Origin of the sequence: Nodosilinea sp. P-1105 (assembly GCF_012911975.1) — a bacterium.
Taxonomy (GTDB): domain Bacteria; phylum Cyanobacteriota; class Cyanobacteriia; order Phormidesmidales; family Phormidesmidaceae; genus Nodosilinea.
The window spans coordinates 1-115,343 of the sequence record NZ_SMDQ01000005.1 but is presented as its reverse complement, the minus strand read 5'-3'; the positions used below and the strand labels follow the sequence as shown (position 1 = coordinate 115,343).

Below are 115,343 nucleotides of genomic sequence, written 5' to 3'. Positions count from 1 at the left end.
AGCTTGAGTTTAGTCTCTACACCTATAAGACTTACTACCAACATAAAGTCCTGAAGGTGGCCTAAGGTTATCCCAGAGCCAGCTCTAAACCACCTACTGTCTGGCAGAAAGCAGCCAAATTCAAGTTTAGATCTGGAGTTTTGCCACAAGCAAAACTCCAGATCCCGAGCTGGACTGGGTATATGACCGCACTCAACCGCACTTAATTGTCCACATCTAGGTTCTGCTTAGGCCCAGCAGTAAAAGGCCGCCGCGATCGCATCCGTCGAATCAGCGGCAGGCTCAGATAGTAGCTACCGACTCCGGTGATCAGTCCCACCGTAGTACTGCCCAACAATAGTCGGGAAGAGACCTCGGTGCCCATGTCCATCCAACTCCGCAGGGTATCCAAATCCTGAAAGCTGGGCATCGGGCCGCTGCCCAATAGCCAATGGCCTATCTGGTAATTAAAGGCAAACAGCGGCACATAGGTGAAGGGGTTACTAATCCAGGTGGCAGCGGCAGCCGTGATCCGGTTACCGCGAACGACTGTGGCCACCCCCACCCCAATAATGATCTGAAAGCCAAATAGCGGAAAACAGCCAGAAAACACACCGCTGGCTAGCCCCCGAGCCAAATGTTCGGGGCTGCCTTGCAGCCGCAGGAAGCGCCAATACAGGTAGCGCATCTGCCGCTTCCACCGGGGTTTAGCAGGTTTACGCATAGGCGATTGTGGACTGCGAGAGGCGTCCGTAATGGTGGTCATAGATAGTGTGAGGTCGAAGGAATAGAAAGTGGTGGAGCAGAGGGCCTTGACGGTTAAATGTCGGGTGAATAAACCCAACCCAAGCCCAGACTTAGGGTTTTGCCTGGAGGAAAACGCCAGATCCTGAGCTGGACTTGGTGTAGTATTCCCATTGTATCGGCGAAACTGGAGCATTACCGCGAGCGGCGGCTCCTTTGAGAGAACTTCAAGCTATCCAGCTGTCTCTAAAGTTTGCTCTAATGGATGGGCAAGGGATTCATTCATGCCAACCCTATGGGCCATCCTCGCCAAAGTTATATCTCTCAGTCAGAAACGATTGTGGCGATCGCCACGGCGGTTGTGCCCCAACAGGGCAGTGTGGGTATCGTGCGGTTATCTGGGGCAGAGGCCCTGGTCATTGCCCGTACCCTATTTGATGCCCCAGGGCAGCAACCCTGGGAGAGTCATCGCATTCTCTATGGCTATGTGCGCCATCCCCAAACTGGGCAGATTGTCGATCAGGCTCTGTTGTTGTTGATGCTGGCCCCCCGGTCGTATACCCGCGAGGATGTGGTGGAGTTTCACTGCCACGGTGGCTTAATGGCTGTGCAGCAGGTGCAGCAATTGTGCATTGGCCAGGGGGCTCGGTTGGCCCAACCGGGAGAATTTACCCTGCGGGCTTTTCTGAATGGGCGCCTCGATTTGACCCAGGCCGAAGGGGTGGCAGATTTGGTGGCCGCCCAGTCCACCCTGGCGGCTCAGACGGCTCTGGCTGGGGTACAGGGCAAATTGATGGCCCCGATTCAACAGCTGCGATCGGCCTGTTTGGATATGTTGGCCGAGGTGGAAGCCCGCATCGACTTTGAGGATGACCTGCCCCCCTTAGATGAACCGGCGATTCGTCAGCAGTTGGCCACGGTGCGCGCTCAGGTGGACCAGTTGTTGGCCACCGCTGAGCAGGGGGAACTACTGCGCACCGGCCTAAAGGTGGCGATTGTGGGCCGCCCCAATGTGGGTAAGTCGAGCTTGCTGAATGCCTGGAGTCGCTGCGATCGCGCCATTGTCACCGACCTACCCGGCACCACCCGGGACCTGGTGGAATCCCAATTGGTGGTGGGTGGCATCCCGATTCAGGTGCTGGATACCGCCGGCATTCGCGACGCCACCGACCAGGTGGAACAGATTGGGGTAGCGCGATCGCGCCAGGCCGCCCAGGCCGCCGATCTGGTGCTGCTAACCATTGAGGCTGGCGCCGGCTGGACCCAGGCCGATCAAGCCCTGTACGAGCTGGTGCGCGATCGCCCCCTGATTTTGATCGTGAATAAAATTGACCTGGTGGCCGCCGACGGTCTGCCGCCGCTGCCCGACCCTGCCCTGCCCGTGGTCTACACCGCCGCCGCCCAAAACCAGGGAATTGAGGCCCTAGAGCAAGCCATCCTGAAAACCATTCAGGCGGATCAACTCTCCGCCAGTAATCTAGACTTTACGGTGAACCAACGCCAGGCCGCCGCCCTCACCCAGGCCCAAACTGCCCTAGGGCAGGTACAACACACCATCGATCAGCAACTGCCCCTCGACTTTTGGACCATCGACCTGCGAACCGCCATTCAGGCGTTGGGGTCGATCACGGGTCATGAAATCACCGAGTCAATGCTGGATGAAATTTTCAGCCGCTTCTGTATTGGTAAATAGTGATCCAGGTCGCGCAGACGCTCCGAAAGGCGATCGCTGAAGCGCGAGACATGCGAATTTCCACCAGCAAAAATAAATTCGGGATGAGTTTAGGGCGTTTCAACTAATCAAGACCCATCAATACAGGAGGGGTGTTATCCGTCAAAAATGATGAATAACACCCTCAAAACCCTACTTAACCCTCAAATTTGCTGGATAACATCCCAAAAATATGTTCTTATCTTATCGAGCGAAAATCTTGATTAGTTCCTTAAAAAGCAGGTGTTATTCTGCAAAATAATCGGATAATACCCGGCATGCAGGTTCTTATACAGGGTTGTCCTATTTCTTAAAGGATGGAGAATAATCTGGCAACTTTGGGGGCTTTGCAGCAAAAGAATGCAAGTTTCAGGCTATTTTTCTCTGTCCCTTACGAAAGGGAATCACCCTAAAGACATAGCCCCTATCCCGAGGGAAAGCTCTTGGCATAGGGGGTATCAACGGTTGGGGGCTACAAGATTGCATGGTGGGAGGGTTGAACCAGGGTTTGACAAACCCGGGCAATAAATCTAGCCGCTTCAGGATATTGAAACTGAATTTGCGGAGTCCCTCTGACAATCAAGACCCAGCTATCGTTGTGGTTAACCAATTCCCAGTCTGATGAGTCAGGATGGGGTTTAATGCAGCGATCGCCGTTGTCGTAGGTCCCGCAGAATAAGCCATATCGAGAGGCTGCTTCGAGTAGCTGATCAGAGGTAGAAAGCGTAGCCGTGCCGCTATACATCATGACTCCATCACAAAGGATTGAGTATCATCGTATACATCAATGCAACTTGATGTAAAGGGCGATCGCCCTGACCCTGGGCCGATTTAAGTTTTACTTAACTATCTACCCCTGGACCCCCTTGACTACCAAGAGTCACCGCTTTCATGCACCACATCGACCGTCAGCACCGCTGGCCAGTGTTGATCGCCGCTGGCAATATGGCCAGGAATATCCGACTGCCACTGGCGTTGCACTCCAGGGCTGTAGTTTAGATAAAGCTTGCCATCGACGATTCGCCAGGCGTCTGGATCGATCGAGGCTAGATAGCCTTCGGCCACAGCTTTGGCACAGTAGCCGCCGTACTGGGGGGCATAGGCTTCAGGGTTAGCGGTAAACTGGGCCAGATTCTCGGCACTGCTAAACCGCCAGGTGGCCCCATTCCACTGGTATTCGTAGTCGGCAACACCCTTGACTGCAGCTCCTTCAGTAAAGTAAGCCACAGGGTCAGCACCACGAATGGCTAACCCATCAAAGCTATACACGTGAGGTTGCTGATTTGTAGCGTCCTCAACCTTAGCCCCTGCACAGGGGTCAGCGGTGGCACAGGGGTCAGCGGCGGCACAGGGGTCAACCGCTTCCAGGCTATCCCCAGCATCAGAATTGACGGTGGTAGAAGGGCTACAGGCGATCGCGCTCAGGGTCAATAGTGATGCGATCGCCACAGCCCCAAGAAACTGGATTTTCATCGTTAGGCTCTACTTGGGTAATCGTTGACATGGAGGACAACTGTTCTTATCCCCAAGCCTGTCACGGTAGGCTGAGAGCCGCCTGAAAAACCTTTGACAATCGGCTGAGAGCTGAGTCCGTTTAGGTGTCAGGTTTTGGGTGTAGGGTGGGCTGCGCCCACCATTAAGGAGACTGTTTCCCAGTAGGGTGGGCTGCGCCCACCATTAAGGAGACTGTTTCCCAGTAGGGTGGGCTGCGCCCACCATTAAGGAGACTGTTTCCCAAACGTTGCTTCAGAAGGTGGTGTACTGCTGAATGGCGGTAATGAGATTGTCTGGGGTGCCAATGTCGAGGTAGGTCCCCTGGGGAAAGGGTTCGGCCTCGACCTGCAACCCAGCTTCGAGGGCGGCGTGGATCACATCGCCAATGGGGGTTTCGGTGTAGGGGGGTAAGGCTGTGAGGCCATGGGGGGCGCGATCGCCAATCAGCTGCCGTTGCCGATCCATAACAAATCGGTGCAAAAACTCGCTAAAGCTGGGCCGCCAGGCGGCGATCGCCCACATGTAGGGCAAATGGGTCAGGTTCGATTTTTCATAGATGCCGACCACTTTGCCCGACGTCTGATCAAAGTCCACCACTCCTACCTTGTCGGGTTGGTCCGTGGGAAACAGCCCCAGCACCACATCTCCCTGGCCCTGATGCAAACGCCGGACCAGCCGTTGATAGGCATCCCTGGGTTGAATCAAAATGTCGGGAAACCCCATCACCACCACGGCCCCCTGCAGAAAGGGATAGGCCTGGTTCAGGCTGAAGGGCACCCCAAAGGGCACATGCACCGTCAGGTAAGCCAGCCGCAGGCCCAGGTCAGACCCATCGCCTAAAAACTCAGGAATATCCCACTTACCGGGGCGTAAAATCAAAAATGCTTCCTGGGCGCCGCCCTGCTGCATGGCGTCTAGCAGATAGTGGCAGGCCACTTTGGGGCGGGGGCCAACTTTGTCCGCGACGGTTCGGAACCCTAGGGGGAATAGCTCCTTACTCATGGGCAGAGGAGAGATGCGGCTTCCCTGCCCAGCGGCGGGCACTAAACCAACAATACGCTCAGGTTGAATCATGGTGGTCGCAGGCTAAAGAGGGCCAGCCAATCCCTGAAAAGGTGATGGCTAGACAATTTATGTCATGAATGCCCAGCTTAGCCAATGGGCTGACCATAGACAAACCTCAGCCCCTGTGGAGAGGCTGAGGCGCATTGGTCGTTCCATTTATGGTCGTTGCTGAGAATATAAGCTTTAAATATAAGAGACTGATAAGAGTGACGGGTCAAATCTGCTACGGGCATAGCCTCCCCCTGTAAGGAAGACGCCGCGACCACGACTCTAGATCATCGGTAGCTTGACCGTGAAGGTGGTGCCCAACCCCACCCGACTGGTAACAGCCAGGGTACCATTTTGCAAGTCCACAAACTGCTTGACGATGCTCAGCCCCAGGCCAGTGCCAGGGATGTTGCTGACATTGCGGCCCCGGTGAAAAGGCTTGAACAAATCGCGGCGATCGCTGGGGGGAATTCCCATGCCCTCGTCTTGCACCCGCACAATGGCATAGTTTTGCCGTTTAGCCAGCTTCAAAACAATCCCCTTATCTGCTGGGGTATAGCGAATGGCGTTGGACAGCAAGTTCCCTAGAATCGATCGCAGCAACCGCTCATCCAGGTGGGCTATGCACTGCCGACTACGACAGGCAAACTGAATCGGGGTCTGGCTCCGACGATAATCCGGTGCTGCCAATAGGGTCTGGCAAAAGTCCACCAGATCCAGGGGTTGAGGGTTAACCTCCAGTACTTTGGCTTCAATCTTGCCAATCACCAGAATGTCGTCAATCATCTGGGTCATGCGCTCCACATTGGCATTGATTGCCAGCAGGTAGTCGGTTTTTTCGTCGGGGCGCAGTTGGGTGTCGTAGCGGTTGAGGGAAGACACCGACAGGGCAATGGTGTTAAGCGGGTTACGAAACTCATGGCAGACCATGGAGACGAACCGCGATCGCATATCACTGAGCTGTTGTAACTGTTGGTTAGCCGTTTGCAGTTCAGCAGTACGTTCCTGCACCTTGTGTTCCAGCTCCTCGTTGGCCCGTTGCAAAATCTCCTCAGCCCAACGCCGCTGGGTAATATCGCGAAAGGTGACCACCGTGCCAATCAGTTGCCCCTCTTCGTCTCGCATCGGGGTACTGATATATTCCACTGGAAAGCTGGTGCCATCTTTGCGCCAAAACACCTCATTGGTCACCCGTTTTACACTACCGTCCTGAAAAGCGGCATAAATTGGGCAAGCTTCCCGGTGGTAAGGACTGCCATCGGCAAAGGAGTGATGCAGTACCGCATGCATGGATTGGCCGATCAATTCCTCCATAGACCAGCCAATCATCTCAGCGGCAGCCGGGTTAACGAACGTGACATTGCCATCCAGATCCAGCCCATAAATACCTTCACCCACCGCATTCAGAATCAGGTGGTGCTGACGGCGTAAGTACTCCAGTTCATGATCCAGCGGCGCAGCCGCAGCAGACCTTGGCGGAGACTTTCGTTGGGGCAACCAATAGGTTTGGGTCATCGTAACAGTGGGCTAACGCAAAAGTACTGATGATTCAACGTCGGATCAGTCGCATCGGTGCATGGGGGACATCGACCTCAGGAATGTATCGCGGTACACAACTAGCCAGCCCCTTAAGGTTTACTAAAGAAGAGTAAAGTCGTCAACCCACAAGTTTAACGATATGCCTTCGGACTTGGCCTGCCATTTTTAGTCATGATATTTTTCGTTGTGTTTTGATATTAAACCAAATCCCAGTCCAGACCTGGAATTTTGCCTGTGGGAAAACTCCAGATTCCAAACTGGACTTGGTGTACGACACTGGTAAAGGCAACAAAATGGGATAGACCCGCTAGAGGGATAGACCTTAGGCTGTTTATTTTGGCGACAAAAGTTGATGTTTCCTGGAGTCGTCGTGAAGACCATTTTAGTTATCGAGGACGAATCTCAAACCCGTAATATTTTTCTTAAGTGCCTGGAGTTTGAAGGGTTTCAAGCAGTGGGAGCCAGCGATGGCACCACAGGGGTAGCCATGGCTCAACAACATTCCCCTGATCTGGTGGTTTGTGACATTATGATGCCCGATATGGATGGGTATTCAGTACTGTCTACCCTACGAAAATCTCGTCAAACGGCACTGATTCCGCTAATTTTCCTCACAGCCAAAGTCACCATGGCAGACCTGCGCCAAGGGATGGAACTGGGGGCCGACGACTACCTGACCAAACCCTGCACCGTAGAGCAATTTCTGGCCGCGATTAATAGTCGGCTACAGCGCCAGGAGCAGCTTTCCCAGCTCTATGGAATCGGAGCAACCAGTCCCGCCGGGGAAGATGGGAAGTGCGGCCGTGATGGACACAGTGGAAAGGACAGAGTTTGGTCATTAACAGGGATTTTCCCAGACGAGCCAAACTTGGCCGGGGTGTTTCAGTTCATTGAAGCCCACTACCATCAGTCGATTAGCCTGAACGATGTGGCCCAGGAAGTCGGATATTCCCCGGCTTATTTAACCAATCTGGTGCAGTCCCAAACCGGCCGCACCGTCAAACAGTGGGTGATTGAGCGGCGCATGGCCCAAGCTAGAACGTTACTTACCAATACGACCCAGTCAGTGCGATCCATTTCAGAGGCTTCTGGCTATAACGATGCAGGCTATTTTACTCGACAATTTCGTCAGTTCCATGGGCTTTCCCCCCAGGCTTGGAGACAGCAATCTGTAACAGAGCTAACCAAATAGCAATCGATTTTAGAAACAAGAAGTAAGTTCAAAAGAAAATCCCATTAAATTCAAAAAAAGCTCCAATGCGATCCTTATTTAATCTTGATAGGGTTGGTACCAACTTACTTTTATCCAAGCCTAAGTTATTAGCTGGGGCATGAGCCCTGCCCCAGTGCAAAGTTGTTTGGATAGGCGTCTAGGGCTGACAGAGAAAAGGTTTTTGTCGCATTCAACTATCCATTTATGGTCATATCAGCAGTAGCAAAGTCGCTCAGCGACTGGAGCAGTTTGAGTTGCACATCCCCTTCCCTAATGGTGCCGGGGCAGCCCTGTAGGGTGTGTGGCCAGGTGCACTTTAGCCAGGATCACTCGGCCTTTATGGCCACCATGCCCCAAGACCCGGTGGACATGGTGGATGATCTGGTGAAGATGGGCATTTACAAGCAGAACCAACTGCGAGCCGCCGATCACGTCAATGCCCATGAGCTGCGCAAAGCCCTGTTTCTGAAGCGCGTTGGTCGAGGTGACCCCCAGCGGGAAAAACTGATTCTGGCCCTGTGCAAGCAAGCGGGCGGCTTGGAAAATGCCTTTGCAGCGGCTTTTGGCCCTCAGGCAGGGCTATTCTTCGCCGACTCAGTGCGTAACAGCGCCACTACCCGGCGGGAATTTATGAAGAATATGGCTGTGGGGGCCGCCCTGGTCACCCTGGCCAGCTGCGCCAATGGCGGCGGTCCGGTGGCTGAAGATGATGCCGATGCCCCGGTAGACGTTAGCGATTTGGAAAAAACCGATATTCAAGTGGGCTTTATTCCCATTACCTGCGCTACGCCAATCATCATGTCGGAGCCCCTGGGCTTTTACGACAAATATGGGTTTAACGCCACCGTAGTCAAGATGCCTAGTTGGGGAGCGGTGCGTGATTCAGCGATCGCCGGTGAACTAGACGCTTACCACATGCTGGCCCCCATGCCCATCGCTATGACCCTGGGCTTAGGCTCTGATAGTTTTGGGGTAAAGCTGGCCAGCATTGAGAACATCAACGGCCAGGCCATTACCATTGCCGAGCGCCATCAAGGCAATGTTAACGGCCCCGAGGATTTTCGTGGGTTTGTGATTGGGGTACCCTTCCCCTATTCCATGCACAATTTGCTGCTGCGCTACTACCTGGCTACGGGCGGCCTAGATCCTGATGTGGATGTGCAAATTCGCCCCGTCCCCCCACCGGACAGCATTGCCCAGCTGATCGCTGGGGACATCGACGCCATGCTGATGCCTGATCCCTTTAACCAACGAGCTGTGTACGAAGGGGCGGGCTTTATTTATATGCTGACCAAGGACCTATGGGATGGTCATCCTTGCTGCGCCTTTGCCGCCAGTGATGATTGGATTGATGCTAATCCAAACTCGTTTAGAGCTTTGAACAAAGCGATTATTGAGGCTGCAGGCTATGCCCAAGACCCAGCCAATCGGCCTGAAATTGCCCAAGCTATTTCCACCCGTGCCTTTTTGAACCAGCCCGTAGAAGTTGTCGAAGCTGTGCTCACCGGCAACTTTGACGATGGCCAGGGGAATACCCTATCGGTGCCCGATCGCATTGGTTTTGATCCCTACCCCTGGCAGAGTTTTGCCAAATGGATTTCGTCTCAGTTGGTGCGCTGGGACTTGCAAGGAGATGGCAGGGCCGCCCAGCAAATTACCGCTGACAGCTATGAGCAGGTGGGAGAAGAGGTGTTTCTCACCGACCTAGCCCGAGAGTTGGCCCAGGAGCTGGGGCAAAACCCACCCACAGAAACCGACCGGCAAGAAACCCTAGCCTTTGATACCTTTGACCCTGCCGATCCAGAGGCCTATGTCCAAGAGCAGATCGACCAGTTTGGGGTCTAGGCCCGCTTGGAGGCTAGGAAAAATGCCATTGCACCACAACAGAGGTACCTACTATGGCGCTGAGTAACGCTACACCTACTGGGATTATTCCCCCCCAGCCAAAGGAACCACTTTGGCAAAACGAGAATATCAGAGCCTTTGGCCTATTTATGCTGACCCTCGGCCTATTCCTGCTGTTTTGGGAAGTGGGAGCGCGTTCGGGTTGGTTTGTCAGGGGCGTACCCACAGCCAGCGAGACCATTCAGGAATTCTGGTGGTGGGTGACTAACCCATTCTTTGACAATGGCCCTAATGATCTGGGCATCGGCTGGAACTTGCTGATTAGCCTGCGCCGGGTGGCCATTGGCTACATTCTGGCCACATTAGTAGCCGTGCCCCTAGGGATTTTGATTGGCATTTCGCCAGTGGCCTACAAAGCCTTTAATCCCTTTGTTCAACTACTGAAGCCAGTGTCGCCCTTGGCCTGGTTGCCCCTGGGTTTGTATCTACTACGCGATTCTGAAAAGACCGGCATTTTCATTATCTTTATTTCTAGCATTTGGCCGACGCTGATTAACACCGCCTTTGGGGTTGCCAGCGTTGATAAAGATTATCTAGATGTAGCCGATACCCTAGGGGCCTCTCGCCTGCGCACCATCGTCAAGGTGATTATTCCGGCGGCATTGCCCAACATTGTCTCGGGGCTACGGATCAGCATGGGCATTGCCTGGTTGGTGATTGTAGCGGCTGAAATGTTGCTGGGGACGGGGTTGGGCTATTTCATCTGGAATGAGTGGAACAACCTGTCGATTCCTAACATTTTGGTGGCCATTTTCATTATTGGTCTGGTGGGGCTGCTGTTGGACAGCCTGTTTGCCGCCCTCGAGAAGTTTGTTGCATTTGGTCGAAACTCATGAGAACTGCACCTGTGAACATCGTTCCTGCTACGGACCAGCGGTCGCCGACGGCTCAGCTGTCTATCCGTAACGTTACCAAGGTATTTCCGGGCAAAAAGGGCGTTTTTAACAAGCTCACTGGCAAGACCAAGGGAGACTTTGTGGCGATTCAGGACATCAACCTGGAAATTGAGCCCAACACCTTTGTGTCGATCATCGGCCCCTCGGGTTGCGGCAAATCTACCTTGTTGAACATGATTGCTGGGCTCAGCCCCATCTCGGGCGGCGAAATATTGCTGAACGGGGTGCCGATTACTAAGCCAGGACCAGACCGGGGCATGGTGTTTCAGAACTACGCTCTGATGCCGTGGATGACGGTGGAAGAAAACCTGCGGTTTGCGGTGGAAACGGTTGACCCCAAAATTTCCCAGAAAAAACGCGATCGCATTCTCAAAGAGTACATCCAGCTAGTCGGTCTCACCGGGGCCGAACGCAAGCACCCCCACGAACTCTCGGGGGGGATGCGGCAGCGGGTGGGCATTGCCCGGGCGTTGGCCATTGACCCCCAAATGCTGTTGATGGATGAGCCCTTTGGTGCCCTAGATGCCCTGACCCGGGGGTTTTTGCAAGACGAAATCGAGCGCATCTGGGAACAGCAGCGCAAGACCGTGATTATGATTACCCATAGCATTGAAGAGGCGCTGCTGCTCAGCGATCGGATCGTGATGATGACTCGGGGGCCAGCGGCCCGGGTCGATGAAATTCTGGAGGTGCCGTTCCCTCGGCCCCGCAACCGAGAAACCATCGACCAGCACCCGGCCTACCACGACTTGAAAGTTGAGATGGAGAGCCACCTGTTCCGCGAAACCCGAGCGGTGGAGGCGGCCCGAGTCGGCACGTAGGGGCAGACCCTGCAACCCACCCCGCCCTGCGGGCACCCCTCCCAGGAGGGGACAGCAGCCTTTATCTCCTCCTGGGAGGGGTAGGGGTGGGTTCATACCCCGCCGCCCTCTCCCCCAGGGAGGGGGGCCGGAATTGCACAAAAGACGTACTCAAGAGGATCTAACTATGACCGTTCCTGCCATTACCGAAAAATTGCTGGCAGCCAAGAAAGCCGCTGGTCTCAGCTTTGCCGACCTAGAAGCCAAAGTCGGCTGCGATGAAGTGTGGATTGCCTCGGTGTTTTACCGCCAGGCCAGTGCTTCTAAAGAAGAAGCCACCAAGATGATTGAAGCGATCGGAGCGGATGCCTCGTTGATTGAGCCCCTGACCGAGTGCCCGGTCAAGGGGTCTCTGGAACCCGTGATTCCCACCGATCCGCTGATCTATCGCTTTTATGAAATCATGCAGGTCTACGGTATGCCGATCAAAACCGTGGTGCATGAAAAGTTTGGCGATGGCATCATGAGCGCCATCGACTTCACTATTGACGTAGAAAAAGAAGAGGACCCCAAGGGCGATCGCGTCAAAATCATCATGTGTGGCAAGTTCCTGCCCTACAAAAAGTGGTAATTTTTCGTTCCCTGTCTCACAAGCATCATTGGGCTGTTGGCCATGGCTAACAGCCTTTCCTATGGCCAATGGCCTTCAATCCTGCCTTTGAAAGACCGTTTTTCGGTTTTCTATCTCCACGTTTGGTTCTTTTGTGACGGAGTATTGTTATGAGCCCGAAACCCCTGGTGCCACCCTTTGACCGGGAAACTGCGATCGCCAAAGTGCGCATGGCCGAAGACGCCTGGAACAGCCGCGACCCCGATCGCGTTGCCCTGGCCTACACGGAGGATAGCCACTGGCGCAATCGGGCGGAGATTTTTCAGGGTCGGGAGGCGATTCGCGCCTTTTTGCAACGCAAGTGGGACAAAGAGCTGGACTATCGACTGGTAAAAGAAATGTGGGCTTTTGGGGACAACCGCATTGCTGTGCGCTTTCAGTATGAATGGCATGATGATGCCGGGCAGTGGTACCGGGCCTATGGCAACGAAAATTGGGAGTTTGCTGAAAACGGGCTGATGCGGCGGCGGGAAGCCAGCATTAACGATAAACCCATCGCTGAGTCAGAGCGGCGGTTTCACTGGGATAGCTCTGGCCCTCGCCCCCAGGACCACCCAGGGCTAATCAACTCCCCGGTTTAGGCGAAATACTCTAGAGCATCGGTACAGACTGCCAAGATCCCAGGGTTCTTAGGCTGATTGGCCGCGAACTTTAGGACATCTCAGGGCAGAACCCTGGGATCTGTACCGGCGTTCTAGCAGCAATTTTCCGTATCGCTTTTCTGTCTTAGCTAATCCGCCCAGGCTGAGTCTAATTGACCAGGCAGGCCGCTAGTCAAAGCTGTGGCAGAGCCACTTAGATACGTGCCCAGGCAGAGTCCGGGCACCAGAAAATCTAATCTCCATCACTGCCCTCCACCAGTGCCCTAAACCGCTCATCGTCGCGCAGGGTATCCCAAGAATCGGGGTCGTCACGTATCAGTTCTCTGTACTCAGGCACGAGATCGATCGCAGCCTGTAGTTGATTGATCGTAGTTTCAATGTCATCAGACATCATAGCTGCTACGAAATGTCCCCAGGCTTCAGGATTTTTTTGAATCAGCGATTGATGCTCTGTGACAAAATCTTGATACTCTTGAATCTGAGCCTGCCAAGCTTCAGGATCAAAAGGGTCACCTTCAGAATTTAAGCTGGCAGCAGTTTGCTGCATCAGTTTTTGCTGAACTTCTGATAGCCCTCCTTCCAGTGCTCTCTGAAAATTCGTTTGAATTTGATTAAAAACTTTTGGGTCGGCCATAGACATGGCTAAGGCCTGCTGTGCTGCAGCAAGTTGGCTTGAGTCACCCATTTGTAACCGCACCAGGGCACGCTGAGCGATTAGTTGCTGGTTCTCAGGTTGTAACTCTAAGGCTCTATCAAAGTCTGCTAAAGCCTGATCTAATTGACCATTGGCAAAGTAAACATTTCCTCGATTCAGTAGTGCTGGATAGAAGTTGGGTTTGATATCTAAGGCGGCTTCACAGCAGTCAATCGCTTCTTCAAAGCATTCTAGAATCAATAGCACTGCTCCTTTATTGACAAGCGCATCGGGGTAGTCGGGCTTGATGTCTAAGGCATGGTTGTAGAAAGTGATCGCTTCATCATTGCGACCTGAAGCAGATAGCGCATTCCCTTTATTGAGAAGTACTTTAGGGAAATCGGGGTTGATATCCAAGACACGATTATAATAGGCAAAGGCCTCTTCCTTTTGGCCCAAAACCGATAACGCAAACCCTTTGTTGACAAGCGCTTCGTACTTGTCTGCTTCAATCTCTAAGGCGCGGTCATAGCAAGCAATTGCCTCCTCTAAACTCTTCAAGCTAGCTAACGCAACCCCCTTATTAACAAGCGCTTCAGAGATATCCGGTTTGATGACTAAGGCACGATCGCTGTAGGTGATTGCCTCCTCAAAGCGTCCTAGGGCTAATAGCACATTCCCTTTGTTGACAAGTGCCAAGTAGTCGTTTGGGTTGATGTTTAAGGCGTGATCGTAGCAGTCGATCGCGCTATGTGTTTGGCCTAGTGCCAATAATGCATTACCTTTATTAATAAGCGCCAGATGATTTTTAGGGTTAATAGCTAAAGTCAAATCGTAGCAGGAAATCGCTTCCTCAAAGCGTTTCAGGGCCAATAGTGTATTTCCCTTGTTATTGAGCACTTTGGGGTCATCGGAGTTGATGTCTAAGGCGCGGTCATAGTAGGCAATAGCCTCCTCCTCGCGGCCCAAGCTATATAACGCTAACCCTTTGTTGTTAAGCGTGATGGGAACATTAGATTTTATGGCTAAGGCGGAGTCATAGCAGGCGATGGCCTCCTCGAAGTGGCCCAAGCTATATAGTGACCACCCCTTGTTAAGAAGTGCTTCAGAGACGTCAGGTTTTATAGCTAAAGCGCGATCGCAACAGGTGATTGCCTCCTCAAAACGACTCAACTCAGCTAGTGTGTTTCCTTTGTTGACAAGCGCTTCTGGAAAGTCAGGCTTAATGAGTAAAGCACGGTCGTAGTAAGTGAGCGCCTCCTCAAAGCAGCCTGATTGAAATAGTGCCCATCCTTTGTTGAAGAGCACTTTGGGTTCGTTGGGTTCAATGGCTAAGGCGTGGTCGTAGCAAGGAATTGCCTCCTCATAGCGTTCTAAACTAGTTAATGCAACTCCCTTGTTGTTAAGCGCATTGAAGGCGTCAGGCTTAATATCTAAAGCAAGGTCATGGCAGGCGATCGCTTCCTCATAATGTCCCAAGCAAGCCAGTGCCCACCCTTTGTTAACAAGCGCATTGGGGACATCAGATTGGACGGCTAAGGCGCGATCACTACAGGTAATCGCTTCTTCATAGCATTCTAAACTAGCTAGCGCATCCCCTTTGTCGATTAGTGCACTAAGGTCATCGGGGTTGATGTCTAAAGCACGGTCGTAGCAAGCAATCGCTTCTGAGAAAGCCTTTTCCTGATAAAAGGCACCTCCTAATTTACGAACAAAAAGGTTAATGCCAAATTCTGCTGTTTCTTGTACTAGAATTTCATCTGCTAGAGTTTTAGCCTGTCGCAACCAAGGTAAGGTTTGGTCATCGGCACTTTGTTTAGCTTTGTACAGTAGCGCTGCAAACCGAGCTAGACCTTCAAATTGGTTAGGGTTCATTAAACAGGTGGAAATGGACTGATCAACCCCCGCTTTACTGAGCCCCAATACAGTTAACAGCGTCTCAGTTTTTATATTTAGTAGGAGAGAGTCTTTTTCTAACACAGCCCAGCCATAATTGATAGCTGGACGAATATTCTGCAAAAACCGCTGGGTGTTGTATTTCAGGAGAGGGTGGCTAGCGAGTTCAAACTCAGCCTCGATCGCTCTGAGCGGAATCTGCACCAACTCATCTTTCCCAAAGTAGCGAGCTTCTAGTAGATGGCTGAGGAAAATGGTTTGAACATCGGCTTGGCGGGTAAACAGCAGGTGGTACAGGTAATCGGCCCGTAAGTTCAGCCAGTCGGGGTTCTGATACTTCTCTGAGGTTGGGGTGTCGGGATTAACCTCTTGGTCTGACAGGCTCTCAAAATACTGAGCCAGTTGTTGATGAATATTGTCTCGATCATCCTGGGCCAGGGATTGACGAAAAATATCGCGGGCGACGTCGTCCAGTCGCCAGTGTTGACCAGCGGGCTCCACAAAAGATAATTGGGTCAACCAACCGAAACAGTTTTGCCGCTCATCGGCGGCGGTGGCAAAGTCCAGGTCGTGCTGCTCGGTCAGGTAGCGAATCAGCTTAGAGTTAAACCAACAGCAGCAGGCGGCCAGTTGCACCAACAAGGTTTGCGTCTCGTTCAGCCCCTGCAATAGCAGCCGCACGATTTCCTGGTTGCCCTGAAAGAAGTCAGGCGTTTGCCCCTTTTCCGTTTGTTCACGAATCCAGTTGAGGTAATAGGGCAGCCCCTTGGTGACTTGAAAGATCTGCTCCACCTGGGCGGCATCGGTTAGGTTAATCTGGCTCAGGTAGTCCTTGGTTTGGGCCAAATCAAACCGCTCGATGGTGCGATCAAAAATGGCATTACGGTCTTGGTGCAGCTTCCGCCAGCCCTCGGTGCGACGAATGCAGTGCCGTCCTGCGATCACCAGGCGCGTGCTACTGGTGGCGATGTCTGTATTGCCGAGCAGGGTGCGCCATAGCCAGGTATCCACTGTAGAGGGTACTTTCTCGTAGGTATCCAGCACCAGAATCAGGGGTTGTTGCTGGGCTTGCTGGCTCAACCCCGCCGCAAAGGCTTGGGTCAGTTGGGGCAGGGGCTCTAGCATTAGCGTTTGCAGTTCCTGGTTGCGTCGGGTGGCCCGGTGTTGGTTCAACAACTGCTGCATACTGTCTCTCAAGGACAGCCCTGCCACAGTGGCATCCACTACGCGCTCGACGCGCTCGGGCGTTATTACCTTTTTGCCCGGCTCTGGTAAGAGCCATTCCACGCCCAATTGCAACAACTGCTTGACCTGATCCACCTGTTGAGAGTCAACTGTCCCGCGCCCTGAGACAGGCTGGGTTTCAAGCTGGTGAACCGTTTCAAAATACAGGTCATACTTATCCCAAAATGGGTCGCGATTCCAGGCATCTTTGCCAACGATTTGCCCATAGAGCTTCGCCATTAGGGGAATAGGCTGATCAATTCCTTCTGTGAGGCCAAAGGAAACTGTCGCTACCCTAGCTTTATCCTGATGGGCTTCTTTTACCTTGCGGGTCAAGGTGGACTTGCCCACGCCGCCAATGCCATAGACATGAAACACCACCGGATGCTCGGCAGGCGCTTTCAGGGCCGCCTCTAAAGCGGCAAGAAAAGCTTCTGCTTCTGGGCGCGAGACATAGGGGAGTTGGGTCATTAGTAAGCTGGAGGCAATGCCCCTCGATTTTAGCCTCGGTGACCCGGAAACCGGAACAGGCGTGATGACTGGTTAGCCAAGTTCGGGGCTGGGTGAACTACGGCTAATGAAGTAATCCGCCTCATGCTGTCCCCATTGGTTGGCAAATCAGTCCGTAGTGCTCCGGGCGGCGGTGGGCCGCAAAATTAAAGATAGTCGTTTTGTAGGGCTTGCCAGCATCGAGATCGCAGCGGGCTACGATCAGCTCATCGCCCACGGTCAGGGCCTTGGCTACAATCTCACCAGAAGGAGCAATAATGGCGCTATCGCCAATCATGTCGCAGTCCTCCTCCCGCCCACATTTCGCGACCCCTACGACCCAGGTCCCATTTTGGTAGGCCCCGGCTTGCATCGAGAGATGATTATGGAAATGGTTGAGGTGGTCGCTACTGGGATCGTGGGGGTTGTGCTGGGGCGTGTTGTAGCCCAGCAGGATCATTTCTACCCCCTGCAACCCCATCACCCGGTAAGTTTCGGGCCAGCGACGATCATTGCAAATACACATGCCCAGGGTGCCGCCAAAGGCCTGCCAGACTGGAAAGCCCAGGTTACCAACCTCAAAGTACCGCTTTTCTAGATGCTGAAAGGCCCGCCAGGGTTCAGGCTCGCTATGGCCAGGCAGGTGAATCTTGCGGTATTTGCCGACGATGGCCCCCTGGCTGTCAACCAAAATGGCGCTGTTGTAGTGATGCACCCCATCGGCCTCAACCGCCAGTTCACCATAGCCTAGGCAAAAGCCCATGCCCAGCTGGGCGGCCAGGTCAAACAAGGGCTGGGTGTCAGGGCCAGGCAGCTGACGTTCAAAATAGGCGTCGATGTCCGCCTGATCTGCCATATACCAGCGTGGGAAAAAGGTGGTCAGGGCCAGTTCCGGGTAGACCACTAGATCGCAGCCCATGGTTTTGGCCTGCTTCATCAGGTCGATCAGGCGCTGAACCACCTGCTGGCGAGATTCAGATTGGGCGATGGGGCCAAGCTGGGCGGCCCCCAAGGTGATGACTCTACTCATGAGGTATAACTAATCCGCAAGGTGGTTTGGCCACTCATTTCTGTCAGAATACCGTCTTGCACGGTGCAAAATGGCTCGACCAGGGTTTTACCCAGCACCTGATCAGCGGCGTGGACGTGGCTATGCAGGTAGATTGCAGACCCCAGTTGTCGACCCTGGGTGAGCTGCAAATCGGTGGTCATGATCTCATAGGCCATGCCGTCTTCATTGACGCTAATCCGATTTTCAGGGCCGTAGATGACGGGAATCGGGGCCGATACCGTGATCCAACCGGCGATTGGGGGGGGACCCATTTCTGCGATCGCAATATCAGCTACCAAATCAGCTAAGGAAGGGGTCGGATCAATGGCGTTGTGCAGGACTGCCACCTGGGCTGGGGTGATGGGATGGGTGCGACTGGCCTGGCCCACATCGGGACGCTGGCTCACCCGGTGGGAGTTTTGGGCATAAATGCCCCCGTCTCGATCTATGGCAATCAGCCCAACGTCGGCATCGGGGTTGGCCGCCAGCACCTTTTGAACTGCAGAGGCCGCCGGCAGCCCCTGGGCCATCAGGCTGAGGGCCTCAGTATTGAGGGCCATGCCCGAGAGTCCTGGTCGGTTGGGCATCCGATGGCCACTCACCAGTCCCACCTGGGCCTCTCCCGCCAAAAACTGTCGCAAGGGCAGCGGCCGCTCAGGGCCACTGGAGATAATTGCCGCCGCTGTGGCCAGCTGTATCTGCGGGGTGGGATCAATGCCGGTGGTTTCGGCCTCGATAAACAGCGTGTGGCTGCCTCCCCGCTGGGTTTCGGCATAGAGCAGCTGCCCTGACGGCATGATCGCCGCGAATACCGCAAAGCCTCGAATCGAGCCTCGCCCCACCGCCTCAGCGGCTTGTAGCCCCCGAAAAACGGCCAGTCCTGCCCCCGGCCCCGATGCGCCAATGCCAATTGTCACCGTACCTCAGCCTCTTGTGCTCACGTTTTTAATCGCTATGGCTACCGTTACCGCAGCATTCACCAGACCGTCTTTTGGGCCACTTCTTTCAGCCAAACGCCAACAATCGCCAGGGTGGCAATGGTCAGCCCGATCATGCTGCCATAGACAAACAAATTGAACGTAGTCAGGGTAGCCAGCCAGGTGGGGACATCCCCCTCGGCGTCAGCGGCCAAGGCTACGCCGGTGAGAATCCGCAGGAACAGGGTGATAGCGCAGGAGATCGCCCCATAGGACAGTAGCGATCGCCACTTAGGGAATAGGGATTGCATAAGCTTCTCCAAATATCAGGACTTGTAGAGAAAGGCAGAAGGATGAAGGATGAAGGCAGAAGGATGAATTGGGTACCTGCTGTGAGAACCAGATTCGGTGGGTGAAAGGGCCTAAGGGTTAAACAGATGGGACGCCAGCATGGACCGATTCGGGTGTCAGGGATTCCGATTCAGCCAGGGTGCGCCAGTTAAAGTTTTCGGGCTTGAGGTGGGTCCAAACCCCCATCACCACGGCGGAAACAGTGGCAGAAAGCAGGGCGGCACAGTAGGGGGCGATCGCAAAGTACGCCGTCAACCCCACCACCGAACCCGACAGCATGGCCCAAAACGCCCCCTGGCGGTTAGCGCTCTTCCAGTAGAGCCCGTAGGCAATCGGCCAGATTGTTGACCCCACCAGGGCTCCGGTCAACAGCAGCATGCCGTACATGGTGGTGACATAGTTCCAGGACAGGGCAATGGTGGCCAGGCCCAGGACCACCACAAACAGCCGGGTCGCCTGCTGCAACTGCTGATCCGTGGCCTGGGGGTTGATCATCTGCCGGTAAACGTCTTCCGCCAGCAGGTCAGCGGTGGCCGCCAGCAACGAGTCCAGGGTGGACGCCAGGGACGACAAAATAATTACAAACACCAGCACCGCCCCGCCACTGCCCAGCAACCTGGCCGCCACAATCGGAAACACCATGTTCACCTGAGGGACATCAAAGTCCTGGGCCAGGGCTACCAAGGCGATCGCCCCCGTGACAATCGGCACGGTGATCCAGGCAATGCCGCTAAAGATAAATGACTTAAACACCACCGACTCGCGACTGGCGAAAATACGCGACCACCAGATATTGCCCTGAAAAATCTCGCCCATGCTGAAAAGACCAGTATTCCAGGCGAACAACAACCCGGCTGGCAGTAAAAAGTTGAGGCGATCGGGGGCCGCAACGGTAAGGCTGTCATAAATTTCAGCCGTGCCATAGGTGGTATAGGCCAAAAACGCCACTACCACTAAAATCGCCATAATCAGCATCGACTGGATAAAGTCAGTACCCACCACCGCCCGCATGCCGCCAAACAACGTGTAAATGGTGGACACCGAAATTACCGTCAGCATGCCCACCGTATAGTTAATGCCCGAGAGCGCCTCCAGCAGTAGCCCAGCCCCCATCCCCTGGGTGATCAAAAATCCCAGGGTATAGACCATAGTGATTAACAAAAACAGGTACCAGGTGGCCCGACCGTAGCGCAAACGCACAAAGTCACCGCTGGTATGCCCGGCAGGCAACAGTCGCTTGATGCGAATCGCCAGAGGCGCAAAAAATAGCAATCCTAGCCCGGCCAGGGCATAGCCAATCATGCCCCAAAGGCCCAGATTATAGCCCATCTCCGGAGCCGATAAGGTAGTATTGCCCGTCACCCAGGAGGCCATCAGGGTCGCCGTCGTTAGGGCCAAACCAATATTGCGCCCGGCAAACATATATTCATCAGAGGTACCAGTGGTATTTTTGCGCCCCCACCAGAAACCTAAGACCACCCACAACAGTGAAAAGGCAGCCAGCAGTCCCCAGGCCAGGGACGGATTTAAGAAGGGTTGCTCCCCCATTTTCTCTATCTCCTAAAATGTAAATGCAAAGTGTGAATTTATCTTGCTCTGACAACTATTCTCTAGTCCTCGACAGTGGTGATAGTTCTACTATTTCTAAGGCAGACTGACTAGAACACCGACAAAGATCCCAGCGATTGGCGAACGTCGTTACTCTTTAACAGGACAGAAAGAAATGCGGTGACGGAGTTTCCTGGGACTGGTGGGCAGAGCCCACCCTACAACTAAAACACAGTTGCTGAGGGTGTCAGGTATCAGGTTTAAGGAATGGTGGGCCGACTTATGCCTCAGAGTACTAGAACCTAACGCATCAGCTTTCTGTCAACAGCACTATCGTCCGGGACATCTCTTTTCTGCCTTCTGCCCTCTGCATCAGATTTTAGTGTCAAACGGATCTCTCCCCCGCCAGTAAAAATGGCCCTTAAGAATCATAATCAACGTGGCAAAGGTAACGATCCCACCAATGGCAAAAATCAAAATAGCCAGCTGAAACTCAGACATAACTCACCTCACTTAAAGATCCTGAAATGGAACAATCGGAGAATAATTTTTGGATCAAATGGCATGATGCCTAACGTGATTTCTCAGCAAGAATACTCCCACATAAAACTAGCGATCGCAGCCCCTGTAGGGTGGGCACTGCCCACCACTCAATAAAACTTTCTTCAGGAAATACCCAAGAACTAAACCCTGAATTCCCAAGCATGAAACTTCATTAGTGCCTGCAGGGCGGGCACTGCCCACCACTCAACAGAATCTTTTCCAGAAAACACCCAAGAACTAAGCCCTGAATTCCTGGTCATCGAATTAGCTTTGTTGTTCAGTAACCTAGCATCCTAAACATATAAAAACGTAAATCTTGATACGAACCTGGCTACAGCATTAGCCTTTGGTTCCATCGCCCCAACTTTTCCCAATCAACCCCAACCTTGGGGTGACGATGTTCAACACCAACGGAAACCACATCAGCATGGCCGTAATCTATGGTTTACCACTGCCCTGATCTCTCACTGCCCTGATGGACTGCGATCAAGCCCTGCAGATTGTCGACGTTCTCGTTTGGGAAAAGAAAGGCGTTCGCTTAAATGACCTGCAGCGATCGCTGCTGCGATCGCTCTGGAATTCCCAGCGCTCAAGCTATCGACAGATTGCCCAAGTCTGTGGCTACTCAGAGAGCTATCTCAAGTACGACGTTGGGCCAGAGCTTTGGCGGCTGCTGTCGGACCTGCTGCAGGAAAAGGTGAATAAGACCAACCTGCGCTCTGCCCTAGAGCGGCAGTGGCGGCTGACGACCCCGACGCCAGCGTCAGAGGCAGGGGCTGAGCAGCCAGCGGCGGCGGCTGTGGTGGATTGGGGAGAGGCCATTGACATCAGTGGCTTCTATGGCCGCCAACAAGATTTACGACGACTGACCGCCTGGATCATTAAAGATTCTCCCTGTCGTCTGGTGGCCCTCTTAGGCATGGGCGGCCTCGGCAAATCGGCCCTATCAGTGAAGTTGGCCCGGGAACTCCAGCCCCATTTCAACTACGTAATCTGGCGATCGCTGCGTCAGGCCCCACCGCTGTCAGATTTGCTGGCTGATCTACTGCAAGTGCTTGGTCAACCCACTCACCAGCCAGGCTGCCAGGCGCAGATCTCTAGCCTGCTGGCGCAGCTCAAAACCCATCGCTGTCTGATTGTGCTAGACAATGTTGAGACGATTTTGGCCGAAGGGACGCCCTGTCGCTATCGTCCGGGATATGAGGCGTATGGGGCCTGTTTTCAGGCCTTGGGCGAAGTGCCCTCCCGCAGCACAGTGATGCTCACCAGTCGGGAAAAGCCCAGGGAAATCGCCCGCCTGGAGGGGCCGCAGTTGCCGGTGCGCTCCCATTGTCTGTCAGGGCTCAACCCGCCTGAGGCCCAATTGCTCCTGGCCCAAAAGGGGAACTTTTCCGGGTCACCCCAGGATTGGGCTGCCCTCACCCAACGCTACGGCGGCAATCCCCTGGCCCTCAAAATTGTGGCGACCACCATTGCCAATTTATTCGAGGGCAGCGTGGCCGCCTTCTTACGGGAAGAGGTGGTGGTTTTTGGCGATATTCGAAACCTACTAGCGCAGCAGTGTGATCGGCTATCGCCGCTGGAGGAAACCCTAATCTATGGGTTGGCGCTTCATCAGGCCCCCCTCACCTTGCAGGACCTGCGCGCTTACCTGATTGATGGGGTGACAACGAACCAACTGCTGGAGGCCCTGGAGTCCCTGCATCGACGCTCCCTATTGGAGCGCAACCAGGCCCGCTTTACCCTTCAGCCTGTGGTGGTGGACTACCTGCTAACGCGACTGATCGATCGCGTCTATGAAGAGATCGAGCAGCAGTCTCCTCAGCTCTTACGCACCCACACCCTGATCCAGGCGACGGCCAAGGACCATGTGCGCCAAACCCAAATTCGTTTGATTTTGAGGCCCCTCCTCCAGCGGCTCCAGGTAACTCGCAGCCCAGAGGAGATAGTACAGCAGGGCCAGCAGTTGCTGCGATCGCAGCAACATCAAAGTGCCACCGCCGTAGGCTACACGGCTGGCAATGTGATTAACCTACTCTGCCACTGCGGCGTCTCCCTGCGGGGGCTAGATGGCTCCCACCTAGTCATTCGCCAGGCCTATCTGCAAGGGGTGCCCTTACCGGAGGCAACCTTTGAAGGCAGCCAGTTTCACCAGTGTGTGTTCACCCAGCAGCTGGGCAACGTTCTGGCTTTGGCCTTCAGCTCCGATGGTCGACACTTTGCCACCGGCACTGCCGATGGCCGTGTGACCCTATGGCAAAGTGAATCCAACCAGCCCCTGCAAACCCTAGCCGGTCATGCCGGTCGAGTTTGGACCCTGGCCTTTAGCCCCGATGGCGGCTACCTGGCCAGCGGCGGTGATGATCACAGCGTGCGGTTATGGTCGCTGCCCACAGGCGAGTGTGAGTGTCTAGACAGCCATCAAGACTGGGTGTTTACAGTGGCCTTTAGTGCCGATGGCCAGTGGTTAGCCAGCGGCGGTAGTGATGGTGTGGTGCGATTGTGGTCGCTATCGGCGGGCCACCGCCCCTCCACAGCACCGTTAGAGCTGCGGGGGCATCACCAGGCGGTCCGAGCGGTAAGCTTTAACCCAAACCAGACCCCAAACCAACACCCAAACCAGGCCATCCTGGCTTCCGCTGGAGATGATCATACCGTGCGCCTGTGGGATGTGCCGACGGGGCGCTTGCTGCGGCAGCTGCACGGTCACCACCAGCGCATTGATGCCCTCGCCTTTAGCCCTGATGGCAGGCAGTTGGCCAGCGGCAGCTGCGATCGCACCCTGCGCCTTTGGGACATAGTCACGGGTCACTGTCTCGGCACCCTAAAAGGTCACGGCAACTGGATCTTAGCGGTGGCCTTCGACCCCAGCGGTGAGCGGTTGGCTAGCTGTGGCAGCGACCATGCGATCATGCTTTGGCAACTGAAGGATGGCCGCCATCAGACCCTCAACGGCCACGTCAATCGAGTCTGCGCCCTGGCCTTTAGTCCCGATGGCCAAACCCTGATCAGCGGCGGCAATGATCACGCGGTCAAATTTTGGCAAGTGGCCTCTGGGCAGTGTTACCGCACCCTGAAAGGCCATGCCAGTCGGGTGCATGGGGTCAGCTTTAGCCCCAACGGGCAGCTGTTAGCCAGTGCCCACAGCGACCAGATGATTCGCCTGTGGCAGGTGGAAACGGGCCGCTGCCATCAGGTACTGCGGGGGCACACCAACTGGGTCTGGTGTATTGCCTTTAGCCCCGATGGGCGAGTACTCGCCAGCGGTAGCGATGACCAACTACACTCCCCCTGGTGGGCGATTCGCCTATGGGACGTGGCGACGGGCGATTGTATCCGGGTGCTATCTGGCCACCACAGCTGGGTGCAGTCGATTGCCTTTAGCCCCAACGGCCAAACCCTGGCCAGCGGCAGTTGTGATCACACCCTCCGCCTGTGGGCGATAGACACGGGGCATAGTCGCCCACTCACCGGTCACCAGGGCCGCATCTGGTGTGTGGCGTTTAGCCCCGATGGGCAGACCCTGGCTAGCAGCAGCGATGACGCTACGGTGCGGCTCTGGGATGTGGCCACGGGTCGCTGTCGACAGGTATATCGCGGCCACCAAGGCTGGGTACAGACCGTCAGCTTCAGCCCCGATGGGCAATGGCTAGCCAGCGGCAGCAGTGACCACACCATTCGCCTCTGGCATTTACCCAGCGGCACCAACCCCCTGGTATGTCGGGGGCATCAGGGTTGGGTGCGATCGCTGACCTTCAGCCCCGATGGCCAAACCCTGGCCAGCGGCAGCAGCGATCAGACGGTGCGCCTATGGGATTGGCCAGCGGAACGCTGTCGACAGGTGCTGCAAGGCCATCACAATTGGGTGCGATCGGTCGCCTTCGCCCCCGATGGCAAGCACCTGGCCAGCGGTTCCCAAGATGAAACCATTGGTCTCTGGCGGCTGCCCACTGGAGAGTTAAAACGCCTGCGTCCCGAACAGCTCTATACCAATATGAAAATTTCCAGGGCGGTGAATCTGTCCCCCTTGCAGCGGGCTGCCCTGATTGACCAAGGGGCAATGGAAACATAAGTGACGGGGTAGCCCTGATATTCTTGGGCCTGAGCGAGTGGATTAGAATAGCACAGTCCAATCAAACTGTAAGCAAATTCATGCTAAGGCTTGGTATTGACTACACCGGGCGTGACTCCTCCTGGTAAATCCTGGCCAATGCCAAATTGGCCTGTATTCATCCACTCTGCTTTGACTAGACACCACCAGTCAAACGTCAAACCCCGAAGCACATATTCATAGGGTAACCAGCCATAGCCGTGATCACCCCAATCTTCCCCTAAACAGTTACGAATAAGCAGAGCCCCCTGGGAGACGCTGTCTTCAACCGGCTCTCCGTTGGCGTAGATAACCTGATGGAAATCTGAATAGCCTACCGCTACCACAGCGTGACCACCCCCATCTAAATATGAATCGCATGGCAGAGGAATTGTACCATCATCTAAGATTTCAAAATTAGTACTCTGGTAAAGAGTAAACCCAAAAGCACAGGGAAAACCCGCCACCAACATTGCCTTAATTTGCCACAGCAATGTCTTTCTGCTACAGCGAATATCGCCCTGATCAACAGTATCCAACCTAAAATACTTCAATGCTTGGTAGTTTTTGGCATAGGCGAAGCAAAAGCTATCAGGTTTCACCCCCAACTTTTCTTCATCATAGGGCCAGTATTGCTCTGGTGGCGACCCAAATAACACCATGGCTTTTGCAGTTTCTCGCAAGGAGGTCCCAACATTGCCAGAGATACCCATGAGGTTCTGAGTCACCTGGTGTAAAAATAACCGCGATAGTTTGTGGTAGCTTTTGGTGCTACGATTCTGGAAATATTCCACTAGAGCAAGAATGGCATGAGCTGAGCAAGAGCGCAGACTTCCTTGATGATCAATCGGAGGACACCAGGGAGTAAGATCAACCCAACCTGGAAGTTTTATGCTAATAACTGATGTACTGTCAGATGCACTAAAAGATGGTTGATCACTAAGATAACTTCGAATAATTGGCATCCAGATTTCTTGGCTTCTATCTCGCCTTGTAGATCTTGGAACATTTTCTGATTCTTTATTGTTTTTAGAGATCAGTTCCTGAGATAAGGTCAACTGAACTATAGTACCAGTATTTGATTCAGAACTTCGACCTGATTGAATTAGACTTTTGATAATAAAATTTGATATACTTTGACAAATACGCTCGACTTGAACGTCATCAGATAAAGATTCAATGACAGGAGAAATTTCAAATATCACACTTTTCTGCTGCGTCAAAAACAGCATACCTGCTTTTCTAAAGCATTGACAAATAAATAGCCAAATTTGATCATATATTCTATCTAGTTGATTCAGATAAACAAATTTAAGGGGAGCATCGTCAGCCGCTCGACAAAAATTATCAAGAACACCTTCTTTATCAAAATTTTTTAGATTTTCAACATTTCGAAAAGAAAGCTTTCTCAATTTATCTTGTGTAGCTAAAGAAATAGCTACTTTCAAGTTATTTATTAAAATCTCAAGATTTTTTCTATGAGAATTGAACTTGTTGATTGGGGAGGTCAAAAGAACAGATAGCTCTACCAAAGGATAAACAGACTCTTTAATTTTGTCGAGACGTTGTTGATAGTCCTGATGATCTTGCGAATCTTTATCACTCATTTTGATAAGTTTTGCTTCCAGAAAATACCAGTCCTGATATATTTCTGGAAAAGCTATTCGACAAAAAGATTTTACATAACTAATTGGGATGGTTAAAATGGGTTTATTGTCTTTGTCTTTGTCGTAGTGATCAGCTATTGAAAAAACTTCGCTAAAATTTTCGATCTTAGCTTTTGCCAAGACGATGGTTGATTGATAGTGTTGATTAAGCTTTCTTTGTAGATCAATTAAATCTTGTGATAGATTTTCTTCTCCCCGAGTCAATGCTATCTCAGTTAACCAGCCGATGATATTGGCTTGTTGACGGTCCAAAGAATCAATAATTCTAACACCTGCCGTATCCACTAATTTTTGGATAGAATAATCTCGCTCATCGGGATGATCGAGAAAAATATTGCCAAATTCACTTGTCATGGGACTACCTCAAATACGTTATTGCACTCACCCAGGTACCTAGAGATCGCTAGTTGCTACAAATAGTATCAATTGCATCATCTGGATCAATGGCTCGAAAGGTTACCGTACGTTCACACCCTGCTTGAATTAAGCTTGGTAAGTCTGGCTGGAATAGCCATTTTCTGCCATAGCCATCTGATCCTACAGAGAACAACCAGGTACCATCTTGGCTAAAGTAAATATCGTTAATAGCATCGCTATGTGCCATCCATGAGAGCAGCAGATTGCCGTCTAAATCCCAAATGCGAATAAAGCCATCGTCGCCACTTGTAGCCAGGGATTGGCCATCAGGGCTAAATGCCAATCCCCAGATTGCTTGTGCAGAGGCTGAAAACTCTAAAATCGGTTTATCTATTATTTTTTTGAGTTCTTGATCGGAATTTTCTATTCTCCAAATCTTAATAACTCCATCGGATCCGCTAGTAGCAATTTTTGTCTGCGCTAGATTTAGGATCACATTTCTAGCTTCATGATCATGAGCTTTCACAGATTGATGAACTCCAACATCGAGAGCCCACAGTTTTATCATCCCACCTGAGTCTGCGGTGATAAAGCTAACAGAATTGTCAAACCAGTTCGCTCTAAAAATAGGAGAATCATTTTCAAAATGATGCTCTGCTAAGTTTTTTAGATTTAGTAGTCTGATTGTGTTATCAAAACTGGCTGTCATTATCCATTGATTGTCAGGACTAACTTTTAGGTCAGATATATGGCCTTGGTGATCAACTGCGAGTTGTTTTAGGATGGCGCCATGGGAATTGAAACTTGAGATCAGATACTTGTTATCACTATGTTCGCTGTCAATCGAAGTTTGTCCAGCTATCCAAAGATCACCTTCAGGGCTGAAGTCTACAGCATTAACATGGCTGACAAAAAGATCAGGATTAAATCGTTGCTGGGTCGATCGCTGGAAAGTGCCGACTAAACCATTACTACCAACTACAGCGAATGAGTCTTCAATGGGGTCGATGGCCAGCTTATAAATTCTTTCGTTCTCTGCCAAGGAAATGTTAGTGTTTTGCAACCAAAGTCGAACAGTAAAATCATCACTTGCAGAAGCCAGTAGGTCTCCATCGGGATGAAAACTGATTTTATTGACTTCACCTTCATGGCCATTAAAAATTCTTAAGCGTTGCCCATTTAAGTTGTATTTATAGATCAGATTATCTGCACTGGCTATTACCAAATTTTGGCTATTAGGGCTGAAGGCCACATCATAAAGATTGACTTCTGGCTCTACTGAAATAACTTGCACAACTTGACCATCAAATCGCCAAAGCCTAACAGTACCGTCGCCGCTAGCGGTGGCAATCAGTGGTTGGTCGGGATGAAATGCGATCGCAAATACCCTATCCTGATGGCCCTCTAGGGTTATGACTTCCTGACCATCAATCGTCCAAAGCTTAGCTGAATGATCTGCACTAGCGGTAGCAATCCATTGGTTGTCTGGGCTAAATGCTACGTCTCGCACCTCGTGATCATGACTTTGAAGCGAGACAACTGGCTGCCCTGTCATTGTCCAGACAGTAGCAGTACCATCTCGACTAGCGGTGGCAATAAACTGGCTATCATAGCTAAAGGCCAAACTATCAATACCGGCGGTGTGCCCCTCGAGAATAACCGCAGGCTCTTGAACCACTTGGGGATCTTCTGCATCAAAGGGCCAGATTTTAGCGGTGCCATCCCAACCAGCGGTGGCTAACCACTGCCCATCAGGACTAAAAGTTGCATCCATTACGTGGTCTGTTTGTTCAGGCAGGAAGGGGGTTTCCTGCCCATCAGGCTGCCACAACTTAACATTGCCATCTCCACTGCTAGAAACTAGCCACTCGCCATCTGGGCTAAAGGCGGCTGCTGTTACCAAGTCGTGGTGTCCCGTAAGAATATTATGCTCAGTTACCGTGTTTAAGCTACGGGTCAATGCACCCATGACGTGGGCTTTGAGTTGCGGGTAGTCTTCTCTGTGCGACCACAGATCTCCTAGGTAGCTAGCTGCTTTAAGGCTATTCAGCCAGTTTTGAATAGAGTCTGGATTTCTTTCATAAGTCTGATCGCCCACTAGGCCCAATGTTTCAATAGAGAAAGCCAACCCATCCTGAGCTCGTTGCATCATTCGGAAAGAAAATAGTAGCGAGCTTAGAACAATTATTGATGAGCTTGCCAAAGCTCCTGCCATAGCCCAACCTTTCAGTTTGTCAGCTCGGGTCTTGGCACGGCTCAACTGTATATATTCTCGATGGAGTGCTGTAGGATGCGGGGATTTTTGCTGGGCCTGGGCTAGCCAAGCTTCTGCTTTCTCTAAGGTTTTCCCTCGCAGCAGATGCCCTCCATCGCGGTTCTGGGCGTTCCATTCTAAAGCCTTAAGTGATAACTGAGTATGAGCCTCTAGATACTGGCGATCTGTGTCCAAGACCCGCAGCAATTCACAGAAGCTGTCCTTAAAATCGGTGTGCTGGGCTCGGAAGTCGATCCACTGAATCGGTCGTAGCACCCGGTGTAAATCTTTGGGATTAATTTCGTGGCGCAGGATGGTTAAAATCCGTTTTCCCAAGGTTTCGGCATAGGTGACCTCATCATCACAGTAGGGGGAAGTCACTGAGGCAGGCGATAGAATAAACAGGATGTTATGACTGGTTTCAATACCTCGATGAATTTCTCGTTGAAAATCAGCCCCAGAAGCGATACTCTCTTGGTCAAACCAAGTGGTTTTGCCTTGAATTTGTAATGCTTCGTTCAGCCGCCGAGCAAAGTCTGAATCCACCCGAGAATAGGCAATGAAAACATCCAAAGAACCTGTGGGAGGGCAATTTAAGCTAGCGTTAATGAATTCAGTCTGAAGTGAGGTAGGTGAGTGTTGCTGGCGAACTTGGGCCGTTTTTAGCCAAGCTTCGGCGTGGCGCAAATTGTAGCCCCGTAGCAACATGGCAGGGTTTTTGTGCTGGCGCTGCCACTTTAATGCCTTAGCCAAGAGTTGCTTGTGTTCGTTGTAGTAGGTGGCTTCGGTAGCCAGGGTTCTTAGTAACTGATCAATACAGAGCTGCTCATCCCCGATCGCCCCTTGATTGGTTAGATCAACACATTGTAGCGGTTGCAGCACCTCTGGTATTTGCTCCGTCGGCAGCGGTTCAATCAGTAAGGGGATAATCCGTTTGTGGAGACTTAGCCCGTAGGCTAGCTCCTGCTGACAGTAGGTAGATTTGAGGGAAGCTTGGGATAGAAAATAGATGAGGTTGTCGGCCTGTTCAATCCCTACATTAATCGCCTGGTGGTAGTCTGTGCTGGCCTGGATATCTGTGCGATAACTCCAAGCGGTAATCCCCTGCCGGTATAGCGTACGACGCACGTGATCGGCTATGGTCCGATCTGCTTCAGCATGACACAGGAACACCTGGGTCATTAAATTATTGGCATTTTTAATACTCTCGACAATAAATTCACAATGCAAATCTGTCGGTATGCAAGGAGGCAGTTCATGGGTGAAGCGAGTTTTTAGCCATTGTTCGCTGGCCTGTCTGTCTTGGCCAATGAGTAAATAGGAGGGTTGTTTTTGGTGTTTTTCCCACTGGCGAGCTTGGTGTAGGATTTGAGTGTGTAGACGCACATAAGGTCGGTGGGTCTGCAAGAGGTCAATTAATTTGCGAATACTCTGATCAAGGTCAGCCTGATCTGCTTCGAAGGGAAACCAGTTGAGTCGAGCAACTTCTGGCCGCAGATTAAGTCGGCTGCTGTGCAGTCCTAGGGATTGAAACTGCTGCCAATCGTCTTCTGTGCCATCTGGGTTTCGTTGCTGCCAAGTGGCTTTGTCAATCTCTAGGACATGCAGAATGGGGATGATGCGCTTGTTAAACTGGAGTGCCTGTTGGACTTCCAGGGCACAGTAGGGCGAATTAACCGCATGGGGAGACAGGATAAAGAGAAAGTTGTCAGATTTCTCAATATCGTCATCGATTTGCTTTTGATAATCAACCCCAGGAGGAATGTCCTCGAAATCAAACCAAACCTTTAGCCCAGCTTGCACCAAGCTATCATGAAGCTGCTTGGCAAAGGCGCGACTATCGGCTCTGCCGTAGGAAATAAAGGCATCGTGAAAACCGCCCATTTTTACCGCCTTACTGAAGCGATTGCCCAGGGCAAGATAGTTGGTTTCCTGATAGGACTTTTGGGCGCAGCTCAGCAAAAACTCATTCAACTTTTGCCTCTGAGCTGGCTAAGGTTTCCCAACAGGCTATGTGTCCTAGGTGTTTATAATTATCTCCACCATACTCGGCTTCGTCCTAAAGATATGGAAGTATTTGTGATTCTTTGTGTTTAGGCCTAGAGATACCCCCTTACAGGCCATAACATGTCACATTTCCTCATCCTGAGTCTTAGTACTATACTGCTAATCACGGCTGGAGTACCTGATGGCCAAAATGGGCGGTGGTGGACAAGTGAGCTCGATCGTTTTTGGGGTCCTGGGGTGGGGCAGACTGAGACGGTAAGCGTGGAGATAGTAGCCCGTATCCCCAGGCACAGGCATTTTCGCCGCTGCATCGGGGGCCAGGCCCAGGGGCACCCCGCCTGGGGGGTAGAGCGGATCGCCCAGCAGGGGGTACCCTGCAGCGGCCAGGTGAATGCGAATTTGGTGGGGGCGGCCAGTGCGAATGGTGACCTCTACCAGGGTTGACTCTGGCGATCGCTGTAGAACTTTCCCCTCGCTGTAGGCCGACAGCCCGGTGGGTGAAGCGGCATAAACATGGCCCAGAACCGGGTGCGCCACTTTGCCGATGGGGGTAGTGAGGGTAAAGCGGTCGGACAGGTCGCTGGGGCCAATCAGGGCACGGTAGGTTTTGCGGATGGTCTGGGGAGCCTGGGGATTATGGGCCTGGGCGGTAGAGTCACGCATCTGGCGGCTGAGGACAGAGCGAGCCAGGGGCGATCGCGCCAGCAGCACCAGCCCCGATGTTCCCCGTCCCAGTCGATGTACTGGCGTTGGCGGATGGTCTGGATACCGTCGCTGCAGCTGGTGCAGCAGGGTGTGGGTCAGGAAGTTGCCGCCCGGCAACACGGGTAGGCCAGCGGGTTTGGCGATCGCCATCAAGTCCTCATCCTCATACAGCACCTCAAAGTCCAGGGGTACTGGGGGTTCTGACCAGGGGGGGCGGTGGTAGGCCAACACCTGCCCCGGTTGGAGTCGGTCATCAGCCGCAACTGGGGTGCCCTGACTCTGAATTTGCCCCGCCTCAATTCGGGCTTGCCACTGGGCCGGGCTGGAGTGGCGGTAACGGCTGGCGTAAAAATCCACGACCCTGAGCCCTGCACTGGTGGGGGTAATGCGGTCTGTGTAGATCCAGCCCTGGTTCATCGCTAATAGTACTGCTGGATAGACATAGGGCTACCGGTGCTCAGGGTATCAGGTGCTAGCATCCCCTCCTGGGAGGCCTGTGCTGTATAGCCTGCGGCATGGCTTCGCTAGCGCGCAGCGACCCCAAAGGGGTAACTTGTCGAAGTAGGCAGGGGTGGGTTACACAGGTATCAGGCCTGATTGGCTGACTTATGCGGCAAGATGCTAGTTGCAACCATAGACGGTGGCGGTGTAGGTCACCCCTTCTGCTTCTAGGCCACCAACGCGCAAGTTGACCTGGTAGGGATCGCTGTCGCTGCGGGCCATCCCTTCTAACAGTAAGGGTTCACTGGGCTCCAGCACCACCGCCTGGCCCGTGTACGAGCGATCGGCGGTCTGGTCGGGGTACTTCAAGTACATGTCGATATCCAGGTTGCTGCCGCCATCCTCAGAGACAAGGTGGGCCTGGTACTGGCTGTAGTTGGCATTGCTGGGCACAACAAAATCAGTATCCCAGTTAGTGCTAACCCCAGGCAGTAGGCTAGCGAGCCCTTCTGGGACATCGACAGTTTTGGTAATCGAGGTTTGGTTACTGCCGACAACTTCCAGGGGGGTGCACTGTTGAGCTTGGACTGTGGTTTGCGGGGCTAAAACCACCACTCCACTGGCAGCAACTGCAAGGGCAATAGATTGGTTGAACATGACAATGATTAAAACAAACAGCATGAAATTTTGGCAGAGAGTTAATAACCAACACTCTGCACCACCCATGTAGCCATTGACCGTAGATCGCAAGTTTTAAATTCTTAGGGAAAGTTTTAGAGAAGCCAATTAACCAGCCTCTCTATGCCCTGGTTGAATAAGATCCTATAAGATCCTAAATTAGCCGTCGAGTTTAGGCTAAAGCTACACAGGCTATTTTTATTAAAGCTATTTACCGCGATCGCCACCTCCCTCAGGAGACACAAGTTTTAGGGTCTGTCTATCTGTCGAAGGGGTACTTTGCGTCATGATCATCTACCTTGGCCGTCCCACAGGGGTAGCGATCGCGAAAACCAGCCCCACCCAGCTTGTAAATCTGTGCCAGATCAGCTTGCGCCCAAGCCAGTTTCAGGCCTAATCTGGTGCCATTCATTCCTTGGTCCCATGCTCGGCTACGTCTTTAAACGCCTGCTCATTGCTGTTCCGACCTTACTAGCGATCAGCGCTGTGATTTTTGTGGTGCTGTCCCTGTCCCCCAGTAATCCCCTGGGCGATCTGGCCACCAACCCAGCCATTACCCCCGAAGTGCGGGACAATATTCGCCGTTCCCTGGGGCTCGATCAGCCGATTCATATCCGCTATGTGAAATGGACCCTGGCTTTGTTTCAGGGCAATTTGGGCTATTCCTTCACCAGTCGCCTGCCGGTCAGCCAGTTGATTGCCCAGCGGTTACCGACGACCCTATGGATTATTGGTATCGCCTATGGCCTCAGCGTGGCCCTGGCGTTACCCCTAGGGATGGCCGCCGCCTTAAACCGCGACACCTGGATCGATCGGGGCATTACCACCCTGGCGTTTATGGGCTTTTCGACCCCGCCGTTCTTTTCTGGATTGCTGTTGATTATTGTGTTCAGCGTCCGGCTCGGGTGGCTGCCCTTTATCTATGACAACACCCTGGTGGTACAAGACCTGGCCAGTTTTGGCCAACTGCTAAGACAGTCGATCATGCCCATTGCCACCCTGGTGCTGTTTCAAACCGCCGTCTTGCTGCGGTTTGTGCGGGCGGCCATGCTCGAAGAAATTCCCCAAAACTATGTCCAAACGGCCCGCGCTAAGGGGCTCAACCGCTGGCGGATCATCACCCTACACATGTTGCGGAATGCGCTGATTCCAGTCGTCACCCTGGTGGCCCTGGATATTCCTACCATTTTTACCGGTGCCCTGGTGACCGAACAGGTGTTTCGCGTCCCCGGCATTGGTGCCCTGTTGATTGAGGCCATCTACCGGGGGGATACCCCGGTGGTGATGGCGGTGGCGTTTATCTATGCGGTGCTGGTGGTGGTGTTTAACCTGGTGGCCGATGTGCTGTATGGGGTGATTGACCCCCGGGTCCGCTATGGCCATTAAATCCAGTGTGCGCGGCATCATGGTTAGCCTGGGGTGGGCCGGCCGCCCCAGGCGGTGGCGCGGTGACCGCACCATGACCCTCGCCATCGCCCTGCTGGGGGTGATTGGCTTGGCGGTCCTGATCGGCCCTTGGCTCTATGGGGCTTCCCCCACAACCATTGACTTTGGTCGAGCCCTGCAGGGGCCATCTGTGGCCCATCCCCTGGGCACCAATGACCTCGGACAGGATCAGCTGGCCCGGCTGCTGGTGGGGGGACGGGTTTCCCTGGCGGTGGGGGTGGCAGCGATGGCGGTGGCCATGGGCCTGGGACTCACCATCGGGGCGATCGCGGGCTTCTATGGGGGCTGGCTGGGGGGTGGGCTGATGCGGCTGACGGACCTGTTTTTGGCGTTACCTCAGTTGCCGCTGGTGCTCTTGGTGATTTACTTATTTGGCGATCCGGTGCGACGGACCCTGGGGCCAGAACGGGGCATTTTTTTACTGGTGGTGGTGGTGATTGGCGGCCTCAACTGGATGTCGGTGTCCCGGCTGGTGCGGGCGGGGTTTTTAAGTCTGAAGCAGCGCACCTTTGTACAGGCGGCGGTGGCCCTGGGGGCCAGTCCCTGGGAGGTGGTGCGATCGCATTTATTGCCGAATGTGGCAGGACCGGTGATTGTGGCCGCCACCCTGGCCGTGGGCAACGCCCTGCTGGCCGAATCTACCCTCAGCTTTTTAGGCTTGGGCTTCCCCCCCGATGTGCCCACCTGGGGACGCATGCTCTACGACGCCCAAAACTACATTGAAAGTGCCCCCCACCTGGTGATTGCCCCCGGCTTAGCGATTTTTCTAACGGTGCTAAGCATCAATACCCTGGGGGATCGCCTGCGCGATCGTCTGGACCCCGCCAGTCGCTAAGGGCTAATCGGCAGAATGGGGATCTGGCCCTGCCAGTGATATTAGTGGGCGGTTAGCTGACCCCGAATGGCTCCGTCAGGGAATTGGGGATTGTGGACATTGATATAAAAGTCAGCAGGATTGTTGAGAATCCGCTGGACAATGCCAGCCTCACCCGTGGGAAACTTCCCTTCTTCACCTTCTGTCAGGCAGTCAGCCGCATTGCCGTTTTCTGGGCCAGCCATCGCGGCTACCACCGGGCCATTTTCGCCCATGGCACCTTCATGAATGTGGGCCGCCATACCGCTGCCCACTGGCACTAGCTGAATGCTAGAGACTTCGAGCACATAGCAGAGAGTTGTATTATCTCTGTCGATGCCAAACACATAGGCACTACCGGTACCGGTGGGGTCACCCACCATCTGGCTCATATCCCCACTGCTGGGCACTTCGGCACTGCCGTGTAGCGTCGTCGTCAGCACGGCATTGGCGTGGCCAGCGTTGGCATTCTGGGGCGCTAGCAGGCCAAGTCCCAGGGCAAAAGCCCCGACGGTTGCACTGAGGCCGTAAAGTCGATTTCTCATAAACTGTATGCTTCTTTGTGGAACTGCTGTCGTCGGACAGACGCAGAATGGTGGAACCAAACAGCGACATGTGTCCGACGCATCTATAAGTATTACGAGCAAACCTCGGTATTGGATGCAGCAATTATGGGTCACAGTTGTCACTATGATGAAAGACAGCCTTTAGGGATTTGGGTTGCATGGACTATAAACAAGACTTAATCACCACCATCCACGACCTGGGTTGCGACACCGAACTATTGGAAACCCGACTGACGGAACTGAGCCAAACCCACCCCACAGCGGTCCTGATCCCCTCCCTCTACGAAGAGCTAGAGCGTCCGGCTCTGGCGGCCATTCGCGATCACCTGAGTCGCTGCAGCTTCGTCAACAATGTGATTATTTGCCTGTATGCAGAGGAGTTTGAGCAGTATGTCAAAGCTGTGCAGTTTTTTGAGCCCCTGCCCCAGCCCACCTTTGTCCTGTGGGAGAATGGCCCCCGGGTGACCGACCTGCTGCAAACCCTGAACGATCGGGGGTTAGATTTGTTACAGTTCCGGGGCAAGGGACGGGCCGTCTGGCTAGGGTTAGGAATAGCTTCGTTGGATGCCGCCGCGATCGCCCTGCATGACGCCGACATTACTACCTACGATCGCTCCTACCCTTTAAAGCTCTTGTATCCGCTGCTGGAGCAAGAATTTGGCATCGCCTTCAGCAAAGCCTACTATGCCCGCATTGGGGAAAGCCCCCGCAGTTTGCATGGACGGGTAACCCGGTTGTTTGTCACCCCACTGATTACCTCGCTGATGGAATTGTTTGGCTACCGCGACTACCTGCGCTACTTAGACGCCTACCGCTACCCCCTCTCTGGGGAGTTTGCCCTGACCAGCGACCTGGCCCTCAACACCAGAATTCCTGGTAACTGGGGTTTAGAAGTGGGCCTGTTGGCCGAGGTGTATCGCAATATCGCCCTTAAGCGCGTGGCCCAAATTGACCTGGGTATTTTTGAGCACAAGCACCAGTCCCTGGGTAACTCTGCCAACTCTGGACTGCAAAAAATGTGTCGTGACATTCTGCAATCGGTGTTTCGGACCCTGACTGAAACGGAGCAGGTGGTGATTGGGCCTGATCACATTCGGGCATTGCGGATTAAGTATCGCCGGGAAGCGCAAAACCTGACCCGACAATACTTTGTCGATGCCCGGTTCAATCACCTTGACTACGATCGCCACAAAGAAGAAATGACCCTGGAAACCTTTGAACAGGTGATTCTAGAGGCTGGCCATCAATACCTGGACGATCCCACGGGCACCCAAATCCCCGATTGGACCAGAGCCTTAGCGGTGATCCCAGACCTGCGGGAACAGCTAATGGACGCGGTGATCTCAGATATGGCTCAAGCCCGAGACGCCCAAGACAATGGACCAGACCCTTCTGTTGAAGTGGCCTCTATGATGCACAGTTAAGATGCACAGTTAAGATGCACGGTTAGGAGAGGCACGGTTAGCGCCCTTGGTGAGGCGAGGTGGCTTACCAAGGGGACTGCTAGTGCTGCTGGGCAGCACATTACGGCTGCGCAGGGTAACGTTGCCCCCTTCGGTGGATTGTTCGATTACCAACAGGGGGGTTGGTTTGGCTTTTTGATCCCAATGCATGTAGGCGATGTGGCCCTGAATTGCCGGTTGCCAGTTGGATGTTTCTGCCTCGTGGCTCATAAATTTTTCGATGCAGTCAATCAGCTGACTGATGGTGATAGACGTAGCTTGGGTGGGTAATTTGGCCAGTTTAATTTGAATCCGAAACAGCACCCGTTTTTTGGCTATCGGGTTGTCTTGGGGGGAGTACTCCACATCAAAGATTTCATCGACCACCCGAGGCTTACTGGCAATACCAATCAGGCCAGCTTCCGCTTGGCGAGGACGCAGCGCCACCGTAATTTTTTGTTTCACTTTGACTTTCAGCTGATTCACAATGGCCGCATGGAAGATGTCCTCCTCCATCCGCATACGCAAATAGTCGAGATTAAATTCTCGAGAGTGAATTAGGTCTGGGTTGCGCTCCATTTTGGTAATGGTTTTCAGCGCCAGCTTTACTTTTTTCTGTAGCTCCTGGTTTTTGAAGGCTTCAAACTTCAGCTGCTTGTTTAGCTGCTTAACTTTTAGATGAGAATGAATACCCAAGGCAAGTAACAGTACCACTAGCCCCCCTGTAGTTAGCAGCCAGGGATTATCCAAGCGGGGTCCCTCCGCAGCAGGGGCTTGGGCTACAGATGCATAGACTAAAGGGGTGGAGGTAGTCATTGCCGTTGAGCTAAAAACGATAGAGAGTAAACTTATAATTCCCGTGAGCTAAGCTGATGCAAACTTGATTACCGATAGTTCCGTAATTTCCCTGACCTGCCATTTGGGTTGAGGATATAAATAGATCTCAATGCCGACTAAGGCTGTTGAGTACAAACCAGGACTAAAGCAACAGATAGGTACTGCCGTGGGTAGCGCTAAGCAATTGCATATCGACTGTTATAGTCTTCTACGGCTCCATGGCCAATCAGGATGAATCCATGCCAGATCAAGACAAAAACTAATATCTCTTAGATATCTCTTAAACGAGAACTGGCACCAATAACATGCCTAGTATAGAAAGGCAGAAAGGAAACCTCGATCCACGCAAAGGTTTGTGCTGACGGAAATAGGCTGGTTATTTCTGCCGCAGCGTACTAGGAAAAGCTCCGCTGTTGAGTAAACGTCGCTAGAGACCACACCACCCACACGGCTAAAATCGCTGCTGCTACCGCTGAGGTTACCCAAATCGCGGCGATAGTGTTGTGGCGTAGAGCGATCGCCACTAAGGCCCAGACGGCGACCAGGGTATAGGCCACATCGCGACGGGTGGCCATTACCAAAGCCGCCACCAGGGCCGCCACCACCACCATAATCACCGTCCAGGCGATCGGGCTTAGCCCCCACCCGGTCCAGTTGGCCGCATATAGGGCTGAGGCGACATTGACGATGGTGGCAACTGCAATCCAACCCAGGTACAGACTAAAGGGAATGTGGGCCTGCCAGCGTCGTTGGCGAGACACCCGCCCCCGACCAATATCTAGGGTGAGGTAGATACCCATCAAGGGCAGCAAAATGCCCAGCATGGCCAAAATAGACCAGCCAAATTGCTCTAGGGTAAATAGAAAAATCCAGATGATCTGGGCCACACAGGCCACAATTAGCAATTGATTAGTGCGCTGGATTTGAGGCTGGTCACGGCGATCGGGGCTGAATTGGTAGATCCCATAGGCAATCAAACCCAGGTAAATCAATCCCCAAATGGCAAAGGCATAGTTGGCCGGGGTAATCAGTACCCCAGCCAAAACCGTGTTGGCGATCTCACCCACATTTTGCCCATTCGGAGGAAATAGATTTGATAGGGTGTTGATCACAATGGTGGCTGCGATCGCGAGTCCCGTGGCTATAGCCAAGCCGGTGCCCGAACCTGACTGGTTTTGCATACGTGTCATCCCAGGGTTATCCCAATTCCGTCGCAGCTACAAGTAACTGTTCCTATAGTTTCCTTGGCCTCGATCCGTTTGGACATCTGTTCTAAGAGAGAGATGTCTAAGCAAGAGATGCAAAATAATGTTTCACAATAGTGAGAATGCGTTCCGCCGCATGGCCATCACCAAAGGGGTTCACCGCTTTGGCCATAGCATCGTAGGCCACCGGATCAGTCAGTAAGGCCAGGGCATGGGTGCGAATTGATGCCGCCTCGGTACCAATCAACCGCGCGGTACCGGCCTCAATCGCCTCGGGCCGTTCGGTGGTATCGCGCAACACCAGCACCGGCTTACCCAGGCCAGGGGCCTCCTCTTGCAGACCACCGGAGTCAGTCAGCAGCAGGTGACAGCGACCCATGGCCCCCACCAGAGCCCGGTAATCCAATGGTTCGGTCAGAAACACTCGGGGATGATGGCCCAGCAGCACCGTGAGCGGTTCGCGGACCACCGGGTTACGGTGCAAGGGCAGTAGTAAAGCTGTATCCGGCTGTTCATCCAACACGGCCAGAAACCCCTCAGCAATAGCTTGCAGGGCCTCTCCCCAATTTTCCCGACGGTGCACCGTCGCTAGCAACACCCGCTGGCGATCCCAATCAAGGCCGGGGATAGCACAGTCGGGGGTTTGCTGGGCCACCGTTAGCAGGGCATCAATTACCGTGTTGCCAGTGTGGTGAATTTGGCCTACCACATTAGAGGCCTTAAGCTGTTCCACCGCCTTGGTGGTGGGGGCAAAGTGCAGGGTGGTGAGCTGGGAAATCAATCGCCGGTTGGCTTCTTCCGGATAGGGGCTATAAATGTTGTCAGTGCGCAGTCCAGCTTCCACATGGCCCACTGGAATTTTTTGATAGAAAGCGGCTAAGGCCGCTGCAAAAGCGGTGGTCGTATCCCCCTGGACGATGACCAGATCGGGCTGAGTTTGGCGAAAGTAATTCTCAAGGCCTTGTAGGCTGCGGCAGGTAATGTCGGTGAGGGTCTGCTGGGGCTGCATAATCGCCAAATCAGCATCAGCCTTGAGGCCAAACAACGCCATCACCTGATCCACCATTTCCCGGTGTTGGCCCGTGAGTACCACCTGGGTTTTTACCGCCGGATCGAGCTGAAAGGCCTGGATCACAGGAGCCAGCTTGATCGCCTCTGGGCGGGTGCCCAAAATAATACACACATGCAGGGGAGAGTTAGCCATGGGCTACAGCCTAAACCAGTTGCAACAACATCGATGGGTAAAGCGATACCTATGATGGCATGCAGATGCCCCGGCCTAGGCCCAATTCCATAAGACGGGACGGATAAACCCTGCCACAATGGGGGTGACCTGATGATGTAGTCGGCTGTTCCTGTGCCATGGCCCATACCGTTACCTTGACTGAAACTCACCTGCACACCTTAGACTTGACCCCAGCGGTGGAGGTGATAGAGCCTTTACTAGCTGCGGGTAAAGCCCTGGAAGAGGATGTCAACCTACGCTTTGTGGTGAAGATAGACCGAGACCCCACAGACCCCAGAGAATTGTCTGAACTGCCAGAGGTGCGTCTGTGGTTTATTCGCTTAGATAGTCGCTATCCTTGGTTGCCGCTGCTGCTGGACTGGGAAGCAGGGGAACTGGGGCGTTATGCGGCCATGTTAGTCCCCCACCAGTTCAGCCCAACGGAAGGGATTCGCTATAACCCCGAGGCCCTGGAAATTTTTATGATGCAGAAAATCTTCGCGATCGCCGCCTGGCTCAAATCCCAGGGCATTGGCCGCTACACTCGGCTGAAATTCATGACCCAAATGCTGGGCTATGATATTGACGATGGTCTGTTTGACCTGCTGAAATAGCTATCTCTCTGCCCCCGAGGTGTGCTTATGACCGTGGAAACACGGATGGATATTCCGCTCGTTGACTTTTCCGTTTTTCTCAGAGATGACCCCCAGGGACAGCGCCAAGGGGCGGCTGAGATTTATCGGGCTTGTCACCAGGTCGGCTTTTTGTACCTGACCAACCACGGTATTCCCCAATCGTCTATTGATCAAGCCTTTCAGCGATCGCAGCGGTTTTTTGCCCTTCCCCTAAAAGAAAAGCAGACCCTGGCCTGGTCCAACGAATTTAGCAACCGCGGCTATGTGGGGCTAGAGCGGGAGCGGTTGGACGAAACCCAACCTGGAGATTTAAAAGAAGCCTTCAACATGGGACGGGAGGCCAGCGCCGAGGAAGCCGCCGCCCGGGGAGCCGCCCTGGTGCAAAACTGCTGGCCCGTCGGCCAGGAGGACTTTCGGATCGGCACCCAAGCTTTTTTTGACACCTGTGCCACAGCCGCCGACCGGATCTTTCGCGCCTTTGCCCTGGCCCTGGGAATGCCCGAAACCTTTTTTGTCCATCAGCATGCCACCCATAACTACACCCTGCGACTGCTGCACTACCCGCCCCTGGCAACCCTCCCCAAGCCGGGTCAAATTCGGGCTGGGGCTCACTCTGACTATGGCACCCTGACCCTACTCTTTCAGGATGATGTGGGTGGGCTAGAGGTGCTGAACCATCAAGGGGAATGGATAGCCGCCCCCGCGCTTCCCGGTACAGTCCTGATCAACACTGGCGACTTGACCGAACGCTGGAGTAATGGCGTGTTTCGCTCGACCAAACACCGAGTGGGGCTGCCCCAGGGCGACAAAACTCAGCGCCATCGTTACTCGATCGCCTTTTTTTGCCAACCCGACGCCGACGCGGAGATTGTCTGCCTGCCCACCTGTCAGAGCGCCGACAATCCACCCAAGTATCCGCCGATTACCTCTGGTGAGCATTTGATGCAACGGTTGCAGGTCACCTATTAAGGGGGTATCGGGTGTCGGGATTGCGGTTCACGGTCTACGGTTCACGGTTCACGGTTTCGCCCTTCACCGTAGACCCGACACCTAAAACCTGACACCTAAAACCTGTCCCCTATTCCCTGTCCCCTGCCCCCTAACACCTTTCAAAAGGTAGCGAGGATGTCACTTTTTGTCCGAAAATTGGTGTTCCCTTAATGTCAGCAATGGTGTGAGAAAACTATGACGCTACGACTTTTTTCTGGGGCGGTGGGGCGATCGCTGGTGGCGGTGGTGGCGACGGTGCCGCTGCTGACGTTGGCGGCCTGTGGGAATGGAACGACGCCGACTGATACGGCAGAGACCACTGCCGATACAACCGAAGCGCCTGCCGAGGCTGAATCTCCCCGGTTGGCCCTAGTCCTGAGCGGCTCATCCACAGACCAGTCCTGGGATCAGGCAGCCTACGATGCTGGCGAAGCCCTGAGGGCCGACGGGGTGGACGTGGCCGTGTCGGAAGCGGTGGACCCGGCCAATGTGGCGGCGGTGTTGCGTCAATATGCCGAGCAGGGCTACGACTTGATTGTGGCCCACTCCTTCAGCTATCAAGATGCGGTGTTTCAGGTGGCCCAAGAGTTTCCAGATGTCAACTTTGCCTGGGCCGGGGGCATTGACGGCACCGCTGAAAATGTAGCCGACTATGACCAACCCTTTTACCAGGGGGCTTACCTGGTAGGCCTGATTGCCGCCGAACTAAGTGAAACCGGGCAACTCGGAGCCCTCTATGGGTTTGATATTCCAGTCTGTCACGCCATGGGGGAGGCGATGCTGGCGGGGGCTCAGTCGGTGCGCCCTGACACCACCCTGACCAGTGCCGCCGTGGGGGACTGGTACGACGTGGCCAAGGCCAAAGAGGCGGCCCTCTCCCAAGCGGAGACTGGGGTTGACTACTGGATTGGCTGCGGCCAGGGGCCTACCCTGGGCCAAATTGAGGCGGCCAAAGAGGTGGATGGGTTTGCCACTAGTTACGTGGGGGATATGTCGTCCCTAGGACCCGATGTGGTCGCGGCCAACCTGCTCTGGAACATGGTGCCCCTGTTTCAACAGATGCTGGAGGACACAGCGGCAGGCACCTTTGCTGACCAGTTCTACAGCCTCGGGGTGCCAGAGGATGTGATTCAAGTCGAAGTTACCTCGGCCTTTGCAGACCAGGTGGGTGAGGATACGATCGCTGCGATCGACACCACCAAGGCAGAGATTGCGGCGGGTACCAAAGAAGTGCCTTTTGTCCCTCAGTAGTGTGCCTAGGAGTAGTGTGCCTAGGCACACGTCAAGACGGTTACTTCGACTGAATGACTTTGACTGAGTTAATCAGTATCGCCAAAATCAAATCCAAGTTCAGCCCTGGAGTGCTGTCTGTGGGAAAACGCCAGCTCCCGAGCTGGACTTGGTCTAGGTGTTGGTGCGCTATCCCTGGAAGAGTTTTGCCAGTTGGATCTCTACCCAACTGGTGCGCTGGGGCTATCTACTTACAGATCAAGCTGATGATGACGAGGTTAGCCAGCAGGTACTTCTTACTGATTCGAGATGTGACACCTTCGGAGTTGATGTCAGGTTACTTCAAGCTGGGTAGGGTGTGAGCAGAACTAGATCAATGCTGACCGAGTTAATTGCCCAGGTGCGACCGGCTTTGGGCTTGGGGCAGAAACAAGATATTCAAACGGCGGCGGCCCATCTAGGGCGCTACGTGCCCCACAACCAAACCGGCTCCCCAATCTGGCTGGGGGATGACTGTGCTGCCATCCCCGATGGGCAGGGCTACTTATTGCTGGCTGCCGAGGGTTTGTGGCCCCCCCTGGTGGTAAGCGACCCCTGGTTTGCAGGCTGGTGCGGGGTACTGGTCAACGTCAGCGATATCTATGCCATGGGGGGGCGGCCCTTGGCGGTGGTGGATGCCCTGTGGAGCCCGTCCACCGAGCAGGCAGATCAGCTCTGGCAAGGGATGGTGGCGGCTTCCCAGGCGTTTAACGTGCCAATTGTGGGCGGGCACACCAATTGCCACAGCCCCTATGGCGCTCTGTCGGTGGCTATTCTGGGTCGGGCTACCCAACTGCTCTCCAGTTTTGCGGCCCAACCGGGCCAGGTGCTGGTGCTGGCCACCCAGCTCACGGGCCAATTACATCCCCAGTACCCTTTTTGGGATGCCGCTACCCAGGCGGAACCTGCGGCTCTACAACGCCAGTTGGGGCTGTTGCCTTATTTGGCGGAGCAGGGGCTGTGTGGAGCAGGGAAGGATGTCAGCATGGGCGGCATCCTGGGAACGGCGTTGATGCTGTTGGAAACCTCCGGCTGTGGGGCTGTGCTGGATGTGGCGGCCATTCCTCGCCCTGCTACGGTCCCGTTAGCTACCTGGCTGCGGTGTTTTCCCAGCTATGGGTTTTTGCTGAGTGTGCCACCGGCCCACTTGCAGACGGTGCAAAGGTGCTTTGCACAGGAGGGGGTTACCTGCCAGGCGATTGGGCAGATGGTGAATCAGCCCCAGCTGATCCTAAAATCTGGGACAGAAACAGAAGTGTTTTGGGATCTGTCCGCCCAGCCCCTGACTGGTTTTACCACCCCCGCCCCCCCTGCCCATGGGATCGCGCCATGAACATTGCCCTGCTCACCTACTCCACCAAGCCCCGGGGCAGCGTTGTCCATACCTGGGAATTGGCCACCGCTCTGCACCAGTTGGGCCATGCCGTGGCTATTTATGCCCTTGACAAGGATGGCCAGGGCTGCAATTACTCCCTTCCCTGTGGGTTTTACGGTATTCCCGCTGGCCCGCCCCCCGCAGCCCTCGATGACCTGATTCGCCAGCGGATCCAGGAATTTGTCGATTTTTTGGGGCAGGTCAAAGAAACCTACGATGTTTACCACGCCCAGGACTGCATTGGGGCCAATGCCCTGGTACAGCTTCGGCAGCAAGGGATAGTGCCCCACGTGGTGCGTACCGTACACCATGTGGAAGACTATGCCAGTCCTTACCTGCGCCAGTGCCAGGACACCTCAATTCGCCAGGCGGATTTGTGTCTGTGTGTGAGCGATCGCTGGCAGCGCGCCCTGGCCCAGGACTACAGTCTGGCGGCAATGCGGGTGGTGAATGGGGTGAACCAAGACCGCTTTAGTCCCCACCCCCAGGCAGAGGATGCCTGCCTCAGAGCCACCTATGGCCTCACGGGGCATCCCATTTACCTAACGGTGGGGGGCATTGAACCCCGGAAAAACTCTATTGCCCTACTGGCAGCATTTGCCCAGGTGCGATCGCAATATCCCCAGGCCCAGTTGGTGATCGCTGGGGGGGCCACCCTGTTTGACTACCAACCCTACCGGGACCAATTTTTCCAACAGCTTGCCAGCCTGGGGTTGGCCGTGGGTACTGATTTGATCTTGCCGGGGGTGGTGCCCGATGCCGAATTGCCAGGGCTATACCGCAGTGCCGATGTGTTTTGCTTTCCTTCTGTCAAGGAAGGCTGGGGGCTGGTGGTGCTAGAGGCGATCGCCGCTGGTCTGCCTGTGGTTACCGCTAACGAGCCTCCCTTCACCGAGTTCTTGGCCCCAGACCAAGCCCTGCTGGTGCCACCCCAGTCAGTCCCGGCCCTAGCCCAGGCCATGGTTGCCGCCGCCCAACCGACCCAGGCCCAGGCCCTAGTGCAACATAGCCAAACCCTATTGTCTCAATACACCTGGCAAACCTCGGCCCGGCAGCACCTAGCGGCTTACCAGTCCCTTTGACCCTACCAAGCCCTCGGTTCAAAATCGGCATCGTTGAGGATAACCATGGTCTCCCCGGATTGGGCTAAGACGAACAACCCCTGACGATAGGCATAGCGATCGGCCCCCTGGTCAAAAGCGATTCCGGCCACCGCACCATAGAGTTGTCGCTCAGCATGTTCCGGGAAAAAGTGGTGAAACTGTTGCAAGTCCGCTACAAACTCCTTGACATCCTCAACGCTCAGGGTACTTTTCACCTCCACCGCCAAGACATGGTCCTGGTTCTGCACCAGCACGTCAATTTCCAAGGTGTCGCCATCGCGGATCTTTTGCACCCGCTGGCTGACCTGATGCACAGGAATACCCCGATCCAGAAATAGGGTCTTACAGGCTGGGGCTACCAGGTTTTCCACAAACAGTCCCCACTTCCCGCCCAAGGCACCCAACTGTTGATTCACTTGGCGATTGGCCCGCTCCATATCCTGGCGCGTTTCTTGAACAATGCGCTCCGTTTCTTGATGACTGAGCGCCATGGACTGGCGCATTTCCTGGAACTTGCGGTCAGTTTCCTGGAACTTGCGGTCAGTTTCTTGGAACTGGCGAGTCGTTTCTTTTTGGGCTTCGACCAGTTCTGCCAGCAATCGCCATACATCGTCTGCTGTGGTGGCCATGGGTACTGTCGGTGTAGTCTTCAACACCTTAATTCTACTGGATACCCTTGGCTCCAATGCCAGGGAAACCTTGGGTGTTTTACGGAGTTGGCTACAGGCTACAGTGTCCAAATTATGGTTTTTCCTGCTTCCAGCAACTAACGCCGTTCGGTCGGGGGCTCCTGGAGTGCCAGAGTAACTAGCCGTCGCGCCACATCAAAGCCCTGGTGCAAGCGAGCCGTATCCTGGTGCAGTTTGCCCATCAGCATAGCGCCTTCGAGCACGGTCATAATTTGCCCAGCCAGAATGTCTGGATTAGTATCAGCGGTGAGCTGTGCTTGACCCTGTTTCAATCGATCGGCGATCGCCCCTTCCCACTGACTAAACACCTGAGCCAGATGCTGCCGAAAGCTAGGATCCTGCTCTACTAAATCAACAATTAAATTACCCAGTAGGCAACCGCCACAGAAGGGTTCTTTGTGTTGCTTTTGCTCCAGTACGTCGAGAATCCAAAACAGCTGATCAATGGGCGACTCGTAGTGCTCCTGTGATGGCTCTAGGACATTCGTCTTCAGCTTTTCCCATTCAAAATCAATCAGGGCATGGCCCAGCTCTTGTTTAGAGGAAAAATAGTTGTAAAAGCTGCCCGAGGAAGCACCACTCAGGTGAAATAACTTGCTCAGTCCGGTAGCGGTCAGCCCATGGCGATGAACCGTATCAATCACCGATTCCAGGATGTCTTCACGGGTGCGTTTGAGGTTTACCATAGTCAACCCGATACGATGTCGGTTTTGTTTAGAAAATTACCCTAGCAGGCCGCTGGATACAGCCCCTGATGCTACCAACGCGGGATTATACCAAGTCTAGTTCGAGATCTATAGTTGCCCACAAATAAAAAGTTGCCCACAAATAAAACTCTAATTTTTAACGGGGCTACTGAGCTTGAACTGAGTGTAAACCGGAACAACACCTCAAAACCTGGGGCATTGACCGGATTCTAACGCTCAAAAGTAGACAGGGCTGAGCAAGCCCCACATTTGGCACAGCCCGCTCTAATCCGCTCTGAGGTCATACCTGCAGCCTGCAGTAAGTCACTCACCTGCTGATAGAGGGCAAACATAAACTCAGTGCTGGGGGCCGGATGTTGGGCTAGGGGGGTGTCGGTGATGGGCACAAAGGGCACCACAAAGGGATATACCCCCAGTTGAATCAGGCGATCGCTGGTGGCTACCAAGCCCCTCCCTGGCGCCCAGCCACCCCGGGGGTAGCCTCTCCCAGGTGTAAGCCCCGGGTTTGCAGTTCCGTAATTAACCGTTGGTGTTCCATGGTGGAGAGAGGTGGTTGAGCGAGCATAACATCAAGCGGCCAAAAGGCTCAGGGATGGCCACGCCTGCCGCACGCCTAGGACTCCGAGGGGACGGTTTCCGGCAGCGGATCGGGGTCGTCTAGTGTGGGGGGGGGGCAGGCGCAGTGGCATCGGGGACTGGGCGGGCCATGGGCTGCATAACGCTCCACGCCTGTTGGTTGACCTGGAGTTGGAGCAGGTCGGGCCGAGCATAGTGGCCTACGACATCCATCATCCGCTTGCGCTTGAAAATCATCGAGAAGTCTAAATCCGCGATCGCCATCCCTTCTCCTGCCGTAATGGGATCGCCAATGATTTCCCCTTGCGGGTTAATAATAGCGGTAAAGCAACCTCCCTGAAGAAATTTATGGTGCCTGGGGCAAGGGCCTAGTTCTGTATCTCTACATACAGCTTTTACGGTTCAGTTTGCCTAATCTTGATTTAGATAGACTTTTCTATTTGGTGAGATCATGGCAAACGTAACAACCTCCTTGACACCCATTCCCACTGACGGATTGAAAGATCTGGGGGAAAAGAACCGGGCTAACTCGGCTGATAAGACCTTGACGGTCAAAACCGTTTGCGAAGGCAAATTTCGCAGCCTCAATTTTGCCCGCGATCTCTCGCCTTTTGTGATTGACGAGCCCCCTGGGTTACTGGGGGGCAACACCGCCCCTAACCCCTCGGAAATTGTGCTGGGGGCGTTTGGGTCTTGCCTGGCGGTTGCGCCTACGTCCATGGCAGCGCCCCAGATCGAAAGCTGCGGGAGGCGTACTTCATCGCCATTGTCACCCCGGCCCTGAAGCACCTGAAAAAACTGTTGAGTTCGTTGCCAGAGCCTGCCCTGGCCAGCAGTTTGTAGAGGGTTGGTTGATGGATGATGGGGGTCAAAACCCCCCACAGGCAGACCCAGGGTAGGAGGACTCGGTCACCCTGCTGCACAATTTTGACCATTGACTTATGGTGGTGATCACCGCCGCCCCTGTGGATCTTGCAGCTCGAGTTTTGCAAGCAGCCTGGGGGCAAAGAAAGTGAAAAATTTAGGGCCTTTGCCCTATTCTGGCTTGGCCTGGGCCTATTTCTGCTGGTGGCTGCTATGGTATTCTCCAAGCCTTTTGTCTCTAGCGATGTCTGACCCACCCGTTTCACCTGCGACTACTGCGATCGCCATGATCGACATCACCAAGCGATTCCCGGGGGTAGTCGCCAACCAGGGGGTCAACTTTGCCGTCCAGGGCGGTGAAATCCACGGCCTGCTGGGGGAAAATGGGGCTGGCAAAACCACCCTGATGAATATTCTCTGTGGCCTGTACCGGCCTGATCAGGGGCAGATTCAGCTGCAAGGGCGACCGGTGCAGTTTCATCGTCCGGCCGATGCGATCGCGGCGGGGATTGGCATGGTGCACCAGCACTTCCAGTTGGTGGAACGCTTTACCGTGGCCGAGAATCTGGTGCTGGGGGAACGTAAACAGCTGTGGCGGGATAATCCTAAACGGCTGCACCAGCGACTGCGGCAATTGGCCAGTCGCTACGGGTTAGATCTAGACCCAGCCATGCCGGTGTGGCAGCTGTCTGTGGGGCAGCAGCAGCGGGTGGAAATTCTCAAAGCCCTCTATCGCCAGGCCCGAGTGTTAATTCTCGATGAGCCCACGGCTGTACTCACCCCCCAGGAGACCCAGGGGTTAATCGCCACGCTGCAACAGTTGGCGGCCCAGGGGACCTCGATCATTTTTATCAGCCACAAGTTGAATGAGGTGTTGGCGGTCTGCGATCGGATCACTGTGCTGCGAGATGGCCAGACCATGGGTACCGTGGCCGCCGCCGACTGTGACACCCACCGCCTAGCCGAAATGATGGTAGGGCGAGAGGTGGACTTCACCCGTCCTGAGCGAGCTAGCCGCGATCGCCCTGAACCCAGATTGCGCTTAGAGGCGGTTTCCGTCCAGGGCCACCACCAGCGTCCGGCCCTAGACGCCATTTCCCTGACCGTCCACAGTGGGGAAATTGTCGGCATTGCCGGGGTCGATGGCAACGGTCAGCGAGAGCTAGAGGAGGTGATCGTCGGACTACGCCCCCCGAACCAGGGTACGATTCACAGCCAGGGCACCCTGGCCCACATTCCCTCCGATCGCTACACCATGGGGCTGATTGGGGCGTTTTCTGTCACCGAAAATCTGCTATTGCGCGATTATCGGTATCCGCCGTTTCAGCGACGGGGGATGCTGCGCCCCAAGGTGATGGCCCAACAGGCCATGACCCTGGTCAACGACTACCTGGTGCGGACTCCCTCGGTGCAGACCCCGAGCCGCCAGCTGTCAGGGGGGAATGCCCAGAAGGTCGTGATTGCCCGAGAACTTTCTCGCCAACCCCAGGTGATTCTGGCGGCCCAGCCCACCCGAGGCCTAGATGTGGGGGCCATTGACTATGTTCACGCTCAGTTGATGGCCCAGCGCGATGCCGGAGCCGCAATTCTGCTGATTTCCACTGAGCTCGATGAAATTTTGCGCTTGTGCGATCGCATTGCCGTGCTTTACGAAGGCCAGATCGTTGGCTGGGCCAACGCGGCCACCGCCAATGTCAATCACCTAGGACTGATGATGGCGGGCAAGCACCCCCCTGAAACCTTGTCTATCCCCATGGCCCATGACCGCTGATCCATCCCCCTTGGCCCCCACTTCCCTCAGCCCCCGGCTCAAGGCCTTGGCCCCGGCCTTAGGGGTCTTAATCGCCCTATTCCTTAGCAGCATCGTCATTGCCCTCAGCGGTGTGAACCCCCTAGAGGCCTATCAGACCTTCATGGCTGGTGCGTTCGGCGGTTCCCGTCAGATCACCGAAACCCTGCTCAAGGCCACACCGATCTTAATTATCGCCCTGGGGTTGACCATCGCCTTTCAAGCCCGGGTTTGGAATATCGGCGCAGAAGGGCAGTACCACATCGGTGCTCTGCTCGCCGGTACCGTCGCCCTGGTGCAGCCCGACCTCCCAGCCCCGATCATGATGCTCGCTATGGTGCTGGCCGGATTAGGGGGCGGGTTACTGTGGAGTCTGATCGCTGGCCTGCTGCAACTCAAGCGGGGAGTCAACTTGATTATTGGCACCTTGATGCTCAACTACATCGGCATTTTGCTGGTGCAGTATGTGGCCCGAGTTCCCCTGCGGGACCCCAACGGCTTTTTGCCCGAAACCGCCCGCTTTGCCGCCACCGCCCAACTGCCTCGCCTATTCGGCACCCGCCTGCACATTGGGGTTCTGCTGGCCCTGCTGCTGGTTCCTTTGACCTATTTACTGCTATGGCGCACGCCGTTGGGGTTTCGCCTCCGGGCCGTTGGCAACGGCCCCACCGTCGCCCGCAGCGTTGGCATTTGGCCCCACCGCCACAGGCTGATCGCCCTGCTCATTAGCGGTTCCCTTGCCGGTCTAGCGGGGATGATCGAAATTAGCTACACCTACCTCCGCCTGCGCCCTAATATTTCCGATGGCTATGGCTTCACCGGCATTTTGGTTGCCCTGCTAGGGCAGCTCAGCCCGATCGGCACCCTGATTGCCGCCGTCCTCTTTTCCGCCCTAGTCGTCGGCGCCCAAGCCCTGAATGTCACCCTGCAAGTCCCCGTCGCCGTCGCTGGCGTCCTGCAAGCTCTGCTCGTCCTAGGGGTCCTGGCTGGCAACGCGATCGCCAAACGCTAATTCCCGTTCTCGCCCATGTTCCCATTCCCCTTACCCGACCGGTGCATTGCGGCCCCAGGTTGACCGCCAATACCCAGACCCAAACCGCTAATGCACCCTACGAATCCAAAATCCAAAATCCAAAACTCCCCCCACCCCCCCATCCCCCCATCCCCCCACCACTCCCCATGCCCTGGCACCAAATCCTCACCCTGCCCTTCCTAATCGCTATCCTCACCGCTGGTATCCGTCTGGCGGTGCCTGTGCTGCTAGCGGTGCTGGGGGAAATTATCACCCAACTGTCTGGGGTGATGAACCTAGGGCTAGAGGGGGTGATGCTGATGGGTGCCCTGGCTGGATTTGCCACCACCGTTACCCTGGAAACCGCCAATCTTGACCCCACCCTGGCGGCCTGGGTAGGACTGGCCGCCGGGGCCGGAGCTGGCATGGTGATGGGATTGCTGATGGCGGTATTGGCCATTACCTGCCGAACGGATCAGGTGGTGGCTGGTATTACCCTGGTGCTCCTGGGCCAAAGCCTGTCCACCTATTTTTACAGAGCCTTTCCAGCTCTCACCCAGGCTCGGGTCAGCGGCATTTCCTCCTGGCCAATTCCTGGCTTAGCCGACCTCCCCTTTGTGGGCAGGGTGCTGTTTAACCACAATCCTGTGGTTTACCTGAGCGGGCTGCTGGTGATTCTCTGCGGCTGGCTGCTATATCGATCGAATTGGGGGCTGCTGATGCGGGCCACCGGGGAACATCCTGCGGCAGTGGAAAGCTCGGGTATGGATGTGACCCGCATTCGCTATCTCTGTACCCTGGTGGGCTCAGGACTGGCGGGCTTGGGGGGGGCTGTGCTGACCGTCGTGCAGCTGAATCTTTTTATCGAGGGAATCACCGCCGGGCGAGGGTGGATCGCCATTGCCCTGGTCTACTTTTCCCGCTGGCATCCCTCCCTTGCCCTGGCTGGAGCCTTGCTGTTTGGGGTTGCCGATGCGCTGCAATTTCGCCTGCAAGCCCTGGGCTCGGAGGATATTCCCTATGAGTTTTTTTTGATGCTGCCCTACGGACTGACGTTGATAGTGCTGGCCAGCTGTCGCCTACGGGACAAAACGCCAACTGCCCTAGGGATTCCCTACGTGAAGGGCGATCGCTAAGTTGAGTGGCTCCTGTCACCACGGCGATCTTTGCCTCAAGCTTTCCCATGGGTTTCTCTGTCTGGTTCCAAAATTGTGGCACCTACCTGTCATTCTGCCAGGGTTTGAGAAAACGCTTCTGAATCAGAATCATCCATGTCAATGGAGTCAGCCAGGGGGTGGAAATTTATCGTATTAATGCCGCTGGCAAATGGGAACTCACCCCGTATTTTCCTGAAGCTGACTCCGAGCCAATCACAGTGGAGTTTCCTAGCCTCAATTTTCAATGCGCGATCGCGGATATCTACGAAGACGTGAACTTCTCCCCAGAACCTGACACCTTTCTCCCGGCAAAACGCTAGAGACATCTATCCGTAAAAAAGCAGTTGGGGGATAAGCCCTTTGCCATCCTACGCTTTACCGATAAGCTGCTGGAGCGGCCCCTGTTGTGAAGTGGCGGTGGGTGTATGAGTTGAGGCTGGGTGGCTGAGGCTGAGTGGGGGTGCGATCGCGTAATTGCGATCGCGTAATACTGAGTTTAATTTCATTCTGGCTTCATGGCTGTTGCAAACTAGCGCTCGCCGGACATACGCTTAGGAATCTCTGACGTAAGTATGAACTGGTATGCCCAAGGCGAAGAATGTGTTCTTTGTGCCAGAGGCGGCGCGGTGGTCAGCGCTGAAGGCCTAGGCGAAGCAGCCAACGATTGGGCAATTGATAGATGAGTCAGAGGATGACGGGGTACCGTTTGAGGACAAGATGACGGCGTTGACGGCGAAACTGGCGGCGCAGATGAAGGAAGCCGCAGCGCTAGAGAGATTAAGATCCAATTAGCCAAGGTGGGTTTTGACCTGGAGGGGGTGATCTGATGACGTTGTTAGAAACCTTGCAAGACAAGCGGGAACAGGTTTTGGAAGTTGCCGCCAAACATGGGGCGTTTAATGTGCGGGTGTTTGGCTCAGTCGTGCGGGGGGAAGATACTCGCGAGAGCGACATTGATTTTTTGGTTGATTATGACCCAGAAAAGGTGACGCCCTGGTTCCCAGGGGGATTGCTGATGGACTTGCAGGATCTGTTGGGGCAAAGGGTGGATGTACTAACGGAACGGGGCATTAGTCCGCTAATTCGGGGACAGGTATTGGCGGACTAATGCCCCTATGACTGTCCATGATAACCGGATTTATCTGGAGCATATTTTGGATTGTGTGACGCTAATTCAGGACTATACACGCAATGGCAAGGCTGCGTTTATGGGAAGTGCTCTGGTGCAGGATGCGGTTTTGCGGCGTTTGCAAACGATGGCAGAATCGACCCAGCGATTGTCGGACGACCTGAAAAGGCAAGCGCCGGAGGTGGATTGGAGGGCGCTGTCTGGTTTTCGGAATGTGTTGGTGCATGACTACCTGGGTGGCATTGACTTGGCAGCGGGTTTGGGATGCGGTAGCGCTTTACCTGCCAGGGTTAGAAGCTGCGGTATAGATGCTGGCCACATAGTGACTGTGCAGGCCCACATCATTGCAGGCATCCCAGAACCCAGGCTCTGACTCCCAGAAAGGTTTGCCGTAGGCGGCTCTGAGGGCTGGCACGCCAGCATAGGCATTATTCACCAGCAGATCCGGTGGACTCAGGGGAGGATGTGAGCGTGCGCCCAGTGATATAGACCGTGGCTCCAGCTTCTCCCAGGCCGATAGCGATGCCTTTGCCCAAGCCTCGGGTAGCTCCAGTGACCAGGGCGATCGCCCCCTCAAGCGGCTTCATAGGTTTCTCTAGTAGCAGCCGTTAGTTCCGCCAGCTTTCGCTCACGCGCCAACGCCTCTATTATCACTGCTTTAGCCATGAAACTTCGCTATCCTCGCTATAGCGGCTCCAATAAAAGCATCACAGATTGGGCAGCCAAGGAGTATTCCATGTGGTGAACAAACCCCAGAACGACATGCCAGACTGTATTCAGCCGCTTACCCACCATTGGTTAATGTAGTCCTTAAGCACAGGCTGGAGCGTAAAGCCTAGGGTCGTTACACCCTTTGGTTGATGAACCTGTTGGCGCTCAATCAGGGCATGATTCCACAGACGAGATAGGGCTTCTAACACGCGCCGTTGGCGGTGCTGAGGGCATAGGCAAGCTGTCAGATCCTTAATCTCTAAGGGTTCGCCAGCAAGGGCTAACCAAACCAGTACTTCCAAATCCAGCGGTGTTAAACGACGACATTGCTGGTCTAGCAGGTCCCATCCATCGCCAAACAGGCGAATGTCCTGGTGCCAAAACTGACTCAAATTTCCCCCAAACATCTGCTGAATGGTGACAGCCACCAGTTTGAGCCAGAGGGGATTGCCCCCATAGTAATGAATCAGTTGTTGCCAGGCTTCTGTGGACCCACTCAACGATCCCATCGATTGCATTAACGGTTGGGCCTGATCTTGCTCCAGCCCCCTCAAGCTCAGGACCCGCGTCGACAGAGCCGTCATTTGGGTTGCGGTCAGGGGTGACTCACGGCTGGTGAGTAAACAACAGCTGCGGTGGGAAAATCGGGCAATGTGGGCCAGCAAATCGCCATAGCCACCGTAGCCTAGACGATAGTTGTCCTGACGCCGGGAGGGAATCTTGCCTGGCCTTAGCACAGTTTCAAAACCATCCAAGACAATCAAACAGCGGTGCTGCTCCATCGTGTTTAAGAGCTGACGTATCAACAACTCTGTATCAGCCCCTTCAGGGGGTAAACCAGGGGGAGATGATGTCCTACCCAGTAGTTCCCTTAGTAGATCTGGTAAGGGCGGGGCATGCTCTAAACTGCACCAAACCACATGTTCAAAGTCATGGTGCAGCGCCTTCACTAGGGCGATCGCCAGGGTTGTTTTACCGCTCCCCGCTAATCCTAAAATATTAATCAGTTGGCGGCGATCGCGCTCTGGGCCAGACTTTGAACTATCCCCTAAGATCCACTGCCGAAGCTGTGCGAGTTCCCGAGTGCGTCCATAGACCCGGCTAGTCTCCCCAAGTTGGTGCCAATCCTGGCAGAAATTGCAGAGCGGATAGCGGTGCTCCATGGAAACTTGACCTAGGGCTTGCCGCTGTTGCCATCGCCGTTGTACCACAGCTCTCACATTTTTTTTGGTAATTTTCTCCCCCAAAGCCTTAGACAGCTGACGCCACAGACGATGTCCCACATCGCGAATGTAGTCGTCGTTATATTTAAATTCATGGGCTATCTGCTGATAGGTTCTGCGTTCCCAGGCCTGTTGAAACACGAGCTCCTGAAGGGTATTCAGGCTGGAATCACGCAACAGTGAGGCTAAAAATAGCAACGCTGTTTCAGCATCAAGCCGTGGCGTTTGTGGTAAGAGCGGCACATAATCCGTCATGGAACCAAGCTATTAGTAGTTAATCTCTGTCTTACTTCTCTAATACACCGCCTCAGTAAAGGATTTCGGACATTGATTCAGATTCGGTAGATCGCAAAGTTCCCACTCTCAAGGGAAGCAAACTACACCCCCAGATCCTCTCCCAAACACCTGATGTTTATCAGATGTTTTCCCACAGACATCTGGCGGCTAGTCTGCCTAGGCTATGGGGCATAGCGTCTCTGCTATCGCTTATGCTCAAGTTTGAAGGTAACACTATGGTCACTACGACACCTAGACAGCCCTTAAATCGGCGTGCCACAACAATAGATTTAAATCATCTGCGCAGACATATTCGTACTCTCAACATTACTCCCCTCAGTTTTGTAGCGGCCGATGCTGCAACTCGACAAAAGATGCTACAGCACAAAGCCCTACTAGAACAGAGGGGCATTGATAGTCTGTCCACCCTGGGCACCTTGCGCCTGTCAGGCAATGTGATTCCAATGCCAGGATTACTACGGCCCCAGCTAAGACCGACCAGAGGACAACGCAGCAACCCCCTTTATGGCCGTGAAGTGACTTTTCACAATGTCCTACGGCCCTCGGCGGCAACGGGCCAACTGGAACAAATGGGGGGCATTGCCCGGTTGCTTAACCCCGAACCCTTACCGACAGGCATTTTCGGCTTCACGGCCAGTGTCCTGCCAATTCCCTATGCCTATTGGGCTGCCACCGAAATCATCCTAGAAGACAACACTACCGTGATCTTCACCGGGCAAAACCGCTATCTGACGGTTCTGGCCGAGAAGATTCAGGTGGGCAACAATGTGGCCTTTACCTGGGAAGAACCCGAGCCCGACTATCTACCTCCAGAACCTGATGAACGCCCGAATCGGCCGGGCTTACCTCCCAGACCTAACCGCAATACGCAAGTAAGGCATGGTCGGCGGGGGCAAAATGGCCAGCACGGGGGTGATGGGCCGGATGGTGCCAGTGGCCCAGAACTAGAATTTTGGACCCTCGATCTGCAGGGTAGTCCTCTGTTTGAATTGGGGGGACAGGACGGATGGCCGGGGGCGGATGGCGGTGACGGCGGCCATGGGGGCCATGGTGCCCGAGGCTTTGATTCCAGTTGGAATTATCTAAGCTGCACCCAGGGGGGCAGCGGTGGCAATGGCGGCAACGGTGGCCATGGGGGGAATGGCGGCAACGGTGGCAACGGCGGTGATGGCGGCAAGATTGCTTTCTACATGCCCCAGCCCATGATCAATCAATACAGCAACGGTTTCTACGTCGATGTTTCGGCGGGACGCGGCGGCCAGCGGGGACGTGGCGGCCGGGGTGGCAGTGGTGGTCAGGGAGGGGCTATTGGGCGTTCTGATCAAGGGATTGGTATCCGCATCTGTAGCCCTAGGGACAGTGCCGTGGCAGGCAGGCCCGGCCAGAACGGTAATCGCGGCCAGGATGGAACCGAGGGACAACGGGGTGAGCACCATGGCAGCGAGGCCACCCGTTTTACCCCCATCGACCCAGACGCTTTTCGCCAGAAGCTAACGGAGCCAGCGATTAAACATCTGAATCCTAGCAGAACCCAGGTGGGGGAAACGGTACAGGTGCACGGCGATCGCTTTAGTTCTAACGATCAGGTTTTCCTCAATGGTCAACCCTGCCCCACCACCTATGTTTCAGACGGCTTATTGCGCTTCCAGGTGCCCTCTACAGAGGGGGGCCGCCGGCAAGTGACTGTCCGCCGCCCCGACAGCGATCAGTCCAATGGGGCAGAGTCTAATGGGGTAGAACTGCTGATTGTGCCTAAACTTGAACAACTGCTCCAGGCTGAAGCCGGTCCCCAGCTGGTTCCCGGTCAAGAAACCCGGCTAATCGGCAGTGGTTTTGTGCCCAATCTGCGGGTGGTGGTGAATGACGAAGAAATGCCAGACATTACTTTCGTCAACGCTTCTGAAGTCAGATTTATCCTCCAACGCCCCGCTCAATCCGAATCGAATGCGGCCGGGGAACCGATTACGGTTAAAGCGGTCTTACCCACAGGAATTGCCTCTGATCCCCTATCTGCTACCCTCAAAACCTTCCGGTTAGTGGTGGTAGGCGACTCCATTCAGTGGGGACAAGGGTTGCAGGATGCTGAGAAAATGCACTCGATTCTGGAAAACACCCTTGCGAATCGGGCCGGGCACATCGGAATTTATAAGGATGTGAAAGCCCATTCTGGGGCGGTCATTGGTCTTGGTCTGTCCCCGACCCACGATAATGAGGGTTGGATTGAGCTGCCGGGGGAAATCCCCAGTGCTAGGCCGACAATCTTAGAGCAGGTAGACGCTCTTTTGGGGACGCAGCAACAGGATTCATCCGTTGATTTAGTCTTGCTAGATGGTGGCATCAATGATGTCGATATCCGGACAATTCTCAATCCTGTCGGTGATAATTTAGAACCCCTGATCGAGCAAGCCTGCTATGACGGCATGAAGGCTCTGTTAGAAAAGACAGTTACGGCTTTTCCTGAAGCGCAGGTTGTGGTCACAGGCTATTTCCAAATTTTCAGTCAGTCCAGCCGAAACGACTTACGATTTCAGGCCTTGATGGCAGCACTCCTGCTAAAGAGTGTGGCCGGTCATTTGGCTACTCGGGAAGCCATGAATCGGGTACAACAACGCTGTCAGCAATTTCGAGACTTGGCCCATGATGCTATTAACCGGGCCATTGATGAGGTTAATGCTGACCTAGATAGCACTCGTATTTTCTTTATTGATCCTAACTTTAGGGAAGACCATGCTATCTTTGCCCCCAATTCTTTGCTGTTTGGCATTGGCCTCGATCTAAGCCCTGAAGATAACCCAGCGATCGCAGGACCCAGAGCTCATGCCTGCGAGGCGAATGCCAATCTTGTGTCTAACGGTACGGTTTGCAATGTGGCTTCCATTGGCCACCCCTCTGTAGCTGGGGCTAGACGATATTCGGCGGCCATCAATCGACAATTACCCTCAATTCTGCCATGGCTGTAGGCCAATGTTGTTGGACAACCTAAGATAGCCCCTACTGTGGGTTGGCAGCACCACACATTACGTCGGCAAAGTTTATTTGCTAGCAGTGGTGGAGGTTCTTGACCAACCCACAGTTTACTCTAGGCTAGTAGGGATTAACCTATTCCTCCATTGGCAGCGACAGTAGCGTCTAGAAACTGCATAATCGCCTCCGCTGTCGCCTTGGGTTTTTCCAGGTGGGGAACATGGCCACATTGGGGAATCCAGACCAGTTGGCTATGGGCGATCGCGGTTTCAAATCGCTGAGCATCCTTGGTGCCTAAAATTCGGTCTTGCTGCCCCCAGAGAATTAGGGTGGGTTGGGTAATATCAGGAATTTTAGGGCCCAGAAAGTTATAGCCACCACTTTTGGTGAAGGCAATTAGGGCCTCTTTCCAGCGATCGCAGTCCAGGTGTAGGGCAGCGCACAGTTCAGCATCAGGGGTGACCAGGCTTTTGTCAAAATAGGCCTGGCGGCTAATGTTGCGCCGCACTCGGGGATTGCGCAGAAAGGCTGTGGCCCAGCTATCCAGGGGGGGGACCATCAGCTTGCCCATGGCAGGGCCTGCAGCAAAGCCAGCGGCGTCGATCAACACCAGTTGAGCCACCGCCTCGGGATGGGTCAGGGCAAAATCCATAGCCGCCGCGCCGCCCATGGAGGCCCCCACCAGCACCATGGGGGTGCCGATCTGCTGCTGCCAAAAACTGTACAGGTGCTGTTTAATGGCCAGGGGAGATAGATTGGGGCTGAGGGTGCGATCGCTAAACCCAAACCCCAGCAAATCCACCGCCCAGGTTTGTCGCTGGGGGGTCAGCAGTGGCCACAGCCGACGAAATTCCAGTAGGGAACTATCAAAGCCATGGAGCAACACCAACGGAGGCTGACCCTGGCCAGCGGTGGCCCAAGCGGTGGGGATCGGCTCTGAGGCTAGCGGAGTTTGCACGCCCTCCACCTGGATGGCCACCGCCATCTGTACGGAGGTGGCTTCGGTTAGGGCTTGGGCAGCAGTCGGTAAAGTGGCGGTGAGCATAGCAGAGGTCGCAGTTCATCCAGGTCTGCTGCATAATCCCACGAATTTACCGCTACTGGTGCAGGTTAATTTGGTGAGAACCAATGGCAATGCCGTATGCACCATAGATGTCTTGGCCCAACAGGCCGTAGCTGCCGCCGATGGCCACCCGCACTGACTCTTTGCGCAAGCCCCCCAATTCAATGGCGTCCACATAGCCTACGGGCAGAGTGACCACACTGCCATCGGCAATTCTGGCCCGGGTTTCACCCACCACCACCACCCCAGCCGCCTGAGCCATGTCAGCGGTGATCAAAGTTGCCGTAGCCCCCGTATCAAATAGCATCGGAAAGGTCTTGCCCCCCTGTTGTCCGTGCAGGGTCACCGCCACCACCGGGGTACCGCCCTGGCGTCGCTGGATCGGCACCTGGGCCACCAGCCCATTCGCCGGTTGGGAGGCCGCCACCGGGGCAGTGGTTGGTTGAGAGGTCACCGGTTCTCGAGAGACTTGGGCCTGGGCGGCAGCCAGGTGCTGTTGATACTCCTGCACCTTGGCCTGGGCCTGGCCATGGTTGGGGCTGTGGCTAGGTACCTGCTGCATCAGGGTGATCGCCTGTTGCCATCGATTGGCTGCTAATTCCCAGTCACTGGCAGATTGAGCAGACTGACCAATTACCACGGCACTGCTGGCCCGATTCACGGCCTCCCGAAATCTATCGGGCTGCTTCTGGGGCTCAGGGGATGGCTCCGCTGCAGGCGGAGCTGGATCCATCGCTAGGGGCAGGGCCTCTTGCTCCGAGGAATCTTGTAAGGTTGCGTCTTGTCGTCCTTGCCCATCCGTAGAATTTATGCCTGGCCATAGATCCCCAGCGACGCCACAGCTAGCTAGCATCCACCCGGCCCCCAACAGGCCCAGGGTCTGAGTTGTTTTTCCAAAGCAGCCCATGGTGCGTTTTCCCATACCAACGATCTAGCCAATCACCACAACATCAGTCTATGTATTCAAGATGCCCTTTGAGGTCAAAAAAGTGTCGCCCTGGATAGAATCATCTGTCTTTAATGATCACAGGGTTAGGCGCTTAACCGTAAGTAGGGTAATCGTTATAGTGGTTTAGGCCATCTGGAAACCTTAAAAACGTTTAACCGCTTGAACGTTCTATCTGGGACATGTCTGACCAGACTGGCTCATCAAGCTATAAAAACAAACGGTAACCTTGGGCCTAAGCGCAGTTTTGGCCTTAGGATAAAGAGCGCCCAGTGCAGAGGATTGAATGGCCATGGCTTTTCCAGACGCCCCCCCCGCTTGCCTTGTTTTAGCTGATGGTTCGGTGTTTCAGGGTTGGTCCTTTGGGGCCTCCGGCACCGTCATGGGAGAAGTGGTGTTTAACACCGGCATGACCGGTTATCAAGAGGTGATGACAGACCCTAGCTACTATGGTCAAATTGTGACATTTACCTACCCAGAGTTAGGGAATACCGGGGTCAATCCTGACGACGAAGAGTCTAGTCGGCCTCATATCAAAGGGGCGATCGCCCGTAATATCTGTGACATTCCCAGTAACTGGCGCTCCACCCAATCTTTGCCCAACTACCTAAAGCACCATAAGATTCCCGGCATTTTTGGCATTGATACCCGGGCCCTGACCCGTAAATTGCGCACCGTTGGAGCCATGAATGGCGCCATTTCCACCGAAATTCTCGATCCAGAAGAGCTGCTTCGTCAACTCCAAGATGCCCCCTCCATGACGGGGCTGAACCTGGTAAACCAGGTCAGTACGACTGAGGTCTACGAGTGGAACGAAGGCACCCTATCCCCATGGGAGTTCAGTGCTGGAGAAGCGACCGCCGACCAAGCCGATCCCCTAACTGTCGTCGCCATCGACTTTGGGGTCAAGCGCAACATTTTGCGGCGACTAGCCAGCTATGGCTGTCGCGTCGTGGTGGTCCCCATTACTAGCACCGTAGAGGAGATCATGGCCTACCACCCCGATGGCATTTTTCTATCCAATGGGCCTGGGGATCCAGCGGCGGTAAGCGAAGCTCCCCCCCTCATCAAAGCTCTGCTAGAGCACCAACTGCCCACCTTTGGTATTTGTATGGGGCATCAAATCCTAGGGCTTTCCCTGGGGGCCTCTAGCTTTAAGCTCAAGTTTGGCCATCGGGGACTCAACCAGCCCTGTGGGCTGCAACGCCAGGTGGAAATTACCAGCCAGAACCATGGATTTGCCCTCGATGCCGCCACCATTCCCGAAGACACGGTGGCGATTACCCACCTCAACTTGAATGACCAGACGGTGGCTGGCTTAGCCCACAAAACCCTGCCCTTGTTTTCGGTGCAGTATCACCCCGAAGCTAGCCCTGGTCCCCATGATGCCGATTACTTATTCTCTAAGTTTGTCAAATCAATGCGTACCCATCGACAAAGACAATAACGACTACTACAACACAATATGGCCAAATCGCTATATGCTAGTTTACTAGAGCTTTCCAGTAGTGGCTGGTTATGGGGGCAATGACAAGAGTAAGGCTCCTGAATTGGACCACTGTCCCTAACCAGTACCCCTAGTCATGGGGACAGCTAGCTAGAATGCTCTAAAGGATCAAGGCAAGGACAACAGCGTTCCATCGCGCATTTGGTAGCTCACCCCAAAGCGTTATGGCAGGTGTAGCTATGGGTCAAACTAAAGGACATCTAGCCGGGTAAGCCGTTCACCCAGGGGGGAATTTCCACCCCTTGCGTACTCCGCTATCCTGACTTATATTTAACTGTCGAATTGGAGCACCGAGGAGGTTTCCTATCGCTGAATCTCTAACCCTGACCGTAAGTTTACGAGGCACCCGCGATGTCAGGGGAACCTATCAACTGTTTCGCCTCACGGGCTTACTCGATGCTTTTTCAGAACCGGCCTTCCGCAAGGTGATGACCAAGTATATCGAGGCTGGCCCCAAGAACATTATCCTGGACCTGGGCGCCATTGACTTTGTCGATAGTTCTGGACTTGGTGCCTTGGTGCAGCTGGTCAAAAAAGCGACCACCGATGGTGGTACGGTGCAGGTTGTGACCAATCCTCGGGTCACTCAGACTGTCAAGCTGGTGCGCCTAGAGAAGTTTCTGTCTCTACAGCCTTCAGTCGATGATGCGATCGCTCATCTCAATAACCAAGACAGCAACGGTGGTTAAGGTGAGCCACCGCCAGCCGACTGGAGCACCCATTCACCGGGGGTATGGTTAGTGATGACTAGCGCTGCTGATGATCAGCGCGTATCGACTAGCTGCGATTGGCTGCAACATCAGCGCCAGGTGATGGACAAGCAAAAGATCATGGCCTTGACACCGCAGCAAGTGCAGGAGCTGTCGCCGACAGCTTTGGCCTATCTCGGGGATGCCGTTTATGAGCTTTATGTGCGGGGCTTGTTTTTAACGCCACCGAAGCGAATTCAGGCCTATCACCGTCAGGTGGTCAGCCTAGTGCGGGCTGAACAACAAGCCGCTCACATTGAGCAACTCACTCCCCTGCTGACCGCTGCCGAAAAGGATATCCTACGGCGAGGGCGCAATGCATCTAGCCGTGGGCCAAGGCGCATTGATGGGCATACCTATCAACAGGCCACCGGGTTTGAAACCCTAGTGGGCTATCTCTATCTCACTGATCCCAGTCGATTAACCGATCTCCTAAGCCAAATTCCAGCCCTGACCCCAGCGTCGACCAAGGATAGTCAAAAGCCCTAGGCTAGTGGTAGAAGTGTTAGGCTTAGACTACAGATTTCCCAGGCCAAGAATTAGGGTTTGCTCTCTCCGAATGGCCACTTCGTGTTAGTGCAGCCTATCTAGAAGACATCAGAATAGTTGGCTAATCATGCTAGGCTAGGAGTTCTGTTTAAGCCGACCCTCATCACCAGCACAAGGCTACCCTATCCAGCCTGTTCTTCTAGTCACTGTTATCTGCTCCGTTAGGGTAGGCCTCTCGGCGAGTCCCTGGGATCGCCTGCATTCTCAGTTATTGTATTGCCCTTCGCTACAGTTCGTCTTTCGCTCTTGCTTCTTTCGCTACAGATGCCCCTTGGGCACTATCCCATCTTTGCTTAGTCAGGTGTGACCATGCCACCCGAAAAACCCTCCCGTAGACCCCACGGATCGTCGACTCCTCCCCCTCGCAAATCGGCGGGGGGCTACAAAGGCGACAAACCTCGTTATGACGGCAAGCGGTCTACCGCTAAAGGTGGCAAGCCCCGCAATGATGGAGACACCCCTCGCCGCGATGGGCAATCCTCTCCCTACAGGGGGAGCGGCAAACCCCGCTATGATGGCTATAAACGCCACAGCAGCGGCAAGCCCAACTATGATCGCCAGAGCCGAGGCGGTTCCTCGGCTGCGCCCAAACCGGTGATTAGGGCGCAGGCTGGGCCTAATCCCGACAGCCAGACCCAAGAGGATAGCGATCTGATTTATGGTCGCCATGCGGTGGAAGCAGCCTTACAAAATCACCGCCCCCTCAACCGAGTTTGGGTAAATGCTCGCATCCGCTACGATCCCCGCTTCTTATCATTGATTGACGAAGCAAAGGCCAATGGGGCTGTGATCGATGAAGTGGATACTCAGCGGTTAAACCAAGTGACCGCTGGGGCCAACCACCAGGGCATTGCCGCCCAAGCCGCTTCCCACGACTATTTAGACATCGATGTACTGATTGAGCGAGCCCTGGCATCAGCTCGTCTACCGGTGATTCTCGCCGCCGATGGAATTACCGATCCCCATAACTTAGGGGCAATTATTCGCACCTCTGAAGCGTTGGGAGCCCAGGGTATTGTGATCCCCCAACGACGGGCTGTGGGTATTACATCCACCGTATCGAAGGTAGCCGCTGGCGCCCTGGAGCACTTTCCGGTCTCCCGGGTGGTTAATTTAAAGCGGGCTCTCGAAACTCTGAAAGAAAAAGGCTTCTGGATTTATGGCCTTTCGGCGGAGGGCAGTCAACCCGTCCACCGTACCCACTTCGATCGCCCCACGGTGATAGTGGTGGGTGCCGAGGGCTCGGGGCTAAGCCTGACGGTGCAGCAGAGCTGTGACCAGCTGATCTCAATTCCGCTCAAAGGAACAGTTCCCAGCCTAAATGCATCGGTAGCTACAGGCATGGCGCTCTATGAGATATATCGTCATCAATGGGTAGCCCAACAACAAATTTCCTCTTTGCAAAACCAAAAGCAAAGCAGTATAAACAAACAAGGGCCAGCGCTACCCCTGGACCAGTCTGAGGTTGAATCCCTTAATTAATGCGTAGCTAGATTAGACAGGCGAGATTTAGATAGGCAAGCACTATGAAAACTGCGATTGGTCGCTTTTTAAGTAATCTGTTTGGCGGTAGGGAGTTCTGGTGGGTTGAAATTAAAACTAACCACCCTGCCTGCACCTACTATTTTGGTCCGTTTGACACCGACACCGAGGCAGAGGCCCTCAAAGGCGGTTACATCGAAGATCTTGAGCAGGAAGGGGCTCAAAATATTCGAGCTGTTTTGCTGCACTGTAGTACCCCCGACCAACTGACTATTTCCGATGAGGCAGACAGTCCTTTCGGAGATTTTTCTGCACCAGTGTTTGGTCAATCTTAGCGGGCTGTTACCGCGTTAAGACTAAACCTTAGAGTGCGGGAGCAGCTGCCTCCTGTCAAGGCGTTTGGCGGGCTAGCCAGCGGCTGATGTCGCTGGCAATTTTGTCAGGAATTTCCCAGGGCAGGAGGTGAGCTGCATCTGGATAGCAATGGCTTTCTACCTGGGGCAGGTGGGCGGCTGTTTCTAGGCTTGCCTGGGCCGTGATATGGCGATCGCGAGCTCCACAGAGAACCAAGCAGGGCACTGCGATCACCCCCACGTCTGGCAGTCGGTTATAGCCCCGAGCGATCGCTTGGTGTAGGGCCTGGTGAGCATACCGGGAGGTGTTCACATAGGCCCAGAAGCCCTCCTGGGCTAGCCGTCGATAGGCTTGGGGGGTATGTTGGTGAAGTAGGTAGCGGTATAGCGATCGCGATCCCAACGTCCGAATTACCCAAGGGTTACCCGGTAAAGCCAGATTCAGCAGGGACGCCAGCCCCGTATTTACCATCTCCCACCAGGGGGTAGGGGGGTGGTCGCTGACAGGACGAGCTGCCGTGGCAATTAAAATCAACCCCTGTACCCGCTCTGGGTAACGGAGAGCCAGTTCCAGGGCCAAAATTCCCCCCAAAGACCAGCCCAATAGCCGACATCGATCGATCCCCTGGTGATCCAACAACGTCAGCAGGTCCCCAAGATGATCTTCCAGTTGAAATGGACGGCGTGCCCGGCTCGCTCCATATCCCCGCAAGTCGGGCGCTAGGATGCGGTAGCTCGCCCCTAACCCTTCGGCAAAGACCGCCATGGTCTGACCTGACCCAGGGTGACCATGTAAACATAGCAGCGGTGGACCCGACCCTTGGCTATGGCAATGAAGTTGCACAGGTAACCCAGCAAATAACAATAGCTATTCTACTGTCTTGGCCTAGGGCGGTGCATTGCGGCCTACAGCCAGCATCTGGCAGGGGCTACCGCAGAGGGAGGCGATTTAGGGGGCTTCCCCCTGGGCAGCAGCCTCGTCTGTGGTCACCAAGAAGGTGGCACAGCGATCTCCACGGTGGGCATCCCCTTGACGATGCTTTTGCTGTAGCCTAGCGACTCGAGTCGCCAAAGGAATGGAGGAGGCTTCGTCACGGGTCTGGTGTTGGTTGGCAGAGGGGAAGCAAGCCTGCTGGGCTGTTAACCGAATCGGGCCATGGCTCTGGTGCCCTGGCGTTGCCTCCCTTGACCGCGTCGATGGCTCAGAGGTTGGCGTTGGCTTAGCCTTAGAGAAGGCTGGTCGAGTTTTGGTCCCAAGATCAAAGTGTTCGGGATCAAATCGGTTGGAATCAAACCGTAAATGATTGGAAAACTGAGGTGATCCCTGGTCAACCCCAGATTCAGGGGTAGGATGATCTCCGTTCAGGCTAGGGACAACGGCGGTGGGGGAAGAGACTGACGCAGCGGCTGAATCGGCGGCCTGGCCCTGTACCTCAGGGGGGGTGGTAGGGGCGATCGCGGCGGGTTCTACTTCCTCGGTGACCGGGGAAACGGGTTCACTGACAACGGGCTCGCCAGAGTCACTATTGGCAGAGTCACCCTCGTCCGCTGATGATGCTTCTGGTCCAGGCCATTCACCAGCCAGCCTAATGGAGTCCGGTAGGGGGGTGTCAAGGGAAAGTCTAACGAAGCCTGCCTCGGGCTCCTGACCAACGCCATCTGTGGCCGCCGCCTCTGGTTCCGTAGATGGGCTGGGGCGACCATGTAGCCTTAGGCCAGCAAGCTCCCTCCCCTCAGCCGTTGAGGCAGATAATGGGGTCAATACGGGACGAGTGGCGCTATACCCTTGATGGGGGGCTGCTGGCACCGGAGAAGCAGAATCTAGGCGGGTTACCTCGGGTTGCTCCTGGGGGGCAGGGCTGGCCGCCGCTGAGGGTTGTGGCGCAAGCGGGGGAACTGCCTCGGCAGGGGTGAAGCGCTGATTGCCACCATGGAGCGGTCCCTCCTGGGGACGGTGGGGGGTTGGCAGCGTGGTGACAACCGGCTGAGGGGCCGTCACGGTCGTGGGGGCAGGGGAGGTAGGTGTTGCTGCCACGCTCTCTGGTCTGGGGGGTTGGGGCACAGGTTGAACCGCCGTCAATGAGGGCTGGTTCAACCTAGAGGGTGGGGAGGGTACTGCATTAGTCCGCTGCTGACGAATTTGTTGGACCCTGGCCCGCAGCTGTTGGGCCGAGGAGGGGGGGGTTGCTGGTCTGGCCGAGGTTGGCGGGGAAAGGGTTGGTGTCTTGGCCCGAGATGAGCGGCTCACCTGGGGACGGTTCAGTTGGGTCTCAGGCTCGGCTAGAGCCTGGGCAGTGGCGGTGTCTCTCCGGAGGTTACGGCTGGCCTCAGTTGCAGAGAGGGGGGTAGAGACGGGGTCCTCTGGAGCAGTCGGTTGAGTTGATAAGGGGCCAGCCTGATCGCTACCGCTGCAAGCTGTTAAGGCCAGCAATCCCCCCCATGAGGCTAGTGTCCATACCCGCATAACTGCTTTCTCCTTCTGTTGCGCCCTACTGAGTACCGCCTATCTCCAGTCCAACCCGTAGGTTCAGGCTGGTCTCTTGTCCTTTTTACAGGGTGGGCTTTAGTAATCCGTACAATCCTGTGTGAAATTTCTGTGTGGGGAGGTGGTGGGGTGGTGGGGAAGTTTTGAATTTTGAATTTTGAATTCGTAGCGTGGGTGGGGAGGTGGGGAGATAGGGGGTAGACGTGGAGCGGCTTCCCGTAGGGTAGGGTGAAGGGTTAGGAAGTGGATGGGTGGATGGGTGGATGGGTGTAAACGTGGAGCGGCTTCCTGGAGGATAGAGGTGATGGGGGGATGAGAAAAACGTAGGGCTTAGCCTGTGCATAAGGCTTTGCCCGCACGCAGCAGCAAAGCGCATGGGAGAGAGGGTTCGTTCTTCTCTTTTCTTTTTTCGTTCTTGAGAGGCGTAGGGGCTGTGTGTCTGCCCTGGTGCATAGGAAGGAGGAAAAGCCGTGTGGGAGAATTATTCTTTCTAAAGATTTAATTGAGGAAAACCATGCCAGGGGAGCTAGCGGCCTTAACGGCAGCTTTTTTGTGGGCGGTGGCCTCGGTGATGTTTGGGCGGTTGGGCCAGCGATTGCCACCCCTGGGGTTGAACCTGGCCAAGGGGGCGATCGCCATTGGGCTGCTGCTGGTGACCCTGGTTTTGCTAGGGCGCCCACCCACTGGCTTAACCGCTGGGGCCGTGGGGCTACTGCTGATCAGTGGCGGGGTGGGAATTGGCCTGGGGGATACCCTTTACTTCGCTGCGATTAATCAGTTAGGTCCCCGTCGGGCCATCCTCTTAGAAACGTTGGCTCCCCCCATGGCGGCTCTGATTGCCCTAGCCTTTTTAGGCGAAACCCTGACCGGCACCGCCTGGGTCGGGATTGGACTCACCCTCGTTGGTGTCAGTTGGGTAGTTGCGGAACGCATTCCGCCTGTGAAGGGGATGGCCCCTGGGCCTGGTGGCTACCGAGGGGTAATCTATGGCGTCCTGGCTGCCCTAGGCCAAGCGGTTGGGGCCGTGCTGTCTCGATTGGTTCTAGCCGAGACAGCGATTGATCCCCTATGGAGTTCTCTGGTGCGGCTTTTGGCTGGGCTCAGCATTATTTTGGGCCTATTACGTTGGCGGGGCCAAGGGATGACTCCCCTGACCCCGCTGCGATCGCCCCGGCTACTGGCGACGGTGGCTTTAACGGCATTTGTAGGCACTTATCTGGCCATTTATCTGCAACAAATGGCGCTTAAATACGCGGCTACAGGTATCGCCCAGGCCCTAACCTCCACTAGTCCACTGTTCATTTTGCCCCTGGCTGCCGCCTCAGGGGAGTCGGTTAGCCCCAGGGCCGTGGCTGGGGCCATGGTTGCCCTAGGGGGCATCAGCCTTTTGGTGCAAGCATCCCCCTAGGGGTAGGCTATAGCGCCTGTGTCTGATCGTCGATCAGCAAGTCATCATCGTCGTCCAAGATGGTACCGTTAGGCGACTGATCATCATCATCGTCGTCGTCATCTGTTTTTGACTTTCCCTCCTCCATGGAGCCACCGATCATCTCGTCATCCCCTAACATGCCAAGGCTGCCCTCTAGGTCATAGTTGCGGGCAGTGCGATCATCTAGCACCACATCCTGAAGGATCATGTCGTCGTCTAGGATGGCGGACTCGTAACCGTTGTCCACCTCGGGCACTATGGACTCTTCGTAGGCGTTGTAGCCAGTCCCCGCCGGTATCAAACGACCAATGATCACGTTCTCCTTCAGGCCCCGCAACCAGTCTGACTTGCCTTCAATGGCAGCCTCAGTCAGTACCCGGGTGGTCTCCTGGAAGCTGGCTGCCGAAATGAAGCTGTCGGTGTTCAGGGACGCCTTAGTAATCCCCAATAGGACAGGGGTGTACTGGGCTGGAGCACCGCCAGTAATGGCCATCGCTTCGTTCACCTGCTCCACCTGATAAATTTCAACCAACTCGCCAGGCAACATGGTGGTGTCACCCCCATCGTCGATGCGACACTTGGAAGACATCTGCCGCACAATCACCTCGGTGTGTTTGTCGGAAATATCAATGCCCTGGGACTGGTACACCGACTGCACTTCGTTCACCAGGAAGGATTGCACCTTCTGCAGCGCATGCAGGGCCGCATCATGAATGCTCATCCCGTGACTCAGATTGAAGTCAAAGAATACCTCCAGAATTTCGTGGGGGTTAGCAGGACCGTCGGTCAGGTGCTCGGCGGTGGTCACCATTTGGCCATCAGATACCAGCACATTTTGGCCAGGGCTGATGGGGTATTCGGCGATCGCCCCATCGTTCTCGACCACCTTTACCTCAACGGTTTCATCATCGCTATAGACCACCTGGGCGGTACCAGGACGCTTAGACAACACACAGGCTTCCTTGGGTCGCCGAGCTTCCAACAGTTCTTCAATCCGGGGTAGACCCTGGATAATGTCCCCGGTCTTCGCCCGCTCAAACACCAGCAACACCAGGTTATCGCCCCGTTGCACTAGGTCGCCGTCCTCAATGTGCAGGACCGCACCAGTTGAGACTCGATAGGGTCGCGCCAGCCGCAGCCGCACCTCTTCCCCATTAATGGCGGTCACCTCTCCTGATTCTTCGTAACTGATGCCATTGGCTAGGGGGGTGTTGGCCACCACCAGATCCCCTACCTTCACCGTCGACTCCTGCCCCTGCAAGTCCACCTTCACCCGGTCAGAATCCCGCACCACCAACACCCGGCGAATGGCTTCTTGCCCTTCCCGAATACCGCGCACTTCCCCAGACTCTTTACAGCGGATTTCGGTGCGAGCCAAGACCGCCCCAGGCTCGATTTGCTGGCCATCTTCTATCAACAGTCGAGTGACGGTGCTCCCTTGGGTTTGATCTGCAATCACATCGCGCCGAATCACTTGGGTTTCTAGCACCACCATCTGCAGTCGCATCAGGTCAGCATCTTCCTCGTCGGGCACCAACTCAATGTCGGCGACCACGTGGGGTGACTCATCTTCGATATCCATAATCAATTGAGTGCGCAGGAGTTCTACCCCATCCACCGACTTCACCCGCTCTCCATCTTTGAACGGAATCCGTTGAGTGGCCCGCAGCCGAATGGAATTAGCGGCCTCAGTGGCAGAATCTTGACTTGGTACAGAGGGCTCGTCAGGCACGGGATACTCTTCCACCGGACGCAGCAAAATCGCAGGCCCTTCGGGGGTTTCCACATACTCCACATAGCGGAGATCATCGGCTACCAACCCTGGCATAATCTCTTCGCCAGCGGTGACAATCGTGCCATCGCGATCCATCACATCCTCAGGGGCATCCACCATATGGATATCACCGGGTTTGATCAAAATTTCCCGCAGAATGTCATTCTTTTGGGTAACTTCGACCACACCACTGTTCTGGCAGAAGATGTCCTTGACCACTTCCGTACCCGCCTCCAGGTACTGGCCGTCCTCCACCATCAACAGAGAAATATCCTTGTTCACCTCATGGGCTTCCTCAGGAATCCAAAGCAGCGTCCCCCCCTGGGTGACCTCGTACCCCTGTTTCCCCTTACCTTTTTTGGCTACTTCCACTCCAGAAAACTTGACGATACCGCCAGTCTGGGTGTGGTACTGGTCATCTTCCAGTTCAGCAATCACTTGACCACTGGTGACCTTAGCCCCCGGCGTGGCGATCAGCGAGAACCGTTGACCATTGGCAGTTTCGATGAAGTAATGTTCACGCCCTTGGCCATGTTCCTTACGCACCTGAGCCTGATTTAGCATCACCGAAGCAGTGATGATTTCCACCTCCCGGCTACCCTTATCGTCTTCAGTACCGGGTAGACGCACGATACCGCCCCGCTCAGTGGTCAGGCGAGTTTCGGCCAGGGTATCGTCGGCGTTGACCTGATCGCCGTTACGCACCACAGGTTCAGCCCCTGGGGGCAGGTTATAGACATCACCGGCTAGTACCCACAGCAGACCACCCCGCTGGGCAATGCGGGTGGTATTTCCTTGACGGTCGGTTTTCTCTTCCTGCACCAGACCGTCAAACCGGACTTCCCCGGCCAGATCAGAGGTCACGTCTTTAGTCGCTTTTTCGGTGACTTTGCGGGTACGTCCAGCGGAGGGGAGTTCCGCTAGCAGTTGCTCTTTGATCACCGTATCGCCATCTCGGACAAACAAAATGGTGCCCTGGGGCAAAGACTCGGTTTTATTTTTGCCACTACCTTCAATCACGATGTCACTGTTGGCTTCCAGCATCATCGCTTCTTCCCCGTAGCGGGTACGGAAGATTCGAGTTTTCAGGTTTTTGGGTAGTTTGACAGTACCGTCTTTTTTGGCTCGAATCCGAGGCGCTACTTCCCCCGTAAAGGTACCGCCAGTGTGGAAGGTCCGCATGGTCATCTGGGTGCCAGGCTCGCCAATGGACTGGGCTGCAATGATGCCGACGGCTTCCCCTAGGTCAACCATGTCGGAGTGAGCTAGGCTCCAGCCATAGCAAAGACGACAAACCGAGCGGGTAGCTTCACAGGTGAGGGGCGATCGCACCGTCACTGACTCCAGCCCAGCCTTAACGATGTCCTCCGCAATTTCTGGGGATACCGCCTGATTTTTCTCCAGAATCACCTCGCCGGTTTCAGGGTGAACCACATCCTCCGCCACCACCCGGCCCAGCAGACGACTTTCTAGGGGAATCAACACCCGTTCTCCATCGGTCATGCTGGTCAGGGGAATACCGCGTTCGGTGCCGCAGTCGTGCTCCCGAATAATCACATCCTGGGACACATCCACCAGACGCCGGGTGAGATAGCCCGAGTCAGCGGTGCGCAGGGCCGTATCAACTAGCCCCTTTCGGGCTCCATAAGAGGAGATCACATACTCCGTAACCGTCAGCCCTTCCCGGAAGTTGGTTTTAATCGGTAGGTCAATAATTTCCCCTTGGGGATTGGCCATCAGCCCCCGCATTCCCACCAACTGGCGTACCTGGGAAATGTTGCCTCGGGCCCCCGAGAAGGCCATCATGTAGACCGAGTTGAGGGGGTTGTTGATCTTAAAGTTTCTCACCACCTGGTCTTTTAGCTCTTCGCTGGTGTCATTCCAGGTGTCGATCACCTTGGTAAGGCGTTCCACCTCGGTAATTTCTCCCCGGGTATAGCGGTCTTCGGTGGCCCGAATGTCTTCTTCCGCTGCCGCCAGCAACTGCCGCTTCTCTTGGGGCACCTGCAGGTCTTCAACACTAATGGAAACCCCCGCCCGAGTGGCGTACTTAAAGCCTAGGTCTTTGATCCGGTCCGCCATTTGAGCCGTGCGAGCCGTACCGTAGTGGGTAAAGGACCAGGCAATCAGTTTTTTTAGCTGCTTCTTGTCAATAATCCGATTCCGGAAGATCATGGAGGATTGAGTTGCCCCTTGGTCAGCCATTGTATTTTCGCCCCTCGTGTTCATGTACTTGCGTTAGCCGTTGCCGATGTCTGTGTGTGGTTTAGGGGGTTGAGCCATGCCCCCAAACTTAGTTTTAGCCGCCAGTCTTAGCCCGCGATCGCATCCAGGATCGCTTTGTTGTAGATAATTCGCCCTGGGGTGGTCTTGACGTATTGGGATAGCAGGTTACCTTCTGCGTCCAGGCGTATGCGGCGATCCTCATAGATTTCAGTGATTGTGCCATCCTCAGCTTCTATCCGTTCTGGGGCTGAGGTATCGGTTTGATCCGCTTCAATTTGACCGTCAAACCTGAGCCAGACCTTGGCGTGTAAATCTACCAGTTCCTGTTCAAAGGCGATAATGGCATCTTCCAAATTGGCAAAGTAGTGCCCCTCTCCTTTATGGGCATCGGGATTTTCTGCTGTCAGGTAATAACAGCCCAGGACCATATCCTGACTCGGGGTAATAATGGGCTGTCCTGTGGCTGGAGACAACACATTATTCGAGGCCAACATCAACAGCCGGGCTTCCGACTGGGCCTCTAGAGACAGGGGTACATGCACTGCCATCTGGTCACCATCAAAGTCAGCGTTAAAGGCAGGACATACCAGGGGATGCAGTTGAATCGCCCGCCCTTCCACCAGGATCGGCTCAAAGGCCTGAATCCCCAAACGGTGCAGCGTCGGTGCCCGGTTCAGCATCACCTGGTGGCTCTCAATCACATCTTCCAGCACTTCCCAAACACTGGGGTCATTGTGCTGAATCAGCTTTTTCGCCGCCTTGATATTGTTGACCAACCCTTGGCGAATTAACCGATGAATCACAAACGGCTGAAACAGTTCGATCGCCATTTCCCGGGGCAGACCGCACTGGTGAATTTGTAGCTTAGGCCCGACCACAATCACAGAACGGCCAGAGTAGTCCACCCGCTTGCCCAGTAAGTTCTGACGGAAGCGGCCCTGCTTACCCTCAATAATGTCAGACAGGGACTTCAGAGGGCGGTTGTTGGCCCCTACCACCGTCCGGCCCCGACGGCCATTGTCGATCAGAGCATCCACCGCTTCTTGGAGCATCCGTTTTTCGTTACGGACAATAATCTCAGGAGCCAGAATCTCCTGGAGACGGGCTAGGCGGTTGTTGCGGTTAATCACCCGCCGGTAAAGGTCGTTCAAGTCAGAGGTGGCAAACCGGCCCCCGTCTAACTGCACCATGGGACGTAAATCGGGGGGGATCACTGGAATCACATCCAGCACCATCCAGTCGGTCTTAGAGCCAGTGGCGATGAAGTTATCAATGACCCGTAGGCGTTTGATCAGCTTGGCCCGCTTTTGCCCCTTGGAGTTGGCAATGTCTTCTCGCAGCTTCTCAGCCACGGTTTCCAATTCCAGATCTTCGAGCAACTGCTTCAGGGCCTCAGCCCCAATCCCCACCTCTACCCCTGCGAGTTCGGTGTCTTCGTCGTAGAGCTGGTCTTCAATTTCAATCCACTGATCTTCGGTCAGCAGCTGCTTGTAGCTGAGGTTGTCAGCATTGCCAGGGTCTAGCACCACATAGGCATTAAAGTAAACAATCTGCTCCACATCCCGCAGCGGCATGTCCAGCAGAATAGCAATGTAGCTGGGAATCCCCTTCAGGTACCAAACATGGGCCACCGGAGCAGCGAGCTTAATGTAGCCCATGCGGTGGCGGCGGACGCGGGATTCTGTTACTTCAACGCCACAGCGCTCACAGACAATTCCACGGTGACGCACCCGTTTATACTTGCCGCAGTGACACTCCCAGTCCTTTGCCGGACCAAAAATACGCTCACAGAACAGCCCGTCCATCTCTGGTTTCAGGGTGCGGTAGTTAATGGTTTCGGGCTTTGTCACTTCCCCAACCACCTGACCGTTGGGCAGGGTGCGTTCTCCCCACTGACGAATGCGATCGGGGGAAGCCAATCCAATTTTGACGTAGTCGAACCGCTGTTCAATCTTAGGCATGCTCAGTCTCTTCCTTGTAAGCGCGCTCAATCCGGCTGGTTAACGGGGGTCTAGGGTTCCTAGGTGCGAAGCAGGACGACGGACAACCCAACGTCGTCCTGCCTAAAAAGAACGTTAATCTTCCAGTTCTTCCACCTCTTCCCGGGCAATGGACTCATAGGTGGGACGAGACGGTGTCCGGCGACTATTGACATCAGCCATCAGATCCACCTCGATATCGCGGCTGGTGCCGTCTTCTCGGGTTTCCACCTTATGCACGGCAATATCCAAACAGAGGGATTGCAGTTCTCGCATCAGCACCTTAAAGGACTCAGGGGTGCCCGGTCGAGGAATCGACTTACCTTTGACGATCGCATTCAGAGCCTCATTACGCCCCTGCATATCGTCAGACTTCACAGTCAACAATTCCTGCAGGGTATAGGCGGCCCCAAAGGCCTCCAGGGCCCACACTTCCATTTCCCCAAACCGCTGTCCCCCTTGCTGGGCCTTACCCCCCAGGGGCTGCTGGGTGACCAACGAGTAGGGGCCAGTGGAACGAGCATGGATCTTGTCATCCACCAGGTGCACTAACTTCAGCATGTAGGCCCGACCCACGGTAATCGCCTTGTCAAACGCCTCGCCCGTGCGGCCATCCCGCAGCTGAATTTTGCCCGGATCCTCAGGGTTAAACACCCAGTCATTGCCAGTGTATTCCCGGGCTTCCGCCAACTTACCGTGGGTAGAGTTGCGGGAAGACTCTTCCCCATACATCTCGTCGAAGGGAATCACCTTAAAGCGGGCATTTAAGTTATCAGCGGCCCAGCCCAACATGCACTCAAACACCTGCCCTACGTTCATCCGGGAAGGCACCCCTAGGGGGTTGAGGGCAATGTCAATGGGGGTACCATCCGGTAGATAGGGCATGTCTTCCACCGGCAAAATGCGGGAAATGATCCCCTTATTGCCGTGGCGGCCCGCCATTTTGTCCCCCACTTGAATCTTGCGCTTCTGGGCCACATAGACCCGCACCACCATATTGGCCCCCGGGGGAAGTTCATCCCCTTGTTCCCGGGTAAACACCCGCACATCTACCACGCGACCTTTTTCGCCGTTAGGTACCCGCAGGGAGTTGTCTCGCACATCCCGAGCTTTTTCCCCGAAAATCGCCCGGAGTAGCTTTTCTTCTGGGGGTTGATCAGATTCTCCTTTGGGGGTGACTTTGCCCACCAAAATATCCCCAGACTCAACCCAGGCCCCAATCCGGATAATGCCGGTTTCATCTAACTGACGCAGAGCATCTTCCCCGACATTGGGAATTTCTCGGGTAATTTCCTCAGGCCCAAGCTTGGTCTGCCGGGCCTCAATCTCAAATTTCTCAATGTGGATGGAGGTGTAGACATCATCAAACACCAAACGCTCACTCAGAAGAATGGCGTCTTCGTAGTTGTATCCCTCCCAGGGCATATAGGCAATCAGCACATTTTGTCCTAAGGCCAGTTCCCCTCCTTCGGTGGCTGACCCATCTGCCAACACCTGACCGGCCTGAACCTGTTCCCCGGGGAAGACGATGGGTCGTTGATTCAGGCAGGTGTCTTGGTTAGAGCGCTGGTACTTTTGCAGCTCGTATTCATGAACGTTACCTTCTGGATCCTGTACTTTGATCAAGTCGGCATCGAGATAGACCACATTCCCGTCGGTGCGGCTAATAATTACCATGCCTGAGTCACGGGCCGCCTGGGCTTCTAACCCCGTCCCCACCAGGGGCCGCTCTGGTTGCAGCAGAGGCACCGCCTGCCGCTGCATGTTAGATCCCATCAGGGCTCGGTTGGCGTCATCGTGCTCTAGGAAGGGAATCAAGGAGGTGGCCACAGAAATAATCTGTACCGGCGATATCGCGACGTAGTCCACCTCATCGGGGGTGGTGGTCGTAAAGTCTTGGCGGTAGCGCACCGGAATGGTGTCTCCTAGAATGTAGCCCGCTTCATCGGTGGCCACATCCCCTGGGGCAACCCGCAGATCATCCTCTTCGTCGGCGGTCATGTAGAGGGGGGCCTCATCTTTGCACACCCGCCCGTCATCGACCCTAAAGAAGGGGGTCTCAATGAAACCAAAGTCATTCACCCGAGCGTGGGTAGCCAAAGAACCAATCAGACCGGCATTGGGACCTTCTGGGGTTTCAATCGGGCAAATGCGACCATAGTGAGACGGGTGAATGTCTCGAACCGCGAAGCCCGCCCGCTCCCGAGTCAGCCCCCCAGGCCCTAGGGCGCTAATGCGGCGCTTGTGGGTCAACTCAGCCAGGGGATTGGTTTGATCCATGAACTGAGACAGTTGGCTAGAGCCAAAGAATTCTTTAATCGCCGCCACCAGGGGCTTGGGGTTAACCAATGAGGCTGGGGTGAGGGAGTCGGCATCGGACACAGTCATCCGCTCCCGAATGATCCGCTCTAGGCGGTTAAGACCAACCCGCACCTGGTTTTGCAATAGCTCGCCCACCGAACGTACCCGACGGTTGCCCAGGTGGTCAATGTCGTCGATGCTGCCCAGGTCAAACTCTAGGTTAATCAGGTAGTCGATGGCCGTGAGAATGTCGGTGGGGGTCAACACTCGGGTGGCATCGGGAATGTTGAGCCGCAACTTGCGGTTTAGCTTATAGCGCCCCACGCGACCCAGGTCATAGCGCTTGGGATCAGAAAACCGGGAGTACAGCAGTTGCTCACCGCCAGATACCGTGGGAGGTTCGCCAGGCCGTAACTTGCGGTATAGCTCTAGCAAGGCCTCTTCTTCACTGAACTGTCCTTCCTTTTCAATGGTTTTTTGGAAGTAGTCGGGGTGACGCAGGGAATCAAAAATCTCACTATCATTTAGGCCTAGGGCTTTCAGCAGTACCTGAGCCGACAGCTTCCGGGTTTTGTCGATCCGCACCCACACCAGATCATTTTTATCCGTCTCAAACTTCAGCCAGGCCCCCCGGTTAGGAATCAGACTGGCGTTGTAGGTACGTCGCCCGTTTTTGTCGGTTTCGGCTTTGTAATAGACCCCAGGACTACGAACAATTTGATTGACGATCACTCGCTCAGCCCCGTTGATGATGAAGGTACCGCGATCGGTCATCAGGGGCAGATCGCCAATAAAGACTTCCTGCTCTTTAATTTCCCCGGTTTCTTTGTTGATTAGCCGAGTGGGGACATACATCTGCACCGCATAGGTGGCATCCCGTCGCTTGGCTTCGTCGACGTCGTATTTGGGTCGTTTCAGTTTGTAGTTCTTGCCTAGGAAGTGCAGTTCCAGCTTACCGGTGTAGTCAGTGATGGGAGAAAAGCTTTCCAGCTCTTCGATTAGCCCTTCCTCTAAGAACCAGCGAAAACTAGACCGCTGAAATTCAACCAGATCAGGCAGAACGAAGTTGGGGGTGGTGTAGGTGATGGGTTCAGTCATGGGTCTCCTAAAGCAAGTCAGGCCCTAGCCAACGGCGACGGGATATAACAGCGGTAAATCAGCCAAGAGGCTATTCACCTAGTCAAGCTAAGCAAGATAAAAAGGGGCGGGATCTATTTTGGGGTGAGGGGCACTAAGCCAATACCAATATCGAGGAGTGGGACAAAGCGTCATGACTGGCAGAAACCTCGCTTTAATACATCAAGTCCAAGGGACCAGGCCCAAAAGGGACAATGGCGATCGCACCTGATACAGGCAACACAGCCATGTCCATGAAACAAAACCGCTAGCCCGTCGTCACTAACCTTGGCGACGACGGTAAATGGGTCGAATCATCAGGCAATTTGAACAATGCTCGAGCATTTTGAGTCGTCATAGCCGCTAGGTCCTCAAACTCGATTTGACGCAGGTCAGCCACATGGGTGGCCACATGGCGAACAAAAGCCGGCTGATTACGGCGTTGCTTGCGCACTGGTACGGGGGAGAGAAATGGACAATCAGTTTCCACCAGCAGGCGGTCGAGGGGTACCATCTGGGCTGATGCCTTAATGGTCTTAGCGTTTTTGAACGTGACAATGCCGCTGAAGCTGATGTAAAACCCCAAATCGAGAAACCATTGGGTTTCCTCTGGAGAACCAGCCCAACAATGCATCACCCCCTGCACCGCCCCCACCTGCTGCTGAAACTGCCGCAGCAGATCAGCTGTAGCCTGGGCCGCATCACGACAGTGGACAATCACAGGTAAGCCCAACTCGTGGGCGATGGTGAGTTGCGACCAAAAGGCCTGCCGTTGAATATCGCCATCATCCGCCTTAAAGAAGTCAAGGCCGGTTTCCCCGATTGCCACCACCCGTTGATCAGCCATGGCCGACTGACGAATCTGGTCAGCCGTGGTGGCTGACCACTTATCCATATCAAGGGGATGCAAGCCCACAGCTAAGTACAGCTCTGGAAAGCGATCGGCGATCGCTTGCATCTGTGGGAACTCCGCCGGCTCTACGCAAGAATGCACAAGACCAACCACCCCTGCCTCTCTCCAGGCTTGGGCCAGATCATCGAGATCCCCAGCAAACGCATCAAAATTAAGATGTACGTGGGTATCAACCAGGGGCATGGCAGGGGTGACAAAAGCAACGGCAAACAGGCTAATTCTTATGGGGCCACCAAAACCGGCCCCGCCGCCCTAAGATGCCGCCGTAGCCTCAGCCTCCTGCGCCTTCAGAGCCCGAGCAATGTGGGACTTCTTGCGAGCCCCAGTGTTGGGATGCAGCACACCGCGCTTAACAGCTTTGTCGATCTTGCTGTAAACCGCTGCCATGGCAGTATCTACCTGCTGCTGGGTTTCGGGAGTGGGGTTGGCGCCATGGGCCTCAACCGCCAACAAATAGCTCTTGGTCAAGGTCTTGACCGCAGACTTGTAAGACCGGTTGCGCAGCCGATTGCGCTCGTTAATTTCAATTCGTTTTAGTGCAGACTTGATGTTTGCCACAATTCGCCCTAGCTTAACAAGATGATATTGACTGGATAAATCATGTTAGCACCTAATGGCTGAAATGAAGGATTTATTTTTCCAGCAATTTGCTGTGGAGATCGACTAGGATGTTAGGACACTGGCACTCAGTGTTTTGGTAGGATGTTAAAAAGTCCCCGAGGGATTACGAGTTGTTAACTGCCTTACCGCTGGCGTCTCTGGATTAATCCACCGTAATGCTGCGCATCACCCATCAGCTACCTGAAGCCAAAACTGAGTTGCAGCGCATCTGTGCTCGTATTCACGATGATCAGGTGGTTCACAAGGAAGCCACAGTGAGGGAGATTATCCATGCTGTTCGGCGACAGAGGGATCAAGCGCTGTTGCAGTACACGGCCGATTTTGACCAAGTCACCCTCACCGTCAGTGACTTACGCATATCGGGAGCGGAGCTGGATGCGGCCTACCAGCAGGTGAGCACGGGTTTGTTGGATGCCATTCGTCTGGCCTGTGCCAACATTGAAGCGTTTCATCGCAAGCGAGTACCCAAAAGTTGGGTCTCATTTGAAGATAACGGGGTTGTACTGGGGAAACGCTATACCCCAGTCGATCGGGCTGGAATTTATGTGCCTGGGGGGCGAGCGGCCTATCCCAGCACCGTGCTGATGAATGCGATTCCGGCGCGGGTGGCCGGGGTGGGTAAAATTGTGATGGTGACTCCTCCTGGAGGGGGCACAGCCATGAACCCAGCAGTACTGGTAGCGGCCCAGGAGGCTGGAATCTCTGAAATCTATCGGGTCGGGGGGGCTCAAGCGATCGCCGCCCTAGCCTATGGCACCGAAACTATTCCAGCCGTCGATGTGATTACCGGTCCAGGCAACATTTACGTCACCCTGGCTAAAAAGCTGGTGTTTGGCGCCGTCGGTATTGACTCTTTAGCGGGGCCTTCGGAGGTGCTGGTGATTGCTGACCATACCGCGAATCCGGTGCATGTGGCGGCGGATCTGCTGGCCCAGGCAGAGCATGACCCCATGGCAGCGGCGATTTTAATTACTACCAGTGACTCTCTGGCTGAAGCGGTCGCCCTTGATGTGGAACGGCAGTTGGCCACCCATCCCCGCCAGACTTTGACAGAAAAGTCGATTGCCAACTATGGCTTAGCTGTGGTGGTGGATTCATTGGCTACGGCTGCTGAGTTATCGAATGGATTTGCCCCCGAGCACTTGCAGCTAGAAGTGAGTGACCCCTGGGATCTGCTAGAGCAGATTCGCCATGCGGGGGCGATTTTCCTGGGGCATTCTACCCCTGAGGCGGTGGGTGATTATCTGGCCGGGCCTAACCACACGCTACCCACCTCTGGGGCCGCACGCTACGCCTCCCCCCTGGCCACAGAAACATTTATGAAGCATTCTAGCTTGCTGCAATACTCCCCTCAAGAATTGGGGCAAGTGGCCGACGCGATCGCCGCGTTGACCGAAACCGAAGGGCTACCGTCCCATGGGGATTCGGTGAGTCTGCGGATCCAACCGCCGCACCCCGACGGTCAGGGGTAGAACGAAGAACGAAGAACGAAGAGGGAAGAGGGAAGAGGGAAGAGGGAAGACGGAAGAGGGAAGACGGAAGAGGGAAGACGGAAGAGGGTGGGGCGTAGCCTGTGCGCAGCAGAACGGGCAGGCGTCTCGCCTGCTAGCTGGGACAGGCAGGATGCCTATCTCACAAAACCTTGAACATTCCCAATCAGGGAGATGACATGCCTCGCTGTGGGGTATGGCGGTAATTTCGGTGACCTGCGATCGCCCTGCCCCCGACCGCCTAACCCACCCTACTGGTGCGACACAGCTAAAATAGTGCAATAAGAAGTGTCGATACAGGGATTTTGCTATGGGACGAGGGAAAAAAGATGAAAACAAAATCTATTTAACGGCTGAGCAACGCCAGCGATTGGAAGACATCAGTCGCAATGGTCACGCGCCTGCAAAGAAAATACTCCACGCCCAAGTTCTCCTGATGGCAGACGAGGGAGAAGGGGCGACGAGACACTGGACGGATGAGGAGATCGCAGCGGCACTCAATTTGCACCGCAATAGCGTGGGACGGATTCGCTACCGCTTCTTAAGGCAAGGGGAACACCCCGCGCTCAACCGACAAGTCCGGGCAACGCCGCCTGTTGCCCCGTTGGTAGACGGGCATTTGGAGGCTCAAATCGTTGCCTTGTGTTGTTCTGAAGCACCTGAGGGACGCACCCGTTGGACGCTCGAACTGCTCACCCAGCAGTTGAAAGCCCGAAAGATTGTGCTCCAGATTTCGCGAGAGACGGTACGACGGACGTTAAAAAAACAAGCTACGTCCTTGGAAAGTAGAACGCTTTTGCATTCCACAACGGGACTTGCCACGTTTTGTGGCTCAGATGGAAGTGGTTTTAGACCTCTACAGCAGCGAACACACAGCTGATGCACCGTTGGTTTGCATGGACGAGGCGGCTTACCAATTGCAGTCTGACCTTTATCCTCCCGTAAAGATGGAACCAGGGCACGACAAGAAGGAAGACTATCACTACGAACGCGAGGGGATGCAATCGCTATTCATGTTTTTCGACCCCAATCGCGGTTGGCGGCGCGTCAGCCAACGAGACAGTCGCACCAGCATTGACTGGGCCGAAGAAGTGCGACAGTTGCTTGATGTCGATTACCCGGATGCGCCCGTCGTCAAACTGCTCTCAGACAATCTCAATACTCACAATATTGCCTCGCTCTACAAAGCGTTTCCGGCAGAAGAAGCCCATCGCCTCGCTAAACGATTGATCTTCTACCACACCCCGCGTAACGGCAGTTGGCTTAATGTGGCTGAAACTGAACTGAGTGTGTTGTCGCGGCAGTGCTTAGACCGTCGCATCGCCTCACCAGAAGAACTCAAGAGCGAACTTAAAGCTTGGCAGCAAGAACGCAACCAAAGTGCTGCCAAAGTGATTTGGAAATTCACCACTGATGATGCCAGAGTGAAATTGAAGCATCTTTACCCTGTGTTTGAGGCGGCGGCATAGTCGAATCTAATGCCTCACTTTAGCTGTGTCGTACCACTACGATTTCAACCCAAAATCCAAAATTCCTTGTCTCCCCATTCCCCCTAAGGGCGGACACCCAGGTCCGCCCCTAAGGCAGCCCTCCTTCCCCGACCGGTGCATTGCGGCCTCAGGTTGACCACCAATGCCCAGACCCCGACTGCTAATGCACCCTACGATTTCAATACCCTTCGGGAAGGGCAAAGCCCTACAAAATTCAAAATCCAAAATCCAAAATCCAAAACTCCCCCACCTTCCCCATCTCCCCATCTCCCCATCTCCCCCACTCCCCCACTCCCCATCTCCCCCTACTCCACCACTATTGGCGCATACACCCGCAAACTTTGGGGTAAACACTCGAACTCAATCGGGTTGGCGTCTACCACTTCCCCATCGATCACCAGCTTCTGGGCAGGGTCAGTGGTGACATGAATGCGACGGGCGCGCAGACAGAGTAGATCGTCTCGCTGGGTAGGGGCTTTGACCACCGCTGAAGCCACCAAAGAGGCCAGAGCATTGATCCCTTGGAGTCGGTTTTGGCTGGTGGCGATGGTGACATCCAGCAGCCCGTCGTCGGGGATCACCTCGCCAAATCCTTGGGCCAGCACTGACGTAGGAGGAGCGACATTGGCAATGGTAATGGCGGCGGGCTGTAATTCGCTGACCTCACCATCAATATCAACGGTTGCCTGAAATGCCTGTTGGTCAGCCAGCTGCTGAGCCCCAGCCAGCACATAGGCCAGGGTTCCTAATCGATTTTTTAGTTCGCGGCTGGCCCGATCGACCATCCCGGCTTCAAACCCTAGCCCTGCCAACAAAATCATCGGCGTTTCATTACAGCGAGCCGTGTCCACCAGGCGGGTGTGACCGGCCAAAATGGTCTCGCAGGCCCCTTGGATATCGGTTGGAATATTTAGGGCCACCGAAAAAGCATTGGCAGTGCCTCGGGGAATCACCCCGAGGGGGATATCAGTATTAATTACGGCACTGGCGACCGCCGATACGGTACCGTCGCCCCCGGAGGCAATGATTAGCCCTGGCCCAAACTCGTTATTTTCTCTAGATTTAACGGCGGCGATCGCCTCTTTGGCTTGATCCACCGGGTTCACATCCGGTTGGGTCAAAATTACATTTACTAAAATCTGGGGCTCTAGCTTCGAACGGATCGTGGCTAAGGCTTGGTTGGGGTTGCCTTGTCCAGCCACCGGGTTGAAGATCAAATAGGCGACTCGGCTGCGGGCTAACCCCCGCAACACTAGGTCAGCCGTAGCCGCATTCATCCCGAGGGGAATATTTTTTTTGCGGCAAGCCCTGAGCAGCATGATCAGGCTAGGGGTAGACACCAAAGCCACGGAGGGATCCGCAAAGAAAATGACCGCTGACACGTCCTGCTCTAAGACTTTGGCGGCTAGGCTAATGTCTCCCCCATCGGCCAGAGGTGCCAGAGCGGTAATGGACAAGTCGCCCGCTTCTAACCAGGGCACTAACTCTTCAGTGGTGATCAGGGTGAACCCGGCCAGCGTCGTTTGATGACCTCGGGTCCAGGCAATCAGAGCTTCTTGCTCTGCCGGGTGAGCCAGTAGGGCTAAGGTCGTAGGCATAGCAGCATCATTAACATGATTCAGACTATAGCAGGCTGGTCTAGATTTGGTTCAGATGCGGTAGGGTAACGGCTGGGCGATCGCCCCAAACCATTATCGGGAGACCAGCTATGGGCAGTATTGGCGTATTAGGATTAGCGATTATTGGTGGCATTGCGATCGTGGTGCAAGGTCAGTTGATGGGGGTGATGACCCAAGCCCTCGGTCCTCTGGAAAGCGTCTTTATCACCTATTGGGGCGGGGCTATGGCTGTCGGGCTGATGATGGCTGGAGCCCGAGGCGGTAATCTGGGCGCATTCACGACAGTCCCGTGGTATACCCTGGGGTCAGGATTAGTGGGCTTGATTATTATTGGCACCATTGGCTATGTGGTGCCCCGCCTGGGGGTCGCTGGCGGCTTTACGGTGATTGTGGCCACTCAATTTGTTGCTGGGGTGATGATTGATCACTATGGCTGGTTGGGGGCGGTGGTCCGTCCGTTTGATCTATCTAAGTTGATTGGACTCGGGTTGATGATGATTGGGGTAGCTCTGCTGGTACGTTAGGATTAGCCGCCCCCCAACAGGGCCACCAGTTGTTGCTGATGCACCAAGCTGCCCACAATTCGCCGTACCGGTTCTGGGGAGAGCTGAATCAGGGTAGGCGTAGCCGACACTTGTTCGGCTTCGGCCTGGTCAGGATGCTGCAACACATCCACCACCTGCAGGGTGTAGGGGCTGGGCAGGGCTGATTCTAAGGTGGTGTGCAGCAGCTTTAGCATTTTCTCGGTGGCTACGGTATCGATACTGCTGACAAACAGCTTGAACCGGTAGGGTTGGGTAGGGACGACTAGGGGGGGCCAATCAAAGGCCTGGGACGCTTCTGGTTCTGGATTGGCTAGGGCCGCATTGACTTGAATCACCAGGTCATGGCATTGCCAGAGCTGGGGAAACCGATCCCGATAAGATTCGATCAATAGGGGGGAGCATTCTTCCCGACAGGTGTAGTTAGGCTGCCAGGGCAGGTCGTCTAAGTCAAACAGTCGATTCAACAGGGCCTGGAACCGTAAGGCCCGAGGATAGGCTTCGGCAACGGTGACCGGGCTTTGGGTCAGCTCATCAACCCACCGATCGACGGTGGCGGTAAAGCCCGGTAACAGAAAATAGGGAGGCTCAGCCAGCTCCAATGTCTGCTGTAATGTGGCACATAGATCTAAGTGCCAGTGGGTCCGTTTTTGGTGGTCGATGCAGTAAACGCAGTCACCCCCAGGGGTAAACAGGGCAATGCCCTTAAAGCTGGGGGGAGTAGGTTTAGCGATCGCGGTTGGCTTAGATGCGTCCACGGAGCATTTGGGCCATTTCGTTTTGCTTGGGCGACATTTCCAGCGCGGTTTCCTCGGTGATGCGCCCCGACTCATACAGGGCGTAGAGGGACTGGTTCATGGTACACATGCCGTCAAACGTACATTTGGGAATCAGAGCTTCCACCTCATCGAGTTGGCCCCGCAAAATGTAGTCTTTGATGGCGTCGGTGTTAAGCAAAATGTCGTGGAAGGCGGCTCGCTTGCCATCGGTGGTACGACACAGCCCCTGGGCAATTACCGCCACCAGTGACTCGGCCAGGGCCACCCGCACCGGGGCTTGCTGCTCAGGCTCATACAGGTTGAGAATCCGTTCAACGGTTTTGACAGCACTGTTGGTGTGCAGGGTGCCCATGACCAAGTGACCGGTTTGGGCAGCTTTTAGGGCCGTATTCACGGTTTCTTTGTCCCGCATTTCCCCCACCAGAATAATATCCGGGTCTTCCCGCAGGGAGGCTTTGAGGGCATTGTCAAACTTTTGGGTGTGCAGCCCCACTTCCCGCTGCTTAATCAGCGATCGCTTACTCTGGTGCACAAATTCCACCGGATCTTCGATGGTGATGATGTTTTTGGGCATCTCGCTGTTGACATAGTCCAGCATCGCGGCCATGGTGGTGGACTTACCGGACCCAGTCGGCCCAGTCACCAAAATCAGCCCCTTGTGGTAGTGGCACACATCCCGAAAGATCGGCGGGAACCCCAGCTGGTCCAGGGTGAGGATTTTTACCGGAATCAGACGCATTACCAGGGCTGGCCCCCGCAACGAGTCGAAGATGTTAATCCGCACCCGGGTGAAGTCGTACTGGGCGGCACCATCAAAGTCTAGGGTTTGACGAAATTCCTGGATTTCGTCGGGGCGCAAAATTTCCTCTAGCCAGCGGTAGAAGGTTTCCTCATCGGTCACAGGGTACTCTGTTGGTGCCATTTCACCGCGATCGCGGAACCGAGGCACCTCGCCCACCCCCAGGTGAATATCTGAAAACCCCCGATCAAAAGCCTCTCGGACAATTTTCTTCAGAGTCAAGCCGCTTTCCACCTTCACCGAGTCGCCGGGCTGAGGCATCGGTGGCGGTGCCGGAGGTCGGTGGCGCACCTGACCGGGGGCTGGGGCCACTGCCGCCTGGCGAGGCACACTGGCCGCAGGGCGCGGCGGCGGCGGCGGGGTTGGAGGGGTAACAGGAGCGTTGGGTGACTCAGCCATAGGATGGTTCTCCGCAATGGTTAAGGCGCTTTAGCTGGGCCAACAAGTGACTTGAGCCCAAAGAGCACAACTACAGTCAGGTTGCCCAAACTGGCAAAAAAAATGAGCCATTTGGCACTCACTATAGCAACCGTCCCTCGATTTAGTACACCAGGGGACATATTCCTGTTCCAGAATAGGCTAACCCTGGCTAAAAAAAGGCTTGCTTGAGCCATTGACCATGGGTCGCCACCGACCGCATCAACCCCCAACGTACAGGGTTTGGAGCCTGACTAAATAACCCCAGCATGGCCCGCACTAGCTCGGGTAGGGTCATGGTATCGGCTAAAAACCCAGACCAATCGGGGGTATCTAGACTAAAGAAAGTCTTAAAGAACTGATTTAACTGGGGCGCGTCAAAAGCCATTAGGTTTTCCAGGCCAAACCGGTAAAGGTAGTGCTTACGCAGCCGCTGTTGCGGCCACAGCGCTTGCCAGGCTGCTTGGGCCACCTGGGTAGAGGTCGAGTTGGCCTTGATACTGTGGGCGATCGCCTCGGCCATGGCTGGGCCTCGCCGCAGCAAGGCGCCAAACATATACCCCGATGCCGGATGCACCATGCTTGCCGCGCCGCCAAAGCCCACCACAGGCTGGTCTAACCTTGGCAGGGGCAGATTCATGGGAAACAGGCAACGCTCGACATGGTGTTTCTCGGTCACCTGCACACCCCGATGATGTAGCCGCTGGTAGAGCCGTCGCTCCAAGACATCCATAGAGATTGCCGGGTGGTGGGCCAGGGAGGTTTCCTCCATAAAGTAAATGTTATCCCCCAGGTCCATGGCGTAGAGGAAGGTGGGGGGGGCTCGCCGTTCGGCCGCAGATAGATGATCGTCGCGGTAATCCATCAGCACCATTTGGTTGGGCTGAATAGGGGGGCTAGAGAAGCGCCCCACAATGCCGTAGGCAGCCTGATACGCGATCGCGTCAGTGGCTGGACGTTGCACTAAAGCTGCCTGGTGACCAGTGGCATCCAGCACGAGGCGAGCCGTTAAGGTTTCCCCCCCATCGAGGGTGACGCTGCTATGGGTGGGGGTGTGGTCCACCTGGGTAACCATACCCTGGTGCCAGTGGGTGTGGTGCTGGGCCATTTGGTCAAGCCAGTGGGATTGCAGCCGGTCTTTGTCGATCAGGCCATAGTCGCGGTGTAGGGGCAGGGTGCGATCGCGCACATGCACCACACAATCTTTCCAGCGGTGAGATAAAAACTGGGTCAGCCCTAGATCTTCTAGCTCATCCGCCCAGATGCCATAGGTGTTGGGCCAGGGGCGAGTCGGCGCATGGGGGGCAACCCCTTGTACCGCCAGACCCGCCTGCCCCAGGGTGACCGCCATAAATAGGCCCGCTGGCCCTGCCCCAATTACCAACACATCTAACATTGACGGCTTTCTTTTTACCTAACAATGGCTGAAACTTTATCTTACAAAGATTGTGACCCCAGAAACAGACCTGATCAGCTACTGGCTTTGGATTTTAGGTTTTAGATTTTAGATTTTAGATTTTGAGTTTTGGGCGCGAGGGGTTTCCGATGGTGAAAGTTTGAGCTTTGGGTTTTAGAGGCCGGTGGTGATGGCCCTATAATCAAATCTATGACTACCATCAATTTTAGTGATCTGTCGGCCCAAAACGTGCTGGCTGCCCGCGCCCGTTTAGGAGAAGGCCCCCTGTGGGACAGTGCCCAACAGGGGCTGTACTGGGTGGATATTTTGAACCACCGGGTCCATATTTTTGAGGTGGCAAGCGGCGATGACTGTCACTGGGAGGTGGGGGGGCCAGCCAGCGCCCTGGCCCTGATGACGAACGATCGGCTGCTGGTGGCCGTGGGGGCTCAGTTGGCCAGCTTAGACCTGACGAGTGGTACCGTAACCCCGCTGGCCCAGTTAGATTTACCCAATCCAGCCATTCGCTGCAATGACGGCAAGTGCGACCCCCAGGGCCGGTTTTGGATTGGCACCCTGAGCCCTGAGCCAGGGCAAGCGGCGCTCTATCGCTATGACCCCGATGGATCGTTACACACGATGGAGACCGGGCTGACCATCTCCAACGGCCTGGGGTGGAGCCCTGATGGCACCACCTTTTACTTGACCGATTCGCCCCAGCGCACCATTTATGCCTATCACTTTGATGGGGAACGGGGGGAGATTCGCGATCGCACCCCGTTAATTCAACTGGAGGATGACGCTGTAGAACCTGACGGTCTGGCGGTGGATAGCGAGGGCAACATCTGGACGGCCCTGTGGGATGGTTGGTGTGTGGCTTGTTTTAGTCCCCAGGGTGAACCTTTAGGCCGGGTGTCGCTGCCGGTACATCGGCCCACCTGCCCCACCTTTGGCGGCCCCAATCTCCAAACCCTCTATGTCACTACCGCTTCCGTCGGGCTCAGTCAGGACGAGATTCAGCAGGGGTTCTATGCCGGTGACCTGTTCGCCATTGATTTACCCCTGGCTGGGCTGCCCACTGCCCCATTTGGGGGGTAGGAATCTGTACCCACGGTCTACGGTGCACGGTCTACGGTGCACGGTCTACGGCTCGCCGTTAACCCTAAGTCACCACTTAAATTCAGTAGGTCACAAACTGGTTCTACTCCCACAGTCTGGCCCTCACCCTAAATCCCTCTCCCAACATGGGAGAGGGACTTTGATGGACTTTCTGGCTCCCCTTCTCCTGCTGTGGAGACGCTCCGCGAACGCCCTTCTGGGAGAGGGGCTGGGGGAGAGGGGAGCAGGGACTTTGCGATCTACTTGAATGGTCCGAGGGGGCGATCGCCTAAAATCAAAAAGTAGCTCAATTTCCCTCAGCGCTATGGTTGCTTCGCCCCAGTATCTCACCCCTGAAGACTACTTGCAGCTAGAGGCAGAAAGCGCCGTTAAGCATGAATACCTCGATGGCGATATCTATGCCATGGCCGGGGCCAGCGATGCCCACGTCACCATTGCTGGCAACTTGTTTGCCCTGCTCCGTAGCCACGTGCGCGGTAGTGGCTGCCGGGTCTATATTGCGGATATGAAAGCCCGGCTCGAGGCCCGCAACCGCTTCTTCTACCCCGATGTGATGGTCACCTGCGATCCGCGCGACCAGGCAACGGCAGACTACAAGCGCTTTCCCAAACTGGTGATTGAGGTATTGTCAGACTCCACCGAGGCCTTTGACCGGGGGGATAAGTTCGCTGACTACCAAACCCTGGAGAGCCTGGAAGAATATGTGTTAATCAACACGCGCCACCAGCGGGTGGAATGCTTTCGGCGTAATGGTAATGACGCAGGGCTGTGGGTGTTGCAGTATTACACCCCTGAGACGACTTCTGGGACGACTCGGTTTCACTTGCAGAGCCTGGACTTTAGCGACACCTTAGCGGCCCTCTACGAGGATGTGATACTGGTAGGGGCAGATGCTGAAGAGGAGCTTTGGTGATGACGTCTACTCCAACTCCCGGTCCCTATCTCGCTGATCGACAGCAGGCCAAGGCCGCCCTGTACCAGGCCCTACAGGCCCATGGTGGCAATCCGGCCCAGGCCCCAGTGGCGGCGGCGATCGCGCGGCTGGCCACCCTCAACCCCACCCCAGCCCCAGCCCAGGCCACCGACCGACTGGAGGGAGACTGGCGGTTGATTAGTGCCCCCAGCTTTCCCGGGGGTGAGCTGTTGGCGGATGGTTGCTACAGCTACACCCTGGGGCGGCTGGCCTTTAATATGTTTCAACCCCAGACCCTGAAGTTAGTGATTGACCAGGTATCCCAGCCGGTGTGGCCGATCGCAGACGGCGCTCACCACACCCACGACATCGTGGTGGACTTTACCACCCTGGACTTGGAGGTGCCATTGCAAGGGAGGGTACGAAATTTGGGCATCTGCCAACCCGCGACGGCCAATCAGCTGCAAGTGCAGTTTACCGGCGGCGTTTTAGAACCGGCGGTAGATAGCGATCGCGACCACTGGCATCAGGTGTTTGGGGACCCTGACGCATCCCCCCGCCCTGGTCTTAAGGCCAGGCTGCAAGGGCTGGTCCTGAAGCTGATGTTTGGCCTAGTGCCCCCCAAAGCGATGGCCGCCGATACGGGCCGGATCGAATTTCAGATGCGTCGCTCCCCCAAGGGCAGATTAGAGATTCTGTATCTGGATGACGACCTGCGGATTACCCGAGGTGAAAAGGGAACGATACTGGTCTGCGATCGCCAGGGCTAAACAGGGCCGCTATGGCCCAGTGCATCGCCGCCGTAAAATGAAGGTTTAAACCTTTCCCCGGCCGTTGTCATGCCCACCGACTACCTCGAACGCATTCTCACCGCCCGCGTCTATGACGTGGCTCAGGAAACCCCCCTCGAGCTAGCCCCTAACCTATCGGCCCGGCTGCAGAACCGACTGCTGTTGAAGCGGGAAGATATGCAGTCGGTATTTTCCTTTAAGCTGCGGGGGGCCTACAACAAAATGGCCCAACTCCCCGCCGACCAACTGGCTCGGGGGGTAATTGCCTCGTCAGCGGGCAACCACGCCCAAGGGGTCGCCCTGGGGGCCAAGCAACTGGGGACTCGAGCGATTATTGTCATGCCCACCACCACCCCAACCATGAAAGTCAATGCGGTTAAAGCCCGGGGGGGAGAGGTGGTCCTGCATGGGGAAACCTATGACGACGCCTATGGCCATGCCCGCCAGCTAGCCGCAGAAAAGGGGCTGACCTTTGTGCACCCTTTTGACGATCCTGACGTGATTGCCGGGCAGGGCACCATTGGTATGGAAATTTTGCGGCAGTATGCTCAGCCGATCCACGCCATTTTTGTGGCCATTGGCGGTGGCGGTCTGATTTCAGGCATTGCCGCCTATGTAAAGCGGTTGAAACCCGACATCAAAATCATTGGCGTTGAACCGGTAGATGCCGATGCCATGACTCAGTCGTTGCAAGCTGGGGAGCGGGTGCGGCTGAACCAGGTGGGGCTATTTGCCGATGGGGTCGCCGTGCGCCAGGTGGGGGCGGAAACCTTCCGTCTTTGCCAGCAGTATTTGGATGAGATTATCTTGGTTAGCACCGATGACACCTGTGCCGCCATCAAAGATGTGTTTGAAGATACCCGGTCGATTTTAGAACCGGCTGGGGCCCTGGCGATCGCTGGCGCCAAGGCCTATGTGGAGCGCACTGGCATCACTGACGAAACTCTGGTAGCGGTGGCCTGTGGGGCCAACATGAACTTTGATCGCTTGCGGTTTGTGGCCGAGCGGGCTGAAATTGGCGAACATCGAGAGGCTATTTTTGCGGTCACTATCCCCGAAACCCCTGGTAGCCTCAAGGCTTTTTGTGAATGCCTGGGCACCCGTAACCTGACAGAGTTTAACTACCGGATTGCCGATCAACGGGAAGCTCATATTTTTGTAGGACTAGAGGTGCAGGGACGGGCGGATGCCGCACAAATGGCCAGAATATTTGAATCTAAGGGCCTCAAAACCTTAGATCTAACGGATGATGAATTGGCCAAAATGCACCTGCGCCACATGGTGGGGGGCAAGTCCCCCCTGGCTCACGACGAGTTGCTGTATCGGTTTGAATTCCCTGAGCGTCCTGGGGCACTCATGAAGTTTGTCAATGCCATGAGCCCCGACTGGAATATCAGCCTCTTCCACTACCGCAACAATGGCTCTGACTACGGTCGCATTGTCACAGGGATTCAGGTGCCCCCCAACGAAATGCCTCAGTGGCAAGCGTTTTTAGATGGCTTGGGCTATCAATATTGGGATGAAAACCAAAACCCTGCCTATAAGTTGTTTCTCGGTTAGCAGCCTTAAGGTACCCATACAAAATATGTGTTCAACTCGTAATAGCGAGGCAACTTCGCCCTTCTAAGGCTGGGCTGGTTGACTAGAGGTTCATAGCCAGTAGTCTCACTACAGATAGCCCCCAGGATAGCGCTAAAATCCCATATATCAATCGTTTCAGGGTGGCATCCGAGGGAATGGGGTCAAAGCATCGACCCAGGATCCCCTTGATGAACTGTCCCTGCTGTTGTGACTTGGCTTTACTGTCTCCCCGTAGAAAATTCTCTACATTGGTTAGCCAGCAGGTGCCTTGATTGATTTGCCACTGCCCGACCATCAAGGGGACAAAGATCCCGTGCACCCACCATACTGTTGGAAAAGGGGCGGCCCAGCCCGCCACTGAAAACACCAAAATGATCAGGTGGAGCCCTTTCAACAGCAGGATCAGGAATATTCGTAATGTTTTCATAGATTCTGAGAGCTTCACTGGGCTTGCAATGATATCCAAAATTCTTTGCCAAAGGGTGATACATCGCCCGGAATACCCTCCTTATGCAGCCATGCCGTAAGCCGCTAGGCAATTTTAGCCACCTGGGTGGCAATCTACCTTAAAACGATCGTAAAGACCGATCTTTGGGGTAGCTGTAGCCCTTTTATAATGCGTAATACGCCCCAGTCGAGAATAGCCAAAGCCCCAAAGGAGAATCGAGCCTATGCAACCGACCCAAAATCAATTTACTGAAAAAGCTTGGGAAGCCTTTGTGCGCACCCCTGACTTGGTGAAACAAGTTCAGCAACAACAAATTGAAAGCGAACATTTAATGCTAGCTCTGCTTGACCAAGAGGGTTTGGCTAATAGCATTTTTGCCAAACTCGGTGCCAACCTCCAGCAACTGCGCGATCGCACCGAAACCTTTATCAATAGCCAACCTAAAATCTCAGGCAATGGCACCTCGGTGTACCTGGGCAAATCCCTAGACACCCTGCTAGATCGAGCTGACAATTACAAAAAAAATTATGGTGACGAGTACATTTCCATTGAGCATTTAATCCTGGCCTATGCCAGTGATACACGTTTTGGTAAAGGCCTATTCCAAGAGCTGGGCATTACCGAAGCCAAACTTAAGCAAGTGATTCAAGCTATTCGAGGCACTCAGAAAGTGACTGATCAAAACCCTGAAGGGAAATACCAATCTTTAGAAAAATACGGGCGCAACCTGACCGATGCCGCCCGCCAGGGTAAACTCGACCCGGTGATTGGTCGGGATGATGAAATCCGTCGCACGATTCAAATTCTGTCCCGCCGCACCAAAAATAACCCGGTGCTCATTGGCGAACCGGGGGTGGGTAAAACTGCGATCGCCGAAGGACTAGCTCAGCGGATTGTCAGTGGGGATGTGCCCCAATCCTTAAAGGATCGCCGATTAATTGCCCTGGATATGGGGGCGCTGATTGCCGGGGCCAAGTATCGAGGTGAGTTTGAAGAACGTCTCAAGGCGGTACTGAAAGAGGTCACCGAATCGGACGGGCAAATTATCCTGTTCATCGACGAAATTCACACCGTAGTTGGGGCTGGGGCCACCCAGGGCTCGATGGATGCGGGTAACCTGCTGAAGCCGATGCTGGCCCGGGGGGAACTGCGCTGCATTGGGGCCACCACCCTGGATGAATATCGCAAATACATTGAAAAAGACGCCGCCCTAGAGCGCCGTTTCCAGCAGGTCTATGTGGACCAGCCCTCTGTGGAAGACACCGTTTCCATTTTGCGGGGGCTAAAAGAACGCTATGAGGTGCACCACGGGGTAAAAATTTCTGACAGTGCCCTGGTGGCCGCTGCCGCCCTGTCCACCCGCTACATCAGCGATCGCTTCTTACCCGACAAGGCCATTGACCTGGTCGATGAAGCCGCCGCCAAACTGAAAATGGAGATCACCTCAAAGCCAGAAGAATTGGACGAGGTGGACCGTAAGATTTTACAGCTGGAAATGGAACGGCTGTCCTTGAAAAAGGAGAGCGATCCCGCTTCCCTGGAGCGTCTAGACCGCTTGGAGAAAGAACTGGCCGATCTGAAAGAGCAACAGAGTGCCCTGAATGCCCAATGGCAATCAGAAAAGGACATCATTGATCATATCCAGTCGATCAAAGAAGACATTGATCGGATCAACATTGAAATTCAGCAGGCCGAGCGGGACTATGACCTAAACCGGGCAGCCGAGCTGAAATACGGTAAGCTCACTGACTTGCAACGGCAGCTGGAAGCCGCTGAAGATCAACTAACGGACACCCAAACCACCGGCAAAACCCTGTTGCGGGAAGAAGTTACCGAAGAGGATATTGCCGAGATTATTTCCAAGTGGACAGGAATTCCGGTCAGCAAGTTGGTGCAGTCGGAAATGCAAAAGCTGCTACAGCTAGAGGACGAGCTGCATCAACGGGTGGTGGGGCAGGATGAGGCTGTGACCGCCGTGGCTGATGCCATCCAGCGATCGCGCGCAGGCTTAGCCGATCCAAATCGGCCCATTGCCAGCTTTATTTTCCTTGGCCCCACCGGGGTGGGTAAAACTGAACTGGCCAAAGCCCTGGCCTCCTACCTGTTTGACACCGAAGAAGCCCTGGTGCGCATCGACATGTCAGAGTACATGGAGAAGCACAATGTCTCCCGCTTAATTGGGGCGCCCCCTGGATATGTGGGGTATGACGAAGGTGGCCAACTGACTGAGGCTATCCGCCGCCGCCCCTTTGCGGTAATTTTGTTTGACGAAATTGAAAAGGCCCATGCCGACGTGTTTAACGTCATGCTGCAAATCTTGGATGATGGCCGGGTCACCGATGCCCAGGGGCGCACGGTGGACTTTAAAAACACCATCATCATTATGACTAGCAACATCGGCTCCCAGTTCATTCTGGATATCGCTGGTGAAGATGAGCAGTACGACGAGATGAAATCTCGGGTGATGGATGCCCTGCGGGCCGACTTCCGACCTGAGTTTCTTAACCGGGTGGATGAAATGATCATTTTCCACGGGCTGCGCAAAGCCCAATTGCGGGAAATTGTGAAGTTGCAGGTGACGCGCCTGGAAGATCGCCTGGGCGATCGCAAGATGGCGGTAACCCTATCGGAATCATCCCTCGACTTTTTAGCAGAGGTGGGCTACGACCCGGTGTATGGGGCCCGCCCCTTGAAGCGAGCGATTCAGCGAGAGCTGGAAACCCCGATAGCCAAAGCCATTCTGCGCAGCGAGTTTACCGCAGGGGACACCATTGCCGTCGATGTAGAAAATGAGCGGTTGGCCTTTAGGGTGGTGCAGGGGGCAATCGCCTGAACCATCAACCTTTGCAACGACGAGTAACATCTAGTTGCATTTGTAACAGGGGCCATTGCGGTCCCTGTAGCGATTTGCCACCCTACAGTTAGGGGGCTCTAACGTAGGCGAATTGGTTCGCCTAGAACATTGCCGTTAACTTTCTAAAAAAATCAGTAATTTTGCGGAATAATTCAGGGAAGGTTGTTTTTATACCTGGAAGGGTTAAGTCCCTATGGTGTGATATACGCTAAAGTAGAAAATACTGCCAGGGGATCTATACTGATCTGACCCATGGCATTTAGGTTTCTATCAGGCGCATCCACCGTATGGGGTCCCTTTGCTAACAGGCTGGCTTCAGTTGTCTACACCATAGAGATGGGGTGGGTTATGAAAATCGTTCGTGACGTTACTCGGCGTCCTCACATCAATGTGATGGAGTTGCTAGTTTCAGAGGAAGTGCAAAGGCAGACCCAGGCCCTATCGCCCCGAGTCCTAAAGTACCTCAAGTCTGAAGAAGTAGAAACCTATGCTCTGAATCGACTTCCCAGTCTTTACGCCTCTAGTGAAAAAGGGTGGCGACACCAATATGAAAAGGCAAAGCGCGAGCTTTTTGCCCAAATTAAAAATGCGGTACGCCAGGCGATCGCGGCTGTGCAGGTCGATCCCATCCGGGTCTCAGAACCCCTCAAAATCAATGACAGTCAGTCGGCCCAGGAGGCATTAGAGTCCTTACGCCAGATGCTAGACCAGCCTGACCTGAGCTGGGAGGGCATTGTCGATCACTTGCAGGTGGTGTTGGGTCGGCGTGGGAATCGTTATCCTGGCCTGGGCTCAGAACCGTCCCACCGCAGCCGCTACCGCACCCCTCCCACTAGCTCTATGACTAGCCAAGGAGATGCCAAAAGCAAAGACGATCATCATGCCTCCTACTGGCGGCCAGGCACCTACGGCTCCGAAGTGTCTTGGCAAAAATCCCACGACTCTACGGGGGGCGCTCAGTTTGATTGGAATGACCCCCGCTACGCCAAGTGAGCCTGGGCTAGCATCGCTGGCGGAATCCCCAGACCACGAATTCCCTGTCTCAGGCTGGCGGCATAGGCCGGGTCAGAGCGATCGTACAGCTGCACCGCCTGCCTAAAGGACTGTAAGGCTTCCGGCAGGCGACCTAGCTTAAACAGGGCTACCCCCAAATTTTGATGGGCCTCGGGATAGTCTGGCTGTAGGGCGATCGCCTGGCGGTAAGCGGCGATCGCCTCATCCAGGTAGCCTCGGGCACGCTGGGCGGCACCCAGGTTAAAGTGGGCTACAGCCAGGTTGGGGTCCACGGCGATCGCCTGTTGAAACAGCTCGATCGCGTCTAGTAATTCCCCCTGGGCTTTCTGGAGGCTGCCAAAGTTAACCCAGGCCCCCAGCTTCAGCATTGGCGGTACAGGCTGAGTCAATGCCGCCTTATAGTCTTGACTGGCCTGATCAAGGTTGGTCTGCCTTTGGGCTAAGGCCCGGTGGTAGTGCAACTCGTAACGGGTGATCGGATCGAGGACAGACTCAGGTTGGGCTAGGGCGCGATCGAGTAGGGGTAGGGCTGCGACCGGGTTGTCAGCTTCAATGTAGAGAGCCGCCAGCTTGTTGAGCAGATAGCCATCGTCCGGATGCTGAGCCAGGTACTGCTCCATAATCGTACGGGCCCGGTCAAATTTGCCCCGCTGGGCGACTACCTCAGGCGCATAGCCTGTGTGGTGCAGGGCCACGTCGGCTAGGCTCACCACCTGCCAGTGGGGGGCTTGGGCCTGCAAGGCAGCGATACTGTCGTCCACGGTTTCATGGTACGGGCGGCTGAAGCTAATCTCTGGTTGACGGCGAAAAAAACGGGTGATCAGGGTGTAGGGGGCCTGGGGGGCACCCACCTCTAGCCGGAATAGGGTGACCGCCAGTATGGCCTGGGCCGGAATGTCCCCCAGGGGCTGGCCCTGGTCTAGCCGCCGCAGGGCTTGGGCCGCCTCGGGTTGCAGCACCTCATCGGCATCCAACACCAGTACCCAATCCCCCGTGGCGTAGCGGAGGCTGGCGTTACGAGCTGCGGCAAAATCTTGGCTCCAGCCAATGGCATGGACCTTAGCGCCGTGGGCCTGGGCGATGGCCATGGTGTCGTCGGTGGAGCCGGTGTCCACCACGATAATCTCATCCACCACGGCCTCAGCACTCTCTAGGGTGCGGCCCAGGGTGGTGGCCTCATCCTTGACAATCACGCAAAGGCTAATGGTCATTCGCTGTCTCCTAGGGCTTGCTGGGCCCGTTGTAGGGCCTGGCGTACCTGGTCAAAGCCAGTGCCGCCATAGCTGTTACGGGCCGAGACCACCTGTTGGGGGGTAATGGCATCGTAAATGTCGGCCTCGAAGGCCGGGTGAATGGCTTGCCATTCCTCTAGGGTTAGCTCCCGCAAGAGTTTGCCAGAGCCCAGGGAGGTTTTGACCACCTGCCCCACCAGGTTATAGGCCTCTCGAAACGGAATCCCTTTGGTGGCCAGGTAATCGGCCACGTCGGTAGCGTTGGCGTAGTCTTCGTTGACTGCCTGGCGCAGTCGAGGCACCCGGAAAGTAACCCCTTCTGCTAACAAAATGGCCATGGCTTCCAGGCAACCCCGCACCGTTTGGACGGTATCGAACAGGGCCTCTTTGTCCTCTTGTAGGTCTTTGTTGTAGGCCAGGGGCAAGCCCTTCATCATCACCAGCAGCCCCTGCAAGTGGCCAAATACCCGACCCGTTTTGCCCCGCACCAGCTCTGGCACGTCGGGGTTTTTCTTTTGGGGCATGATGCTGGAGCCAGTGGAGCAACTGTCATTGAGGGTAACAAAGCTAAACTCCTCGGAGGCCCAGAGAATCATCTCTTCTGACAGGCGCGACAGGTGCACCATGATTAAACTGGCGGCGCAGGCAAATTCGATCGCAAAGTCGCGATCGCTGACCCCATCCAGGCTATTGCCATAGACCCGCTCAAACCCCAACAATTCTGCCGCATACTGACGATCGATGGGAAAGGTAGTGCCTGCCAGAGCCCCACAGCCCAGGGGAGAAATATTCACCCGCTTTTGCACATCTTGCAGCCGCTCCCAGTCCCGCTGGGCCATGTTGACGTAGGCCAACAGATGGTGGGCCAGGCTTAGGGGCTGGGCTCGCTGCAAGTGGGTATAGCCAGGAATCAGGGTTTCCACATGCTCCTCGGCAATGGCCAGTAGCGCCCGCTGGTACTGCTGCAACTGGGCTTGTAGGGCTTCAATTTGGGCCCGTAGGTACAGGCGGATATCGGTGCCTACCTGGTCATTGCGCGATCGGGCGGTGTGCAGCTTTTTGCCCACCGCCCCAATCAGTTCTGTCAGTCGTCGCTCGACCGCAAAGTGGATGTCCTCGGCTTCAATTCCAGGGTTAAAGGTGCCCTGGCGATATTCCTGGCGAATCGCCTCCAGTCCATGGACAATCTGCTGCCCCTCTTCGGGGCTAATGATGCCGGTCTTGACCAGCATTTTGGCATGGGCTTCCGAGCCGGTCAGATCGTACTCGATCAGCTGAATATCAAAGCCAATGCTGGCATTAAACTGGGCGATCGCCGGGTGCAATGCCGTCTCAAAGCGCTGACTCCAAGTCTGAGGGGGTGATGTATCCAACGGTTTAGCTCTCCCTGAGCAGATGGCGGCTATGGCTTATACCAAGTCCAGCCCGGGATCTGGAGTTTTCCCACAGGCAGAACTCCAGGTCTGGACTTGAATCTGGTTTAGTAGGCGGTGATACCCCGCAGCATATAGCCGATCAAAAATCCAATCAGTAAGGCCCATACCTGACCTGACTCAATAAACGTATTCCAAAGGGAGGCCATATCCCCCAAAATATCTTGATCAAATTGTTGGGCTAAAACCATCGATTGAGTGGATTCCGCCACCCCAGGTGTCTGTAAAGTCAGCATCACTGACTCTCCCTGGGGAGGGACGGCCGGTTCAAGGGTAATGGGGTGCAATAGGGTTTTAACAACCCCAGGCAAGGATGATGAAGGAGAGGAAAACTGAGTCATAACGTCTATGGCGCTGGGCTAACAGTGCATCCAAACTATACACTAGGGGCTCCCTTGGCGATTATATCTGTTCAGGGATGGCGGCTACGGTTTGTTTAATTAGCTCAAACACAGCTCGTATACCCATCGCCTCGCCGCCCTCGGGGCGGCCAGGTAGAGAACGCAGGTTCCAAGCCATCAGGTCGATATGTACCCAGGGAATCTCAGGGCGAGTAAACTCTTGCAGAAACAGCGCTGCAGTAATCGATCCACCGTAAGCATTACTGGAAATATTCGATAGGTCAGCCACGCTACTGTCTAACATGGCCCGATAAGGCTGATGCAAGGGCAACTGCCATAACGGATCATCCACCGCTAGGCCGCAAGCGAGTAACTTGTCAGCGATCGCTGGTCGATTGCTGAAACAGGCCGGCAATTCAGTACCCAGGGCAATGCGGGCCGCCCCAGTTAAGGTGGCAAAATCGATCACCAACTGGGGTTCAGGCTCTTCGCAGACGGCTTCCCAGAGGGCATCGGCCAAAATCAGCCGTCCTTCTGCGTCTGTGTTTCCTACCTCTACTGTCAGCCCCCGCCTGGATGGCAACACATCCAGGGGATGGATCGCCTGACTGGAAATACTATTTTCCACCGCTGGAATCAAGACCCGCAAGTGGACCGGCAATTGCAAGCCCATGATCATCTCGGCCAGGCCCAGGACATTGGCGGCACCGCCCATATCTTTTTTCATCAACTTCATGCCAGCAGCGGGCTTAACGTCCAGGCCACCGGTGTCGAAGCAGACCCCTTTACCTACCAAGGTAACTTTAGGAGCCTCTGGATTTCCCCAGGTCAGGTCTAACAACCGGGGAGGCTGGGCACAGGCCCGCCCGACGCCGTGAATCATAGGGTAGTTTTGCTTTAGCAGAGCATCGCCGCAGATGACGGTGAGGTTGGCGGAGTGGGTATCGGCGAGAGCTTGGGCCGCCGCCTCCAGTTGGGCGGGCCCCATATCCCCAGCGGGAGTGGTGATCAAATTTCGCACCAGGGTGGTGGCCGCTACGGTGTGGGCAACGTAGGCGTGATTGGCACCAGTCGGGGGAACCAACTGGGCTACCGGTGCCGCTGGTTGCCGTTTGTACTCAGAGAAGCTGTACTCCCCCAGCCGCCAGCCCAGCCAGAGTTGGGTGGCTAATGCCGGAGACCAGGAATCGGCCAGGGTGTAGGTTTGGGGGGGGAGAGCTTTGGGCAACAGCCCCAATGTCCACGTATCTACCGGATCAGGCTTGCCCACCAGCACCTTAGCTAGGGTACCGTTTTCCCCAGGTACCAGACAGCTACTGTTGGGTGCCCCTTTAAATCCGGTGGCCGCTGCCCATGGCTGGCTATCAGGGTGATCCTGAGTCAGCTCGGTCTCTGTCACCAAGTAAATGGGAATTGGCGTTGCCAAGGTCATGTCCTCCGGGAAATATGCACCAAAATTGGTTTAGTCTATATGAGTTTGAGCTATAGCAGTAGGGCAATGCGGTGGCGGATGCCGCTAACCCCATGACTGACTATCGCCTTAGCGGATTCCAGCTAACGAAATATCTGGGAGGAAACATCCTATCCAGGGTCGAGCCCATAGGCTGAATCGGGTGTTGAGCTGGAATGCACTTAGGCAGGCTGAATTGGTCAGGCTGAGCTTTGCCAATATTGGCTACTGGCATAGGCTAGGGTTATGACGCCAGCGGCGATCGCGGTTTCATCCACTTCAAATTTGGGATGGTGCAGGGGGTAGTTGACGGCCCGATCAGTAAACCCTATCCCTAGGCGAAACATGGTGCCTGGGGCATGCTCCAGGTACAGGGAAAAGTCTTCGGCCCCTAGGGAGGGTTCGTGAATCAGCTGGATCTGCTCACGGCCGAGGGCATCGCTGGCACACCGAGCCGTTAATTCGGTGAGGGCCGGATCGTTGAGCACCGAAGGCACCCCCCGGCGAAAGTTGATCTCATATTTGGCCCCGTAGGGTTGGCAGACCCCGGCAATGATGTTGTCGATCCACTGGGGTAGGTGATGGCGGGTGTCGGGATGCAGCGATCGCACTGTCCCTGACAGCTTAACCGTATCAGCAATCACATTAGGGGCCCGGCCCCCGCTAATTTGCCCAATGGTGAGCACTACCGGATGCAGTGGATTCTGGGTGCGACTAATGGACTGTTGCAGCGTGGTCACCACCTGGGAGGCAATCCAAATGGCATCGATCGCTTCATGGGGCCGAGCCCCGTGGCCTGACTCACCCATAATCGTAATTTCTAAATCATCGGCAGCAGCGGTTAACGCCCCGTAGCGAATGCCGATGGTGCGAGCTGGCACAGAGGGATAGGCATGCAGTCCCAAAACAGCAGAAACCCCTTCCATCACCCCGTCTTCAATCATCCAGCGGGCCCCCTGGGCCGTTTCTTCGGCCGGTTGAAACAAGAAACGCACTGGGCCCGGTAACGGTACCCCCAGTTGGGCCAGTACCATAGCAGTGCCCAAGCCCACAGTGGTGTGCACATCATGACCGCAGGCATGCATGATCCCGAGTTGAGTGGACACATAGGGCAACTCTAGCCGCTCAATGATCGGCAGGGCATCCATGTCAGCTCGGATAGCCAGTAACCGGCGATCGCCATTGCCGGGCAATTCGGCCACCACCCCAGTTTTACCCACCAGTTCCTGCACCCGTAGCCCACAGGACGATAAAACCCCCGCCACATAGGCAGCCGTTTTATATTCTTGGCCGCTGAGTTCAGGATGACTGTGCAGATGACGGCGAATTTCAATCAGTCGGGGGGTAATGGTCTCAACAATAGACTTGATCTGACTCAGCATGAATGGAGGACTGGCGGTAATGGTTATCTTTAGCTTAAGGAAAACTGCAACAATGCGCTCAGGGAGTATCTCCTTAGCTGAGAAAACCTGGTACTGGCTAGTAGATATACCAAGTCCAGCTCGGAATCTGGAGTTTTCCCACAGGCAGAACTCTAGGTCTGGACTTGGATCTGGTTTATATGCCTACCTTGAGTAGGGGTGTCAGGTTCTAGGTGCCAGGTATCAGGAAGGGCTGGTCAACCGAAGCCAAATATCCTGAGAGCGCTCCATCGCATTCCCAGGATATTGACTATTAGCCACTGGGTAGCCCCGCTAATCGGCCACCATCATCACCTGTCTAAGGTTCTCAAGGCTGCTTATCCGGAGGCGCGAAGTCCACTGGTGAATCAATGGGTGGTTGACCTGGAAAATCTTGTCCGCCAGTAAAGGGCGGAGGACTAGCGGGTACAGGCCCACTGCCAGGGGGATTAGGGGTCGCTGGTTGGTTTGGTGTCGGATCAGGGGTTGGTGGGGGTTGGTTTGGTGTTGGTGTCGGCTCAGGTCGTACTTGCTCCGGTGGGGTTGGTAGCGCTGGGGGCGTCGAAGGTACGGGGGGCTCTGGCGCCGTACCAGGTTCTTCTGGCATCAGGTCGGGCTGAGGTGACACTGGTAGGGCTGGGACAGCAACGTCATCAGGAATTTGGCTGGCCTCTGCATTGGGCAAGGTGGCGGTGGGCACCAGCACATTTCGAGCTCGGGTCAGGTCACTTTCCCCAGCATGGGTAGGAGATAGTAACCAGGGCTGAGGGCTAGCCATTTCCTCGGTGCTGTCGATTGAAATAGCGACTGGGTTAATCACAGTCCCTTCCGAGAAAGAGGGACTACTTTCCAGCGCTTCACTGGTCTCTTGGCGCACCGCCTGTAGTTCTGGCCCTAAGGGAGAATCTGCATCCAGGTTATCCAGCTCTAGTCCGTCGAGTAGTGGGCTGGTTTGATGAAAGATACGCAGGTCGAAATCCAGGACTTCAATTCGGTTATGCTGCACTACGGCCATTTGCCCCGCATACAGGGCCTGCTCACCACCGGCACAGCCTGAAGCTTGGCCATTGCTACAGCCAGCGGTAGTAATGGTCATGGGGCCAGCGGGATTGTTGGTCAAGGCCATGACAATGGTCATATCCCGAGATTCTATGTGGCGCACCACCACAGCGGACCCCTGAATCCCCGTGACCGCACTAGGGGTTTGGATAGTACTGCGGCCCCGACCGGGAGGGATTAGGAGCAACATCGTGCCATTCGAAAGCCGAAAGTTGCGCGTGTTCGGGACAAAGCGAAAGGTAGCTCGCTCACCGACTCGGGCCAGAGACCCATCGTTGAAGCGTAACTCTGCTAGGGAAGAGGCCGCCGTCCTCAGGGAATCACCAACGGCTAAGAAGTCTGAGAGCCTGGCCGCTCGGGCTGCTCGCCCCCGGGGAATATACTCGACCCGATTGCGCAGAGCTTGAATATCGGCGCGGGTTAAGGGCACATTGGCCTGGACAACCTGGCCTAAGACGCTGACCAGTAACAGACAAACCGTACCGCTGGCCTGAAATGCCCGGGCGCCAAACCGTAGAATTTGAGATTTGCCCATATTGCCCATAACACCACCGAGGAAAGAGCTGGTCAGCCTTGGCTACACGAAAACGTTGATTTAGCCGATGACCTACCTAAGTGTTCTTACGAAGTTTTAGCAGATCCGTAAGAGAATCGTGAAGTCTTAAGAATTTACTCTATCGTAGCTTTACATTTGTAGAAAGCCTTTAGGGGTTCAACATCAGGTCTGACCTCAGCCACCCAGGCTGGTGGGGAACCGTACGCCTTAATGCCCGTAAAGCCCGATGGTGCTTAGCATGAGTCCGGGGCGGTCAGGGGCAAGGGGAGGCTAAGCCCAGGCTAGCGGCTTTGACAAAGTTCTTGTAAAGCATGGTCAATGCCTCAGGGAAATTACAGGGTGATGGGGGCAATGGGCTCAATCTCGGGATCGTCACCGCCTACCTGGTTGGTGCGCAGTACCCAAAGGGTAGCCCCGTGCCTTAAACACAACCGGGCGATGGTATCGCTGGCTTTGCGTGGCAACATTGTGCGCCAGCTGATCAAACCCCGGCCTAGGGCCTTTAAGGGGAAATCAGCTAGGTTACTGCCTAAGGACTCATCGTCGGTTTCCCAGTCGGCCCGGGCACTGCCAAAGGGGAGCAGTTCTCGCTGAATGGATTTCCGTAGCCGCAGCAGTTGTCGAAACTGTTTAGCCTGGGCCGGATCGCTCACCTCCCAGGCTTTCAGGTGGGTCTGGTGGTCCATCAAGGTGTCCTCCAGATATTTAGCACTGGCATACATCGCCTGGTTAGAGTCTTGGGCGCAATTATTAGCAGGCCCCACATAGGTGACGCCAGTGCCGTCGCCAGTGCGATACCGGGCTGTCATCACCTCGAGTTCCTGGCAGAGGTCATCCAGGGCTGACCAGGATTGGTGATCCAGGGTGAACGGTTGGGTGTAGGCCGGTAGTTTAATCAAAATATCGGATACAGGGCGGGTGCCCAGAAAACCCCACTGGCGATCGCCCATATAGAGGGACCAATCTAGCACCCCGGCCACCAGCCCTCGCCGGTTATGGGTATAGACCTGGTGATAGCGGATATCAAACTGCAACTCTTGGGTGATCGGGTCCTGCACCACCGTGGCCAAGCCGTAGGCAAAGTGGCCAAAGTATATTGGCCCCCGCACGGCGGGTTCTCGCTTAGCCCCGCCAATGCCCCCATAGACATGGACTAACAGGGCCTGATCCCCCCGCTTCCACTGGGCTAATGGATCGGTGGCAGCGGCTTTGGTCGGGCTAATCAACACCGACTCGATGGTATTTTTCTTTTGTTCCAGGTGGTTCCAGGACTGACGCCGCAGATAGCGATACCCCCGACTGATGCCGTTGATCATCTGGGTAGGGGCCACCTGAAACAGCCGTCGGGGCCGCAGGGCTTGCACCACAAAGTCCCCCGCCTGAGTCAGGGCACCATAAATGTACCAGCCGGTTTGATTCAAGGAATTTTGTTCTAGATTTTGGTTAACCGCCGGGGCCGTATCGTTAATGTCTGGAACCACCTGAGGTAGCCACACGGTTTCTGCCAGTCCATCAAATTCAGCCGTGGCAGGGTTGTAATGCACCACCCGATAGCGGTCCGGGTCATCATCTAATGGCCCAATAAACCGCACCAGCCCGTAATAGCGACCGGATACTTGAATGGGCTCGCGGGTGATGGTTAACACCAGCGGTGACTCTGCCCCATCAACGGGGCCAGCAACGTTGCCAGTCACCTTTACTGGCTCGGGAAGCTTAACCATGATGTCATCAACCGGATGGGCCCCAGCCAGTGACTCTAAGGGGGTGACCATGCGCCAGTGATTCAGGCGACTGGGGAGAATCAGCCCCTGGCGATGGGAGTATTCAGCTTCGGCACTAAAGTGGATGTCTCGGGTGACTGTCTGAAACCGTTTGGCCATGGCTGGCGGATAGGACCACCGCAGCACCACCACCTGTCCTACCCAAGCCCGATGGGCTGGCGGGACATGGAGTAGCTCCATGAACACCCCATCGAGGCTAGCCCGTTGGGAAGCCCTAGGCAGAATCAACCGCCCCACCCAATTCCCCACGGGCTGATACCAGGGCTCAGGGGGCACGAGTCCGGCCGGGTAGTAGGCCACCTGGTTAAAGGGAGCGGCCTTAAACCGATAGTAATTCCCCAGGTTGAGCACCTGAATTCTGCGCAGGTCCAGTAGTTGACGCAGGTCTCCGGCCAGAATTTCCTGGGTGATCTGCAGGGTTTGCGCTAAGTGGCTGCGACCATCGGGCAAAAACGCCTGGTCATCGACAATCCCGCCGGGCACCTGGTGACCGACGGGACCCAGGGGAATAAAGCTAATTTTGCCTTTGCGTTTGGCCCGGTTCCAGTAGGAGAGAGGGGCGATCGCCCAGCGCCGGGGAAACATAATCGCGCCTAGTCGTTCCACCTTGTCTTTAGACCCAGCCAACTGGTAAAGCTGTTCGACTTCTAGGGCTTGCATATTCCCACTGATTACCCCCCCCAGGGAAATGACTTCAATGGAAGCCTCTAATGCCTGTTTTAAGAACGGCATAATACCCATAGCAATTTGGCCGCCGCCACTATAGCCGATCAGGGTAATGGGGACCCCCCCCTCCGGCGGATAGCCAGCTCGGAGTAGGCTTTCATAGGCCTGCTGGGCAATGCCCTGGTTATAGATGGGGCCGTAGCGCGGATCAGCAGACACCGTCACAATCAAAATGTTGCGTAGATTAATCACCATCCCCACCCAGTGACCTAGCCGCAACCGTTGCGATACTCCCTCAACCCAACGCCAGAAAAACGCCAGGGGACGATCTTGGGTCAGAGCCCGGTTCAGCACAGAATAGGGCATCAGCCCTTTGACTAAGACCATGGACGAAGGTAGGCGTTGCTCGAGTTGGGCGAGGTATTTGGCTACCGCCGGCTGGTAATCGGCAGTGGCCTGATTCACCCCATCTAAGTAAACGATGAAGCGCTGTCGGTGGGAATTGGGGGCAGCCCGGGTGCCATCGCCGCTAACAGCCAAGGTATTGACGGGGTCACCGTACCAACCAGCCCACCAGCCCAGGGCCTCTAGGGGAGCCAGCAAGGCCCCAACCACCAGGGCGATCGCGCCAATCCACAGCAGGTCAACCGCTAGCCGGGCGGCCGGAATAGTTTGACCATGCCAGGCGAGAATGGCCTCTCGCAGAGGATCTAGGCTGATGGCGACCCCCAGAGACAATACGGCCAGGCCAATGTAAAGCCAAAGCCGTTGAAATTGGCGATGCCAACCCGACACAAGGCTGAATAGGCCCGACCCAAACGATGACGATAGGGCGGCTGGGGCGGTTGGGTCTGAGTCTGGGGGTAGGCAGGGGGAAGTCGGGCTGGCTGGGGCTGGGGCGATCGCCTGGCTATGCGTCGGCCCCAGCGGATAGGCCCCCACCAAGTCCTGAAGCTGAGCCCGGTTGACCACCAGCTTTACCCCGGCCACCCGGTTTGTCAGCCATCGCCCTAAGCTGACAATCGGTTGACCCACCGTTTGTTGCAGTACCTGGAACACCACCCAGCCCAGCCCCACCTGCCAGACCACCTGCCCGGCTGATAAACCAGCGAGTACAGTAAATCCGACCACCACTGCCAGCAGGTTCCACACTGCCAATAGCCGTAGAATGGGGACTCCCAAGTAGGGCATCGCCCCAAAAAAACTGAGCACCAACGGTAAATAGCTGAGGGCTAAGCTATGGGCCACCGTCTGCCAGGGGATGGGCGCAGCTAAAAACCAGCGGCTGGAAAACCAAATACTAACGGCCCAAAACCAGTAGCCCACCACAAACAGCACTGCCGCCAGAATTAAACTAATGGCAAACCGCAGCGGTCTGACTCGATTGACAAATAAAATAATTCCCTGGGCTAATGCCTGGGAAAACCCGGCTAAAAAGACAATTGATACGGTTAACCCGCTGACAACATTGGGCGGAAACTGCTGTACAGCTCGAAAGGCACTGGGGTCAAGGGTAAGAACTCCCTCCAGCACTTGCCATAGGGTGTCAGGAGTGGGGCTGATCATTAACGTGATTGGGAAAGTATTGGAAAACTTATACAGGCGCTGGCATACCCTTGAGAGCCGCTGCTGCCTGCTGTAAGGGGGGCAAGAGGTCCAGGGAAACCTGGAGCTGATTCAACTCGGCATGGTTACCCTTAGTGCCATCAACAGCAGGACCATGGTAATCACTCCCACCCGTCAGAAGCAGGCTGTACTGACGGCAGTATACTTCTAAACGCCGAATTTCGCTGGGACTGTGGCTGGGATGATAAACTTCAAGCCCCATCAGCCCCGCGTTGACCAGTTGGGGCAGTAGGGTCTCTACGGTGCCGCCCCGAAACAGGTAAGGGTGAGCCCACACGGGTACTGCGCCGCACCGTCGCAGCAGCTGAATGCCCTCGATCGCTGAAAACTTCTCATAGGCCACATAGGCGGGGCCATTGTCCCCCAACCACCGGTCAAAGGCTTCGCGGCTGGAGCTAGCGTGACCAGCCCGGACCAGCGCCAGCGCCAGGTGAGGTCGTCCCGGGGCCATGTTCTTGGCTCTGGGGGGTAACTCGATGGGATAGCCCAGATCGGCCAGCTTGCTGACCATAGCTTGGGCCCGCTGCCGCCGCCCCTCTAGCATCTCGGCCAGGGCGGGTTCTAGGGTCGGACGATGGGGATAGTACCCCAAAATATGCAGCGATCGCCTATTTTCTGTGGTGCTGAGTTCCACCCCAGGGACGAGGGTTAACCCGGTCCCGGCAGCGGCGGCCCTAGCCTCATCCCACCCAGCTAGGGTGTCATGGTCGGTAATGGCCAACGCCTTTACCCTGGCCTGAATGGCTTTGGTGACCAGGGCTTGGGGCGTCAAAGTGCCATCAGAAAAGGTGGTGTGGCTATGTAAATCAAGCATGAATTCAACCGATGAGGGAAGGGGACTATTTGGGCCTGGCTGGCGGCTTCCCCATTATCACTAATGCTTGTATCACCAATGCTTAGAGTTCCCAGAATGGTCTAAACCCGCCGGAGATTTTTGGGCAATGATAGAGACCAGCCATGAGCTGAGGCTCTAACTCTCTATTAATCGGTTAATGGCGCTAACAACAATTTCCTGCGCCTTCTCATCCAGCACCAGCCAATCAATATCGCCAGTTTTATCCCATAGGCTCTCATCCACTGTGACTGGTTGATCAAGACTATAAGCATAAAAACAAACTTGAAAACACAACTCCCATATATCTAGGGTCACGGTGCGATCGTCACGGCTGAGGCGTAGCTCATAGGCGGGTGCCGGGGTAGGGAGTTGATCGAGCTGTTGGCGAATGGCGATCGCGGCGTCTGGTTCAGCCGTTTCTAGCTGGGCGGCGAGGGCTTTGACCTGTTGCCGCTGGGCCTCCGTGGTGTCCGCAGACCACATCAGCTGCTCCACATAGTCACTGCGCCAATCTAAGTTCTCGGTGTGCTTACGAATGTTGTCAATCACTCGGATCAGACAGGGCTGCATCAGTTGGGCCGCCTGGTCGCGATCGCGAGGAGTAGCAAAGGTCAGCATAGCCATGGGCCATCTTGATCAATCAGGACTAAGGCCATTGTCACCCACCAGGTCAACCGTCTTGCTGGTCGCAGGCGTTCCTGCCTGCTGGCATATAGATTTGCGAAAATGGCACAATTCAGCTAAGGTCATTTTAAATGAGATTTACTCTCATTAGAGTAACTCGGGATTGGACCCTGTCTAGGCAAACATTAGCAGAGAACAGCTATTTTTTGAGCATTCTCTGGTTGGAATGTCTGCTGCCCAGGGGCTTTTGTTTGCCTGTTGCCTAGGCCACGTACCCCTGACCAGTTAGTTGATCGAGCCATGGCGCTGATAAGATTAATTGCCATTATCCCTGGGTTGCTCCTGCTCATTATCAATCATTGTGAATTGTGTGACGGAGACTGTTTGATGAAACGTAGAACGCTGTTGAATTATGTGGGTGTTGCGGCGATCGCCGGTACCCTGGCCATTGCCTGTGAACAACCCACAGCGGTCGATCCAGGTGCTCCAGAGCCTACGGATGGGGCGGAATTCCAGAGCCTGGTCATTTACTCTGGGCGGGGCGAATCGCTGATTGGCGAATTGCTTGAGCAATTTGAAACGGAAACTGGGATTCCAGTCAGTGTCCGCTATGGCGATACCGCTGAACTGGCCGCTGCCATCCTAGAAGAAGGGGACAATACCCCAGCAGATCTTTTCTTTGGGCAAGATGCCGGGGCCTTGGGCGCATTGCAGCATGAAAACCTTACCGCCACGATTCCCTCGGACCTGCTGGAACAAGTGGATAGTCGACTGCGATCGCCCGAGGGCCAGTGGATTGGCATTTCGGGCCGGTCACGGGTGTTGAACTACAACACCGACCTGGTGAGTGAAGACGAATTGCCCGACTCTGTTTGGGCCCTCACCGAGCCAGAGTGGAACGGTCGAGTCGGTTGGGCCCCCACCAACGGCTCATTTCAGGCTTTTGTGACTGCGATGCGGCTGACGGAAGGGGAAGACCGCACTAGAGAATGGCTAGAGGACTTAATGGCCAACGACGCGGTGCCCCTACGCAACAACACCGCCATTGTCGAAGCCCTGGGCCGGGGAGAAGTGGAAATTGGCCTGGTCAATAACTACTATCTGGGTCGCTTCAAGGCAGAAGACCCTAATTTTCCGGTAGCTCAGCACAATACCCAAGATGATGCTGGGGCGATGATCAACGTCGCTGGGGTGGCGATCATCAACACCACCGAGCAGGAAGAGGCGGCCCTGGCCTTCATTGAATTTCTGTTGACCCCAGAAGCCCAGCGCTTCTTTGCCGAAGAAACCAATGAATATCCCCTGGTGGCCGGTATCCCTGGGCCTGCAGATCAAATTCCGCTGGATCAAATTCAGGCCCCAGATATTGACCTGAGCGATCTCGATGACCTAGAAGGGACCCTGGCTTTACTGGAAGAGGTAGGCGCTCTTTAGGCGATTTCTGGACAACACAATCCCTCGTAGGGTGGGCAAAGGGCAAGGCCCGTGCCCATCCTACATAAGGTGTTTGGGTCGCCTGGGAAACCAGCGTCGTAAGTCTTGCCAGTACAGTAGGCTCCAAAATACGACGTACACCAGGCCCAACCCATAGGCCAGCATCGCCCCAAATAGAGCATAGACACTCATCTGGCTAGCGGTGGGAAAGTCATGCTGGGGCAGTTGGCTGTGTTCAATCAATACAACCAGCAATTTCAAGCCAACACAAACCCCCAGCCCCACCATGGCGGCTAGCAGCGACCAGCCAGAGGTGACATACCCCCGACGGCTGATCAGGCTGGTTCTGGTAAACGTAACGATGGCTAAAAAAGTCGCCGCGATCGCCACCAAAATCGCGATCGAGACCGGATGAAAGGTGAATCGCTCGATCCCCAGAGTAAACAGCAGGCTGGCGACGAAAAAGATGCCTATAAAGGTTAAGTAAAAACTAATCGCCTGAACCGCTGGCGGCAAAACCACCTGTCTCCCGGCGGGAACAATTCCCAGGGAATGCAAGAGTTTTTCCGGCTGGGACAGCAGCCTGGAAAATGCTTTGATATTACCCAAGCCGCGCCTAAAGTCAATCCACTGAATCGCCCCAAACCGAGGATCAATACCATCAACGTCCTGTAGAATCACCGGATAAACAATCTGCGTTTGGGGGTTAAAGGCAGAGCTTGTCTTAAATGCTGACAATAGCAAAATAACCAGATCACAAGCCTCTGCATCGGTCACATACTGGTGGCCAGATTGTTCTAACTGGTGAATTATATCCTGGGCATATTGACTATCCTCTGGGGCCGCATCCACTGTAAAGGTTACTGGCTGACAGCTATCAGCATCAGGCTGGTAGCGATTAGGGAAGCGGGGTCGAGAGGCAACTGGCTTGCCCCACTGCCGCATCCCAGGGAGCCTCAGCAACAGCCACAACAATGGCGAGAAAATCAAACTAAGTAAGAACATGAAAATAGTCGCCATTTGGATGGTCTCATGGGCAACGAAAATGATCCCCGTCCAAAAGGTAGAAAAGGGTAACATGATCAGCGCCCCTTGGACATTAAAAAAACTAAAGTCTCGTTTCAAAATCCGATAGGGCAGTGGTAGCAGGTAGTAGGGCAAATAAATGGTCCAAACGCTGGGTATCGTGATCACCGCTACAATGACACTCACTAAGCAGGTCACCCAAACAATAAACGGGGCCTCAAACCCCGTTTCGGGTACCGGCATCTGAGTCGGTTGAGGAAAAGACAGCCGGATAATCAGTCGCTTAGTGGCGGTCGGCATCGAAACCTGGCGAAAGTCCACCCACTCACATAACTTCAGGTCGTCAGGCAGGGGCGTGGCTTCAAAAATCAGCAGAATAATGCGCTTTTTAAGCGCCATGGCATGACGCCATTCATACTCCACATTGGCCGAGGCCATCGAGGCTGGGGAAACTACCAGCAAAAATATGTCCTGCTGGGCAATGGCGTCAGTAATTTGTGTTTTCCAGGTGTGTCCTGGCATTAAATTACGAAAGTCTAGCCAGACGTTGAGTTTGGCCCGCTCTAACCCCTCTAGCAAGCCGACCACAAAGGGGGTTTCCCGGCGGGAATAGCTGATGAACAGGGAGTAGGCCATGGTCTGAACCTTAATCGTTGCCCCCAGTATGGCGGATGTCTGTCACGAACCCCAGTTCAATCGTCAAGGGCTAACATGGCCGCTGCAGTGAGGCACCACTGGGGAAACGTGGGGGACTCTACCGGCACATCCCCGGAATAGATGGTTTCCTCATAACCCTGGGCCTTGAGGCTGAGCACCACCACCTGGGCCTGTTCAGGATCAATGATCCAGTACTCTGGGATGCCGCGCCACTCGTACTGGTTGCGCTTTTCACGGTAATCGCGGCGATGATTTTCTGGCCCTGGGCTGACCACTTCTACCACCAACTGGGGCGGGGCCATGTCCAGGGTGATGGCGGCTTGCTTTAACGGCTTCATCTGCTCTGGATGCTCGGGCCGTAGTACGGTTAAATCAGGATAGCGATTCTTAGGCTGCCCTGGTACTGCCAGGGCTAGCCCCTGTAGTCGAATCTGAGACCTAGCCACACAGGTTTTAAGCGCTTCGTATAGATTCATCGCTCGCCAAAGGTTTTCATCAGATTCTGGCGGCATCTCAATCAGGTCTCCATAGGACAGTTCATAGTAGCCTTCAAGATCATCGACCTGGGCTAGAAAGTCATCAAAGCTGTTGAGTTGGGGACTGACCTGCACCATCACCAAAGAACTCCATTGGGCTATCGGGATTATCTAAATAGAAAGGCAGAAGGCAGAAAGCAGAAGGCAGAAGGCAGAAGGTAGGAGGCAGAAGGCAGAAGGTAGGAGGCAGAAGGCAGAAGACAGTAGAGCTATGGGTAGTGAATTTTAGTGCAGGCCAGAGGAAAAGACCGGATGACCTTGCTTGGCCAACTTCTCTCTGATGCAGCGATTGTAGTCATGGATGAATAGCCAGATGGCCCCAATGTGGTTCTCGAGCTTTTTAGAGAACGACAGGGTCTTTCTCACCAGTCGCGCCACCCGCTGCCTCAACGTGTTGTTCAAACGCTCGATGTAACTGGT

At 55.0% G+C, this 115,343-nt stretch carries 88 protein-coding genes and 5 pseudogenes (1 of these 93 running past the window's edge); 41 read left to right on the top strand and 52 right to left on the bottom strand.

Annotation, left to right across the window (positions count from 1 at the left end; translation table 11 throughout):
- Positions 1-65: the 3' end of a phytanoyl-CoA dioxygenase family protein gene (locus E1H13_RS03980; RefSeq protein WP_169612101.1), read on the top strand. It extends 667 nt beyond the left edge of the window; only the last 65 of its 732 coding nucleotides appear in the window; its start codon lies beyond the left edge, outside the window; its stop codon occupies positions 63-65.
- Between the two features lie 137 nt (positions 66-202).
- Here E1H13_RS03980 and E1H13_RS03975 read toward each other — a convergent pair whose 3' ends face one another.
- A complete protein-coding gene (locus E1H13_RS03975) occupies positions 203-745 on the bottom strand; it encodes a DUF2062 domain-containing protein (protein ID WP_240966414.1) in 543 nt (180 codons plus the stop codon).
- Positions 746-1,018: 273 nt separating this feature from the next.
- On the opposite strand from E1H13_RS03975, the gene mnmE reads away from it, so the two are divergent.
- Positions 1,019-2,416: a tRNA uridine-5-carboxymethylaminomethyl(34) synthesis GTPase MnmE gene (mnmE, locus tag E1H13_RS03970; RefSeq protein ID WP_169612100.1), complete on the top strand. Its 1,398-nt coding sequence runs from the start codon at positions 1,019-1,021 to the stop codon at positions 2,414-2,416.
- 490 nt (positions 2,417-2,906) lie between these two features.
- Here mnmE and E1H13_RS03965 read toward each other — a convergent pair whose 3' ends face one another.
- The 4 genes from E1H13_RS03965 to E1H13_RS03950 form a co-directional block, all read right to left on the bottom strand.
- A complete protein-coding gene (locus tag E1H13_RS03965) occupies positions 2,907-3,182 on the bottom strand; it encodes a hypothetical protein (RefSeq protein ID WP_169612099.1) in 276 nt (91 codons plus the stop codon).
- A 122-nt stretch (positions 3,183-3,304) separates the two neighbouring features.
- Positions 3,305-3,907, bottom strand: coding sequence for a YHS domain-containing (seleno)protein (locus tag E1H13_RS03960; RefSeq protein WP_169612098.1), 603 nt, complete (start codon positions 3,905-3,907; stop codon positions 3,305-3,307).
- A gap of 273 nt (positions 3,908-4,180) precedes the next feature.
- Entirely contained in the window at positions 4,181-5,002 is an 822-nt protein-coding gene (locus E1H13_RS03955; protein WP_206070004.1) for a sugar phosphate nucleotidyltransferase, read from the bottom strand.
- A 261-nt stretch (positions 5,003-5,263) separates the two neighbouring features.
- A complete protein-coding gene (locus E1H13_RS03950; protein WP_169612097.1) occupies positions 5,264-6,496 on the bottom strand; it encodes a PAS domain-containing sensor histidine kinase in 1,233 nt (410 codons plus the stop codon).
- Between the two features lie 394 nt (positions 6,497-6,890).
- Between E1H13_RS03950 and E1H13_RS03945 the strand changes: the two genes are divergently transcribed.
- The 6 genes from E1H13_RS03945 (at position 6,891) to E1H13_RS03920 (ending at position 12,585) form a co-directional block, all read left to right on the top strand.
- Positions 6,891-7,712, top strand: coding sequence for a response regulator (locus tag E1H13_RS03945; protein ID WP_169612096.1), 822 nt, complete (start codon positions 6,891-6,893; stop codon positions 7,710-7,712).
- 294 nt (positions 7,713-8,006) lie between these two features.
- A complete protein-coding gene (locus E1H13_RS03940) occupies positions 8,007-9,578 on the top strand; it encodes an ABC transporter substrate-binding protein (RefSeq protein ID WP_240966444.1) in 1,572 nt (523 codons plus the stop codon).
- Between the two features lie 53 nt (positions 9,579-9,631).
- A complete protein-coding gene (ntrB, locus tag E1H13_RS03935; protein ID WP_169612094.1) occupies positions 9,632-10,474 on the top strand; it encodes a nitrate ABC transporter permease in 843 nt (280 codons plus the stop codon).
- Positions 10,475-10,485: 11 nt separating this feature from the next.
- The gene (locus E1H13_RS03930; protein WP_347404117.1) at positions 10,486-11,355 is read left to right on the top strand and encodes an ABC transporter ATP-binding protein; all 870 of its coding nucleotides are present in this window, start codon (positions 10,486-10,488) and stop codon (positions 11,353-11,355) included.
- Between the two features lie 166 nt (positions 11,356-11,521).
- A complete protein-coding gene (gene cynS, locus E1H13_RS03925) occupies positions 11,522-11,965 on the top strand; it encodes a cyanase (RefSeq protein ID WP_169612092.1) in 444 nt (147 codons plus the stop codon).
- Positions 11,966-12,114: 149 nt separating this feature from the next.
- On the top strand, positions 12,115-12,585 hold the full coding sequence (locus E1H13_RS03920; RefSeq protein ID WP_169612091.1) for a nuclear transport factor 2 family protein: 471 nt from the start codon (positions 12,115-12,117) through the stop codon (positions 12,583-12,585).
- A gap of 253 nt (positions 12,586-12,838) precedes the next feature.
- On the opposite strand, the gene E1H13_RS03915 is transcribed toward E1H13_RS03920, so the two are convergent.
- The 6 genes from E1H13_RS03915 to E1H13_RS27635 form a co-directional block, all read right to left on the bottom strand.
- A complete protein-coding gene (locus E1H13_RS03915) occupies positions 12,839-16,831 on the bottom strand; it encodes a tetratricopeptide repeat protein (RefSeq protein ID WP_169612090.1) in 3,993 nt (1,330 codons plus the stop codon).
- A gap of 121 nt (positions 16,832-16,952) precedes the next feature.
- A complete protein-coding gene (locus E1H13_RS03910; RefSeq protein WP_169612089.1) occupies positions 16,953-17,879 on the bottom strand; it encodes an N-carbamoyl-D-amino-acid hydrolase in 927 nt (308 codons plus the stop codon).
- A complete protein-coding gene (locus E1H13_RS03905) occupies positions 17,876-18,817 on the bottom strand; it encodes a hypothetical protein (RefSeq protein WP_169612088.1) in 942 nt (313 codons plus the stop codon). The genes E1H13_RS03910 and E1H13_RS03905 overlap by 4 nt, the downstream gene beginning before the upstream one ends.
- 59 nt (positions 18,818-18,876) lie before the next feature.
- A complete protein-coding gene (locus E1H13_RS03900; RefSeq protein WP_169612087.1) occupies positions 18,877-19,128 on the bottom strand; it encodes a hypothetical protein in 252 nt (83 codons plus the stop codon).
- Between the two features lie 118 nt (positions 19,129-19,246).
- On the bottom strand, positions 19,247-20,716 hold the full coding sequence (locus tag E1H13_RS03895) for a sodium:solute symporter family protein (RefSeq protein WP_169612086.1): 1,470 nt from the start codon (positions 20,714-20,716) through the stop codon (positions 19,247-19,249).
- A gap of 372 nt (positions 20,717-21,088) precedes the next feature.
- Entirely contained in the window at positions 21,089-21,217 is a 129-nt protein-coding gene (locus E1H13_RS27635; protein WP_256378485.1) for a hypothetical protein, read from the bottom strand.
- Between the two features lie 517 nt (positions 21,218-21,734).
- Here E1H13_RS27635 and E1H13_RS03890 point away from each other — a divergent pair.
- Positions 21,735-25,331, top strand: coding sequence for an NB-ARC domain-containing protein (locus E1H13_RS03890; protein WP_169612085.1), 3,597 nt, complete (start codon positions 21,735-21,737; stop codon positions 25,329-25,331).
- A gap of 83 nt (positions 25,332-25,414) precedes the next feature.
- Here the strand turns inward: E1H13_RS03890 and E1H13_RS03885 are convergent, their stop codons facing one another.
- The 4 genes from E1H13_RS03885 to E1H13_RS03870 form a co-directional block, all read right to left on the bottom strand.
- Positions 25,415-27,370 carry a hypothetical protein gene (locus E1H13_RS03885; protein ID WP_169612084.1) on the bottom strand — a complete coding sequence of 652 codons (1,956 nt, stop codon included), beginning with the start codon at positions 27,368-27,370 and terminating at the stop codon, positions 25,415-25,417.
- 49 nt (positions 27,371-27,419) lie between these two features.
- The gene (locus tag E1H13_RS03880) at positions 27,420-31,601 is read right to left on the bottom strand and encodes a TIR domain-containing protein (RefSeq protein ID WP_169612083.1); all 4,182 of its coding nucleotides are present in this window, start codon (positions 31,599-31,601) and stop codon (positions 27,420-27,422) included.
- Between the two features lie 192 nt (positions 31,602-31,793).
- Positions 31,794-32,756: an RluA family pseudouridine synthase gene (locus tag E1H13_RS03875; RefSeq protein ID WP_169612082.1), complete on the bottom strand. Its 963-nt coding sequence runs from the start codon at positions 32,754-32,756 to the stop codon at positions 31,794-31,796.
- Between the two features lie 204 nt (positions 32,757-32,960).
- The gene (locus tag E1H13_RS03870) at positions 32,961-33,437 is read right to left on the bottom strand and encodes a hypothetical protein (RefSeq protein ID WP_169612081.1); all 477 of its coding nucleotides are present in this window, start codon (positions 33,435-33,437) and stop codon (positions 32,961-32,963) included.
- Positions 33,438-33,881: 444 nt separating this feature from the next.
- Between E1H13_RS03870 and E1H13_RS03865 the strand changes: the two genes are divergently transcribed.
- Together E1H13_RS03865 and E1H13_RS03860 are read left to right on the top strand one after the other, a co-directional pair.
- Positions 33,882-34,844 (top strand): ABC transporter permease, encoded by a 963-nt coding sequence (locus tag E1H13_RS03865; protein WP_169612080.1) that lies wholly within the window; start codon positions 33,882-33,884, stop codon positions 34,842-34,844.
- Positions 34,845-34,917: 73 nt separating this feature from the next.
- Positions 34,918-35,739, top strand: coding sequence for an ABC transporter permease (locus E1H13_RS03860; protein WP_278002494.1), 822 nt, complete (start codon positions 34,918-34,920; stop codon positions 35,737-35,739).
- A 41-nt stretch (positions 35,740-35,780) separates the two neighbouring features.
- On the opposite strand, the gene E1H13_RS03855 is transcribed toward E1H13_RS03860, so the two are convergent.
- The gene (locus tag E1H13_RS03855; RefSeq protein ID WP_169612079.1) at positions 35,781-36,302 is read right to left on the bottom strand and encodes a CHRD domain-containing protein; all 522 of its coding nucleotides are present in this window, start codon (positions 36,300-36,302) and stop codon (positions 35,781-35,783) included.
- Between the two features lie 179 nt (positions 36,303-36,481).
- Here E1H13_RS03855 and E1H13_RS03850 point away from each other — a divergent pair, with 179 nt between their 5' ends.
- Entirely contained in the window at positions 36,482-37,747 is a 1,266-nt protein-coding gene (locus tag E1H13_RS03850) for a glucosyl-3-phosphoglycerate synthase (protein WP_169612078.1), read from the top strand.
- A 9-nt stretch (positions 37,748-37,756) separates the two neighbouring features.
- Here E1H13_RS03850 and E1H13_RS03845 read toward each other — a convergent pair whose 3' ends face one another.
- From E1H13_RS03845 to wecB, 3 genes are all read right to left on the bottom strand, one after another.
- The gene (locus E1H13_RS03845) at positions 37,757-38,581 is read right to left on the bottom strand and encodes a hypothetical protein (RefSeq protein WP_240966409.1); all 825 of its coding nucleotides are present in this window, start codon (positions 38,579-38,581) and stop codon (positions 37,757-37,759) included.
- A gap of 416 nt (positions 38,582-38,997) precedes the next feature.
- The gene (locus E1H13_RS03840; RefSeq protein ID WP_240966408.1) at positions 38,998-39,792 is read right to left on the bottom strand and encodes a tryptophan-rich sensory protein; all 795 of its coding nucleotides are present in this window, start codon (positions 39,790-39,792) and stop codon (positions 38,998-39,000) included.
- Between the two features lie 97 nt (positions 39,793-39,889).
- A complete protein-coding gene (wecB, locus tag E1H13_RS03835) occupies positions 39,890-41,011 on the bottom strand; it encodes a UDP-N-acetylglucosamine 2-epimerase (non-hydrolyzing) (RefSeq protein WP_169612077.1) in 1,122 nt (373 codons plus the stop codon).
- Positions 41,012-41,169: 158 nt separating this feature from the next.
- Here wecB and E1H13_RS03830 point away from each other — a divergent pair, with 158 nt between their 5' ends.
- The 5 genes from E1H13_RS03830 to E1H13_RS03810 all read left to right on the top strand — a co-directional run bounded on the left by E1H13_RS03830 (position 41,170) and on the right by E1H13_RS03810 (position 46,383).
- A complete protein-coding gene (locus E1H13_RS03830; protein ID WP_169612076.1) occupies positions 41,170-41,646 on the top strand; it encodes a CRR6 family NdhI maturation factor in 477 nt (158 codons plus the stop codon).
- Positions 41,647-41,673: 27 nt separating this feature from the next.
- A complete protein-coding gene (locus E1H13_RS03825) occupies positions 41,674-42,636 on the top strand; it encodes an isopenicillin N synthase family oxygenase (protein WP_206070000.1) in 963 nt (320 codons plus the stop codon).
- 216 nt (positions 42,637-42,852) lie between these two features.
- Complete coding sequence (locus E1H13_RS03820; protein WP_169612075.1) at positions 42,853-43,908, top strand: BMP family protein; 1,056 nt, start codon at positions 42,853-42,855, stop codon at positions 43,906-43,908.
- Positions 43,909-44,263: 355 nt separating this feature from the next.
- Entirely contained in the window at positions 44,264-45,259 is a 996-nt protein-coding gene (locus tag E1H13_RS03815) for a sll0787 family AIR synthase-like protein (RefSeq protein WP_169612074.1), read from the top strand.
- Complete coding sequence (locus E1H13_RS03810; protein ID WP_169612073.1) at positions 45,256-46,383, top strand: MSMEG_0565 family glycosyltransferase; 1,128 nt, start codon at positions 45,256-45,258, stop codon at positions 46,381-46,383. Before E1H13_RS03815 ends, E1H13_RS03810 begins: the two co-directional genes overlap by 4 nt.
- A gap of 2 nt (positions 46,384-46,385) precedes the next feature.
- Here the strand turns inward: E1H13_RS03810 and E1H13_RS03805 are convergent, their stop codons facing one another.
- From E1H13_RS03805 to E1H13_RS03790, 5 genes and pseudogenes are all read right to left on the bottom strand, one after another.
- On the bottom strand, positions 46,386-47,033 hold the full coding sequence (locus tag E1H13_RS03805; protein WP_169612072.1) for a DUF3782 domain-containing protein: 648 nt from the start codon (positions 47,031-47,033) through the stop codon (positions 46,386-46,388).
- Positions 47,034-47,170: 137 nt separating this feature from the next.
- The gene (locus E1H13_RS03800; protein ID WP_169612071.1) at positions 47,171-47,779 is read right to left on the bottom strand and encodes a TetR/AcrR family transcriptional regulator; all 609 of its coding nucleotides are present in this window, start codon (positions 47,777-47,779) and stop codon (positions 47,171-47,173) included.
- A gap of 230 nt (positions 47,780-48,009) precedes the next feature.
- A pseudogene (locus tag E1H13_RS03795) lies at positions 48,010-48,246 on the bottom strand (radical SAM protein); the annotation flags it as partial.
- Positions 48,240-48,365, bottom strand: a complete 126-nt coding sequence (locus E1H13_RS27630; protein WP_256378484.1) for a hypothetical protein — start codon at positions 48,363-48,365, stop codon at positions 48,240-48,242. The gene E1H13_RS27630 and the pseudogene E1H13_RS03795, both read right to left, overlap by 7 nt.
- A 92-nt stretch (positions 48,366-48,457) precedes the next feature.
- Positions 48,458-48,724, bottom strand: a pseudogene (locus E1H13_RS03790) (aliphatic nitrilase); the annotation flags it as partial.
- 360 nt (positions 48,725-49,084) lie between these two features.
- Between E1H13_RS03790 and E1H13_RS27870 the strand changes: the two are divergent.
- The 7 genes and pseudogenes from E1H13_RS27870 to E1H13_RS03755 all read left to right on the top strand — a co-directional run.
- Positions 49,085-49,219 (top strand): annotated as a pseudogene (locus E1H13_RS27870) (acyl-CoA dehydrogenase); the annotation flags it as partial.
- Positions 49,220-49,484: 265 nt separating this feature from the next.
- A complete protein-coding gene (locus tag E1H13_RS03780) occupies positions 49,485-51,011 on the top strand; it encodes an ABC transporter ATP-binding protein (RefSeq protein ID WP_169612070.1) in 1,527 nt (508 codons plus the stop codon).
- The gene (locus tag E1H13_RS03775) at positions 51,001-52,041 is read left to right on the top strand and encodes an ABC transporter permease (RefSeq protein WP_169612069.1); all 1,041 of its coding nucleotides are present in this window, start codon (positions 51,001-51,003) and stop codon (positions 52,039-52,041) included. Before E1H13_RS03780 ends, E1H13_RS03775 begins: the two co-directional genes overlap by 11 nt.
- Before the next feature lie 167 nt (positions 52,042-52,208).
- On the top strand, positions 52,209-53,177 hold the full coding sequence (locus E1H13_RS03770) for an ABC transporter permease (protein WP_169612068.1): 969 nt from the start codon (positions 52,209-52,211) through the stop codon (positions 53,175-53,177).
- A gap of 158 nt (positions 53,178-53,335) precedes the next feature.
- Positions 53,336-53,518 carry a hypothetical protein gene (locus tag E1H13_RS03765; RefSeq protein ID WP_169612067.1) on the top strand — a complete coding sequence of 61 codons (183 nt, stop codon included), beginning with the start codon at positions 53,336-53,338 and terminating at the stop codon, positions 53,516-53,518.
- 506 nt (positions 53,519-54,024) lie between these two features.
- Complete coding sequence (locus tag E1H13_RS03760) at positions 54,025-54,306, top strand: nucleotidyltransferase family protein (protein WP_169612066.1); 282 nt, start codon at positions 54,025-54,027, stop codon at positions 54,304-54,306.
- Positions 54,307-54,313: 7 nt separating this feature from the next.
- Positions 54,314-54,635, top strand: a pseudogene (locus E1H13_RS03755) (HepT-like ribonuclease domain-containing protein).
- Here the strand turns inward: E1H13_RS03755 and E1H13_RS27865 are convergent.
- A pseudogene (locus E1H13_RS27865) lies at positions 54,626-54,914 on the bottom strand (short-chain dehydrogenase); the annotation flags it as partial. The pseudogenes E1H13_RS03755 and E1H13_RS27865 overlap by 10 nt on opposite strands.
- Positions 54,915-55,103: 189 nt before the next feature.
- Positions 55,104-56,516 carry an NB-ARC domain-containing protein gene (locus E1H13_RS03745; RefSeq protein ID WP_169612065.1) on the bottom strand — a complete coding sequence of 471 codons (1,413 nt, stop codon included), beginning with the start codon at positions 56,514-56,516 and terminating at the stop codon, positions 55,104-55,106.
- Positions 56,517-56,773: 257 nt separating this feature from the next.
- On the opposite strand from E1H13_RS03745, the gene E1H13_RS03740 reads away from it, so the two are divergent.
- Positions 56,774-59,518 carry an IPT/TIG domain-containing protein gene (locus E1H13_RS03740; protein WP_169612064.1) on the top strand — a complete coding sequence of 915 codons (2,745 nt, stop codon included), beginning with the start codon at positions 56,774-56,776 and terminating at the stop codon, positions 59,516-59,518.
- A 134-nt stretch (positions 59,519-59,652) separates the two neighbouring features.
- Here E1H13_RS03740 and E1H13_RS03735 read toward each other — a convergent pair whose 3' ends face one another.
- Positions 59,653-60,567 (bottom strand): alpha/beta hydrolase, encoded by a 915-nt coding sequence (locus tag E1H13_RS03735; protein ID WP_169612063.1) that lies wholly within the window; start codon positions 60,565-60,567, stop codon positions 59,653-59,655.
- A 52-nt stretch (positions 60,568-60,619) separates the two neighbouring features.
- Positions 60,620-61,507, bottom strand: coding sequence for a retropepsin-like aspartic protease (locus E1H13_RS27860; protein WP_278002493.1), 888 nt, complete (start codon positions 61,505-61,507; stop codon positions 60,620-60,622).
- Positions 61,508-61,823: 316 nt separating this feature from the next.
- Here E1H13_RS27860 and carA point away from each other — a divergent pair, with 316 nt between their 5' ends.
- The 5 genes from carA (at position 61,824) to E1H13_RS03705 (ending at position 66,153) form a co-directional block, all read left to right on the top strand.
- Complete coding sequence (gene carA, locus E1H13_RS03725) at positions 61,824-62,978, top strand: glutamine-hydrolyzing carbamoyl-phosphate synthase small subunit (protein ID WP_169612062.1); 1,155 nt, start codon at positions 61,824-61,826, stop codon at positions 62,976-62,978.
- Between the two features lie 383 nt (positions 62,979-63,361).
- Entirely contained in the window at positions 63,362-63,727 is a 366-nt protein-coding gene (locus E1H13_RS03720; protein WP_206070012.1) for an STAS domain-containing protein, read from the top strand.
- Positions 63,728-63,850: 123 nt separating this feature from the next.
- A complete protein-coding gene (locus tag E1H13_RS03715) occupies positions 63,851-64,276 on the top strand; it encodes a ribonuclease III domain-containing protein (protein ID WP_206070010.1) in 426 nt (141 codons plus the stop codon).
- 369 nt (positions 64,277-64,645) lie between these two features.
- The gene (gene rlmB / locus E1H13_RS03710; protein WP_169612060.1) at positions 64,646-65,818 is read left to right on the top strand and encodes a 23S rRNA (guanosine(2251)-2'-O)-methyltransferase RlmB; all 1,173 of its coding nucleotides are present in this window, start codon (positions 64,646-64,648) and stop codon (positions 65,816-65,818) included.
- 44 nt (positions 65,819-65,862) lie between these two features.
- Positions 65,863-66,153 (top strand): DUF1816 domain-containing protein, encoded by a 291-nt coding sequence (locus tag E1H13_RS03705; protein ID WP_169612059.1) that lies wholly within the window; start codon positions 65,863-65,865, stop codon positions 66,151-66,153.
- A 55-nt stretch (positions 66,154-66,208) separates the two neighbouring features.
- Here E1H13_RS03705 and E1H13_RS03700 read toward each other — a convergent pair whose 3' ends face one another.
- Entirely contained in the window at positions 66,209-67,015 is an 807-nt protein-coding gene (locus E1H13_RS03700; RefSeq protein WP_169612058.1) for an alpha/beta hydrolase, read from the bottom strand.
- A gap of 105 nt (positions 67,016-67,120) precedes the next feature.
- Entirely contained in the window at positions 67,121-68,635 is a 1,515-nt protein-coding gene (locus E1H13_RS03695; protein ID WP_169612057.1) for a hypothetical protein, read from the bottom strand.
- A 535-nt stretch (positions 68,636-69,170) separates the two neighbouring features.
- Between E1H13_RS03695 and E1H13_RS03690 the strand changes: the two genes are divergently transcribed.
- A complete protein-coding gene (locus E1H13_RS03690) occupies positions 69,171-70,064 on the top strand; it encodes a DMT family transporter (protein ID WP_169612056.1) in 894 nt (297 codons plus the stop codon).
- Positions 70,065-70,071: 7 nt separating this feature from the next.
- On the opposite strand, the gene E1H13_RS03685 is transcribed toward E1H13_RS03690, so the two are convergent.
- The 5 genes from E1H13_RS03685 to rpsT form a co-directional block, all read right to left on the bottom strand.
- A complete protein-coding gene (locus E1H13_RS03685) occupies positions 70,072-74,064 on the bottom strand; it encodes a DNA-directed RNA polymerase subunit beta' (RefSeq protein WP_169612055.1) in 3,993 nt (1,330 codons plus the stop codon).
- 107 nt (positions 74,065-74,171) lie between these two features.
- Positions 74,172-76,046: a DNA-directed RNA polymerase subunit gamma gene (locus E1H13_RS03680; RefSeq protein WP_169612054.1), complete on the bottom strand. Its 1,875-nt coding sequence runs from the start codon at positions 76,044-76,046 to the stop codon at positions 74,172-74,174.
- A gap of 114 nt (positions 76,047-76,160) precedes the next feature.
- The gene (gene rpoB / locus E1H13_RS03675; protein ID WP_169612053.1) at positions 76,161-79,463 is read right to left on the bottom strand and encodes a DNA-directed RNA polymerase subunit beta; all 3,303 of its coding nucleotides are present in this window, start codon (positions 79,461-79,463) and stop codon (positions 76,161-76,163) included.
- Between the two features lie 286 nt (positions 79,464-79,749).
- Complete coding sequence (locus E1H13_RS03670) at positions 79,750-80,577, bottom strand: TatD family hydrolase (protein WP_169612052.1); 828 nt, start codon at positions 80,575-80,577, stop codon at positions 79,750-79,752.
- Positions 80,578-80,646: 69 nt separating this feature from the next.
- A complete protein-coding gene (gene rpsT, locus E1H13_RS03665; protein WP_169612051.1) occupies positions 80,647-80,952 on the bottom strand; it encodes a 30S ribosomal protein S20 in 306 nt (101 codons plus the stop codon).
- Positions 80,953-81,170: 218 nt separating this feature from the next.
- On the opposite strand from rpsT, the gene hisD reads away from it, so the two are divergent.
- Entirely contained in the window at positions 81,171-82,487 is a 1,317-nt protein-coding gene (gene hisD, locus E1H13_RS03660; protein WP_169612050.1) for a histidinol dehydrogenase, read from the top strand.
- 328 nt (positions 82,488-82,815) lie between these two features.
- Positions 82,816-83,974, top strand: a protein-coding gene (locus E1H13_RS03655; protein WP_169612049.1) for an IS630 family transposase whose coding sequence is annotated in 2 segments (ribosomal slippage) — positions 82,816-83,267 and positions 83,266-83,974 — 1,161 coding nt in all. Because the reading frame shifts where the segments join, the coding sequence is not laid out codon by codon here.
- A 326-nt stretch (positions 83,975-84,300) separates the two neighbouring features.
- On the opposite strand, the gene E1H13_RS03650 is transcribed toward E1H13_RS03655, so the two are convergent.
- Complete coding sequence (locus E1H13_RS03650) at positions 84,301-85,593, bottom strand: YegS/Rv2252/BmrU family lipid kinase (RefSeq protein ID WP_169612048.1); 1,293 nt, start codon at positions 85,591-85,593, stop codon at positions 84,301-84,303.
- 110 nt (positions 85,594-85,703) lie between these two features.
- On the opposite strand from E1H13_RS03650, the gene E1H13_RS03645 reads away from it, so the two are divergent.
- Positions 85,704-86,138 carry a DMT family transporter gene (locus E1H13_RS03645; protein ID WP_169612047.1) on the top strand — a complete coding sequence of 145 codons (435 nt, stop codon included), beginning with the start codon at positions 85,704-85,706 and terminating at the stop codon, positions 86,136-86,138.
- Positions 86,139-86,140: 2 nt separating this feature from the next.
- Here the strand turns inward: E1H13_RS03645 and E1H13_RS03640 are convergent, their stop codons facing one another.
- From E1H13_RS03640 to crtL, 3 genes are all read right to left on the bottom strand, one after another.
- A complete protein-coding gene (locus E1H13_RS03640) occupies positions 86,141-86,914 on the bottom strand; it encodes a circadian clock KaiB family protein (RefSeq protein WP_347404116.1) in 774 nt (257 codons plus the stop codon).
- Positions 86,901-88,133, bottom strand: a complete 1,233-nt coding sequence (locus E1H13_RS03635) for a type IV pilus twitching motility protein PilT (RefSeq protein ID WP_169612045.1) — start codon at positions 88,131-88,133, stop codon at positions 86,901-86,903. Before E1H13_RS03635 ends, E1H13_RS03640 begins: the two co-directional genes overlap by 14 nt.
- Before the next feature lie 190 nt (positions 88,134-88,323).
- A complete protein-coding gene (gene crtL / locus E1H13_RS03630; RefSeq protein ID WP_169612044.1) occupies positions 88,324-89,547 on the bottom strand; it encodes a lycopene beta cyclase in 1,224 nt (407 codons plus the stop codon).
- A gap of 210 nt (positions 89,548-89,757) precedes the next feature.
- Here crtL and E1H13_RS03625 point away from each other — a divergent pair, with 210 nt between their 5' ends.
- From E1H13_RS03625 to ilvA, 4 genes are all read left to right on the top strand, one after another.
- Positions 89,758-90,645 carry an SMP-30/gluconolactonase/LRE family protein gene (locus E1H13_RS03625; protein ID WP_169612043.1) on the top strand — a complete coding sequence of 296 codons (888 nt, stop codon included), beginning with the start codon at positions 89,758-89,760 and terminating at the stop codon, positions 90,643-90,645.
- Positions 90,646-90,970: 325 nt separating this feature from the next.
- Complete coding sequence (locus tag E1H13_RS03620) at positions 90,971-91,579, top strand: Uma2 family endonuclease (protein WP_169612042.1); 609 nt, start codon at positions 90,971-90,973, stop codon at positions 91,577-91,579.
- On the top strand, positions 91,579-92,349 hold the full coding sequence (locus E1H13_RS03615; protein WP_169612041.1) for a PAP/fibrillin family protein: 771 nt from the start codon (positions 91,579-91,581) through the stop codon (positions 92,347-92,349). Before E1H13_RS03620 ends, E1H13_RS03615 begins: the two co-directional genes overlap by 1 nt.
- Before the next feature lie 69 nt (positions 92,350-92,418).
- Positions 92,419-93,930 carry a threonine ammonia-lyase, biosynthetic gene (gene ilvA, locus E1H13_RS03610; protein ID WP_169612040.1) on the top strand — a complete coding sequence of 504 codons (1,512 nt, stop codon included), beginning with the start codon at positions 92,419-92,421 and terminating at the stop codon, positions 93,928-93,930.
- Between the two features lie 82 nt (positions 93,931-94,012).
- Here ilvA and E1H13_RS03605 read toward each other — a convergent pair whose 3' ends face one another.
- Positions 94,013-94,378 (bottom strand): DUF2784 family protein, encoded by a 366-nt coding sequence (locus tag E1H13_RS03605; RefSeq protein ID WP_169612039.1) that lies wholly within the window; start codon positions 94,376-94,378, stop codon positions 94,013-94,015.
- A 244-nt stretch (positions 94,379-94,622) separates the two neighbouring features.
- Between E1H13_RS03605 and clpB the strand changes: the two genes are divergently transcribed.
- Positions 94,623-97,232 carry an ATP-dependent chaperone ClpB gene (clpB, locus tag E1H13_RS03600; RefSeq protein WP_169612038.1) on the top strand — a complete coding sequence of 870 codons (2,610 nt, stop codon included), beginning with the start codon at positions 94,623-94,625 and terminating at the stop codon, positions 97,230-97,232.
- Positions 97,233-97,601: 369 nt separating this feature from the next.
- A complete protein-coding gene (locus E1H13_RS03595) occupies positions 97,602-98,246 on the top strand; it encodes a late competence development ComFB family protein (protein ID WP_206069996.1) in 645 nt (214 codons plus the stop codon).
- Here E1H13_RS03595 and E1H13_RS03590 read toward each other — a convergent pair.
- From E1H13_RS03590 to E1H13_RS03550, 9 genes are all read right to left on the bottom strand, one after another.
- Positions 98,234-99,478, bottom strand: coding sequence for a tetratricopeptide repeat protein (locus E1H13_RS03590; protein ID WP_169612037.1), 1,245 nt, complete (start codon positions 99,476-99,478; stop codon positions 98,234-98,236). The two genes, E1H13_RS03595 and E1H13_RS03590, sit on opposite strands and share 13 nt — an antisense overlap.
- The gene (argH, locus tag E1H13_RS03585; RefSeq protein WP_169612036.1) at positions 99,475-100,872 is read right to left on the bottom strand and encodes an argininosuccinate lyase; all 1,398 of its coding nucleotides are present in this window, start codon (positions 100,870-100,872) and stop codon (positions 99,475-99,477) included. The genes E1H13_RS03590 and argH overlap by 4 nt, the downstream gene beginning before the upstream one ends.
- A gap of 107 nt (positions 100,873-100,979) precedes the next feature.
- On the bottom strand, positions 100,980-101,273 hold the full coding sequence (locus E1H13_RS27165) for a hypothetical protein (protein ID WP_240966400.1): 294 nt from the start codon (positions 101,271-101,273) through the stop codon (positions 100,980-100,982).
- A 61-nt stretch (positions 101,274-101,334) separates the two neighbouring features.
- Positions 101,335-102,705, bottom strand: coding sequence for a leucyl aminopeptidase family protein (locus E1H13_RS03575; protein WP_169612035.1), 1,371 nt, complete (start codon positions 102,703-102,705; stop codon positions 101,335-101,337).
- 218 nt (positions 102,706-102,923) lie between these two features.
- On the bottom strand, positions 102,924-104,105 hold the full coding sequence (locus E1H13_RS03570; protein WP_169612034.1) for a M20 family metallopeptidase: 1,182 nt from the start codon (positions 104,103-104,105) through the stop codon (positions 102,924-102,926).
- 346 nt (positions 104,106-104,451) lie between these two features.
- A complete protein-coding gene (locus E1H13_RS03565; RefSeq protein ID WP_169612033.1) occupies positions 104,452-105,717 on the bottom strand; it encodes a FecR family protein in 1,266 nt (421 codons plus the stop codon).
- 353 nt (positions 105,718-106,070) lie between these two features.
- Complete coding sequence (locus tag E1H13_RS03560; protein ID WP_169612032.1) at positions 106,071-109,751, bottom strand: CAAX protease; 3,681 nt, start codon at positions 109,749-109,751, stop codon at positions 106,071-106,073.
- A gap of 28 nt (positions 109,752-109,779) precedes the next feature.
- A complete protein-coding gene (locus E1H13_RS03555; protein WP_169612031.1) occupies positions 109,780-110,625 on the bottom strand; it encodes a PHP domain-containing protein in 846 nt (281 codons plus the stop codon).
- Between the two features lie 156 nt (positions 110,626-110,781).
- Positions 110,782-111,270 carry a hypothetical protein gene (locus E1H13_RS03550; protein ID WP_169612030.1) on the bottom strand — a complete coding sequence of 163 codons (489 nt, stop codon included), beginning with the start codon at positions 111,268-111,270 and terminating at the stop codon, positions 110,782-110,784.
- Positions 111,271-111,657: 387 nt separating this feature from the next.
- Here E1H13_RS03550 and E1H13_RS03545 point away from each other — a divergent pair, with 387 nt between their 5' ends.
- The gene (locus tag E1H13_RS03545; protein ID WP_169612029.1) at positions 111,658-112,704 is read left to right on the top strand and encodes an iron ABC transporter substrate-binding protein; all 1,047 of its coding nucleotides are present in this window, start codon (positions 111,658-111,660) and stop codon (positions 112,702-112,704) included.
- Between the two features lie 60 nt (positions 112,705-112,764).
- On the opposite strand, the gene E1H13_RS03540 is transcribed toward E1H13_RS03545, so the two are convergent.
- The 3 genes from E1H13_RS03540 to E1H13_RS03530 form a co-directional block, all read right to left on the bottom strand.
- A complete protein-coding gene (locus tag E1H13_RS03540) occupies positions 112,765-114,366 on the bottom strand; it encodes a toll/interleukin-1 receptor domain-containing protein (RefSeq protein WP_169612028.1) in 1,602 nt (533 codons plus the stop codon).
- Positions 114,367-114,422: 56 nt separating this feature from the next.
- Positions 114,423-115,001: a Uma2 family endonuclease gene (locus tag E1H13_RS03535; protein WP_169612027.1), complete on the bottom strand. Its 579-nt coding sequence runs from the start codon at positions 114,999-115,001 to the stop codon at positions 114,423-114,425.
- A 147-nt stretch (positions 115,002-115,148) separates the two neighbouring features.
- On the bottom strand, positions 115,149-115,343 hold a 195-nt coding region (locus E1H13_RS03530), incomplete at its 5' end, for an IS1 family transposase (protein ID WP_240966398.1).

What these genes read in the sequence shown, in the direction of transcription:
- rlmB (WP_169612060.1), top strand. Translation starts at nt 64,646, where the DNA reads ATGCCACCCGAAAAACCCTCCCGTAGACCCCACGGATCGTCGACTCCT.
- E1H13_RS03920 (WP_169612091.1), top strand. Translation starts at nt 12,115, where the DNA reads ATGAGCCCGAAACCCCTGGTGCCACCCTTTGACCGGGAAACTGCGATC.
- E1H13_RS03695 (WP_169612057.1), bottom strand. Translation starts at nt 68,635, where the DNA reads ATGCGGGTATGGACACTAGCCTCATGGGGGGGATTGCTGGCCTTAACA.
- E1H13_RS03715 (WP_206070010.1), top strand. Translation starts at nt 63,851, where the DNA reads ATGGACAAGCAAAAGATCATGGCCTTGACACCGCAGCAAGTGCAGGAG.
- E1H13_RS03540 (WP_169612028.1), bottom strand. Translation starts at nt 114,366, where the DNA reads ATGGCCTACTCCCTGTTCATCAGCTATTCCCGCCGGGAAACCCCCTTT.
- E1H13_RS03815 (WP_169612074.1), top strand. Translation starts at nt 44,264, where the DNA reads ATGCTGACCGAGTTAATTGCCCAGGTGCGACCGGCTTTGGGCTTGGGG.
- E1H13_RS03565 (WP_169612033.1), bottom strand. Translation starts at nt 105,717, where the DNA reads ATGGGCAAATCTCAAATTCTACGGTTTGGCGCCCGGGCATTTCAGGCC.
- E1H13_RS03735 (WP_169612063.1), bottom strand. Translation starts at nt 60,567, where the DNA reads ATGCTCACCGCCACTTTACCGACTGCTGCCCAAGCCCTAACCGAAGCC.
- E1H13_RS03545 (WP_169612029.1), top strand. Translation starts at nt 111,658, where the DNA reads ATGAAACGTAGAACGCTGTTGAATTATGTGGGTGTTGCGGCGATCGCC.
- E1H13_RS03620 (WP_169612042.1), top strand. Translation starts at nt 90,971, where the DNA reads ATGGTTGCTTCGCCCCAGTATCTCACCCCTGAAGACTACTTGCAGCTA.
- E1H13_RS03635 (WP_169612045.1), bottom strand. Translation starts at nt 88,133, where the DNA reads ATGGCTGAGTCACCCAACGCTCCTGTTACCCCTCCAACCCCGCCGCCG.
- E1H13_RS03940 (WP_240966444.1), top strand. Translation starts at nt 8,007, where the DNA reads ATGGTGCCGGGGCAGCCCTGTAGGGTGTGTGGCCAGGTGCACTTTAGC.
- E1H13_RS03760 (WP_169612066.1), top strand. Translation starts at nt 54,025, where the DNA reads ATGACGTTGTTAGAAACCTTGCAAGACAAGCGGGAACAGGTTTTGGAA.
- E1H13_RS27860 (WP_278002493.1), bottom strand. Translation starts at nt 61,507, where the DNA reads ATGGGAAAACGCACCATGGGCTGCTTTGGAAAAACAACTCAGACCCTG.
- E1H13_RS03870 (WP_169612081.1), bottom strand. Translation starts at nt 33,437, where the DNA reads ATGTTCAACCAATCTATTGCCCTTGCAGTTGCTGCCAGTGGAGTGGTG.
- E1H13_RS27630 (WP_256378484.1), bottom strand. Translation starts at nt 48,365, where the DNA reads ATGCTCGCTCAACCACCTCTCTCCACCATGGAACACCAACGGTTAATT.
- E1H13_RS03745 (WP_169612065.1), bottom strand. Translation starts at nt 56,516, where the DNA reads ATGACGGATTATGTGCCGCTCTTACCACAAACGCCACGGCTTGATGCT.
- wecB (WP_169612077.1), bottom strand. Translation starts at nt 41,011, where the DNA reads ATGGCTAACTCTCCCCTGCATGTGTGTATTATTTTGGGCACCCGCCCA.
- E1H13_RS03895 (WP_169612086.1), bottom strand. Translation starts at nt 20,716, where the DNA reads ATGGGGGAGCAACCCTTCTTAAATCCGTCCCTGGCCTGGGGACTGCTG.
- E1H13_RS03800 (WP_169612071.1), bottom strand. Translation starts at nt 47,779, where the DNA reads ATGGTAAACCTCAAACGCACCCGTGAAGACATCCTGGAATCGGTGATT.
- E1H13_RS03615 (WP_169612041.1), top strand. Translation starts at nt 91,579, where the DNA reads ATGACGTCTACTCCAACTCCCGGTCCCTATCTCGCTGATCGACAGCAG.
- E1H13_RS03770 (WP_169612068.1), top strand. Translation starts at nt 52,209, where the DNA reads ATGCCCTGGCACCAAATCCTCACCCTGCCCTTCCTAATCGCTATCCTC.
- ilvA (WP_169612040.1), top strand. Translation starts at nt 92,419, where the DNA reads ATGCCCACCGACTACCTCGAACGCATTCTCACCGCCCGCGTCTATGAC.
- E1H13_RS03805 (WP_169612072.1), bottom strand. Translation starts at nt 47,033, where the DNA reads ATGGCCACCACAGCAGACGATGTATGGCGATTGCTGGCAGAACTGGTC.
- E1H13_RS03570 (WP_169612034.1), bottom strand. Translation starts at nt 104,105, where the DNA reads ATGCTGAGTCAGATCAAGTCTATTGTTGAGACCATTACCCCCCGACTG.
- crtL (WP_169612044.1), bottom strand. Translation starts at nt 89,547, where the DNA reads ATGTTAGATGTGTTGGTAATTGGGGCAGGGCCAGCGGGCCTATTTATG.
- E1H13_RS03975 (WP_240966414.1), bottom strand. Translation starts at nt 745, where the DNA reads ATGACCACCATTACGGACGCCTCTCGCAGTCCACAATCGCCTATGCGT.
- E1H13_RS03705 (WP_169612059.1), top strand. Translation starts at nt 65,863, where the DNA reads ATGAAAACTGCGATTGGTCGCTTTTTAAGTAATCTGTTTGGCGGTAGG.
- E1H13_RS03890 (WP_169612085.1), top strand. Translation starts at nt 21,735, where the DNA reads ATGGACTGCGATCAAGCCCTGCAGATTGTCGACGTTCTCGTTTGGGAA.
- E1H13_RS03670 (WP_169612052.1), bottom strand. Translation starts at nt 80,577, where the DNA reads ATGCCCCTGGTTGATACCCACGTACATCTTAATTTTGATGCGTTTGCT.
- E1H13_RS03850 (WP_169612078.1), top strand. Translation starts at nt 36,482, where the DNA reads ATGGACTATAAACAAGACTTAATCACCACCATCCACGACCTGGGTTGC.
- E1H13_RS27635 (WP_256378485.1), bottom strand. Translation starts at nt 21,217, where the DNA reads ATGTCTGAGTTTCAGCTGGCTATTTTGATTTTTGCCATTGGTGGGATC.
- E1H13_RS03625 (WP_169612043.1), top strand. Translation starts at nt 89,758, where the DNA reads ATGACTACCATCAATTTTAGTGATCTGTCGGCCCAAAACGTGCTGGCT.
- E1H13_RS03965 (WP_169612099.1), bottom strand. Translation starts at nt 3,182, where the DNA reads ATGATGTATAGCGGCACGGCTACGCTTTCTACCTCTGATCAGCTACTC.
- E1H13_RS03590 (WP_169612037.1), bottom strand. Translation starts at nt 99,478, where the DNA reads ATGACCATTAGCCTTTGCGTGATTGTCAAGGATGAGGCCACCACCCTG.
- E1H13_RS03560 (WP_169612032.1), bottom strand. Translation starts at nt 109,751, where the DNA reads ATGATCAGCCCCACTCCTGACACCCTATGGCAAGTGCTGGAGGGAGTT.
- cynS (WP_169612092.1), top strand. Translation starts at nt 11,522, where the DNA reads ATGACCGTTCCTGCCATTACCGAAAAATTGCTGGCAGCCAAGAAAGCC.
- E1H13_RS03820 (WP_169612075.1), top strand. Translation starts at nt 42,853, where the DNA reads ATGACGCTACGACTTTTTTCTGGGGCGGTGGGGCGATCGCTGGTGGCG.
- E1H13_RS03950 (WP_169612097.1), bottom strand. Translation starts at nt 6,496, where the DNA reads ATGACCCAAACCTATTGGTTGCCCCAACGAAAGTCTCCGCCAAGGTCT.
- E1H13_RS03840 (WP_240966408.1), bottom strand. Translation starts at nt 39,792, where the DNA reads ATGACACGTATGCAAAACCAGTCAGGTTCGGGCACCGGCTTGGCTATA.
- E1H13_RS03830 (WP_169612076.1), top strand. Translation starts at nt 41,170, where the DNA reads ATGGCCCATACCGTTACCTTGACTGAAACTCACCTGCACACCTTAGAC.
- E1H13_RS03650 (WP_169612048.1), bottom strand. Translation starts at nt 85,593, where the DNA reads ATGCCTACGACCTTAGCCCTACTGGCTCACCCGGCAGAGCAAGAAGCT.
- E1H13_RS03645 (WP_169612047.1), top strand. Translation starts at nt 85,704, where the DNA reads ATGGGCAGTATTGGCGTATTAGGATTAGCGATTATTGGTGGCATTGCG.
- E1H13_RS03555 (WP_169612031.1), bottom strand. Translation starts at nt 110,625, where the DNA reads ATGCTTGATTTACATAGCCACACCACCTTTTCTGATGGCACTTTGACG.
- E1H13_RS03885 (WP_169612084.1), bottom strand. Translation starts at nt 27,370, where the DNA reads ATGACAAGTGAATTTGGCAATATTTTTCTCGATCATCCCGATGAGCGA.
- E1H13_RS03900 (WP_169612087.1), bottom strand. Translation starts at nt 19,128, where the DNA reads ATGCAATCCCTATTCCCTAAGTGGCGATCGCTACTGTCCTATGGGGCG.
- E1H13_RS03865 (WP_169612080.1), top strand. Translation starts at nt 33,882, where the DNA reads ATGCTCGGCTACGTCTTTAAACGCCTGCTCATTGCTGTTCCGACCTTA.
- E1H13_RS03680 (WP_169612054.1), bottom strand. Translation starts at nt 76,046, where the DNA reads ATGCCTAAGATTGAACAGCGGTTCGACTACGTCAAAATTGGATTGGCT.
- E1H13_RS03775 (WP_169612069.1), top strand. Translation starts at nt 51,001, where the DNA reads ATGACCGCTGATCCATCCCCCTTGGCCCCCACTTCCCTCAGCCCCCGG.
- E1H13_RS03960 (WP_169612098.1), bottom strand. Translation starts at nt 3,907, where the DNA reads ATGAAAATCCAGTTTCTTGGGGCTGTGGCGATCGCATCACTATTGACC.
- E1H13_RS03605 (WP_169612039.1), bottom strand. Translation starts at nt 94,378, where the DNA reads ATGAAAACATTACGAATATTCCTGATCCTGCTGTTGAAAGGGCTCCAC.
- E1H13_RS03550 (WP_169612030.1), bottom strand. Translation starts at nt 111,270, where the DNA reads ATGGCTATGCTGACCTTTGCTACTCCTCGCGATCGCGACCAGGCGGCC.
- E1H13_RS03855 (WP_169612079.1), bottom strand. Translation starts at nt 36,302, where the DNA reads ATGAGAAATCGACTTTACGGCCTCAGTGCAACCGTCGGGGCTTTTGCC.
- E1H13_RS03575 (WP_169612035.1), bottom strand. Translation starts at nt 102,705, where the DNA reads ATGACCTTGGCAACGCCAATTCCCATTTACTTGGTGACAGAGACCGAG.
- E1H13_RS03845 (WP_240966409.1), bottom strand. Translation starts at nt 38,581, where the DNA reads ATGACTACCTCCACCCCTTTAGTCTATGCATCTGTAGCCCAAGCCCCT.
- E1H13_RS03690 (WP_169612056.1), top strand. Translation starts at nt 69,171, where the DNA reads ATGCCAGGGGAGCTAGCGGCCTTAACGGCAGCTTTTTTGTGGGCGGTG.
- mnmE (WP_169612100.1), top strand. Translation starts at nt 1,019, where the DNA reads ATGGGCCATCCTCGCCAAAGTTATATCTCTCAGTCAGAAACGATTGTG.
- E1H13_RS03915 (WP_169612090.1), bottom strand. Translation starts at nt 16,831, where the DNA reads ATGACCCAACTCCCCTATGTCTCGCGCCCAGAAGCAGAAGCTTTTCTT.
- E1H13_RS27165 (WP_240966400.1), bottom strand. Translation starts at nt 101,273, where the DNA reads ATGACTCAGTTTTCCTCTCCTTCATCATCCTTGCCTGGGGTTGTTAAA.
- rpoB (WP_169612053.1), bottom strand. Translation starts at nt 79,463, where the DNA reads ATGACTGAACCCATCACCTACACCACCCCCAACTTCGTTCTGCCTGAT.
- E1H13_RS03955 (WP_206070004.1), bottom strand. Translation starts at nt 5,002, where the DNA reads ATGATTCAACCTGAGCGTATTGTTGGTTTAGTGCCCGCCGCTGGGCAG.
- E1H13_RS03825 (WP_206070000.1), top strand. Translation starts at nt 41,674, where the DNA reads ATGACCGTGGAAACACGGATGGATATTCCGCTCGTTGACTTTTCCGTT.
- E1H13_RS03595 (WP_206069996.1), top strand. Translation starts at nt 97,602, where the DNA reads ATGAAAATCGTTCGTGACGTTACTCGGCGTCCTCACATCAATGTGATG.
- E1H13_RS03910 (WP_169612089.1), bottom strand. Translation starts at nt 17,879, where the DNA reads ATGAGTAGAGTCATCACCTTGGGGGCCGCCCAGCTTGGCCCCATCGCC.
- E1H13_RS03875 (WP_169612082.1), bottom strand. Translation starts at nt 32,756, where the DNA reads ATGAACCAGGGCTGGATCTACACAGACCGCATTACCCCCACCAGTGCA.
- E1H13_RS03810 (WP_169612073.1), top strand. Translation starts at nt 45,256, where the DNA reads ATGAACATTGCCCTGCTCACCTACTCCACCAAGCCCCGGGGCAGCGTT.
- ntrB (WP_169612094.1), top strand. Translation starts at nt 9,632, where the DNA reads ATGGCGCTGAGTAACGCTACACCTACTGGGATTATTCCCCCCCAGCCA.
- hisD (WP_169612050.1), top strand. Translation starts at nt 81,171, where the DNA reads ATGCTGCGCATCACCCATCAGCTACCTGAAGCCAAAACTGAGTTGCAG.
- E1H13_RS03780 (WP_169612070.1), top strand. Translation starts at nt 49,485, where the DNA reads ATGTCTGACCCACCCGTTTCACCTGCGACTACTGCGATCGCCATGATC.
- carA (WP_169612062.1), top strand. Translation starts at nt 61,824, where the DNA reads ATGGCTTTTCCAGACGCCCCCCCCGCTTGCCTTGTTTTAGCTGATGGT.
- E1H13_RS03535 (WP_169612027.1), bottom strand. Translation starts at nt 115,001, where the DNA reads ATGGTGCAGGTCAGTCCCCAACTCAACAGCTTTGATGACTTTCTAGCC.
- E1H13_RS03740 (WP_169612064.1), top strand. Translation starts at nt 56,774, where the DNA reads ATGGTCACTACGACACCTAGACAGCCCTTAAATCGGCGTGCCACAACA.
- clpB (WP_169612038.1), top strand. Translation starts at nt 94,623, where the DNA reads ATGCAACCGACCCAAAATCAATTTACTGAAAAAGCTTGGGAAGCCTTT.
- E1H13_RS03860 (WP_278002494.1), top strand. Translation starts at nt 34,918, where the DNA reads ATGACCCTCGCCATCGCCCTGCTGGGGGTGATTGGCTTGGCGGTCCTG.
- E1H13_RS03685 (WP_169612055.1), bottom strand. Translation starts at nt 74,064, where the DNA reads ATGGCTGACCAAGGGGCAACTCAATCCTCCATGATCTTCCGGAATCGG.